Here is a 107,451-nt window from a genome sequence, read left to right as displayed (position 1 = left end):
CGCCTCCTACGCCGGACTCGCCCCCACCACCAAGTCGTCCGGAACATCGATCCACGGCGAACACGCACCACGAGGCGGAAACCGGCAGCTCAAACGGGCCATGTTCCTCTCGGCCTTCGCCGCCCTGCACGACCCCGCCTCCCGCACCTACTACGACAAATGCCGGGCCCGGGGAAAGACCCACACCCAAGCCCTCCTCCGCCTCGCCCGCCACCGCATCAGCGTGCTCTTCGCCATGCTCCGCGACGGCACCTTCTATGAACCACGCACCCCCGCAGCAGCCATCGCATGACCAGTTCAGGCTTGACGAAGGACATAGAGGCACCCCCCCGGCCCCCGGTCCGCGGACCGCTCGCCGGTCGCCGCCTTCCGCTCTGCCCCCTACAGCGTCAGCGCCAGAAGCAGGTTTCCCGCTTCCTTGTTCAGCTTCTCCGCCGCCGCCCGGAGGCGGTGGGTCTGGTGGACCGGGAGGGAGAGCGCCACGCAGCCCACCTCGCGGCCCGCCGTCAGCGGGACAGCCGCGCAGACCGTGCCCACCGCGTACTCCTGGAGGTCCAGGGTCGGGACCGTCGCCACCTGGCGGTCCAGCGTCGCCAGCAGCGCCTTCTCGCTCGTGATCGTCCGTGACGTCAGCCGCGCCGCGCGGTGGCGCGACAGGTGTTCGCGGCGGGCGTCGTGGTCCAGTTGGGTCAGCAGGCACTTGCCTATCGCCGTGGCGTGCGCCGCCGAGCGGAAGTCCACCCACTCGTTGACCCGCGGCGTCCCCGGCCCGTCCGCGATCTGCGTGACGCGGACCTCCCCGTCCTCGTACCGGGCCAGATAGATCGCGGCCCGCGTCGCCTTGCGCAGCTCGTGCATCCCCCGCTGCAGCTTGTCGTGGACCGCCCGCGTGCGGTTCCCGCCCGCACCGAGCAGCGCCACGGCCTCGCCGAGGGTGTACGAGCCGTCCTCCAGCCGTTCCAGGTAGCGCTGCCTGCGCAGCATCAGCAGCAGGTGCGCCAGGTGCCCCGGCGGCAGGCCGGTCTCGCGGGCGAGCCGGCCGACGGGCAAGCCCCCGCCGCCGTGCCGGGCCGCGGATTCCAGCACGCGGAGGGCGTGCCGTACGGAGGGGAAGGGCGCCGCGGGTTCATTCGCCGGCTCGGGTCTTCGGCCCGGGGGCTGGTCCCCGGGAGGCTGGTGCAGGACCGCCACGTGGTCTCCCTGACGTGTCTCCTCAGGCTTTCCCCGTATTCACTCCTGGCGGGCCCGGAGGCCCTCGGCCTCACAGCGGCCGACGCCCCAGCGTAGCCGCACAACTCCCTACCGTCACCCGTGCGTTCCTCCGCGTCTCTCCCGGGTACGCCGGCGGGCGCCCTCCGGTACCGGAGGGCGCCCGCCGAGTGCGTCCGCCGCGTCTCAGAGGATCGCGTTCAGGAACTGCTGGGTGCGCTCGTGCTCCGGCTCGCTGAAGATCTTCTCCGGCGGCCCGGACTCGATGATCTTTCCGGCGTCGAACATGAGCACGTCGTCGGAGATGTCCCGCGCGAAGTTCATCTCGTGGGTGACGCACAGCATGGTGATGTCCGTCGACCGCGCGATGTCCCGCAGCAGGTCCAGCACGCCCGCGACCAGCTCCGGGTCCAGCGCCGAGGTGACCTCGTCCAGCAGCAGCACCTGCGGGCGCATCGCCAGCGCGCGGGCGATCGCCACGCGCTGCTGCTGGCCGCCGGAGAGCTGCGTCGGGTACTTGTCGATGTGCTCGGTGAGGCCCACCAGCTCCAGCAGCTCCCGCGCCCGGGTCTCCGCCTCGTCCTTCGACATGCCCAGCACGTGCACCGGGGCCTCGGTGATGTTCCGCATCACCTTCATGTTCGGGAAGAGGTTGAACTGCTGGAACACCATGCCGATGTTCTTGCGCACCTCGCGGATGTGGTTCTCGCCCGCCGGCGCCAGCTTGCCGTTGCGCTCCTCGTGGAAGAGGTAGTCGCCGTTGACCTTGATGGTGCCGCTGTCCGGCTCCACCAGGGTCATCAGCAGCCGCAGGATCGTGGTCTTGCCCGACCCGGAGGGCCCGATGAGCGTCACGTGCTTGCCGGACGACACGTCGAAGCACAGGTCGTCCAGGACGACGTTGTCGCCGAACCGCTTGGTCACGTTGTCGAAGCGGATCAGCTCGCTGCCGTCCACGGGCGGGTTCTCGGTGGTGGAGTCAGGTGTGGTTGACAAGGCGACGCTCCAGGACTCGGATCAAAAGGGAAGCGGGGTACGCGATCACGATGAACGCCACGCCCACGACGGTGATGGCCTCGGTGGTGAAGGTCTCGTTGCTGAACTGCCGGGCCTCGCCGAGCATGTCCAGCGCGCCGATGACCGCGATCATCGGCGAGTCCTTGAGCATCGCGACCACGTAGTTGCCCAGTGCGGGCACCACCCGGCGGATGGCCTGCGGCAGGATCACGGACGTCCACGTCCGCCCGCGCGACAGGCTGAGCGCCTTCGCCGCCTCCCACTGGCCGACCGGTACGCCGTCGATGCCCGCGCGGTACACCTCGGCGGTGTACGTCGAGTAGTGCAGGCCCAGGCCGACGATGCCGGTGGTGAGCGGGGACATGGACGGACCCCACTGAGGGACCACGTAGAACAGGAAGAACAACTGCACCAGCAGCGGCGTGTTCCGGATGAACTCGGTGACCGCGGTCACCGGCCAGCGGACCCACCGCTGCGGCGCGCGCTGCGCCATGGCCCAGACCAGGCCGAGGGCGAAGGCGATCAGTGTGCCGAGCGCCAGGGCCTGGAGCGTGATGAGCACGCCGTCCCAGAACCGTGGCATGAACTCATCGACGACATCCCAGTCGAACGTCATCCCAGACCTCCAGCGCCTTGAGTACTCGCCTGCATGGACTCACCGCCGGGGCTGAGCTTGCGGGAGAGCAAGCCGTTCTTCTTCTCCGGAGCCCGGCCCACCCCCGCTTTGGCCCGGCGCTCCAGCATCCGCATGAGGCGGGTGAGGACGAACGCGAGAATGAAGTAGAGGACCAGCAGCAGCGTGTAGATCGGCGCGCTCTCGTTCTTCGCCAGCCGCAGCAGGTTTCCGGCGAACGTCATGTCGGCGACGGCGATGACCGACACCAGCGACGTGCCCTTCAAGAGCTCGATCAGCAGGTTGTTGAACGGCGGTATCATCTCGGGCCACGCCTGCGGAAGTTCTATGCGGCGCAGCCGCTGCCAGCGGGTGAAGCTGAGCGCGATGCCCGCCTCCCGCTGCGCCGCCGGCACCGCCGCCAGGGCGCCGCGGACGATCTCGGAGCCGTAGGCGCCGTAGGTCAGGCCGAGCGCCAGGGTGCCGGACCACAGGGGCACGAACTGCCAGCCGAGCATCAGCGGCACCGCGAAAGCCATCCAGAACATGAAGATCAGCGCGGACATACCGCGGAAGATCTCGAAGTACGCACCGGCAAGGAACCGCACGATCCAGAACCGCGAGGTCCGCAGCGTGCCTATGACGAACGCCACGACCGCGGACAGCACCGCGCTGTAGATCAGCACCTGGAGCGTGATCCATATGCCCGGGAGGAACCATTCGGTGAAGAAATCCCAGCTCATCATCAGGGGCAGAGCTCCTTCACCGTTTTATCCGTCATCTCCCGTTCGGTGAAGCCGAAGGGCTTGACGATACGGAGCAGCTCGCCGCTCTCCTTGAGCTTGTGCAGCTCCTCGTTGAACTTGTCGCGCAGGTTCTTCTCCGACAGCCGGAACGCGAAGCCGCCGGCGCCGTAGGCGGGCTCACCGTCGACGACCGGCTGGAACGGCTTCGTCCCCTCCGCCCGCCTGGAGCCCTTGACCGCGTTGTTCACGGTGACGCTGGTGCCGGCGAAGGCGTCCACGCGGCCCTGCTCGACGGCCTCCAGGCCGGCCACCTGGTCCGGCAGGACCAGGACCTCCTTGACCCCGTTGGCCTTGGCGTAGTCGATCTCGGCGTACGCCGTGCCGCTCGCCAGCTTCAGGCCCTTGTCGGCGATGTCCTTGTAATCCTGGATGCCGTGCGGATTGCCCTTCTTCACGATGAAGGAGTCCAGCATCAGATAGTCGGGATCGGCGAAGAGTACCTGGGCACATCTGTCCGGGTTGATATACATTCCCGCGGACACCACGTCGAACAGCGCAACCTTGAGCCCCGGGATCAGCGCCCCGAACTCCACCGGCACCGGTTCGATCTTCGGAATGCCCAGCCGCTTGAAGATGACCTCGGCGATGGCCGGTGCCTCCCCGACGGCGTCGCCGTCCTCGTTGATATAGCCGAAGGGCACCTCACCGGCGATGCCGACCTTGACGACGCCGCGGTCTCGCAACTGTTCCAGCAGGTCACCCCCTTCGACGGTGCCGTCTGCCTCAGCGGTCCGGCTGCAACCGGCGGCTCCGCCGATCGCGCCGGCCGCGCCGACGGCGGCGGCGGACGCGAGCAGCGTGCGGCGCCTCAGCCCGCCCGGCCCGCTTCTCGTCTCGTTCTCACCACGTAGAACCATGGGCGCGCGGCTACCCGCCCCCGCCGAAGTTATGCGGGTCGGTTCCGGCCGGTGATACTCCCGTTATCGTGGGATACACCGAACGAGGGAGTGGTGCATGTCTGCACGATTTGTCGAGGTCTCTCTGGCCAAGCGCGGCGTTCGCTGCACGGCGAAGCTGCTCGACGACAGAGCCCCCGTGACCTGTGCCGCGGTGTGGGACGCGCTCCCGCTCGGCGGCGACGTCTACCACGCGAAGTACGCCCGCAACGAGATCTACGCCCTGCTCCCGGCCTTCGCGCCCGCCGAGCCGCCGCTGGAGAACCCGACGGTCACCCCGATCCCCGGGGACCTGTGCTATTTCAGCTTCACCGACACCGTGCTCGGCACCGCCAGCTACGGCTACGAGGCGGAGGCCAAGCACCAGGGCCGGGCGAGCGTCGTCGACCTCGCGCTCTTCTACGAGCGCAACAACCTGCTCATCAACGGCGACTCGGGGTGGGTCCCCGGGATCGTGTGGGGCTCGGTCGTGGAAGGGCTGGACGAGATGGCCGCCGCCTGCCAGGACCTGTGGCGCGGCGGTGCGCTCGGCGAGACGCTCAACTTCCGCCGGCTCTGACGCTTTGCAGCGCCGCGGGGCCGCCGTCCGGCGGCCCCGCGGCGCGGTGCCTCAGCCGACGGCCGACTCCGGCGGCCGGATGCCGTCCGCGATCCCCGACTCGTACAGCGCCTGCGCCGTGCGCAGCACCAGCGTGTCCCGGTGCCGCGCCGCGACGAGCTGCAGCCCCACCGGCAGCCCCGCCCCGTCCACCCCGCAGGGCAGGCTGAGGGCCGGCTGCTGCGTGAGGTTGAAGGGGTAGGTGAACGGGGTCCAGCCGGTCCAGCGGGTGTGGCCCGAGTCCTTCGGCACCTCCACCCCCGCCTCGAACGCCGTGATCGGCACGGTCGGGGTGACCAGCAGATCGTACGTCTGGTGGAAGCGCCCCATCGACTGCCCGAGCGCCATCCGTACGTCCACCGCCGCCAGGTAGTCCAGCGCGCTGTACCGCTCGCCCTGCGCCACGATCTCCGCGAGCCCCGGGTCCATCAGCTCTTTGGCCGTGGGACCGTACGGCTGCACCACCCGCGCGGCGCCGCTGAACCACAGCGTGTGGAAGGCCTCCTGGCAGGCGGCGAGCCCCTCGCACAGCCGCGGGTCGGCCTCCTCCACGTACGCGCCCAGGTCGGAGAGGCGCTCCACCGCGGCCCGTACCACCGTGGCCACCTGCCGGTCGACGGCCACCTGCCCGCCGAACGACGCGCTGTACGCCACCCGCAGCCCCCGCACGCCGTCGGCCGCCCCGTCCAGGGCGTCGACGAAGCCGCCCGGGGGCGGGCCGAGCTGCGACCAGTCCCGCGGGTCCGCGTCACTGATCACGTCCATCATCAGCGCCGTGTCCCGGACGTCCCGGGTCATCGGCCCGACGTGCGCGAGCGTGCCGAACGGGCTCGCCGGATACAGCGGCACCCGCCCGTACGTCGCCTTCAGCGCGACGATCCCGCAGAACGCCGCCGGGATCCGCACCGAGCCGCCGCCGTCGGTGCCCAGGCTGAGCGGTCCCGCGCCCAGCGCCACCGCCGCCGCGCTGCCGCCGCTGGAGCCGCCGGTGGTGCGGCCCGTGTCGTACGGATTGGCGGTGACCCCGCTCAGCGGGCTGTCCGTGGTCCCCTTCCAGCCGAACTCGGGCGTCGTGGTCTTGCCGAGGAAGACCGCCCCGTGCTCCCGCAGCCGGGCCACGGAGGGCCCGTCCTCGTCCCAGTCGCGGTCCGGATCGACGAGCCTGGAGCCGCGCAGCGTCGGGGTGCCGCGCTGCAGGATCATGTCCTTGACGGTCACCGGCACGCCGTCGAGCAGCCCGGCGGGCTCCCCGCGCTGCCAGCGCCGCGCGGACGCCTCCGCGCGGGCGAGCGCGGCGTCCCGTACGGCGTCGTCGAAGGTGACGAAGGCGTTGGTCAGCTCCTGCGCCCGTGCCGCGCGCGCCAGCGCCGCGCGGGTGGCCTCGACGGGCGACAACTCGCCGGACCGGTAGCCGCGCAGCAGCTCCACCGCCGTGAGATCCGCCGGATCCGTACTCCCCGCCATCCCGCCTCCTCCTCGCTCGTCCGTCAGCGTCTCCGCCGGATTCTCCGTCACCGCACGTACCCGACCTGTTTGTCCACGACGTTGAAGAGCGGCCGGCCCGCCTCCCACAGGTCGAACAGCTCCAGGAACTGCTCCGACAGGTCCCTGCGCCAGCCGACGGTGTCGCCGCTCATGTGCGGCGAGACGAACAGGCCGGGCACCTGCCACAGCGGGTCCTCGGGCGCCAGCGGCTCGTTCTCGAAGACGTCCAGCGCCGCCGCCGCGATCTCCTGCTGCTCCAGCGCCGCGACCAGCGCCGTGGTGTCCACCAGCGGACCGCGGCCGACGTTGATGAACCGGGCCCGGTCCGGCATCGCCGCGAACGCCTCGCTGCCGAACATCCCGCGGGTCTCCGCCGTCAGCGGCGCCGCGCAGACCACCCAGTCGGCCTGCACCAGCAGCGCCGGCAGCTCCGCCTGACCGCGTACGCCGTCACGCGCGGTCCGGCCCACCAGTTCCGTACGCACGTCCAGGCAGCCGAGCGTCTCCGCGATGGCCCGCCCGATCGGCCCCGCGCCCACGACCACCGCCCGGGTTCCCGCCAGCCTCAGCGTCTCGCGGTGCTGCCAGCGGCGCTGCCGCTGCCGCTCCCAGGTGCCGGGCAGGTCCTTGGCCATCGCCAGCACCAGCCCGGCCACGTACTCCGCGATGGGCCGGTCGAAGATCCCGCGGGCGTTGGTCAGCACCGTGTCGGAGGCCGCGAGCTCGGGGGAGAGCACGTGGTCGACGCCGGCGCTCGGGGTGTGCACCCAGCGGGGCCGTGGGCCGGATCCCGGCCATGCTCTGCGCACCGCGTGCGAGGTGAAGTCCCACACCAGCACCACGTCGGCGGAGGGCAGCAGCTCGGCGAGCCCGTCCTCGTCCGTGCTGATCACTTGGGCCCGTCCCCGGAGTCGTTCCAGGTCAGGGGGCGGATCGTCGTCGAGGACGAGCACGCGGATATCGGACATAGGAAGGAAACCGTCCCGCAATGTGGCGCTGCTGCAATGGTCCGCAGTACTGGATCGCAGTACTGGATGTAGCCTGAATGACAAGGCGGAAAAACGTCGGAGATGCGAGGATTGACCACGCTAGGGGTGTGCCTCTACCTTCGTCAATAACCGCATCTGTCACTGCGTCCCGGTCGCTCACCGGCTGCTCCAGATGATCCACCTTCCCCCAGCCCTCCGTACGAACGGGGCATCCTCATGGACGTCTCTTTTCTGGGCGGACCACAGCCACAGCGTGGTGTGGGTGTCGTAGCCCCTTTTGACTTTGCGCTCGACCGCGAGCTCTGGCGGTGGGTGCCGGACGACGTGTCCCTGCATCTGACACGTACCCCCTACGTCCCGGTCGAGGTCAGCCTCGATCTGGCCAGACTCGTGAGTGAGCACCAGACACTCCGCGAGGCGGTGCGCGCCCTGACCGCCGTCTCGCCCGAGGTCATCGCCTACGCCTGTGCGTCCGGCAGCTTCGCCGACGGCCGCATGGGCGAGCGCGCCATGACCGCCGCCATGTCCTCCGCCGCCGCCGTGCCGTCGCTGACGACGTCCGGGGCCATGCTCGCCGCGCTGAACGAGATCGGCGCGCGCCGCGCCGCCATCGTGACGCCCTACACGCCGTCCGTCACCGGAGCACTGGAGGAGTTTCTCGAAGAAGGGGGCATCGAGGTCACGGGACGGGCCAACCTCGGCCTGACCCGGCACATCTGGCGGGTGCCGTACCGGGAGGTCGTCGACATGGCGCGGATCGCCGTCGCGCACGGCTCCCCGGACGCGCTCTTCATCAGTTGCACCAACCTCCCGACGTACGACGTCATCCCCCAGCTCGAAGCGGAGCTGCGGATGCCGGTGCTCTCGGCGAACCAGGTCACGGTCTGGGCCGCGCTGCAGCGCATCGGCAAGGACGCCGTGGGCCCCTACCAGGCGCTGCTGGACCCCTCGGCGCGGCTCGGCTGGGCGTCGATGGCGCCGCCGGACGCCACGGTGCTCCCCGACATCACGGTGCTGTCGGCGGAACAGCCGGGGCGGTCCGCCGAGGTGCCGCCGCCGGTGGACCTGCCCGGACCGCCGCCGCCGGAGGCGGCGCTGGCCGGCTCGGCCCAGGCGCAGGACGCCGACGCGGCGGACGCGTCGGAGCCGCTGCGGCCGGACGAACCCGGGCAGTGGCCGGCGTAGGCCGGCGCGGAACACCGGAACCCCGGCGTGGGGGAGTGCCCACGCCGGCGGAAGCACGTTCACGCAGGACGGAGGCAGTGTGCAGCAGACCGCCAAGGCGACCGCGACCGTCGGTTTCCTCTACCCCGGGTACTCGGCCGAGGACGACTACCCGCGCATCCAGGACATGCTCGGCGGCGGCACGGCGCTGCCGCTGGTCCACACCGACATCGGCGAGGACGCACACCGCGTCGACGCGTTGCTGGAGATGGGCTCCGCGGCCCGGCTGGCCGCCGGCGTCGAGGAGCTGAAGGCCCAGGGCGCGCAGGCGGTGGTCTGGGCGTGCACCAGCGCCAGCTTCGTCTACGGGCCGGAGGGCGCGGCGCGGCAGGTGGCCGAGCTCTCCGAGACCGCGGGGCTGCCCGCCTCCAGCACGTCGTTCGCCTTCGCGCACGCGGTGGCGGACCTGGGGGTGCGCCGGGTGGCGGTGGCGGCGACGTACCCGGAGGACGTGGCGGACCTGTTCGCCGTGTTCCTCAAGGCGGCCGGCGCCGAGGTCACCTCGACTCGCGGCAGCGGGATCATCACCGCCGCCGAGGTGGGCACCTGGGGCCGGGACGAGGTGCTGGCGCTGGCCCGCGGAGGCGACCACCCGGAGGCGGAGGCGGTACTGCTTCCGGACACGGCGCTGCACACGGCGGCGTACGTCGCGGAGGTGGAGGCCGCGCTCGGCAAGCCGGTGCTCACGGCGAACCAGGTCACCGTCTGGGAGGGCCTGCGCCTGCTGGGCCGCCGGACGGCGCAACCGGCGCTGGGACGGCTCTTCGGCGAGCCGTCGGGGAGCTGACGGCGGGCCCGCGTCCGGGGGCGCAGGCGCCGGTTTCGGAGGCGTACGCGCCGGGGGCGCGGACGCACGCGACGGGTACGCGACGGCCGGAAGGCGACGCCCTCCGGCCGTCCTACAGCAGCCGCGCCACCCGCTCCTCCGGCACGGCCCGGGAGTAGAACCAGCCCTGCGCCGTGTCGCAGCCGATCCGGCGCAGCCGCTCGGCCTGCTCGCCGCTCTCCACGCACTCCGCGGTGACGCTGATGCCCAGCCGGTGCGCCAGGTCGACCAGCGCCTCGACGATCGTCTCGTCCGCCGGACTCGGGTGTTCCGCGGAACTGAAGCCCCGGACGAACGATCCGTCGAGCTTCAGCGCGGACACCGGCAGCCGGCTGAGGTAGGCGAGGTTGGAGTAGCCGGTGCCGAAGTCGTCGATGGCGATGCCGACGCCCATCTCGCTCAGCTCCTGGAGCGCCTGGAGCGGGCGGCCCGCCGAGCCCATCACCGCGGACTCCGTCAGCTCCAGTTGCAGCAGCCGCGGCGGCAGGCCCGTCTCCTCCAGGATCTGCGCGACATCGGCGACCAGGTCGGAGTCCCACACCTGCCGCACGGCGACGTTGACGCTGACGAACACGGGGTCGGCGGGGCGCAGCCGGCGCCAGCCGGCGGCGCCGCGGCAGGCGGTGGCGAGCACCCAGCGGCCCAGCGGCACGATCGCGCCGTTCTCCTCGGCCAGTCCGATGAACCGATTCGGCGTCAGCGTGCCGAGCTTCGGGTGCTGCCAGCGCACCAGCGCCTCCACGCCGCGCACGCTGCCGTCGCCGAGGTCGATCAGCGGCTGGTAGTCGAGCGTGAACTCGTCGCGCTCGATGGCCGGGCGCAGCGTCGAGGACAGCGCCTGCCGGGTCATCCGGTGAGCGTTGCGCTCGGGGTCGAAGAGGGTCCAGCGGGCCTTGCCGTCGGCCTTCGCCCAGTACAGCGTGGTGTCGGCGGCCTGCATCAGCGCCGTCGCCGTCTGCCCGCTGGCGGCGCGCTCGACGACGCCGATGCTCGCCGAGACGGCGAGGCGCTGCCCGGCGAGGTCGAACGGCTCCTGAAGCGCGTCGAGGAGCCGCTGCGCCAGCTCCCCGAGCTGCTCCGTGCCCGCGGAGCGGGCCACCAGCACCGCGAACTCGTCCCCGCCGAGCCGGGCGACCGTGATGCCGTGCTTCTCGGCCTTGCCCGCCTCCGCGGTGCAGGCCACCAGCCGGCGGGCGACGGCGGCGAGCAGCCGGTCGCCCACGCGGTGGCCGAGGGTGTCGTTGACCGCCTTGAAGCCGTCGAGGTCGAGGTACGCCAGCCCGACGCGTCCCGGCGCCCCCGGCGGCGGCGCCTGCGAGCGCGTACGCGCCCGGCCCTGCCCGCGGCCCCGGCCCGCGCCGCCGTGCTCTGCCGCGGGCTCCTCGGCCTGCCGGGCCTCCTGCAGCGCGCCGGTGAGCCGCTCGAAGAACAGCTCCCGGTTCGGCAGCCGGGTCACCGGGTCGTGCATCTTCAGATGGCGCAGCTTCGCGCGCAGCTCGCGCTGTTCGGTGACGTCCGTCAGCGACAGCAGCGCCCGCCCGCCGGACAGGGGCGTGAGGGTCATCTCGACCGACAGCGAGCGGCCCTCCCCGTCCTTCATCCGCCGCGTACAGCGCAGCGAGGCGCGCCGGCCCTGCAGCACGTCCACGAAGCCGGCCCAGCTCCACGGCTCGTCCCGCAGCCCGGTCAGCTCCGCGGCCGAGGCGCCCGCCAGGCCGCCCTCGCCGGCGCCGACCAGCTCCAGCATCCGGCTGTTCGCGGCCCGGACGAGGCCGTCTCCGCCCACGACCGCCATCGCGAGCTGCGCCCCGTCGAACGCGGCGCGGAAGTCGTCCACGGGCGCGCCCGCGGGAAGGTGACGTTCCGTGACCGCCTGGAGTGAGGTCCCGGGCCCGCAGCCCGGCCCTTCGAGAGATACGCTCACCGCTCGCTCCCGCCCGTGGGGACCGCTCGGCTCCGCCGCTGCAGAGCCACAGCGCTGGAAATGTGCCCGATCATAGGGCTACCGGCTGTGTCGATCCAGTGACGCCGCAACGGCGCGGAAAGCGCTGAGCCGGATGAGGCCGGGAGTGATCGCACATGGCCGCCTCCTGCCGGGCGAATGACCAGATGTGACTTTGTGTTACCCGCACATGCTCCTGATCTCCCCTCTCGTCCAGCCCCGGCGTCACCCGTGTGGGGCACTGGAACAGGACGGGCGGGAAGAAACACGAACAAAGTGGGCTGTGTTCGCTACTCTTCCGAGCCGATGAGGTCGATGTGGCCCACCCATCCATACCCCCTGGGGAACAGGACCAGTCGCGCGCGTTGCACCGGGCCGCCGCCGTGGCCACCTCGCTGTCCGCCGTCATGGCCACCTCCCTCATCGCCGATCCGGTCGGCGCCCAGCCCGGCCACCCCTGTGCGCTGGAGCGCACCGCCGCCCACCACTCCGAGGGGGTGGCCGGCTGGGACCCGGCCTACCCGCGGCCGGAAAAGAAGCTCGACGCGGTGATGGTGTTTCTCTCCTTCCCCGATTCGGAGCCGCTGACCTCCCCGGACGAGCTGACCGGGGACCACTTCCCGGCCACCGCGGATTTCTTCGAGCGAGCCTCCTACGGCCGGTTCCGGCTCCGGGTCGACGCGCGCGAGCGCTGGATACGCATGCCGTCGGACTCCTTGTCGTACGGCATCGCCCGGGACTGGGACCCGGCGGCCCGCAGTCGGTTCCTGACCGATGCGGTGTCCGCATCCGATCGGAAGGTGAATTTTCGTGACTATGACGTGATCTATCTTGTCGCCGACCCCGACGCCCCCGGCGTGGATTCCGATGCCACCAAGGTGGTCAACTTCGAAAGCCCGATGCGTGCGGACGGTACCGACCTGCACCGCATCGTCACCGTCTTCGAGCAGCACCCGCCCGACCGCAACGTCCTGGCCCACGAGACCGGCCATGTCTTCGACCTGCCCGACCTCTACCACCGCCCGGCCGACGGCAGGGCCGACTGGGACACCCATGTCGGCGACTGGGACCTCATGGGCAGCCAGTTCGGGCTGGCACCCGACCCCTTCGGCTGGCACAAGTGGAAACTCGGCTGGCTGGGCGACGACCAGGTCGGCTGCGCCGACGGCCCCGGGACGGACCGCTTCACGCTGCACGCGCTGTCCGCCCCCGCGAGCCCGCGCACGCCCCCGCACGGAACCACGGAGACGCAAGCGGAGAACGGGGCGGAGGAGGTGCGAAGGCGCAGAGGCACGGGAGGGATCCAGGATCCGGGAGGTGCGCGGGAGAACGGCAAGGGCGCGGCGGTCCTGCGGCGTGACACCCGGCTGGTCGTCGTGCCCACCGGCGCCACCAGCGCCGTCGCCGTGGAGGCCCGCGGCCGGTACGCCAACGACCGGCACGCCTGCACCGAGGGCGTCCTCGTCTACCGCGTCCACACCGGCACCGACTCCGGCGGCGGCCCCGTCGAGGTCGTCGACGGCCACCCGCGCTCCGCGGCCTGCCACGACACCTCCGTCTACCCGCCGCTCGCCGACGCCCCGCTGGGGGCGGGCGAGAGCCTGCGCCTCAGGCGCGAGGGCGTGCGGGTGGAGGTGACCGGGCGGACCGCGGAAGGAGGCTGGGGCGTACGGGTCGAACGGGACCCGGGGCGTGGGTGAGACGCGGCGCTTCCGGGCCCGGGGTCCGCTGCCGACGGGATGCTCTCCCGCGCCGGGAACCGGGCGGAAAAGCGGACCGGGCGCCTTCGGAGATCCGAAAGCGCCCGGGTCGACGGTCCTGCTGCTGTACGCCGTCAGGGACTCGAACCCCGGACCCGCTGATTAAGAGTCAGCTGCTCTAACCAACTGAGCTAACGGCGCCTGTCGACAGGGACGACCTTAGCACCCGGGCCCCGGAGATCGAAAATCGGTATTCCGGAGCCGCCGGCGCGGGCCCGCACACCGCCGGCCGCGCGTGCTACGTCTCCGAGGGCGACCCGGCGCCGCCGCCCGCGAGGAGGTCGCGGCCGAACTCGACCATCCGCTTCGCGTAGTCCTCCGTCCAGTCCGCCCGCTCCGCGATCGCCGCGGGCGTCAGCCGGTCGAACCGCTTGGGGTCGGCGAGCTGCGCCGCCGCCATCGCCTGGTACTCGATGGCCCGGTCGGTCGCCGCCCGGAAGGCCAGCGTGAGGTCGGTGGCGCGGGCCAGCAGCTCGCGGGGGTCCTCCAGCGACTCCAGGCCGAAGAAATGCTCGGGGTCGGGCTCCGCGAGCGGCGGCTCGAAGAGCAGCGCGGCGGGCCGGCGCGGGGTGCGCCGCTGCTCCGTCCGGCCTGGCCGAGCCGGTTCCGGCTCCGTCATAAAGGTCCTCCACTCGCCTTGGGCCGCCGCCCATTCTCCCCCGCCGCGCAACCCCGCCACCGTGCCGCCCCGCAGGACCGCCCGTACGGACCTGTGCCGCGCCGGGCGCTCACGCCCGTACGCGATGGTCCGCCAGATGCGCCAGCACCGCCTGGTGGGCCTCCCAGCCGTCCGGGAACTTCACCGCCGCGCCGAGCTGCACCGGTTCCGTCGACGGGTGCTCGTCCAGCAGCTCCGGCACGCCCGCCCGGCACACCACGACGCACGCGTGCCGGTGCCGCGAGGCGAGCACGCACAGCCGCCCGGTCTCCAGGTGGAACGCCGTCGCGTCCGGCCTGCCGGAGAGCGGGTGGAGCACCACCGTGACGTCGAACTCCATGCCCTGCAGCCGGTTGGCCGTGTCCACCGTCACCGCGTCCGCCGCCTGCGCGGGCAGCGCCCGCGCGAGCGCGGCCCGGACCGCCGCGGCCTGGTCCCGGTGCGCCGTGCCGACGGCGACCCGGTCCGCCGTCAGCGCTCCCTCGCCGCGCTCCGAGGCCGTCGTACCGTCCCGCTCCAGCAGCCGCCGTACGACCTGCGCCACCGTCGCCACCGCCGCCGGGTCGGTCCGCGGCGTGTGCGCCGCGGGCAGCTCCAGCAGCCCCCAGCCGCTCGCCGCCGCCTCGTCCAGCACCCGGTCGGCGCCCGACCCGTCGGACCGCTTCGCGAACCTCAGCCGCCGCTCACCCGGGCCCGTACCGCTGCGGAACGGCGTGAAGGGGTAGAAGGCCCGCGACACCAGCGGCGCGGCCGACGCCGGCAGCCGCCAGGACACCGGCAGCCGGTGCTGCGGCAGCCCGGGGTGGTGCGCCAGCAGCGTCGTCACCGCGCTGGCCGCCGGATCCCAGGCCAGCCCCGACCACTGCTCGGCGCCCACCGCGCTGAACGGGTCGAGCTGCCCGGGATCGCCGACGAACAGCGCGCGCTCGAAGAGTCCGCCGACGGCGAGCAGCGCGTCGGAGCGCATCTGGTACGCCTCGTCCACGATGGCGTGCTCCCAGCGCTCGGCGCCGGTGCCCTGCTTCGCCCGGGCCGCGGCGACGTAGGCCCACTTCGCGGCGGTGGAGGCGACGACGTCGAGGCCGGCCAGACCGGAGAGGCTCGTGGCGGTGCGCACGCACTCGTGGCCGTCGAGCACGGGGTCGTACGGCCGGGGGTCGCTGCTGTGCAGCCGCCCCACGGGCAGATCGGGCTGCTCCCGGGCGAGGCGGTCGACGAGGTCGTCGACCTGCGCGTTGGTCTGGGCCACGAGGACGAGCCGGCGGCCGGCGGCGGCCAGTTCGCGGGCGGCGCGCACGACGAGGGTGGACTTGCCCGCGCCGGGCGGGGAGTCGACGAGGACGCCGCGCGACGGGCCGTCGAGGGTGTCGCGGAGGATGGCCTCGGTGGCGAGACGGGCGGCGGTGGCGGGGTCGGAGGACTCCGCGGTGCCGGGCCGCGGGCCGCAGGCCGCGGTTCCGGGCCCGGACGCGCCCGTCCCCGGCTCCCTCCCCGATGCCGCCCCCGGCGCCGTTTCCGGCTCCGTCTCCGGCTCCGTCGTCGGTTCCGCCGTCACAGGAAGTCCTCCGCCGTCACCCGGTCCGGCTCCTCCGCGACGCGCCCCGCCGGGCTGCCGTGGGTCCACGGGGTGTCCTCCGGCTCCGGCAGCGCCGGGCCGCGGCGGGCCGAGTGCTCGAAGAGCGTCCACACCACCCGGTCACCCGGCTCCGGCACCGAGCCCTCCGCCGGGGTCCGCGAGCGGCCCATGCCGTCCTGCAACTGCACCGTCACCCGCCCCTGACCGAACCCGGCGACCAGCGCGCGCTGCGTGCGCCCGCCGGGCAGCTCGCGGTGGACCTTGGCGCCGTCCTCCACATGCGGTTCGTCGTCGGTGACGACGGTGACCAGCGGCCGGGGCATCGGGCGGCGGCCCTCGGAGTACGCCATCTCCACCGACTCCGTACGGCACACGAACGCCTGCCCCGCGAGCCGCCGCTCCGCCATCGTCAGCGGGTCGTCCAGCGCCTCCTGGGCCTCCAGTTCGACGAGCGCGCGCTCGCGCTGGGCCAGCTTGCGGGCGGCGGTCACGGCGTCGTCGCGCCGTGGCTGGGGCGGCTCGCCGGCGCGCAGCCGGTCGCGGTGGGCGGTGAACGACCACCTGTCCCCGAGCCACCGGTCCGGCACGTGCGCGCCCGCGGGCAGGGCACGCAGCAGATCGTACGACCGCCACACCGCTTCCCACGTGGGCCGCAGCCGGCTTTCCACGAGCCGTGCGACGGCCTCCCGCGCCGTCCGTGCAGCGGCGGCGTCGCCGTCGGCGCGGGCGCGGTCGAAGCGGGCCATGGCGGGGGCGAGGAGGCGGTTGTCGAACGCGGGGTCGGTGGCGGGTCCCGCCGGGGGCACGAGCAGGTGCCCCTCGGCGTCGCGGCCGGTCTCCGCGCGCTCCGCGGCTTCGGCGCCGTCCGTGATCCAGGCGAGCAGCGCGCCGAGGTGCTGGTCCTCGACGGTGCTCTGGCCGGTGGCCCAGTGCCGGGCGAGCAGGTCGGTCGCCGACAGCAGCAGCGAGGAGCCGGGCACGCGTGCCCGTTCGCCGTAGTGCGACAGCCAGCGGCCGAGGAGCGGCACGCGCGGGGGCGCGGGGTGCGGGGTGCCGGGATCGTCCTCGGCGGTCCTGCGGAAGCGCATGGAGCGGCCGAGGAGGCGCACGTACTCGACGCCGGCGCGGCTGGGCACGAGGAGCTGCGCGGCGTCGGCGCAGGGCTCCGCGGGGGCTTCGCCGTCCGCCGCGCCCGGCGCGTCGCCCGTGCCCGGTGTGTCCGCCGCATCCGCCGTGTCCTCGTCCTCCGCGTACGACTCGATATACGGCAGCACTTCGGCCGCCAGCTCCGCCAGGAAGGCGAACCGCAGGTCGCGGTCGCGCGGCTGCGGTACGGCAAGCAGGCGCGGCCGGTCGCGGTCGCGGCCGACGAGCGCGCCGAGCGGGGCGGCGGCCTCGCCGGCGGCGGTCATCGGGACGAGGACGAGCGGGCGGTCGGACAGGTGCCGGTGCCGTACCGTCGCGAGCGGGGTGGCCCGCCCGGCGACCACGGCCTCCGCCCGCGCGAGGGTGACCATCAGACTCACGCGGCTCCACCGCCCGCCTGCGGCGCGGAGGCGGGCGCAACGGGCTCGTCACCCGGCGCCGCGCCCGCCGCGGACAGCGCCTCCGCCCGCAGGACCGCGGCCCGCCGCAGCGCGACGACGGCGGGGTCCTCCGCCGAACCCGCCCCCGTGACGCCCGCGGACTCCGGCTCCGCTCCGGCGTCCGCTCCCGCGGACCGCGCGGTCGGCGCCGCCGGGCCCCACGCCGCCGTCACCACCTCGTCCACCGTGCGCAGACCGCCCAGCTCGGCGCGGACGCCGCGGCCCAGAGCCGTCACCTCCCCCCGCTCGCGGGCCCGCGCGCGGCAGTGGAACGCCAGTTCGCAGGCCGCCAGGCACTCGGGCGCGTACGCGGCGTCCACGGCCTCCACCGCCGCGGTGAGGCGCGGCGGTGGCTGGCGGACGTCCAGGGCCAGGTCCGCCGGCAGGGCGGCGGCGATGGCCTCCAGGCGGGTCAGGCGTGCGAGCTGGCGGCGGGTGGCGGCCAGTTGCCTGCGCACGTCGACGGGTTCGGCGACCGGCTGGTTGGAGAAGTCCTTGGGGCACACCAGCAGCACGTCGTCGTGGACCTCGCAGTGCGGCTGCAGCGCCAGCACGTACACCGCCGCCTGCCGGGCCGCCGCACCCACCTTCGCCGGATCGGCCGCGCCGTCGAGGATCGGGAAGGACTTGATCTCGACCACCGTGCAGCGTCCGTCCGGCCCGACGACCGCCGCGTCCGGCTCCAGGTGGACCGGCGCGCCCGCCACCTCCAGGCTGACCATCGGGTGCCGCAGCAGCGTCCACCCGCCCGCCGCCACCGCCTCGGCGAGGGCGAGCCGGGTGCGTTCCGTGCGTCCGCGGGGGCCGGGGGCGGCGAGGTCGGGGACGTGGACCGCGGCGGGCTCCGGCGGGGTCAGGCCGGTCCGCTCGGCGAGGAGGCTCAGCAACTCGGCGCCCTCGTCGGCGGTGATGCGGGCCTCGAAGGCGTTGCCGCGGGCGAACGCGAACTGCGACTGGCCGAACGGCGCCGGTCTGCCCAGCGCCTCGGCGAGCGCGCCCTTGTCGATTCCGGCGCCGTCCAGCAGCGTCCGGCGGCGGCACCCGGGGTTGGCCGCCAGGGTGGCCAGGGCCCGCGCGTCCAGGGCGCGCGGCTGCACGTCCGCGCCGCGCAGCGCGTCGAGCCGGCGGCGCAGCGCGGGCGCCGGAGCCGCGGCGGTCCCGTGCTCCGCCGGGCGGGTGCCGGCGGGGGTCAAGTCGCCGGTAGCGGTCGTACGTTCCACGCGCCGCAGTCTGGCACGACCCACCGACACCGGGGCCGGGGCGGGGCATGCGCCGGGCGGGTGCGTCAGGTGGCCGGCCGGTTCGAACGGTGTGCCCCGCCGGCAGGCGGTCGCGTACGGGCTCCGGAGCCGGCGGCGCGCCGGACGCCGCGCCCGCCGGGTCAGCCCGCGGTCAGTACGCCAGCCTCCGGCACATCACCTGTGCCGCGCCGCCGCGCTGTTCCACCGGCGCACGTCTGCCGCCCGACGGTGCCGGCGGGTCGTCGGAGGCCGGGTTGTCGTGGCCGGCGCGCTGGCCCGGGATGTGGGGCGTGTCCGGGTCCTCGCCCGGGACGCCGCCGCCCGCACCCGTGCGGACCTTCTCCGGAACGCGGTCGTCCCCCGGTACCTCGTCGTCGTCCGCGCCGTCGGTCCGCGGGCCGCCCGCGGCCACCACGCCGGAGCCCGCGCGCGTGCCGCTGCCGATGCGGGAGCCCAGGCGGTAGACCCGGCGGCGGATGCCGTCGGCCACGCCCAGCGACGGGCGCAGCAGGAGCCAGCCGAGGCCCATGACGGCGGCGCCGGCGACGGCGTCGAGGAAGTAGTGGTTGGCGGTGCCCATGACCACGATGGTGGTGATGAGCGGGTAGGCGACGCCCAGCAGCCGTACCGGCGTGTGCGGCGCGTGCCGCCACAGCACCACCGCGCACCACAGCGCCCAGCCCACGTGCAGGCTGGGCATCGCCGCGTACTGGTTGGTCAGCCCGCCCAGGCCGCGGGGTGCGCTCGCCTCGCCGCCCCACCAGCCGTACGAGGAGTACTGCGCCATGGTGTCGACGAACCCGTACGCGGGGTCCAGCAGCCGCGGCGGGCAGGTCGGCATGAGGATGAAGCCGACGAGGGCGACGACGGTGGAGAGCAGCAGCCAGGTGCGGTAGCGCCGGTAGTGCGCGCGGTGGCGGAGCCAGACCCAGACCAGGACCACGGGCGTGACGAGGTAGTGCAGGGACGCGTAGATGAAGTCGGCGGGGACGCCGAGCACCGCGTGTGCGGTGAAGAGTCTGTTGAGCGGGTCCTCGAAGTTGAGGTGCAGCGTCTTCTCGATGTCGAGCAGCGCCAGGCCGTTGTCGACGGCCATGGCCACGTCGCCGCGGGCCAGAAGTCTTCCGGCCGAGTACGCCATGTACACCACGACGACGAGCAACAGCTCCGTCCACCAACGCTGCCTCAGTCGCATGGTCCAGGCACTCCGTCTCCGCTTCCCCGCTGCGGGCCGCCCCACGTGGCCCACGGTCAACCGTACGGTGTACGTCAGCCCACTGCACGGTGTATATCCCGTCCGCCGAATGGAGGAGGGAGCCAGAAAGACGCTGAATGATCCGGAAAGGTTGCCCCGTGCAGCCGGATCAGGCTGAAACCGGTCCCAGGTTCGTGAGAAAGACCCGGACCTCGGTGCTGCCGGACCAGTGCCGCAGCCGTTCCGCGGTGGCGTCGAGCATGGCCCGTACGCGCGCTGAGCGCACGTCGCCCAGGAGCGCGACCGCTCTGGTGCCCGCGGCGGCGGCCTCGTCGGGGCGGCCGGTGGCCGCGAGGTTTTCAGCCAGCTCCGCGGTGAACAGGGCGGTGTTGCGGGTGAAGTGCGGGTCCTGGAGGAGTACGGCGCGGCGGGCGCACTCGGCGGCTCGGTGGTGGTCGCCGAGCGCCGCCCAGCACTGTGCCTCCAGCCCGGCCAGTTCGGCCTCCCCGTAGAACGACATCCACTCCGGGCCGTCGTCCGGCGTGCCCCGGGCGAACAGGTCGGAGGCCGCGGTCAGCGCCTGGCGGGTCGCGGTGCGGTCGCCGAGCAGCGCCCAGCCGCCGGCCTCGCGGGCGGCGAGCAGCGAGCGCAGCAGGTCGCAGCCGAGCGCGGCGGCGGCCCGGCGGCCGGCCTGGGCGGCGCGTACGGCCTCGTGGGCGCGGCCGGTGTCGCGGGCCAGGAACGCGGTGTTGGAGAAGGCGTGCGCCTCCAGGGCGGGGTCGTCGGCGAGCCGGGCGGTGGCGAGGGCCTCGGCGTAGTGCGAGCGGGCGTCGGCGTAGCGGCCGGAGTCGTGCGCCAGCCAGCCGACGGACAGGGCCAGCTCCCCCGCCGCGGCGTGCAGCCCTTCGGCGTCGGAGCCGGGGGGCGGCGCGTTCTGCTGGAGCAGGGCGCGGGCGCTGCGCAGGGTGCAGCCGGCGCGGGCGTAGAGGTCGTCGGCGCCGTGCCGGTCGTCGTGCAGCCGGATGCGGCGTACCGCCTCGGCCACCGCGGCGGCGGGGAACTCGGGCATACGGTCGCGGGCCGGCGGGAGCGCCGGGAAGGGCGGGAGCGGTGGCGGGGGATCGCCCGCGGGGGCGGGCGGCGCGGGCGCCCCGGAGGGCGTGGGGCGTACGGACGTACGCGGGGGCGCATTGTCGCCGCCGCGCGCCCTTCGGCCCCGTACCGCCGCCCGCGGCTCGAAGCCCAGATCGTCCAGCGAGCGGCCGGGGAACATGTGCAGGAACACGCGTTCGTACGCGTAGTTCGGGCACCGGATCTCGCCGGACTCCACGCGGCCCACGTAGCGCGCGTCACACGAGACCTGTTCGCCGATCTCCCGCGCGGCCCGCCGCACCGCGGCGGCGAACTCGCCCGGGGAGCGGCTGCCGCGCAGCCTGCGGAAGGCGCGGTTGGGGCGCAATCGGTCGGGTGGGGCGGCCACGTCCGCTGTTCCTCTCAGATGCTCCTCGACTACGACTGTGCCGCGGCGCCCGGCCTGCGGCCGTCGCCGCGACGGCCGGTGCCGCGCCGCGGCGCGACCGCACCCACGGTGCGTGCGCCGCAACGGTGAGTCTGCCGACCCGCGCGCGCCGCCGCCCCCGATACGCCATAAAACGCCATCCTTTGCGCCTTCTTCGACCCGTGCCGTTGACGCGTTCGGGGCGTTGGATGTGCGGAGAACCGGGGGAACGACGAACGGGGACTGGAGGAGGAGGGGTTCCTGTGCCGGACACCGGCAGAGAGACCACAGTCGGTACCAGGGCCGCCGCGGGCCCGTGTGACCTGGTCACCGTCCCGGCCAGGCACGGTTTCGAAGCGCTCGCGATCCTCCGGCTGCGCACGGCCGTCGGGCCCGTGCTGCACGACGGAGGCGTCGACACCCTCGGCTTCCTGGTGCCGCCCGGCACGGCGGCGCGCTGGGACCTGCCCGGGAGCGCGTGCACCCCGACGCTGCACCGGCGGCGCGGGCCCGCCGCGCCGCCGGTGGCGGGCACGTGCTGGCTCGTGCCGCCGGAGGAGGCGGAGTCGACCGTGACGGACCCGGTGCCGCTGGCGGCGGCGCTGTGCGAGGCGGCCCGCACCATCGAGGCCGCCGACCGCTTCTGAGCCGCAGGTGTCCCGCCACCGAGCCGCCGGTCCCGCCGCCCCGCACCCCCGCGGGGCGCGCCGCCGGCCGGGGCGGGGGATACTGGGCGCGTGGCCAGGCAGAGGTCGCGCGGCGGGCGCAGTCCCGTCGTGGTGGACGTGGACGGCGGCACCGCCGAACTGCGCCCCGACCCCGACCGGCCGCGCGCCTGGATGCTGCTCCTCGACGGTGCCCCGCAGTCCCACGTCGACCTCGACGACCCCGCGCACCTGGAGTTCGAGTACCAGCGCCGCCTCGGCCACGCCGCCGACCTCGTCGCCCCCGCCGGCCGCCCCGTGCAGGTCCTGCACCTCGGCGGCGGCGCCCTCACCCTCCCGCGCTACGTCGCCGCCACCCGTCCCCGCTCCGTCCAGCAGGCCGTCGAGATCGACGCCCGGCTCACCGCGCTGATACGCGCCGACCTGCCCCTGCCCGAGCGGGCCCGCATCCGGGTGCGGCACGGGGACGCCCGCGCCGTGCTCGCCAGAATGCCGGAGGACTGGGCCGACCTGGTCATCGGCGACGTCTTCCACGTCGCGCGCACGCCCGCGCACCTGACGACCACGGAGTTCCTGCAGGAGGTGCGCCGGGTGCTGCGCCCCGGCGGCTTCTACGCCGCCAACCTCGCCGACGGGCCGCCCCTCGCGTATCTGCGGGGCCAGACCGCCACCGCCGCAGCGGTCTTCCCCGAGCTGTGCCTCATCGCCGCTCCCGCCGTCTGGCGCGGACGGCGCTTCGGCAACGCCGTGCTCCTCGCCTCCGCCGTCCCGCTGCCGGTCGCCGAACTGACCCGCCGGGCGGCCACCGACCCGCAGCCCGGCCGCGTCGAACACGGCCGCGCGCTCCGGGACTTCGCCGCCGGGGCCCGCCCGGTGACCGACGCCACGGCGGCCGAGTCGCCGGCGCCGCCGCCCGAGGTGTTCTCGTAGCCGAACGGCCGCGGGGCCGTCAGGTCGCGTAGTCGTTCGTCTCGACCCGCGGCGCGCCGTCGTGCCACGTGCAGATCACCGATGTCCGCCGGTCCTGCGCGACGAAGTCGACGCGGATCCACGTGGTCTGCTCCCACGCCTGCATCTGCCAGCCCGCCTCCGGCGTCGCCGAGACCAGCTCCGCCGCGTCCGGGGCCATCTCGAACGTCACCCGCCCGCCGGCCACCGGATACGTCTGCACGTCCCCCGTCGCGCCCGCCGCGGGGCTCTCCTGCGCCGCGTCCCCGGCGCCGTCCGCCGCGCCCTCTTCCGCTCCGTCCGCCGTCCCGCCGGTGCCCCGTGGGCTCTCCGGATCTTCCGGCGGGGCATGTGAACTCTCCGCCGCCGGAGGGGGCTTCCGCGTCCGCGTCGGCTGGGGCGGCGCGGGCCGGTCCGTCGCCGTGCCGACCAGAGGCGGCGGCGACGAGGACGGCGCCCGGCCCGACAGCGGCACCGTGTGCGGACGGTCGGAGGTGCTGTCCAGCACCAGCCGGACCCCGAACCACGACACGGTCACGGCCGCCAGTGTCGCCAGGGTCCACGCGAGCGCGTGCACAAGCCTTCGACGCATCAGCCCTATCCTGCCGCACCCGTTCCCCGCGGCGCCGTACCCCGGCGCGAACCGCCCGCCGCCGGTTGTCCCCAGGCCGGGACGGGCGGGGCGGCGCACACCGCGCTTTTGGCGTACGTTGCCGGGCATGGCAAGTGTGCTGCTGGTGGAGGACGACCAGTTCGTGCGCTCCGCGCTGATCCGGCATCTCACGGACGCCGCCCACACCGTGCGCAGCGTGGGCACGGCGCTGGAGGCGCTCCGGGAGGTTGCGCACCACGGCTTCGACCTCGTGATCCTCGACCTCGGGCTGCCCGACCTCGACGGCGCCGAGGCGCTGAAGATGCTCCGCGGCCTCACCGACGTGCCCGTCATCGTCGCCACCGCGCGGGACGACGAGTCCGAGATCGTCCGCATCCTCAACGACGGCGCCGACGACTATCTCGTCAAGCCCTTCTCCGTCGAGCACCTGCAGGCGCGCCTCGGCGCGGTGCTTCGCCGTGCCGGGGGCCGCACGGCCGCCGCCCCGCCGCCGCGGCTGCTGCGCGTCGGCGGCCTCGCCATCGACCTGCGGCGCCGCCGGGCGGAGCTGGACGGCCGCGAACTGGACCTGACCCGCCGCGAGTTCGACATGCTGGCGTTCCTCGCCGAGCGGCCCGGCGTGGTCGTACCGCGCCGCGAGCTGCTGTCCGAGGTGTGGCGGCAGTCGTACGGCGACGACCAGACGATCGACGTCCATCTGTCGTGGCTGCGCCGCAAGCTCGGCGAGACCGCCGCCAGGCCCCGCTATCTGCACACCCTGCGCGGTGTCGGCGTGAAGCTCGAACCGCCGGCCGGGATCCCGCCGGCATGAGGTGGGCGCTGGTCAAGGTGTGCCTGGCGGTCACGGTGATGGTCGTGGTCGCCTTCGCCGTGCCTCTCGGGCTGGTCGTCAAGGAGATGGCCCGGGACCGCGCGCTGACCAACGCCGAGCGGATCGCCTCCGGCATCGGCCCGGCGCTGGCGATCACCACCGACGCCGCGCAGTTGGAGCGCGCGGTGGGCAGCACCCAGGCCGGCGCGGGCGGGCGGATCGCGGTGCACGTGCCGCGCGGCAGCGCGGAGGGCATGTCGCCAGTGCGGATCGGTCAGCCGCGCGCCGGCGTGGCCGACGTGGAGCGCGCCTCCGGCGCGGGCACGTCGTCGCTGGTCGCCGTCGCCGGCGGGCACGCGCTGCTGCAGCCCATCGCCGTGGAGGGCGACCGGGTCGCCGTCGTGGAGGTGTTCGTGCCGGCGGGGGAGCTGACCGAGGGCGTGGCGCTGGCCTGGCTGGTGCTGGCCGGCGTCGGTCTCGCGCTGGTCGCGGGCTCCGTCGCCGTCGCGGACCGGCTCGGCACCCGGATGGTGCGGCCCGCGCGCCGGCTCGCGGACGCCGCGCACGATCTGGGGGAGGGCAGGCTCGGCGTCCGGGTCGAGGAGTCGGGCCCTTCCGAACTGCGCTCGGCGGCCGTGGCGTTCAACTCGATGGCCGACCAGGTCGCGCTGCTGCTGGCCAACGAGCGCGAGCTGGCCGCCGACCTCTCCCACCGGCTGCGCACCCCGCTGACCGTGCTGCGGCTCAACGCCGCCTCCCTCGGCGACAGCGGCGCCGCCGAGCAGACCCGGCAGGCGGTGGCACAACTGGAGCGGGGGATCGACCAGATCATCGCCACCGTGCGCGAGCAGCGCGGCCGGCCAGCCGGACAGCAGGCGGCGGCGGTGGTCGGCTGCGACGTCTCCGCGGTCCTCAGGGAGCGGATGGAGTTCTGGTCCGCGCTGGCCGAGGACGAGGGCAGGTCCACGCGGCTCGCCGGGGTCGACCGGCCGGCGCAGGTGCCGGTGGCCCGCGCCGAACTGGTCGCCGCGATCGACGCGCTCATCGGCAACGTCTTCCGGCACACCCCGGAGGGCACGGACTTCTCCGTCGACGTGCACCAAGCGGGCGACGCCGTCCTCGTGCTCGCCTCCGATGCCGGCCCCGGCATCCGCGACCCCCGGGCGGCGCTCGCCCGCGGGCAGGGGCAGGGCGGGCCGGGGTCGACGGGGCTGGGCCTGGACATCGTGCGGCGGGTCGCGGAGTCCACGGGCGGGGACGTGCGGATCGGCCGGTCGGTGCTGGGCGGCGCGGAGATACGGCTCTGGCTGGCGCTGCGCACCGGGCCGGCCGCCGACGGCGAGCGGCGCCGGCACCGGGTGGTCCGGGGACGGCGCGGCCGGGCGGCGGAGAAGGCGGCGGAAAGGGCGGGGGAGCGGGCGGCGGAGTCCGGCCCGGAGGGCGGGGACGCGACGGCGGCCACGGGCACGGGCAGGGGCGCCGGAACCGGCACGGCCGCGGGGACCGGGACGGCCGCGGGGACCGGGACGGGCGGCGGAGCCGCCGGGACGGGGCCGGGGGCCGCCGCGGGCACGGGCGCGGGTGCGCGGCGCGCCTAGCGCGGGCGGCGGCCCCCGCCCCTGAAAGGCGCCGGGCCCGTCGCACCGGCCGCAGGCCCCCGCCCGTCACGCGGCGGCCTCCGTCCGGAACGCGACGGCCCTCGCCCTCCTCGGTGGCACGCGCCGGTTGCCGTACCGGCGGGCGCCGGTCTGAAAAGTCCCGGCCTCTTCGGCCCCGGTCAGCCGGGCGCCGTCCGTCAGATGTCGAGCCGCGGCAGCGCCCCCGCGCGGATCACGTCCGCGTACCAGCGGGCGCTGGACTTCGGGGTGCGCCGCTGCGTCGTGTAGTCCACGTGCACCGCGCCGAACCGCTTGGCGTAGCCGTACGCCCACTCGAAGTTGTCCAGCAGGGACCACAGGAAGTAGCCGCGCACGTCGGCGCCTTCGCTGATGGCGCGGTGCACCGCGCCGATGTGGCCGTGGAGGTAGGCGATGCGGTCCGGGTCGTGCACGGAGCCGTCCGGCTCCGGCTTGTCGTCGTACGCCGCGCCGTTCTCGGTGATGTACAGCGGCAGGTCCGGCGCGTCCGCGGTGAACCGCAGCAGCAGCTCGGTCAGTCCGGTCGGGTCGACGGTCCAGCCCATCGCGGTGCGCTCGCCCGGGGGCTGGTGGAAGGCGATGTGGTCCGCCGCCGGCCAGGGGGACCGGGCGCCGCCGCCGTGGCCGTCGGAGCGCTCGGGCGTGACATCGCCGGAGACGGCGGAGACGACGGTGGGCGTGTAGTAGTTCAGGCCGATCGAGTCCAGCGGCTGGTTGATGAGCGGCAGGTCCCCGTCCCGGACGAACGACCAGTCCGTCAGCCGCGCGGTGTCGTCGAGCAGGTCCGGCGGGTACACGCCGTCGAGCATGGGGCCGGTGAAGATGCGGGTGGCCAGCGCGTCGACCTGGCGGGCTGCGTCCCGGTCCGCCTCGGAGTCCGTACGCGGGCGGACGACCGCGGGGTTGAGGCTGACGGAGACCTGGGCGCGGGCCGGCAGACTGGACCGCAGCGCGTCGACGCCCAGCCCGTGGGCGAGATTGAGGTGGTGCGCGGCGCGCAGGGCGGCCACGGGGTCGGTGCGGCCCGGTGCGTGCACCCCGGCCGCGTAGCCGAGGAACGCGCTGCACCAGGGCTCGTTGAGCGTGGTCCACAGCTCGACGCGGTCGCCGAGGGCGTCGCCGACGAGCCGGGCGTAGTCGGCGAACCGGTGCGCCGTGTCACGCTCCGGCCAGCCGCCCGCGGTCTCCAGCTCCTGCGGCAGGTCCCAGTGGTAGAGCGTGAGCACCGGCTTGATGCCGGCCTCCAGCAGCTCGTCGGCGAGGCCGCGGTAGAAGTCGAGCCCGCGCTGCACGGCGGGGCCGCGGCCGGTGGGCTGGACGCGCGGCCAGGAGACGGAGAAGCGGTACGCCTTCACGCCGAGCCCGGCCATGAGGCGTACGTCCTCGGTGCGCCGGTGGTAGTGGTCGACGGCGACGTCTCCGGTGTCGCCGCCCGCGGTCTTCCCCGGGGTGTGCGAGAACGTGTCCCAGATCGACGGGGTACGGCCGTGCTCCCGCGCGGCGCCCTCGATCTGGTACGCCGCGGTGGCGGTGCCCCACAGGAAGTCCTCGGGGAAGGTGGCGGTGGTATCGGACATCTGGGAGCGCTCCCAATCTCGGGTGTGGCGAACGTCGTGGACAACGGGGGTCTGTCGTGTCAACGGCCTCCGGGAGGCGCGCGGGTCGTACCGCGGGGCGAACGGGCCACGGGTACTCAGCCCTTGACCGCGCCGTGCATGATGCCGCCGACGATCTGCCGGCCGAACAGCAGCAGGAGCAGCAGCAGCGGCAGCGTACCCAGCAGCGCGCCCGCCATGATCACCGACTGGTCGGGGATGTAGCCGCGGCCCAGACTGGTGAGTGCCACCTGCACGGTCGGGTTCTCCTGGGTGAGCGCGATGATCGGCCAGAAGAACTCGTTCCAGGCCATCACGAAGGTCAGCATCCCCAGCACGGCCATCGCGGGCCGGGCCGCGGGGAAGACCACGTGCCAGATGACCCGCACACTGCTCGCGCCGTCCACCCGGGCCGCCTCGATCAGCTCCGTGGGCAGCGCCTGGATCAGGTACTGCCGCATGAAGAAGACGCCGAAGGCGCTGACGATGAACGGCAGGATCACCGACTGCAACTGGTCGATCCACTCCAGCTTCGCGATCGCCATGTACAGCGGCACCACGCTGAGCTGCGGCGGCACCATCATCGTGCCGATCACCAGCAGCATCAGCATGTTCTTGAAGCGGAACCGCAGCTTGGCGAAGGCGAAGCCGGCCAGCGTGCCGAAGAGCACGGTGCCCGCGGCGATCGACCCGGCCACGATGGTGGTGTTGAAGAGCGCCAGGCCCATGTTCGCGTCGGACCAGGCGGTCTCCATGTTCGAGAAGAGGTTGCCGCCGAACCACAGCGGCGGCGGCGTCTCCGCCAGCCGCTCGTTGGTGCGGGAGGCCGCGACCGCGGTCCAGATCAGCGGGAAGAGCGAGACCGCGGTGAAGAGCAGCAGAACGACGTACGTCAGCTTCCCCGCCCGCTGCTGGCCGCCGGCCTCCCCGGCCTTCGGTGCGCGCCGCCGCCGGCGGCGGGCCGGAGCCGGGGTCTCGGGGGCGGTCTCTGTCAGCGTTGCCATGCGCTTCCCTTCAGCTCTTCCGCAGCCGGCGCGAGATCAGGCCGAAGACGATGCCGATCACCACGAGGATCAGGAACATCACCCAGGCGATGGCCGCGGCGCGGCCGAGGTGCAGATTGCGCCAGCCCTGCTCGTACAGGTAGAGGCCCAGGGTCTGGAACTGGTGGTCGGGGCCGCCGGACGCGCCCGCGCCCTCCTCGAACAGCAGCGGCTCGCCGAAGAGCTGGACCGAGCCGATCGTGGAGACGACGACGGTGAACAGGATCGTGGGCCGCAGGGAGGGGATGGTGACGTGGCGGAACTGCTTCCAGCGGGACGCACCGTCCAGCGCCGCGGACTCGTAGAGGTCGTGCGGCACCGCCTGCATGGCGGCCAGGTAGATGAGGGTGTTGTAGCCGGTCCAGCGCCAGATCACGATCGTGGAGATGGCGATCTTCGAGGTCCAGTCGCCGCTCTTCCAGTCGATCTCATCCACGCCGAACAGGCCGAAGACCCAGTTGATGAGCCCGTAGTCGCGGCCGTAGAGCATCGCGAACACCAGCGTCGCCGCCGCCACGCTGGTGGCGTACGGCGCGAGCATCGCGACCCGGAAGAAGGACGCGGCGCGCATCTTGTAGTTGAGCAGGTGGGCCAGGCCCATCGCCATGAGGAGCTGCGGGACCGTGGAGAGCACCGCCAGGGTGAAGGTGACCCACAGCGAGTTCCAGAAGAAGTGGTCCTCGATCAGCCGCGTGTAGTTGTGCAGTCCGGCCCACTCCATGTCGGTGGGCGCGGTCAGCTCCACCCGGTGCAGCGAGGCCCACGCGGTGTAGAGCAGGGGGAAGAGGCCGAAGGCGGCGAAGAACAGGAAGAACGGCGAGATGAAGGCGTAGGGGCTGAACTTCGCGTCCCACCGGTAGCGGCGGCTGCGCCACTTCTGCCGCCGGTCGTCGGGCGCGGGCCGTTTCGGGGCCGCGCCCCCCTCGGCGGAGGGGGGCGCGTCCACGGCCGTACCAGTCTGCGTCATGGCCGGATTCTCACTGATCCAATGCGTTGTCCACGGCCTTGACGGCTTCGTCCCAGGCGCCGTCGGGGTCCTGCTTGCCCTGCTCGATCAGCTGCAGGCCGTTGCCGATGTTGTCGTCGATGACCTGGTCCTTCGGGCCGATCGTCTGGACCGGGATCTCCTGCGCGGCGGCGGAGAACAGCTCCCCGATCGGGGCATCGCCGAAGTACTCGTTCTTGGCGGTCTTGACCTGCTCCATGTCGTACGCGGGAGGGGCGCTGGGGAAGTTGCCGCGCTTGGCGAAAAGCTTGGCCTGCTGCTCGGGCGCCGTCAGCCAGGCGGCGAGCTTGGCGGCCTCCTCCTTGTTGTCGCCGGAGTCGGGGACGCCGAGGAAGGCGCCGCCCCAGTTGCCGGGCAGGGGCGCCTGGGCCACGTCCCACTTGCCCTCGGCCTTGGTGCCGCCCTTCTCCTGGATGTAGCCGAGCATCCACGCGGGGCAGGAGACGGTGGCGAAGTCGCCGTTGCTCATCGCCTGGTCCCACTGCTTGGTGAACTGCTCCAGGTTGCCGGTGAGCTTCTCCTCGGCGGCGGTGGAGGCGATCCCCCAGGCGGCCTTGACGTCCGGGCTGTCCTTGTAGATGACCTCGCCGGACTCGTTGTAGTACTTGCCCTCGCTGGAGGCGATGGCGCCGTCGTACACGGCGTCGGCGGAGTCCACCCAGGCGACGCCCTCGGGGCCGTTCTCCTTGAAGTCCCGGCCGGCGTCGAGGAACTTCTCCCAGTCGCCCGCCCAGAGCTCGGCGACCTTCTCGCGGTCGGTGGGCAGGCCCGCGGCCTCGAAGTGGTCCTTGCGGTAACAGACGGCCATGGGGCCGACGTCGGTGCCGAGCCCGATGGTCTTGCCGTCGTCGCTCGTGGCCTGCTGCCACTTCCAGTCCAGGAAGGCGTCCTGCGAGACGCCCTCGGCCTTGCCCAGGTCCATGAACCGCTCGGACTGGGTGTCGACGACCTCGGCGATGTTGGCGACCTCGATGGCCTGAATGTCGGCCAGACCGCTGTTGCTGGTCAGATGGTTGAGGAGAGCGGGGTAGTAGTTCTCGTTCCGCTCGATGACATCCTGCTTGATCTTGATGTCCGGATTCAGCTTCTCGTACTCGGCGTAGAGCCCTGCCTCCTCGAAACCGAAGGTGCCGAAGAGGCCCACGCTGATCTCGGTCTTCCCGCTCCCCCCGTCCCCGGAGTCGCTCTTCGAGCCGTCGTCGTCGTCGCTTGCGCACGCGCTGAGCAACCCGGTGCCCAGAGCGGCTGCGGCCAAAAGTGCCACGGCCCGTCGGGTCGTGCGGTAACTGCGCACTGCATCCTCCTAGCGCCCTGACGCGTGCCGCTGCTGCCGGAGGTGAACGAGGGGATCGGGAGGTGGCGGCTCGGGCGGGCTTTCGTGCGGGTTCTCTATGGGTCGAGTAGAGTGGGAGCGCTCCCAGAAGTGATTGGTTGAAGGGTGGCCTGTCGGCGAGGGGGTGTCAAGGGACCGGACATCTCGACCGGCTCCCGTTACGCGGCTGTTAGCTTCGGTGCGGGCCGCGGACCGGGGCCGAGGGCGAGAATCGGACAATCAGCAGACAGCCATAACGCGGGAGGGTGGAATGGCGGTCAGGGATCGGCGTACGCCGGTGACACGTGGCGGGCGCGGCGGCAGGCCGACGCTCGAACAGGTCGCCGCGCGAGCCGGGGTGGGCAGAGGGACGGTGTCCCGGGTGATCAACGGATCGGACCAGGTCAGCGAACAGGCGCGGACGGCGGTCGAGCGAGCGGTCGCCGAACTGGGCTACGTGCCCAACCGCGCGGCGCGGGCGCTCGCGGCCGGCAGCGCGGACGCGGTCGCGCTGGTGATCCCCGAACCGGAGACGCGGCTCTTCTCCGAGCCGTACTTTTCGGACATCGTCCGCGGGGTGAGCGCGGAGCTCGCGGAAACGGACAAGCAGCTCCTGCTGACGCTCATCCGCTCGCCCCGGGAACGGGAGCGGCTGGCGGCGTATCTGAGCGCCGACCGGGTCGACGGCGTGCTGCTGGTCTCCGTGCACGAGGGCGACCCGCTGCCGGAGATGCTGGCGGCCATGGGGCTTCCGGCGGTGCTCAACGGCCGCCGGGCGGCGGGCGAGGCCGTGCCGTACGTCGACTCGGACAACACCGGCGGCGCGCAGTCGGCCGTCGAGCACCTGATCGGCCGTGACCGGGAGGCGATCGCGACCATCACCGGCCCCGCGGACATGTACGTCGCGAGCTGCCGGCTCGACGGCTACCGTCAGGCGTTGAAGGCGGCGGGCCGGGAGGCGGACCCCGGTCTGGTCGCGGTCGGCGACTTCACCGAGGAGGGCGGCCGGCGGGCGATGCGCGAGCTGCTGGAGCGGCGGCCCCGGCTGGACGCGGTCTTCGCCGCCTCGGACGTGATGGCGGCGGGCGCACTGCAGGTGCTGCGCGCGGCGGGCCGTACGGTGCCGGACGAGGTGGCGGTCGTCGGCTTCGAGGACTCGCCGGTGGCCCGGCACACCGACCCTCCGCTCACCAGCGTCCGGCAGCCCACGGAGGAGATGGGGCGGGCCATGGTGCGGGTGCTGCTGGACGGGATCGAGGCGAAGGACGGCACCCGGGGGCGGCACGAGGTGCTGCCGACCGAGCTGGTGGTACGCGCCTCGGGGTGACCCGGCGGCCCGCGGGGGCCGCAACGGAGTGCGGGGCGGGCCCGGTGCGGGCCCGCCCCGCAGTCGTGCGCGGGCCGGTTCCGCGGCCCGTACCGGGCAACTGCCTTGCTTCCGGAGCGACTTCTGTCCCGAGGGGTTGACAGTTGCATAACCCTTCGGGAGATTGGGAGCGCTCCCACACTTCAAGACTTGCACCTCCCTCCCGCAAGTCGAGGACGGGGGAGTGGCACGCCCGTCCGCCCCCGTCCGCCCCGCCCAGCCGGGTCGGGCGCACACAGGCCCCGTGCGCCCGGCCCGGCTGTCCTCCCCGTGCCCTCAGCTCGTGCGCCCGTACGCCCGGACACCGTCCCGTTCCAGGAGGCTTCGTGCACGCACCATGCACCCCCCGGGGGCCCGTACGACTGCCGCCCGGACCGGCCTACCGCGCAGGCACCACCGCGACGCGCCCACTGCCGTCGCACACGCCACCGGCCCGCCGGTACGGGGCACACAGCCCCGACGCCGGCATGACCGCGGGTTAGCCCGCACCGGGGGCGCGGCCGCGACGACGAGGGGTGCGGCCGCGCCCCGTCCGCCCCCCACACCCCCGCCGAAAGGATCTTCCGTGAGACGGCACATACCCCGTGCCCTCGCCGCCGTACTGGTCGCCGGAGCGCTCGCCGCTCCCGGTGCCGTCGCGGCCGACGAGGGCCCCGAGCTGATCGTCAACGGCGGCTTCGACGACGGCACCGCGCCGTGGTGGTTCACGCCGGACAGCCCCGGCGCCGTGGTCGACGGCCGACTCTGCGCCGACGTGCCCGCCGGCACGGTCAACCCGTGGGACGCCATCATCGGCCAGGACGGCCTGCCGATCACCGCGGGCGAGACCTACGCCCTGAGCTACACCGCGACCGCCACCACACCCGTGACGATCCGCACCAACGTGCAGCAGGCCGTGGAGCCGTGGGGCCAGTTCTTCTCCTCCGCGGACCAGGTGACGGACACCGCGCAGACCTTCGAGCACGTCTTCACCGCGACCGCCGCCGACGAGGCCGCTCAGCTCGCCTTCCAGATCGGCGGCAGCGACGAGGCGTACACCTTCTGCGTCGACGACGTCTCGCTGCGCGGGGGCGCGGAACAGCCCCCGTTCGACCCGGACACCGGCTCGCCGGTGCGCGTCAACCAGGTCGGCTACCTCACCGACGGGCCGAAGAACGGCACCTTCGTCACCGAGGCCGCCGAGCCGCTGGCCTGGACGCTGAACGCCGCCGACGGCACCGAGAAGGCGAGCGGCACCACCGTGCCCGCGGGCACCGACCCGACCTCGCTGGAGAACGTGCACACCTTCGCCTTCAGCGACTTCACCGAGGCCGGTGAGGGCTACACCGTCACGATCGACGGCGAGACCAGCGAGCCGTTCGCCATCGGCGACGACATCTACGGCAAGCTGCGCACCGACGCGCTCGCGTACTTCTACCACAACCGCAGCGGCATCGAGATCGACGCCGACCTGGTCGGCGAGGAGTACGCCAGGCCCGCCGGACACGTCAACGTCGAGCCCAACCAGGGCGACAGCGACGTCCCCTGCCAGCCCGGGGTCTGCGACTACACCCTGGACGCCGCCGGCGGCTGGTACGACGCCGGTGACCACGGCAAGTACGTCGTCAACGGCGGCATCGCCGCCGCGCAGGTGATGAGCGTGTACGAGCGCACGCTGACCACCGACGGCGCCGACGGCGAGCCCATCGGGGACGGCAAGCTCGCCGTGCCCGAGCGCGGCAACGACGTGCCCGACGTACTCGACGAGGCGCGCTGGCAGATGGAGTTCCTGCTCTCCATGCAGGTCCCGGCCGGCGAGGAGCTGGCCGGCATGGCGCACCACAAGCTGCACGACGACCAGTGGACCGCCCTGCCCACGCTGCCGCACGAGGACGCGCAGGCCCGCGAGCTGCACCCGCCGTCCACCGCGGCGACGCTCAACCTGGCCGCCACCGGCGCGCAGTGCGCCCGGCTCTACGCGGACTTCGACGCGGACTTCGCCGACCGCTGCCTGGCCGCCGCCCGTACCGCGTACGCCGCGGCCGAGGCCAACCCGGACCGGCTCGCCGACCCGAACGACGGCACCGGCGGCGGCGCGTACAGCGACGGCGAGGTGAGCGACGAGTTCTACTGGGCGGCCGCCGAGCTGTACCTGTCCACCGGCGAGGACGCCTATCTCCAGGACGTGCTCGACTCGCCCCTGCACGGCGACGCCGAGGCGGTCTTCCCCGCCGGCGGCATGTCGTGGGGCGCCACCGCCGGGCTCGGCGCGCTGGACCTGGCCACCGTCGACAGCGGGCTGACCGACGCGCAGCTTTCCGTCGTACGCGGCATGGTCACCGACGCCGCCGACGGCTACGCCGCCAACGCCGCCAACGCCGCCTACGGCGTCCCGTACGCCCCCGAGGGCGGGCGCTACGTCTGGGGCTCCAACAGCCAGGTGCTCAACAACATGGTCGTCCTGGCCACCGCGCACGGCCTCACCGGCGAGGCCGGCTACCGCGACGCGGTGCTCACGGGCCTGGACTACCTGCTGGGCCGCAACCCGCTGAACCAGTCGTACGTCACCGGGCACGGTGAGCGCGACTCGAAGAACCAGCACCACCGGCACTGGGCCAACCAGCTCGACCCGAGCCTGCCGAACCCGCCCGCGGGTGCGCTGGCCGGCGGCCCGGACTCGCAGTTGGAGGACCCGGTGGCGCAGCGGGAGCTGACCGGCTGCCCGCCGGCGATGTGCTACATCGACGACATCGAGTCGTACTCGACCAACGAGGTCACGATCAACTGGAACGCGCCGCTCGCCTGGATCGCCGGCTACGCCGACGACCTGGGCACCGGCGGCGGCCCGGGCACCGGTGCGGAGTGCGCCGCGGCGTACGACGTGCCCCAGGAGTGGCCCGGCGGCTTCACCGGCACCGTCACGATCTCCTGCGACGGTGCCGCCCTCGACGGCTGGACCGCGGAGTGGGACTTCCCCGACGGGCAGCGCCTCCAGAACGCCTGGAACGCCGTCTGTACCCAGTCCGGCACCACCGTGAGCTGCCGCAACACGCCCTACAACGGCGCTGTGCCGGACGGCGGTTCGGTCTCGTTCGGCTTCAGCGCCGGGTGGGACGGCAGCAACGGCGAGCCGCGGGAGGTGAAGCTCGGCGGCCGCACCTGAGCGGTCGTCCGCGTGCCGCCGGGACGGGTGCGACCCGCCCCGGCGGCACGCGGATTAAGCGCCTCCGATGCGTTCCTCAAGAGAGTCTTAAGCCTCGTGGACCGTGTCCGGGTCGGGCGTTTTGCCCGACCCGGTGCCACTAGCGTGCGTAGCGTTCCTCGGGACGGCGCGGAGGCGGTGGTCTCCGGCCGTGCCGAGCGGTGCGGGCCGTCCCCCCACCGCCTCCCCTCCGCGGGCTTCGCGGCCACGCCGCGGACCGGCAGCCGCAGGGGGGAGGCGGGCCCGTGCCCCCTCCGCTCCCGCGCTCACTCCCAGGGGACCTGCGTCGAGCGGTAGAAGTCGACGCCCATCTCCTCCCACCGCGGGCCCTGCCCGGCGAGCCGGTCGCGGTAGCCGTCCCAGCCGAGCTTCGCAGCCGGGGACCAGCCCAGCTCGGCGGCGCCCGCGGCGCGCGGGAAGGCCATGAACTCGATCTGGTCGCTGGTCGACAGCGTCTCCGACCACAGCGGCGCCTCGACGCCGAGGACCGCGCTCTCCGGCACACCGCCGCCCATGTACGCGCCGGGGTCCCAGTCGTAGGACTGCCGCACCTCGACGTACCCGGCCCAGCTCAGCCCGAGGGGTGTCCCCTCGTGGTACTTCATGTCCAGATACGTCCTGTTGGCGGGCGACAGCACCAGCGGCGTGCCCGCCTTGGCGGCGTCGATGACCTCCTGCTCGCCGCCGCTCGTGCCCCAGTACTGGGCCACCGCGCCCTCGACGGGGTTGGCGCCGGTGAGCTGATGCCAGCCGACCACGGTCTTGCCGTACTCGCCGACGATCGCCTGCGCCCGGTCCATGAAGGCGACGTACTCGTCGTGCGGGGTGGAGTGGGCCTCGTCGCCGCCGATGTGGAGGTACTTGCCGGGCGTCAGCTGCGCCAGCTCACGGATGACGTCGTCCACGAAGTCGTACGTGACCTCCTTCGGCACGCACAGCGAGCTGAAGCCGACGCTGGTGCCGGTGTAGAGCGGCGGGGCGACGCCGTCGCAGTTCAGCTCGGCGTACGAGGCGAGGGCCGCGTTGGTGTGGCCCGGCATGTCGACCTCGGGTACGACGGTCATGTGCCTGCTGGCGGCGTACGCGACCAGCTCGCGGTACTGGTCCTTGGTGTAGGAGCCGCCCGGCCCGCCGCCGACCTGCGTGCTGCCGCCGTACTCCGCCAGGTTCGGCCACGAGTCGATCGCCAGCCGCCAGCCCTGGTCGTCGGTGAGGTGCAGGTGCAGGGTGTTGTACTTGTAGAGCGCGAGCTGGTCGATGTAGCGCTTGACCTGCTCGACGGTGAAGAAGTGCCGCGCCACGTCGAGCATCGCGCTGCGGTACGCGAAGCGGGGCTCGTCGGTGATCCGGCCGCCGGCCACCAGCCACGGCCCGTCCTGCGGGGTGTCCGCCTCCACGGCCGCGGGCAGCAACTGGCGCAGGGTCTGCACGCCGTGGAAGAGCCCGGCGGGCGCGGCGGCGGAGATCACCACGCCGTCGGCGCCGGACGTCAGCTCATAGCCCTCGGTGCCGACGGACTTCTTCAGCCCGGCGCTCAGCCGCAGCTCGACGTCGCCGGACTTGCTGCCGACGGGCAGCTCGAAGCCGGTCGAGGGGCGCAGCACGCCGGCCAGGTACTCGCCGGCGTCGCGGGCGGCGCCGGCGGCGGCGGAGCCGCCGGGCGGCACGCGGATCCCGGTGGCTTCGGTGATCTCGTACGGGCTGCCGCCGGGCGCGACGGCGGCGGGGGCGGGGATGACGGAGTCCAGCGCGGCCGGCGCGGCGGCGGTGTCCGCCGCGGAGCCGGGCGCCGCCGCGCCGCCGGCGCCGGCGCTCGCGGCGACGGTGAGCAGCAGTGCGACCCCGAGGCGCGCCAGGGAGCGCGGGGGGCGGTGCGGGGGAGTCCTCAGGCGGTGACCTCTCACAGTGGTCCCTTCGGGGCTGCGGATCGTGACGCGTGTGTCATGAACATTCTGAGGCGTACCGCCGGGAGCAGGCCAGGTCAAGGTGTAGACCACTCTGCCGAGGTGAAGGAGTGATTCCTGCCCGATTACGGGCAGATTTCTTGCGAAAGTGATGATCGTCAAGCACTATCGACGGGTGCACGACGACCTCATTGACCACCTGATACGCAGCGCGCCGCTCAGTCGGGGCGAAGCCGCGCGGGTCGTGCAGGACGTCCTGGCCTACTTCGACGAGACGACGCCGGCGTTCGTCCGCCGCCGCCACCGCGAGCTGCAGGCGGCCGGCCTGGTGAACGACGAGATCTTCGACCGGATCGCCCGGGAGCTGGCGCACCGCGCGGTCGCGCCGCCCGAGCTGACCCGGCGCCAACTGCGCCGCATCGTCTACGGCTAGCCGCCCCGCCCTCCTCCCTCCCCTCCCCTCGCGACAGGAAGCGAACGATATGTGCGGAATCGTTGGTTACATCGGCAAGCGCGACGCGGCTCCCCTGCTGCTCGAAGGGCTCCAGCGGCTGGAGTACCGGGGCTACGACTCCGCCGGGGTGGCCATCGCCGCCCGGTCGGGCGCGCTGCGGACCGTCAAGGCCCAGGGGCGCGTACGGGACCTCCAGGACCGGATCCCCAAGCGCTTCGCCGGCGCCACGGGCATCGCCCACACCCGCTGGGCCACCCACGGCGCCCCCAGCGACGCCAACGCCCACCCGCATCTGGACGAGGCCGGCAAGGTCGCCGTCGTGCACAACGGCATCATCGACAACGCCGCCGACCTGCGCGCCAAGCTCGCCGCCGACGGCGTCGAGCTGGTCTCGGAGACCGATACCGAGGTGCTGGCCCACCTCGTCGCCCGCTCCGCCGCCGCCACCCTGGAGGAGGCCGTCCGCGAGACGCTGCGGCTGGTGGAGGGCACGTACGGCATCGCCGTGCTGCACGCCGACCACCCCGACCGCATCGTCGTCGCGCGCAACGGCTCGCCCGTCGTGCTCGGCATCGGCGAGCGGGAGATGTTCGTCGCCTCCGACGTCGCCGCGCTGGTCTCCCACACCCGCCAGGTCGTCACCCTCGGCGACGGCGAGATGGCCACCATCAAGGCCGACGATTACCGCACCTACACCACCGAGGGCTCGCGCACGTCCTCCTCGCCGGAGACGGTGGAGTGGTCGCCCGAGTCGTACGACATGGCGGGCCACGACACGTACATGCACAAGGAGATCTGCGAACAGGCCGACGCCGTCGACCGCGTGCTGCGCGGGCGGATCGAGGAGCGGTTCTCCACCGTCCACCTCGGCGGCCTCAACCTGGACGCGCGGGAGGCGCGCGCGGTGCGGCGCGTGAAGATCCTGGGCTGCGGCACCTCGTACCACGCGGGCATGATCGGCGCGCAGTTGGTCGAGGAGCTGGCGCGGGTGCCCGCGGACGCCGAGCCGGCCAGCGAGTTCCGCTACCGCAACCCCGTCGTCGATCCCGACACGCTCTACGTCGCCGTCTCCCAGTCGGGCGAGACGTACGACGTGCTGGCCGCCGTGCAGGAGCTGAAGCGCAAGGGCGCACGGGTTCTCGGCGTCGTCAACGTCGTCGGCTCGGCCATCGCCCGTGAGACCGACGGCGGCATCTACGTACACGCGGGCCCGGAGGTCTGCGTGGTGTCCACCAAGTGCTTCACCAACACCGTCGTCGCCTTCGGCCTGCTCGCCCTGCACCTCGGCCGTATCCGTGACCTGTCGGTGGCCGACGGCCGCCGCATCATCGAAGGGCTGCGCAGGCTGCCGGAGCAGATCGCGGACATGCTCCGCGGCGAGGACGGGATCCGGGCGCTGGCCAGGGAGTACGCGCACGCCAGGTCGATGATGTTCATCGGCCGGGTCCGCGGTTATCCGGTGGCCAGGGAGGCGGCGCTGAAGCTGAAGGAGGTCAGCTACATCCACGCCGAGGCGTATCCGGCCTCCGAGCTGAAGCACGGCCCGCTGGCGCTGATCGAGCCGGAGGTGCCGACGGTGGCGATCGTGCCCGACGACGATCTGCTGGAGAAGAACCGCGCGGCCCTGGAGGAGATCAAGGCCCGCGACGGCCGCATCCTCGCGGTCGCCCACAGCAGGCAGGAGAAGGCGGACCACACGATCGTGGTACCCCGCAGCGAACCGGAGCTGGACCCCATTCTGATGGGCATCCCGCTCCAGCTCTTCGCGTACCACACGGCGCTGGAGCTGGGCCGCGACATCGACAAGCCCCGGAACCTGGCCAAGTCGGTGACGGTGGAGTAGCCCACGGCGGTCACGGCCGCCGGCCGCCGGCGTGCTTCACCGCGGGCTCCCGCAGGCGGGGCAGTCGGGGCGGCGCGGCAGCCGGACGGTCACCTCGTCACCCGGCACCATCAGGTTGAAGCCGAAGCGGACGCCGGGTTCGAGCGGGGGGACGCCGGTGAGCAGGGCCAGGGCGCCGTACGCCACGAGCGCGCCGGACAAGCCCGCGGTGACGGCGTTGGCGGGGTTCCACGGCAGGTGGGCGGAGGCACCGGGCTCCTCGGCCCCGGGGGCGAGCCCGAGGTCGGCCTGCCGCGTGGCCTGGTCGTGCAGGCACTCCCAGCACGCGCCGGTCCCGGGCCGGTGGATGCCCGCGGTGACCAGCGGCCCGCTGTAGCCGCCGTCCACCCAGGGCAGACCGGCGGCCAGGCACGCCCGGTTCGCCCAGCGCCGTATCTGCGGCGGGCCGTCGGCGCCCAGCACGAACAGGTCGTACGGGGGCGAGGACGCAAGGAGTGCGGCCAGCTCCCCCGCGGTGGAGGCGCGGCGTACGTCCCCGGTGACGCGGACGTCCGGGTTGACGGCGGCGAGTCTCCTCGCCGCCGCCTCGGCCTTCGGCGCGCCCAGATCCGCTTCGGCGTAGAGCAACTGCCGGTTGAGATTCGACAGTTCCACCCGGTCGTCGTCGACCAGGTGCAGACGGCCCACGCCCGAGGCGGCCAGATGCCAGGCGGCGGCGCCTCCCGTACCGCCGACGCCCAGGATGAGCACCCGGGCCTCCTTCAGCCGCAGTTGCGCCTCCCAGGCGCTGGCGCGCGCGCCGAGGTCCATCCAGCGCAGCAGCGGCACGCCGCGGCTGTAGCGCTCGGCCTCCTGCGGCGAGAACCGCGCGGGCACCGGCGCCGCCGCGTCGTCGAGGAAGCCCGCCGAGGCGAGCCGCTCCAGCGCCGCGATGACGTCGCCGGGCTCGATGCCGTCGTGCCGGGTGCGCACGGCGGTGACGATGTCGTGCGCGCCGCGGGTGCCGTCGGCGGCTTCGACCAGCGTCCAGATCCACCCGTGTGGGTCCTCGATCTCCGCACCGACGCCGTAGATCACGCTGCCGATACGGATGTTTCCGGCCACGGTGCGATAGGCGCGGTGCTCCGGCTTGACCCGTGGCCGCGCCCACTCTCCCACCGCCATACCCACCTCAGGATGATTGCGCCAGGAAACCTTGCACCGACGCGGCCCAATGTGCACTACTGATTGAGTCGTTTCAAGCACACAGAGTTGACCCTGCGGGAGGGAGGCGCGATGCAGGAGATCAGGATCCGTCGTCTCGGCAAGAAGGAGACGACAGGCGACAGCAACCCCAGCGGCGAGTGATGCCGGTGGGCGTCCCCGCGCTGGCGCGTCACCGCTATCCCACCGTGGACGACCTCACACGGACGGCCCGTGACCTGGTACGGCGCCATCCGTCCCGCTGCCGGCTGCGGCAGGTCGGCGAATCCCGTGCGGGGGAGCCGCTGTGGCTGCTCTCCGTCGGCCACGGCCGCCGTAACGTCCTCGTGGTCAGCGGCGCGCATCCGAACGAGCCGGCCGGGGGCGCCGCCGTGGCCGACCTGGCCTACCGTGCCGTACGCGGCGGGCGTGCCGGGCGGGACCGCCGGCAGGACCGCGACGTCTCCTGGCACTTCCTGCTCTGCCTGGACCCGGACGGCGCCCGCCACACCGAGCCCTGGACCCGCCACCCCGGCACCCTGGAGCGGCAGCTCCGGCACTTCTACCGGCCCGCCGCCGACCAGCAGCCCGAGTGGCTGCCGCCGCCCGGCCGCGGGGCCGCGCCGCTGCCGGAGACCCGGGCCCTGCTGAGCGTGCTGGACGAACTGCGCCCGGCGCTGCAGTTCTCCCTGCACGCCAACGACGTCGGTGGCGCGTGGGTGCAGCTCACCCACGACCTGCCGGGCGCCCCCGCGGCGCTCGCGGAGTCCGCCGCCGGTCTCGCCGTGCCCCTGGCCGCCGCGCCGGTGGACACCCTGCACATGCCCGGCGCGGGGCCGGGCGTCTTCCTCATGGCGGCCGGCGCGGGGCTCGACGCCAACGTCGTCCACCGCGACTGGCTGACCCGTTCGACCTGGTTCCACCCGCTGCGGTACGGCACCGTCACCGCCGTCGTCGAGACACCCGTCTGGGCCGTCGACGCCATCGCCGACCTCGGTCCCACCGAGGCGCCCGCCCTGGTCGTCGGGCGGGCCGTGGAGCATCTGCGCGCACAGGCCGGCCGGTTGACGCACCTGCTGGGCGAGGCCCGTGACGGCACCGGCGCCGCCCGCGGGCCGTTGCTGGACGCCGCGGCCTGGCTGACCGAGGCGTGTCTCACCAACGCGGCGCAGTGGTCCGCGCCTTCCTCCCCGGGCAGCCCTCCGCCCGCGGCGAGCGCCGGCGGCGCCCTGGCGCTGCGCATGGCCGCCCACCGGCTGCCGCTGCGGGCCGCGGCCATGCTCGCCCGCGCGACCGAAGGACATCGCGTCGGCCCGGCGGCCGACGCGCTGCTCACCCGCTGGCGCCGCTGCTACGCGGCCGACTTCGGGCCCCGCTGGATCCCGGTGCGCGAACAGACGGCTCTGCAGAGCGCGTTCATCACCCGCCTCGCCCGCCTGGTCCTCGACTCCGGGCTGCGCACCGGCGGATCACCCGCCGGGCGCCGCCTCGACGGGTGAGCGGCCCGCCCCGCGCAGCCCCGCCGTCCCCGGCCGGACACGAAAGAGCGGCCCTCTGCGCGTGCCACCACGTCGCGCAGAGGGCCGCCTCCCCTGTGCCGGCGTCGCCCAATACGCCGGCGGTGCCGCTGCCGTACCGGGGACCGTCACCTCCCGGCCGGCAGCGCGTCGTCGTGTCCCCTATATGCCCCTCACAAATTCACAACCCACATCTACCCGCCGGTAGATTTCTGCGGGGGCGTGGGATTGTGCGTGCGCCCGGCGCGACCGGCGCAAACGTGCGCCGGGGGCTGCTACGGGACGACGACGACGGGGCGTTGGGCCCGCCGGGCGAGACGGCCCGCCACCGAGCCGAAGATGCGGCCCACGATGCCCTGCGTGGAGCCGACCACGATGGCGTCGGCCTCGTACTCCCGGCCGACCTCCTCCAGTTCGTGGCAGATGTCGCCGCCGCGCTCGACGAGGATCCACGGCACGTCCGACAGATAGTCGGCGCAGGCGAGTTCGAGCCCGAGCACTTCCGTGCGGTGGTCCGGGACGTCCACGAAGACGGGCGGCTCGCAGCCTGCCCAGACGGTGGTGGGCAGCCGGTTGGCCACGTGCACGATGATCAGGCTGCAGCCCAGACGCCGCGCCATCCCGACCGCGTAGGCCAGGGCGCGTTCACTGGACGTGGAGCCGTCGAAGCCGCAGACGACGCCGTGCTTGAACGCCGGATCGCAGCTCTGGCGCGGCTCGGCCGCCGCTTCCAGGTCCGCCGTGGGGTCGGCGACCGGCTTGCGGTCCGCGGGTTCGGGGATTTCGTGACCGGCCATGGGTGTCTCGGCGAAGGGAATCCTCGTGGCTGGAGGGGAGCGACGTGCGGGGTCCGGGCGTGCTGTGTCCGGGAATCATCTTCCCAATCCCGTACAACAAGGGTACGGCGACACTACCTCCCTTGCCCAGGTGCGGGCGGCGGTATGCCAGGCGGCCCCGGCGAACGGTTCACAGGAGCATGCCCGAGTGCGGCGTCCCGCGCAACGCCGTCGGGACGGGACGGCCACCCCGCGGTCCGTCACCGGCATCTTCGGGGGCGCACGGCGGCGGCGCGCAGGGATCCCGTGTGCCTCCCTCGTGCCGCCCCCCACGCTCCCGTGCGCTGTCGTCGCGCCCCCCGGGCATCTCGTCGCCGCCGCGAAGGCAAACGCCGCACGTGCGCCGGGGGCGCGTGGCAGGACACGGCGGAGCCGGCGGAGTCGCCCGCGTTTTCGCGGCTCGCCGGGGGCGTACGCCCGTGGTTGAGGGGACAACCTCCTGTGACCCGATCTTTTCGGCCAACTTCCCTTCTGCACACCGGAGTTGCGAGAATTCAGGCTGGAACGTTCCGGGCTCGGGGGGCTGGGGGCGCAGTCGGGGCGCACGAGCCCCGCACGTCGGAGAACCGGAGGGGGTGGCCTTCCCTGTTGCGTGAACCAGTGAAACCGTTCGCGATCGAAAGCTTCACGCCAGGTTTCCATGTCGACATACGGATAGGGACGAGCCTGCCACGCGTGTCACACAAGACGTGTTTTACCCGTCGTTATAGATGCGGGGCCGAACCTGTCCGTTCCGTCGGACAACACACAGTAGATTTGATCTTGGCCGAGAGACCGAGATCGTTCCGGGGGTGTAGGTGCAGGACGCGGAGGAAGAGAGAAGCGAGGGGGCTTAGCGTCATGAGCCAGGACTCCACCGGAGCGGGCGCAACGATCCGGTCCGGCGGGCCACGCACACCCGAGGTGGCGGGAACCGCGGTGCGGGGGGAGGTACCACGCCCGCACCGGAGACGCCGTGAAATCGTCGCCGTGCTGCTGTTCAGCGGTGGCCCCGTCTTCGAGAACTCCATCCCCCTGTCCGTCTTCGGAGTCGACCGCCAGGACGCCGGCACACCCCGGTACCGGCTGCTGGTCTGCGCCGGTGAGGACGGCCCGCTGCGCACCACCGGCGGGCTGGAGCTCTCCGCTCCGTACGGGCTGGAGGCGCTGGCCCGCGCCGGCACCGTCGTCGTACCCGCGTGGCGCTCGATCACCCAGCCGCCGCCCGCCGCGGCGCTGGACGCGCTGCGCCGGGCCCACGAGGACGGCGCCCGCGTCGTCGGGCTGTGCACCGGCGCGTTCGCGCTCGCCGCGGCCGGGCTGCTCGACGGCAGACCGGCCACCACGCACTGGATGTACGCGCCGACGCTCGCCAAGCGCTACCCGTCGGTCCACATGGACCCGCGCGAGCTGTTCGTCGACGACGGCGACATCCTGACGTCGGCGAGCACGGCCGCGGGCATCGACCTGTGCCTGCACCTGGTGCGCCAGGACCACGGCGCCGAGGCCGCCGCCGCGCTCTCCCGCAGGCTGGTGGTGCCCGCGCGGCGCGGCAGCGGGCAGGAGCGCTACCTCGACAGGTCTTTACCCGAGGAGATCGGCGGAGACCCGCTGGCGGAGGTCGTGGCCTGGGCGCTGGAGAACCTGCACGAGCAGTTCGACGTGGAGACTCTGGCGGCCCGCGCGTACATGAGCCGACGCACGTTCGACCGGCGGTTCCGCTCGCTCACCGGCAGCGCACCGCTGCAGTGGCTGATCACCCAGCGGGTGCTTCAGGCGCAGCGGCTGCTGGAGACGTCGGACTTCTCCGTGGACGAAGTGGCGGGGCGCTGCGGCTTCCGCTCGCCGGTCGCGCTGCGCGGGCACTTCCGCCGCCAGCTCGGCTCCTCCCCGGCCGCGTACCGGGCCGCCTACCGCGCCCGCAACCCCCAGGCCGTACCCCCGCCGGAACCCCCCACGGTGCCCGCGCCACGACGCCCGCAGCCGCCCGGCGGCACCGGCGCCGCGGGGGTCGCGGGGGTGGCGGGCGGCGGCGTGGACAGCGCCGAGAAACCGCAGTCCGACGCGTACGCCCCCGGCCACCCCGAGCCGTATCCGTCCCGGCTGCGGGGCGCACTCGTCAGGCGCGCGACCGTGCCGGGACAGCGTGACCGGCACGTAGGGTGAGGGCCATGAACGATCGGATGGTCTGGATCGACTGCGAGATGACGGGTCTCTCGCTGGCCCACGACGCGCTCGTCGAGGTGGCCGCGCTGGTCACCGACTCGGAGCTGAACGTGCTCGGCGACGGCGTCGACATCGTCATCCGCCCCCCGGCCGAGGCCCTCACCACCATGCCCGACGTCGTACGCGCCATGCACACCGCCTCCGGCCTGCTCGACGAGCTGGCCGGCGGCACGACCCTGGCGGACGCGGAGCGGCAGGTGCTCAACTACGTACGCGAGTTCGTCCCCGAGCGCGGGCGCGCCCCGCTGTGCGGCAACTCGGTCGGCACCGACCGCGGCTTCCTCAGCCGGGACATGCCGGACCTGGAGGGCTACCTGCACTACCGCATCGTGGACGTCTCGTCGGTCAAGGAGCTGGCCCGCCGCTGGTACCCGCGGGCCTACTTCAACAGCCCCGAGAAGGCGGGCAACCACCGCGCCCTCGCGGACATCAGGGAGAGCATCGCCGAACTCCGCTACTACCGCGAGGCGGTCTTCGTCCCCCCGCCGGGCCCGGACTCGGACACCGCGAAGGCCATCGCGGCCCGCCACACGCTGGCGGCGGACGGCTCGTAGCGGGGGAGCCGGCCCGGCACGGCGGAGCGGGGAAAGCGGGAGGCGAGCACTGCCGGCGACCCTGTACACTTCTAGTCGGCCGGTGCGGAAGCATCAGCTCACGGTGGGTGTAGCTCAGATGGTAGAGCACCTGGTTGTGGTCCAGGTGGCCGCGGGTTCAAGTCCCGTCACTCACCCTCTTCGGTCAGGGCCCGTGCCGCTTCGGCGGTACGGGCCCTGACGCGTTCCGGGGTGCCGGCTCAGCCGGAGGCGGTGGCGCGGCGGGCGGCGTAGGTGCGGGCCTTGGCGCGGTTGCCGCAGCCCTGCATCGAGCACCAGCGTTTGCTGCGGTTCTTCGAGGTGTCCCAGAACACTTCGTGGCAGGTGTGCTCCGCGCAGCGCTTCAGGCGTGCGGCGTCCCCGGTGATCGTCAGCGTGCTCCAGGCCAGGGCCAGCTCCGTGACGGCCCGCTCGGCGTCCGTGAGGCCGGGGGCGGGGACGGGGGTGCCGGCGGCGGTGAGGCGGAGCGGGAAGCGGGTCAGTGCCGCGTCGGCCGCCGCCGTGATCGCGAGGTCGGGGGTGTCCCCGACGTGGGTGCCCAGGTGCTCGCGGATGCCGGCGCGCAGGGCGACGGACGCCGCGTGCAGGGCGGCGTCGATGGTGCCGGTGACCGGCAGGCCGTGGCCGGTCAGCCAGGCGGCCAGTTCGTCCGGGGTGCTCAGCGTGTCCGTGCCGGCGTGGAGGTCGAGGGTGTTGGCGAAGTCGGCCACCAGCTCGGCGGCCCGAGGCGGTGTACGCATACCGGCCACTTTACCGGCTATCGCGTTTGCTGGTAAATTCCTCTCACCGGTAAACGGCTTTGGTGGTTAGGGGGGGCGTGATGGGTGCATCCGGGGCGCTGGCGGAGAGCCGGCCGCGGGCCGGGCGGGACGCGGGGCGCCGCAACACCGCCGTGCTCGTCGTGTTCACCGCGGTGACGAACCTCGCCGACGGCGTCGTGAAGACGGCCCTGCCGCTGCTCGCCGTCCGCGCCGGCGGCTCTCCCGCTCAGGTCACCGGGGTGGCGCTGGCCCTCTCGCTGCCCTGGCTCCTCGTCGCCCTGCACGCGGGGGTGCTCGTCGACCGTGTGGACCGGCGCCGGCTGCTGTGGATCGTCAACGTGCTGCGGCTGCTCGCGATGGTGCCGCTGCTCGCCGCCGCCGCGAGCGGCGGGCTGTCCCTCCCCCTGCTGGCCGCCGCCGGCGCGGCCATCGGCGTCGCCGACGTCGTCGCCTCCACGGCGGCCTCCGCGCTCGTCCCCGCCGCGGTGCCGCCCGCCGGGCGGGACAGGGCGAACGCCTGGATGGCCGGGGCGGAGACGGTGTTCAGCGAGTTCGCCGGGCCGTTCGTCGGAGGGCTGCTCATCGCGCTGGGCGCCGGGTACGCGCTGGGGGCGACCTGGGTCGCGTACGCCGCGGCGGCGCTCGTGCTGCTGCTGCTCGCCGGGCGGTTCCGGGCGGGTGCGGCCGGTGCCGCGAGCGCGGCCGGTGCGGCGGACGCCGCCGGTGCCGCGGGCGGCTCCGTGGCGTACGAGACCGAGGGCGGAGCGCCGCCCCCCGCCCGCACCGTCAACGGGCAGATCGCCGAAGGGCTGCGCTACCTCTGGCGGCACCGCCTGCTGCGCTCCCTTTCCCTCATCCTCACCGTGCTCTCCGGCACCTGGGGCGCCTGGCTCGCGCTCATCCCGCTGTACGCCACCCGCGACATGGGCCTGACCCCCGGCGAGTACGGCGCCCTGCTCAGCGCGCTCGGCGTCGGCGGGCTCCTCGGCGCCGTCACCGTGACCCGGCTCAACCGGCTGCTGGGCCGCCGCCACGTGATGCTCGCCGACCTCTTCGGCACCGCCGCGATGGCCGCCGTCCCGGCGCTCACCGCCGACGCCCGCGCCGTCGCCGCGGCGGCCTTCCTCGGCGGCCTCGGCGGCACGCTGTGGACGGTCAACAGCCGCACGGTCATCCAGTGGGCGGTGCCGGACGCGATGCTCGGCCGCTTCAGCTCCGCGAACCGGATGTTCGCCTGGGGCGCGATGCCGCTGGGCGCCGGGCTCGTCGGGCTGCTCGCCGAACTCGCCGGGCCGCGCGCGGCGTTCGGCTTCTTCGCGGTGGCCTCGGCGCTGACGGTGCCGTTCTTCCTGCGGGCGGCGGCCCGGGGCGCGGACGCGCTGCACTGAGGGCGTGCGGCTCGCGGCGCCGTCCCGCGGCCCGTGGCCCCCGTTCCGTATCCCGCGAAGTTTTCTTGCGCGGGGATGTCGAGAACCGGCGTGCGGCTCCGTCCCAGGTGTGCACGCGGCCCACAATGGGCCCTACCGCACAAGGAGAAGATCATGGCCAAGTACCTGCTGCTCAAGCACTACCGTGGCGCGCCCGCGGCGGTCAACGACGTGCCGATGGACCAGTGGAAGCCCGAGGAGGTCACGGCCCACATCCAGTACATGCGTGACTTCGCCGCCCGGCTGGAGTCCACCGGGGAGTTCGTCGGCGAGCAGGCGCTCTCCCCGGAGGGCACCTTCGTCCGCTACGACGGCGAGGGCCGGCCCCCGGTCACCGACGGGCCGTTCGCCGAGACCAAGGACCTGATCGCCGGCTGGATGGTGATCGACGTCGACTCCTACGACCGCGCGCTGGAGCTGGCCGCGGAGCTGTCCGCAGCTCCCGGCGCGGGCGGCAAGCCGATCCACGAGTGGCTCGAAATCCGGCCGGCCTACGGCGTGCAGGCCACGGCGACCGAGTGAACGAGTCACTGCTGCGGGAGCTGGTGCCCGAGGTGATCGGCGTCCTCGTCCGCCGCGGAGCCGGCTTCGCGGCGGCCGAGGACGCCGTCCAGGACGCCCTGGTGGAGGCCGTACGCGGCTGGCCGGACGGCGACGCGCCCCGGGACCCCAAGGGGTGGCTGGTCACGGTGGCCTGGCGCAAGTTCCTCGACGCCGTACGTGCCGACACCTCCCGGCGGCGGCGCGAGGAAGCGGTCCAGGCCGAGCCCGCGCCGGCCGCCGAGGCGGGCGGCGCGGTGGACGACACGCTCCAGCTCTACTTCCTGTGCGCCCACCCGTCCCTGACGCCGGCCTCGGCCGTCGCGCTCACGCTGCGCGCGGTCGGCGGACTGACCACGCGGCAGATCGCGCGTGCCTATCTGGTGCCCGAGGCCACCATGGCCCAGCGGATCAGCAGGGCCAAGCGCACGGTCTCCGACGTCCGCTTCGACCGGCCCGGCGACGTCGCCACCGTGCTGCGCGTGCTGTACCTGGTCTTCAACGAGGGCTACTCCGGCGACGTCGACCTCTCCGCCGAGGCGATCCGGCTCACCCGGCAACTGGCGGCGCTCACCGGCCACGAGGAGGCCGCCGGGCTGCTGGCGCTCATGCTGCTTCACCACGCGCGGCGCCCGGCGCGCACCGGTCCGGACGGCAGGCTCGTCCCCCTCGCCGAGCAGGACCGCAGCCTGTGGGACACCCGGATGATCGCCGAGGGCGTCGGGATACTCCAGGCCGCGCTCGCCCGCGACCGCCTGGGCGAGTTCCAGGCGCAGGCGGCCGTCGCCGCACTGCACGCCGATGCCCCGACGGCGGGCGAGACCGACTGGGTGCAGATCGTCGAGTGGTACGACGAGCTGGTCCGCCTCACCGGCAGCCCGGTGGCCCGGCTCAACCGGGCGGTCGCGGTGGGCGAGGCCGACGGCGCGCGGGCGGGGCTGGCGGCGCTGGCGGAGCTGGACCCGTCGCTGCCGCGGTACGCGGCGGTGGCGGCGTACCTGCACGAGCGGGACGGCGACGCCGAGACGGCGGCCCGGCTGTACGTCCAGGCGGCCGGCTCGGCGCCGAACATCCCGGAGCGGGACCACCTGACGCGGCAGGCGGCGCGGCTCAACGCGCGGCTGGGGGGTGAGGGGGCGAGGGGGTGAGGAGTACGGGAGCGCGGCGGTGCGGTGGTCCGGGACCGGCGCCGGCCGGTGGGACGGCACGGCGTGTTGCATCGGTGGGGGCACCGGCGACCGCGCCGTCGCCGTCGAGGAGGCCGAGGCCGGGGGCGGCGCGGCGGGGCCGCGCCGCGTTGTCGGTGGGGCGGCCTACCCTGGGGCGGGTGTGCGGGGAGTGGGGGCCCCGGGAGCGTTCGGGGAGTCGGGGGCGCTTGCGGCGTTCGGGGCCGGGGGAGCGTGGGGGGCCAGCGGGTTGCGCAGTCTGCCCACCAACTGGAGGGCCGCCGACGGGTCCGTCAGGTCGACCATCTGCCGGTTGTTCCGCAACTGGAGCCTGTTGAGGCACGACAGCGCGAACTCCGGCGCGAACAGGTCGTGCCGCTCGAACCTCTCCGCGAGGTGCGGCACCGAGTCCCGGTAGTCCCGCGCGCACTCCGCGACCGTCCGCCAGAAGTCCTCCTCGCCCAGCACCCCTGCCTCGTCCAGCAGCGGCGCGAGGAAGCGGAAGAAGCAGTCGAAGACGTCCGTGAAGACCGACAGCAGTTGCATGTCGTCGGGGACCTCGGCCCGGATGCGCTCCGCCGCGGGCGGCAGCGGCAGGTCCGGGTCCATGACCACGACCTCCTCCGCGATGTCCTTGAACAGTGCCCGCTGCACCGTCCCCGCCTCGTCCAGCACGAGGATGACGTTCTCGCCGTGCGGCATGAACGCCAGCCCGTACGCGTAGAAGGTGTGCAGCAGCGGCGTCAGATACGCGTCGAGGTAGCGGCGCAGCCACACCTCCGGGGCCAGCCGCGACCCCTCGATCAGCGCCGCCGCCAGCGGCCGGCCGGCGCGGTCGGTGTGCAGCAGCGCCGCCATCGTCGCGAGCCGCTGGCCCTCGGCGAGTCGCGGCACCGGGCTCTCCCGCCACAGCGCGGCGAGCATCTTGCGGTACGGCGACCCGGGGGCGGTGGCGGCCTCGTACGCCTCGTGGCGGTAGCCGACCGCGGCCACTTCGCGCAGGATCTCCAGGCCCGTGCCGCGCAGCACCTCGTCCTGCCCGACGAGCCCGGCGACCCAGTCGTTGATCGCCGGTGTGGCCTCCATGTACGCGGCCGACAGCCCGCGCATGAAGCCCATGTTGAGCACGGACAGCGCGGTCTTGACGTAGTGCCTGCCGGGCGCGGAGGTGTTGAAGAAGGTACGTATCGACTGCTGCGGCTGGTACGCGTCCGCGCTCTCGCCGAGGTACACCAGCCGGCGCGTGGCGACTTCGCCCGCGAAGGTGACGGAGAGCTTGTGCTCCCACTGCCAGGGGTGCGCGGGCATGAGCAGATAGTCGTCCGGGTCCAGGTCCAGCGCGCGCAGCCGGGCCGCGAAGCCGTCGAGCGTGCCCTGCCCCAGCTCGGCGCGGAGCAGCGTGTCGTAGTCGAGGTGGGCGGCGCACGTGAAGGTCGCCCGGTCGCGGTGGGCGGCGAGCCAGACCAGGCGGGTGCGGGCGCCGGTCTCGGGGGCGTACGCGCGGTAGTCCGCCGCGCCCAGCCCCAGGCGGCCGTTGTTGGCGACGAAGCAGGGGTGGCCCTCGGTCATCCCCGCCTCGATCCGCTGGAAGTCCGCGGTCGCCAGGTCGGGGTCCTCCGGGCCGGTGAGTTTGTACGCGGTGCTCGCCAGCGTGGAGGTGATCTCCTCCAGGTACACGGGCAGCACCTCGGCGCTCAGCCCCAGCGGCTCGCGGAGTTCGGCGAAGAACCGCAGCGCGTCGAGCGCCGAGCCCCCGGGCGGGTCGCCGGGAGCGTGGCGGGTGACCGTGCGCGGGTCGACGCGCCAGTGGTCCAGGGCGTAGCGCCGGGCCTCGAAGCGGTACTCGGCGTCCCCGGCCCGCAGCGCGTACGCGCCGGCCCCCCGCGGCTCGGGCGTCAGCAGCCGCTCGTGGGTGAACTCCCCGATGGCCTTGGCCAGCAGCCGGCGGGTCGCCTCCGCCCAGTGGCCGGGGGTGAGGTGCCCGGTGGCGCCGGAGGGCCCCGCCGCCCGCGAGGCGGCGAACTGTTCGCGGGTGCAGAAGCTGAGCAGCGCCTCCTTGCCGGGCTTCCCCGGCTCGCCCGGCAGGCGTACGCGGCGCGCCACCCGGAAGCCGACGGCCTCGTTGAGGGCGTGCACGGCGGTATTGCGCGCGTCGGGCTCGACCACGACCCGGCGCACCGCCGGGTCGGCGAAGAGCCACTCCATCACCGCCGTGATCACCGCCCGGGTGAAGCCGTGCACGGGGGTGTCGGCCGGCGCGGTGAGGAAGTGCATCCCGACGTCGCCGTCTTCGGCGTCGTAGACGCCGGTCAGCTCGCGGTGTGCCGGGTCGTAGCGCTCGGCGAGGAAGGCGGGGGTGCCGTCGGCGAGACCGAGGAAGGCGTCGTGGTGCGGGTCGGCGGCGATCCGCGCGTACTCCTTCTCGACCTCCTCCGGCGTGCAGCCCTGCATCAGCCAGAACGCGGCCTTCGGGTGGGTGACCCAGGTGTGCAGCAGCGGCGCGTCCCGGACCGGGTCCAGGGGGCGCAGGGTGAGCTTCATCGGACCGGCGCTCCGAACTCCTGGAAGGCGATGGACTTCTCGATCGGGTAGACCTCGCGGCCGGTCATCTCCCGGATGATGCAGGAGTTGCGGTACGCGGCCATGCCGAGGTCGGGGGCGGCGAAGCCGTGGGTGTGCAGCTCGGCGTTCTGGACGAAGACCTCGCGGCCCGCGTGGTCGACGGTGTAGTTGCGGGCGACGGCGAAGCGCCCCCGCTCGTCGCGCGCGAGGCGGTCGGCGATGCCGGCGAGGAAGGGCGGCTCGGCGTAGCGGTAGCCGGTGGCCAGCACCAGCCCCTGGGTGGCCAGGTCGAAGTCCCGGTCCTGCTCCTCGTGGCGCAGGCCCAGGGTGTACGTGCCGTCCGCGTACCCGGCGGAGACCAGGGCGGTGTTGGTGAGCAGCCGGGTCGGCACCGGGCCGCGCCGCGACTTGACGTACAGCAGGTCGAAGATGGCGTCGATCAGCTCGGTGTCGATGCCCTTGTAGAGGCTTTTCTGCGCGGCGCCCAGCCGGTCGCGGACGGGCGCGGGCAGCGCGTGGAAGTAGTCGACGTACTCGGGCGAGGTCATCTCCAGCGTCAGCTTGGTGTACTCCAGCGGGAAGAACCGCGGCGAGCGGGTCACCCAGGTGAGGTGGTAGCCGTCGGGGGTCAGGTCCTGGAGCAGGTCGTAGTAGACCTCGGCGGCGCTCTGCCCGCTGCCGACGATCGTGACCGACTCCTTGGCGCGCAGCCGGTCGCGGTTCTCCAGATAGCGGCTGTTGTGGAGGAGGTCGCCGCCGAGGTCCCGGCAGGGCTCGGGTATGTACGGCGGCGTGCCGGTGCCCAGTACCAGCCGGCGCCCGCGGTAGGTGCCTCGCGGGGTGCGGACGACGTACGTGCCGTCCGCCGCGTCCCGGTCGACCGCGGTGACCTCCTCGCCGAAGCGGACGCCGGGGAGCTGGGCGGCGGCCCAGCGGCAGTAGTCGTTGAACTCCTCGCGCAGCGGATAGAAGCTCTCGCGGATGTAGAAGGAGTACAGCCGCCCGGTCTCCTTCAGGTAGTTCAGGAAGGAGTACGGGGACGTGGGGTCGGCCAGTGTGACCAGGTCCGACATGAAGGGCGTCTGGAGGGTGCTGCCTTCGATGAACATCCCCGAGTGCCAGTCGAAGTCGGGCTTGCGCTCCAGGAAGACGCCGTCGAGGCCGTCGACCGGTTCGGTCAGGCAGGCCAGGCCCAGGTTGAAGGGGCCGAGGCCGATCGCGACGAAGTCGTGGACGCGGCGCTCAGCAGGCGGGGACTGCCGGGGTTCCGGGGACCGCGGGTGCTTCGGGGACGTCGGGGACAAGAGATTCTCCGGTGTGGTCGGCGGCGTACGCGGCGATGAGGTCGAGGACGGCGGTGAGATCCCCGGTCGTGGTCTCGGGGTTGAGCAGGGTGAACTTCAGGTGGTGCCGGCCGTCGACCTTGGTGCCCGCGACCATCGCGGCGCCGGAGGCGGCCAGGCGCTCGCGGGCGCGGAGGTTGGCGGCGTCGACGAGGGCCGGGTCGGCATCGGCCGGGCCGTCCGGGACGTGGCGGAAGACCAGCGTCGAGAGCTGCGGCCGGACGACGACCTCGAAGCGGGGGTCCTCGTCCAGCAGCCGCCACCCGGCCTCCGCGAGGTCGCAGACCTCGTCGAAGAGCGCGCCGACGCCGTCGGCGCCCATGACGCGCAGGGTCAGCCACAGCTTGAGCGCGTCGAACCTGCGGGTGGTCTGGAGGGACTTGTCGACCTGGTTGGGGATCTGCTCGGCGGCCATGCGCTCGGGGTTGAGGTAGTCGGCGTGGTACGTCGCGTGCCGCAGTGTCGCCCGGTCCCGTACCAGCACCGCCGACGAGCTGACCGGCTGGAAGAAGGACTTGTGGAAGTCGACGGTGACCGAGTCGGCGCGTTCGATGCCGGCGAGCAGGTGCCGGCGGCGCCCCGAGACCAGCAGCCCGCAGCCGTACGCCGCGTCGACGTGCAGCCATACGCCGTACCCGGCGCACACCCCGGCGATCTTCGGCAGCGGGTCGACGCTGCCGAAGTCGGTGGTGCCGGCGGTGGCGACGACGGCCATGGGGACGAGGCCGTCGCGCTGCAGGTGCGCGAGCGCCGCGGCCAGCGCGGCGGGCCGCATCCGGCGCTCCGCGTCACACGGCACCTCCACGACGGCCTCCTCGCCGAGGCCGAGCAGCGCGGCGGCCTTGCGGACGCTGAAGTGGCCGTGCGCGGAGGCGAGGATGCGCAGCCGGGGCAGGATCTCGGCGGTGCGCAGACCGGCACCGTGCTGCTTGCGCACGCCGTCGCACGCCTCCTCGCGGGCGAGCAGCAGCGCGTGCAGGTTGGACTGGGTGCCGCCGGAGGTGAAGACGCCGTCCGCGGCCGGGCCGAGGCCGGCGCGGGCCGCGGCCCAGTCGACGAGGCGGCGCTCGATGAGGGTGGCGCCGGCGGACTGGTCCCAGGTGTCCAGGGAGGAGTTGACGGCGGAGAGCACCGCCTCACCGAGCACCGCGGGGATGACGACGGGGCAGTTGAGGTGGGCGAGGTAGCGCGGGTGGTGGAAGTAGACGGCGTCGCGCAGATAGAGCCGGTCCAGCTCGGCCAGTGCGGCACCGGCGTCGCCGAGGGGGAGGTCGAGGTCGACGGCGTCGACGACCGGGGCGAGGGCGGAGGGTGCGATGCCCGTGAACGGGCGGTCTGCATGGGCCAGTCGGGCCGCGATGTGCTCGACGCCTGCGGTGACCGTACGGCGGTAGGCGCCGGCGGTGCGGTCGTTGAGCAGGTGGGACCTCATGGATGCTGTCCTCACGACGGGGGCCAAGAACTTAGGGAAGCCTAACCTAAGTAATTGGTCCTAGGACCCCCGCCCCCGTCGTTTCGGCCAGACTCGCCGGCTCACCCCGCCGCGTCCGGGTCGCCGGCGGCGGCCTTCCCGCGGAACCGCGGCCCTTGGGTGCGGGTGCGGGTGCGGGGTCGCGTCCCGCGCGCGGAAAGGCGCGCGTCGCGGATGAGGTTAACCTAACCTAACTCTCCCGTGCAGGCGCTGGAAGCAGGAGCCCTCACCTCTGCCCCCGGTACGTGGCCTTCGCCGCCCGGCCCGGCTCAGGCCGCGGGCGGCAGCCCCATCTCGCGGGCGATCAGCATGCGCTGCACCTCGCTGGTGCCCTCGCCGATCTCCAGGATCTTGGAGTCCCGCCACATCCGCGCCACCGGGTACTCGTTCATGAACCCGTACCCGCCGTGGATCTGCGTCGCCTCCCGCGCGTTGTCCACCGCCACCGTCGAGGTGTGCAGCTTCGCCAGCGCCGCCTCCTTCTTGAACGGCTCGCCGTGCACCAGCCGGGACGCCGCGTCCCGCCACGAGAGCCGGGCGGTGTGGGCGCGCAGCTCCATGTCGGCCAGCTTGAACTGGATGGCCTGGTTGGTGCCGATGGGCCGGCCGAAGGCGTGGCGCTGCTGCGCGTACGCCAGCGACTCGTCGACGCAGCCCTGCGCCAGGCCGGTGGCGAGCGCGGCGATCGCGATGCGGCCCTCGTCCAGGATGCGCAGGAACTGGGCGTAGCCGCGACCGCGTGCGCCCAGGAGGTTCGCGGCCGGGACGCGGACGTCGGAGAAGGACAGTTCGCGGGTGTCGGAGGCGTTCCAGCCGACCTTGGAGTACGGGGCGGCGACCGTGAAGCCCGGGGTGCCCGACGGGACGATGATCGAGGAGATCTCCGGCTTGCCCGACTCGCTCCTGCCGGTGACGGCGGTGACCGTGACCAGGCCGGTGATGTCCGTGCCGGAGTTGGTGATGAAGCACTTCGTCCCGTTGATCACCCACTCGCCGGCGGCCTCGTCGAGGTGCGCCGTGGTGCGCGTACCGCCCGCGTCCGAGCCGCACTCCGGTTCCGTCAGGCCGAACGCGCCCAGCATCTCGCCGGAGCACAGCTTCGGCAGCCAGGTGCGCTTCTGCTCCTCCGTGCCGAAGTGGTAGAGGGGCATCGCGCCCAGCGAGCAGGCGGCCTCCAGGGTGATCGCCACCGAGGAGTCGACGCGCGCCAGCTCCTCCAGCGCGATCCCGAGCGCCAGATAGTCGCCGCCCATGCCGCCGTACTCCTCCGGGAACGGCAGGCCGAACAGGCCCATGCGGCCCATCTCGCGCACGATGTCGTACGGGAACTCGTGCCGCTCGTAGTAGTCGCCGATCTTCGGGGCCACCACGTCGTGCGCGAACTCCTCGACCGTGCGGCGGAGCTGTTCCAGCTCGGGGGAGAGGCGGTGGTCGAGACTGGGCGTCATCGGGGTCACTCCTTGTGGGAGAGGGCGGTCACGGTGCGCGACGGGCTCGGGCGGCCGAGGCGGCCGGCCATCCAGACGCTGGTGGCGACGAGTGCGTCGAGGTCGACGCCGGTCTCGATGCCGAGCCCCTGCAGCATCCACACGAGGTCTTCGGTGGCGAGGTTGCCGGTCGCGCTCCCGGCGAACGGGCAGCCGCCGAGACCGCCGGCGGAGGCGTCGACGGTGGTGACGCCGTGCTGCAGTGCGGCGAGGGTGTTGGCCAGGGCCTGGCCGTAGGTGTCGTGGAAGTGGACGCCGAGCAGTCCGGCCCCGAGGCCCTCCGCGGCGAGGGCGTCGAGCAGCGCGGAGACGTGACCGGGGGTGGCGACGCCGATGGTGTCGCCGAGGCTCAGCTCGTCGCAGCCCATGTCGGCGAGCGCGCGTGCGGTGCGTACCACCTGGCCGAGGGGGACCCGGCCCTCCCAGGGGTCGCCGAAGCACATCGACAGATAGCCGCGCACGTGCAGGCCGTCCCGCTTGGCCCGGGCGACGACCGGGGCGAACATCGCGAGGGCCTCGTCGACGGTGCGGTTGAGGTTGCGGCGGGCGAAGGTCTCGGTGGCGCTGGCGACGACGGCGACGCGGCGCGCACCGTGGGCGGTGGCGCGCTCCAGGCCCCGCATGTTGGGTACGAGGACGGGGAGCCGGACCTCGCCGTGCAGGTCGGCGACGCGCAGACAGACCTCGCCGGCGTCGGCGAGCTGGGGGACCCACTCGGGGTGCACGAAGCTGGTCGCCTCCACGGTGGTGAGTCCGGCGGCGGCGAGGCGGTGCACGAACTCGGCCTTGACGTCGGTGGGGACGATGACCTTCTCGTTCTGCAGCCCGTCGCGGGGCCCGACTTCGTGGATGCGGACCCGTTCGGGCAGCCCGGCGGCGGGCACCTGCATGGGGAGGGGGGAGTGGGTCATCGCGGGTCGTCCTGTCCTTCGCCCTCCGCGTCGTCCGGTACGACGACGGCGAGCACCTGGTCCATGGCTACGGTCCCCCCGGGGACGACGTCGAGCGCGGCGACGGTGCCGGCGTGCGGGGCGGCGATGACGTGCTCCATCTTCATCGCCTCGACGACGAGCAGACTCTGCCCGGCGGCGACCCGGTCGCCCACGGCGGCCTTGACGACCGTCACGGTGCCGGGCATGGGCGCGGTCAGCGCGTCGGCCCCGGCGGCGAGGGCACCGCCGCGCAGGGCGGCCTCGACGGGATCGTGGGCGAGGAGGTGCCAGACGTCGCCGTCGCGCCCGAGCCAGACCCCGTCGGGGGTGGCGGCACAGGTGAAGTGGTGGGTGACGCCGTCGAGTTCGAGGGTGACGGTGCCGCTGTCGCTCTGCCGGAGGCGTGCCCGTACGGGCAGGGCGCCGCCCCCGGTCCGTACCTCCGCCGCCGAGGTCAGCCCCCGGACCCGTACCTCCACCGGGTCCCGGCCCGCCGCGCGGAACGACCGCACCGTCCACGCCGGGGGCCCGCCCGCGCGCCAGCCCGACGGCTCCGCGAAGGGGTCCGTCCAGCCCGCCGGGCCCGCCGGCCGCCGGGCCGACGACTCCAGCGCCGCCTGCGCCAGCAGCCCCGCCGCCGCGTACGCCTCCGGCGGTATCGGGGCCGCCGCCAGACCGGCGGCGTCGCGGTCCACCAGGCCCGTGTCCAGATCGCCCGACGCCACCGCCGGGTGCGCCAGCAGCCGGCGCAGGAAGCCCGTGTTCGTGTCCAGGCCCAGCACCACGGTGTCCGCCAGCGCCGCCCGCAGCCGGCGCAGTGCCGCGGCGCGGTCCGGGCCCCAGGCGACGACCTTGGCCAGCATCGGGTCGTACGCCGTACCGACCTGCGTGCCCTCCGACAGACCCGAGTCGACCCGCACCCCCGGCCCCGACGGCTCGCGCAGCAGCCGCACCCGGCCCGCCGACGGCAGGAAGTCCACCCGCTCGCCGCCGTCGGCCACCCGCGCCGTCTCCGCGCAGATGCGCGCCTCCACCGCGTGCCCCTTCAGCGGCACCTCCCCGGAGGCGAACGCCAGTTGCTCCCCGGCGGCCACCCGAAGCTGCCACTCCACCAGGTCGAGCCCCGTGACCAGCTCCGTGACCGGGTGCTCGACCTGGAGGCGGGTGTTCATCTCCATGAAGTAGTACGCGACCGGGCCCCCGCCCCCGCCCGGCACGATGAACTCCACCGTCCCCGCGCCCGCGTACCCGCACGACCGCGCCGCCTCCACCGCCGCGGCGCCCATGGCCGCACGCGTCGCCTCGTCCAGCAGCGGCGAGGGCGCCTCCTCGACGATCTTCTGGTGCCGGCGCTGAAGCGAGCACTCCCGCTCCCCGAGGTGCACCACGTTCCCGTGGCCGTCCGCCAGCACCTGGATCTCGATGTGCCGCGGGCGGTCGATCCACCGCTCCACCAGCAGCGTGTCGTCGCCGAACGAGCCCTGTGCCTCGCGCCGCGCGCCCGCGATCGCGTCCGCCAGCGCGCCCTCGTCCCGTACGAGCCGCATGCCCTTGCCGCCGCCGCCCGCCGAGGGCTTCAGCAGCACCGGCATGCCGATCTCCCGTGCCGCCGCGGCCAGTTCACCGTCCGACAGACCGCTGCCCGACGAGCCCGGCACGACCGGCACACCGGCCGCCCGCACCGTCTCCTTCGCGCGGATCTTGTCACCCATCAGCTCGATCGCCCCGGCGGGCGGGCCGGCGAAGACGAGCCCCGCCGCCACGCACGCCCGCGCGAACTCGGCGTTCTCGGCGAGGAAGCCGTACCCCGGGTGCACCGCCTGCGCGCCCGTCTCGCCGGCCGCGCGCAGCAGCTCGTCGATCGACAGGTAGTTCTCGATCCGCACGGCGGTGCCCCCGGCCGCGGCGGCTTCGCGCACGTGCCGCCCGTCCGCGTCCGCGTCGGTGAACACCGCCGCGGGGCGGATGCCGAGCGCGCGCAGAGTACGGATGACCCGTACCGCGATCTCACCCCTGTTGGCCAGCAGAACGGTCTCGAACATCGCCACCCTCCCCCTCACATCCGGAAGACGCCGAAGCCCTGCGCCGCGCCGTCCCGGGCGGGCAGCGGCGCGTGGGCGCAGGCGGTCAGCGCCAGCCCGAGCACCCGGCGGGTGTCCAGCGGGTCGATGACGCCGTCGTCCCACAGGCGGGCGGTCGCATAGTAGGCGTTGCCCTGCGTCTCGTACTGCTCGCGGACGGGTGCCTTGAAGGCCGCCTCCTCCTCCGCCGGCCACTCCTCGCCGCGCGCCTCCACCTGGTCGCGCTTGACGGTCGCGAGGACGGACGCGGCCTGCTCGCCGCCCATGACGGAGATCTTCGCGTTGGGCCACATCCACAGGAAGCGGGGGGAGTACGCCCGGCCGCACATCGAGTAGTTCCCGGCCCCGTACGAGCCGCCGATGACGACGGTCAGCTTCGGCACCCGCGTGCAGGCCACGGCGGTCACCATCTTCGCGCCGTGCTTGGCGATGCCGCCCGCCTCGTAGCTGCGTCCGACCATGAAGCCGGAGATGTTCTGCAGGAAGAGCAGCGGGATGCCGCGCTGGTCGCACAGCTCGATGAAGTGGGCGCCCTTCTGGGCGGACTCGGAGAACAGGATGCCGTTGTTGGCGACGATGCCGACGGCGTGACCGTGGATGCGGGCGAAGCCGGTGACGAGCGTCGTGCCGTACTCGGCCTTGAACTCCTGGAAGCGCGAGCCGTCGACCACCCGCGCGATGACCTCGCGCACGTCGTACGGCGTCCGTGAGTCGACGGGCACGACGCCGTAGAGGCCGGCCGGGTCGTACGTGGGTTCCACGGCGGCGCGTACGGACCAGGGGGGCGGGCCGGGCTCGGGGAGGGTGTCGACGATGCCGCGAACGATGCGCAGCGCGTGCGGGTCGTCCTCGGCGAGGTGGTCGGTGACGCCGGAGGTGCGCGCGTGCACCTCGCCGCCGCCCAGCTCCTCGGCGGTGACGACCTCGCCGGTGGCGGCCTTCACCAGGGGCGGGCCGCCGAGGAAGATCGTGCCCTGGCCGCGGACGATCACGGCCTCGTCGCTCATCGCCGGGACGTACGCGCCGCCGGCGGTGCAGGAGCCGAGGACGGCGGCGATCTGCGGGATCCCGGCGCCGGACATGCGGGCCTGGTTGTAGAAGATCCGGCCGAAGTGCTCCCTGTCGGGGAAGACCTCGTCCTGCATGGGCAGGAAGGCACCGCCGGAGTCGACGAGGTAGACGCAGGGCAGCCGGTTCTCCAGCGCGATCTCCTGCGCGCGCAGGTGCTTCTTGACGGTCATCGGGTAGTACGTGCCGCCCTTGACGGTGGCGTCGTTGGCGATGACCACGCAGGCCCGGCCGCTGACCCGGCCGATGCCGGCGATGACGCCGGCGGCCGGCGCCCCGCCGCCGTACATCCCGTCGGCGGCGAGCGGCGCCACCTCCAGGAACGGCGAACCGGGATCGAGCAGGCCGTCGACGCGGTCGCGGGGAAGCAGCTTGCCGCGGGCGGTGTGCCGGGCGCGGGCCTTCTCGCCGCCGCCGGCGCGGGCGGCGGCGAGCTTGTCGTGCAGCTCGGCGGCGAGCGCGCGGTGGGCCGCCTCGTTGGCCCGCCAGGCGGCGCCTGCCGGGCCGGCGGGGTCCGCGGCGGTCGTCAGCACGGGTGCGTGGTCCACGGGGGCGGCGCCCTTCCTCGATGATCCGTTCGGCCGTCCTGGCCGACAAGCAGGTTAGCTGTCGTTAACGCCGTATGCCCAAGGTTAACGCTCACTAACCGGGCTGTCTACAATGGTCCTCATGAGCACCGAGGCGGCCCCCGCGCCCACCCGACGCGAGCAGATCCTGAAGGAGGCCGCGCGTCTCTTCGCGGACCGCGGCTTCCACGGGGTCGGCGTGGACGAGATAGGTGCGGCGGTCGGCATCAGCGGCCCCGGCCTCTACCGGCACTTCGCGGGCAAGGACGCCATGCTCGCGGAGCTGCTGGTCGGCATCAGCGAGCGGCTGCTGGCGGCGGGCCGCGCCCGGGCGGCGGTGCGCGGGCCGGGCCCGGACGCGCCGCTGGACGCGCTGATCAGCGGCCACATCGACTTCGCGCTGGACGACCGTCCGCTGATCACCCTGCACGACCGGGAGCTGGACCGGCTGCGCGACGAGGACCGCAAGCTGGTGCGCCAGTTGCAGCGGCAGTACGTCGAGCTGTGGGTCGACGTCGTCCGGGATGCCTACCCGGTGCTGACGGAGGGGGCGGCCCGTACCGCGGTCCACGCGGTCTTCGGCCTCCTCAACTCCACCCCCCACCTCGGCGCCCGCGGCACCCTCCCCGACCGCGCCGCCACCGCCGCCCTCCTCCACCGCCTCGCCCGCGGCGCCTTCGCGGCGGCGCCCCAGCCGGAGCTGTGACCCCCGCCGCAGGGGTGCGGCCTGGACAGCCGTGGTGACCCGCAGGTAACTTCGAGGCAAGCGCGCTGAGCAAGCGCTTAGTCGGAGTTCCCCCGGGAGGCGAGGACCATGCGGCGGACGGTGTTCAACGAGGACCACGAGGCGTTCCGCGAGACCATCCGGGACTTCATCGCCGCCGAGGTCGTGCCGTACTACCACGAGTGGATGGAAGCCGGCGCCGTCCCCCGCGAGCTCTACAAGAAGCTCGGTGAGCTGGGCGTCTTCGGGATCGAGGTGCCGGAGGAGTACGGCGGGGCAGGGGAGCGCAGCTTCAAGTTCAACGCCGTCATCAGCGAGGAGTGCGCCCGCGCCGGCGTCTCCTTCGGCGGCTCCTCCGTGCACACCGCCCTGTGCCTGCCCTATCTGCTCAAGTACGGCAGCGAGGAGCAGAAGCGCCGCTGGCTGCCCGCCTTCGTCTCCGGCGACATGATGACCGCCATCGCCATGACCGAGCCCGGCACCGGCTCCGACCTCGCCGGCATGAAGACCACCGCGAAGCTCTCCGACGACGGCACGCACTACGTCCTCAACGGCGCCAAGACCTTCATCACCGGCGGTGTCCAGGCCGACCGCGTCCTCGTCTGCGCGCGCACCGCCCCGCCGGCCCCCGAGGACCGCCGCGGCGGCATCTCCATCCTCGTCGTCGACACCTCCTCGGCCGGCTATGCCGTCGGGCGCAAGCTCGACAAGCTCGGGCTGAAGTCCTCCGACACCGCCGAGCTGAGCTTCACCGACGTCAAGGTGCCCGTCGACGACCTGCTCGGGGAGGAGGGCAAGGCGTTCACGTACCTCACCCACAACCTCCCGCAGGAGCGCCTCGGCATCGCCGTCGGCGCGTACGCCCAGGCCGCCGCGGCCGTGCGGTTCGCGGTGGAGTACGTCAAGGAGCGCACCGTCTTCGGCCGCACGGTGGCGGAGTTCCAGAACACCAAGTTCGTCCTCGCCGACTGCAAGGCCGAAGTCGGCGCCATGGAGGCGTACGTCGACCGCGCGCTGGACGCGCACGACGCGGGGGAGCTGAGCGTCGCCGACGCCGCCGCCGTCAAGCTCTTCTGCACCGAGCGCGCGGCCGTCGTCATCGACAAGTGCCTGCAACTGCACGGCGGCTACGGCTACATGAACGAGTACCCCATCTCCCGCCTCTACGCCGACACCCGCGTCACCCGCATCTACGGCGGCACCAGCGAGGTCATGCGCTCCATCGTCGCCAAGTCGATGGGCCTGTAGGGCCGCCGGCTCTGCGAGACTCGCCCCATGGACGACGCCGCGCTCACCGAACTGGTCGACCTGCTGGACCTGGAGCAGATCGAGCAGGACATCTACCGCGGCCACTCCCGCACCGCCGTCGTCCCGCGCGTCTTCGGCGGGCAGGTCGCCGCGCAGGCACTGGTCGCCGCCGGCCGCACCGTGCCCGCCGACCGGCCGCCGCACTCGCTGCACGCCTACTTCCTGCGCCCCGGGGACCCCGGCGCCCCCCTCGTCTACACCGTCGACCGCATCCGCGACGGCCGCTCCTTCACCACCCGCCGCGTCGTCGCCGTCCAGCACGGCCAGCCGGTCTTCCACCTCTCCGCGTCCTTCCAGCTCCACGAGGAGGGCCTGGAGCACCAGGTGCCCATGCCGCCCGCCCCCGATCCGGAGACGCTGCCCACCGCCGAGGAGGCGATGCCGCGCTACGCGGTCAACTTCCTCGATCCCGCCCTCGCCGGCCGGATGCTGGAGGCGCGCGCGGCGGTCGACCTGCGCTACGCCGCGCCGCCGCCGTGGGGCGGGGAGCCCGGGGTGCCGCGGGAGCCGCGCTCGCAGGTGTGGTTCCGTACGAACGGCAAGCTGACCGGCGCCGTCGACACCCCGCTGCTGCACGTCTGCCTCATGACGTACGTCTCGGACATGACCCTGCTCGACTCGGTGCTGCTCGCGCACGGCCGCGGCGGCTGGGCCGTCGGCGATGTCGTGGGCGCCAGCCTGGACCACGCGATGTGGTTCCACCGGCCGTTCCGGGCGGACGAGTGGCTGCTGTACGACCAGGAGTCGCCGACCTCGCAGGGCGGGCGGGGACTGAGCACGGGGCGGATCTTCACCCACGACGGGCGGCTGGCGGCATCGGTGATCCAGGAGGGCGTGATCCGCGTCCCGCGCGCCTGACCGGCGCACCGGGCCACGGCCCGGGGCCCGTGCTGCCCCCGCCCTCCGCTACGGCAGCTCCAGCCCCGCCGCCGCCAGCAGGTACGCCGTCATCAGCCGGTACGCCCCCGGGTCCGCGACATGGTCGTCCAGCGGCACCGCCACCGCGAGCGTGCCCTCGGCCTCGCCGAGGAAGAGCGCCGGGTCGTTGCAGTCCGCGTACCCCACCGCGTGCACGCCGCGCTGGGCCGCGCCGCCCGCCCAGCCGTGGTCGGCGACCACCAGGTCCGGCTGCGGCTCGCCGGCCCGCTCCAGCGCGTCGAGGATCTGCCGCACCGGCTGCGGCGCGTGGGTGTGCCACAGCGTCGCGCCCCGCTCCAGCACGGCCACGTCGCAGAACTGCTGCACGTTGCCGTACGAGCCGTCGTCGCCCTCGCCCGTCCGCAGTCCCGGCGGCACCGTGACGATGTCGCAGCCGGCCGCGCGCAGCGCCGCCGCCGTCGCGCTGTGCACCTCCAGCAGCCCGCCGGGGTGGCCGGTCGCCAGCAGCACCCGCTGCCGGCTCTCGGCGGCCTTGCGCAGCTCGGCCGCCATCCGGTCCAGGCCGTCGACGGTCAGTTCGGGGTCGATGCGGTCCTGGCCGTGGGTGTGCGCGGGATCGGCGACGACGCCGACGCGCTCGGCCATGACGGCCAGCACGTCGCGCTCGTCGGTCCAGCGGTCGCCGAGGTCGAGGCCGAGCCAGAAGCGCAGGTTGCCCTGGCTCAGCTCGCGGTAGTGGCGCAGGTTTCCCTCGCGGGGCGTGGCGACGTCGCCCGCGATACGGGTGCGTATGAGGTGGTCGACGAGGTCGGGGCGGCTGGGTGCGTCAGGCAGGGACATGAGGGCCATGGTGTCATTGTCACCCGGACACATGTGCGGGGACGCAGGTGTCCACTCTGTACAGCGACCACCGCGCTGCCCTGCGCCTATCGTCGAGGCATGAGTACCACCGGCACCCCTCGCGGCCCCGTCGACTCCTCCCGCGTCCCGCGCTACGCGGGCCCGGCCACCTTCGCCCGGCTGCCCCGCCTGGACGAGGTGGGGCGTACGGACGTCGCCGTCGTCGGCGTCCCCTTCGACAGCGGCGTCTCCTACCGCCCCGGCGCCCGCTTCGGCGGCAACGCGATCCGCGAGGCGTCGCGGCTGCTGCGCCCGTACAACCCGGCGCAGGACGCCGCGCCCTTCGCGCTGGCCCAGGTCGCGGACGCGGGCGATGTCGCGGTCAACCCGTTCGACATCGGCGAGGCGGTGGCGACCGTCGAGGGTGCCGCCGACGAGCTGCTGGCGACCGGCGCCCGGCTGATGACCCTCGGCGGCGATCACACCATCGCGCTGCCGCTGCTGCGTGCGGTCGCGCGCCGGCACGGGCCGGTCGCCCTGCTGCACTTCGACGCGCACCTGGACACCTGGGACACCTACTTCGGCGCCGCCTACACCCACGGCACGCCCTTCCGGCGCGCCGTGGAGGAGGGCGTGGTCGACACCGCGGCGCTCTCGCACGTCGGCATCCGGGGGCCGCTGTACGGGCGCAAGGACCTGGACGACGACGAGAAGATGGGCTTCGGCATCGTGACCTCGGCCGACGTGATGCGCCGGGGCGTGGACGAGGTCACCGACCAGTTGCGGCAGCGGATCGGGGACCGGCCGCTGTACGTCTCCGTCGACATCGACGTCCTGGACCCGGCGCACGCCCCGGGCACCGGCACTCCGGAGGCCGGCGGGCTCACCTCGCGCGAGCTGCTGGAGATCCTGCGCGGGCTGGCGGGCTGCCGGCTGGTCTCCGCGGACCTGGTGGAGGTGGCGCCGGCGTACGACCACGCGGAGATGACGTCGGTGGCGGCTTCGCACACGGCGTACGAGCTGACCACGCTCATGGCGCGGCAGATCGCCGGCGAGGGCGCGCCGGAGTGATCGCCCGGCGTCACGGTGGAGCCGGCGGGACCGGTGGAAAGGGGCGGGAGTCCGTCAGAACTCGTCGGCGAGCTGCTCCAGTATCCGCATGCTGCCCGCGTGGGTCTCGGCGGTGGCGCAGAGCCGGTCCATGACCAGCTTGTAGTTCTCCACCTCGTCCGGCTTGTCCAGGTAGAGCGCGCTGGTGAGCTGCTCCAGGTAGACGACGTCGGGCAGATCGGGCTCGGTGAAGCGCATGATGTGTATGGGCCCGCCGGCCGCCGCGAGGCCACCGATGTCGAAGGGGGCGATCTGGATGGTGATGTTCTTCCGGGTGCCCATCTCCAGCAGGTGTCTGACCTGGCCCCGCATGACGTCCGCCCCGCCGAGCGGACGGCGCAGCGCGGCCTCGTCGACGACGACCCACAGCTTCGGCGCGTCCGGCCGGTCCAGGACCTCCTGGCGGCGCAGCCGCACGTCGACCTTGCGCTGGATCTCCTGCTCGGGCGCGCCCGCGTTGGCCAGCAGGGTGACGGCGCGGGCGTAGTCCGCGGTCTGCAGCAGCCCGGGGACGAACTGGACCTGGTAGTTACGGATCAGCCCCGCGGCCTCTTCGAGGCCGAGCAGCGTCTCGAACCAGCCCGGCAGCACGTCGCCGTACTTCTGCCACCAGCCCGGGGAACTGGCGCGGCGGGCGAGGGCGAGGAACTCGGAGCGCTCCTGCTCGTCCGTGACGCCGTAGAGGGTGAGGAGGTCGGAGACGTCGCGCTCCTTGTAGCCCACCCGGCCGAGTTCCAGGCGGCTGATCTTCGCGTGGGACGCCCGGATCGCATCACCGGCTGCCTCACGGGAGACGCCGGCCGCCTCCCGGAGCCGACGCAGGTGTGTACCCAGCAGGATGCGAAGAACCGTGGGCCCTCCATGCTGCTGAGAGAGTGCCCTGCGTACCGATGAAGTCTGCTCCGGTGACGCTGACATCTGGCCTGACCCCTGTCCCGCGGTGTGTGAATCGACCGCTCAGTCTCTCATTGTGAAGGGTTCGGTGTACAGCTACTACGGAGTTCAACCAGGGCCTCTCGCGCTGCCGTTGACGATCAGATCGTCGAACTGGCCGTCCTTCGCGCCGAGCAGGAAGGCGGTGATCTCCGCCTGTGTGTAGATGAGGGCCGGTCCGCCCGGATCGCGTGAGTTGCGCATCGCGATGTCCCCGCCGGGGAGCCCGGCGACCTCCACGCATTCGCCGTTGGGATTGCTGAACCGGCTCTTCCGCCAGGTGATTCCGGCCAGTTGATCCGCCGGTACACCGTTCGTGACCTGCTGCATCCTGTCCCCTTCTGTGAGCGCGACACCAATGTACGTGCACCTGTTCTTGCGAATGAAATTGCATCCGTACTTGCAGCGGCAAGTGCACATCGATCACTATGGCATCGCAACCTGTTTCATCAACGTGCACGTGAGACTGGGGAGTTGGAGATGACCGCACCGGCTGAAGGGTGGGTGACCGCCTCCGAGTTCGCAGCGTGCACGCTCGAGGACGACCCCCGGTCGATATCCATCGCCCGCAACGTCGCCCGGGCCACGCTGCGCGGGTGGCTGCTGGAGGACCGCGTCGACGACGTCGCCTCCGTCGCCTCCGAACTGGTGGCCAACGCCCTGCGGCACGGTCTGGGCGAGCCGTCCTGGAGCCAGGCCCCCCACCCCGTCGTCCTCAGCCTGCTGCGCCGTGGCCCGGAGGTCGTGTGCGCGGTCTTCGATCCCGGGGCCGGCGTACCGCGGGTGTGCCGTGCCGACCCGTTCGCGGAGTCCGGCCGCGGGATGCAGATCGTGGAGTGCCTCAGTGACAGTTGGGGCTGGAGCGAACCGGGCCCCTACGGCAAGGCCGTCTGGGCCCGCTTCTCCGAGGGCGGCAGACCCGCGGCGCCGGGGGAGGAGCAGGGCGTCGAACAACCCCTCACCCGGCTCCTGGTACTCGTCGAGGTGCTCACCGGCAGCAGCCCGCCCCAGTTGCAGGCGGTCGCCTGACCTGCGCTCGGACGCCCGCGGACGGCCGCGGGCAACATTCCGTTCGTACCCGAGAAACAAAACCCGGCGCCCGTAGGTTGTCGATCCTGGACCAGGACGATCGACACTGAGGCGGAGGCGGCCGGTGGCGGAACCATCGGGGAAGATCCCTGCGGCACGGACCCCAGCGGACGAGACCCCACCGGAGCGGAAGCCTTCGCGGAGCGAGCCCGACGGCTGGGCGCGGCGACTCGTCCGCCAGTGTCTGCGCTATCGCCGCAACGTTCTGCTCTCCCTCGGCGCCTCCCTCGCCGGGATGGGCATCATGGCCCTGGTTCCGCTCATCCCCAAGCTGATCATCGACGACGTGATCGTCTCCGGCGACCGGCCGCTCGCGCCCTGGGCCGCCCTCATGGTCCTCGCCGCCCTCGCCGTCTACGGCCTCACCTACGTCCGGCGCTACTACGGCGGCCGGCTCGCCCTCGACGTGCAGCACGACCTGCGCACCGAGATGTACGACGCGATCGTCAGGCTCGACGGCCGCCGCCAGGACGAGTTGTCCACCGGCCAGGTCGTCGGCCGCGGCACCACCGACCTGCAGCTCGTCCAGGGCCTGCTCTTCATGATCCCGATGATGATCGGCAACGTGCTGCTCTTCGCGGTCTCCCTGGTCGTCATGCTCGTGCTGTCCCCGACGCTCACCCTCGTCGCCCTCGGCGTCGCCCCGGCCCTGTGGTGGATCGCCAACCGCAGCCGCACCCGCCTCTTCCCCGCCACCTGGTACGCCCAGCAGCAGGCCGGCAGCGTCGCCTCCGTCGTGGACGGCGCCGTCGGCGGCGTCCGCGTCGTCAAGGGCTTCGGCCAGGAGCGGCAGGAGACCGGCAAGCTCCGTGCCGTCAGCCGCAAGCTCTACGCCGCCCGGCTGCGCACCGTCCGCATGAACGCCCGCTACACCCCCGCCCTGCAGGCCGTGCCCTCCCTCGGCCAGGTCGGCATGCTCGCGCTCGGCGGCTGGATGGCCACCCGCGGGCAGATCACCCTCGGCACCTTCGTCGCCTTCTCCACCTATCTCGCGCAGCTCGTCGGCCCGGTCCGGATGCTGGCGATGATGCTCACCGTCGGGCAGCAGGCCCGCGCGGGCGTGGAGCGGGTCTACGAGCTGATCGACACCGAACCGGAGCTGTCCGACCGGCCGGGCGCCCACGAACTGCCGGCCGACGCCCCCGCCGACGTCGAGTTCGACGGCGTGACCTTCGGCTACGACCCCGGCCACCCGGTGCTCGACCGTCTGACCCTGCGCGTCGAGCCCGGCGAGACGATGGCCGTCGTCGGCGCCTCCGGCAGCGGCAAGTCGACGCTGTCGATGCTGATACCCCGCTACTACGACGTCGCGCCGGACGGCGGCGCCGTCCGCATCGGCGGCCACGACGTACGCGACCTGACGCTGCCCTCCCTGCGCGCGGCCATCGGGCTCGTGCCCGAGAACAGCTTCCTGTTCTCCGAGTCCATCCGGGACAACATCGCCTACGGCAAGCCCGACGCGACCGACGAGGAGATACGCACCGCCGCCCGCGCCGCGCAGGCCGACGGTTTCATCACCGCGCTCGGCAACGGCACCGCTCCCGCCGACGGCGGGGACGCCGGTGCCGGCGCCACGGGCGCGGGCCTCCCCGAGGGCTATGACACCGTCGTGGGTGAGCAGGGCATGACCCTCTCCGGCGGCCAGCGCCAGCGCGTCGCGCTGGCCCGCGCGATCCTGACCGACCCGCGGCTGCTGCTCCTGGACGACGCCACCTCCGCGGTCGACGCCCGCGTCGAGCACGAGATCCACGAGGCGCTCAGGAGCGTCATGGCGGGCCGCACCACGGTGCTCATCGCCCACCGCCAGTCCACCCTGGCACTCGCCGACCGCATCGCCGTCCTCGACGGCGGGCGGCTCGCCGACGTCGGCACGCACGAGGAGCTGCAGTCCCGCTGCCCCCTCTACCGCAGGCTGCTGACCGACCCGGACGAGCTGGCGGACCGCGAGCGCGACCCGGCCGGCCAGGTCGCCGCGGACACCCACGCCAGCGTCGACGGCATCACCCCCGAGCTGTGGGTGCGCAGGGAGACCGGCGAGAAGAGCGAGGCGGCCGGCGGCAACTCCACGGCCTCCGCCGGCGACCCGTCCGGCTTCGCCGGCATGCTCGCCGGCTCGCCCGGAAGCCCCGAACTGCTGGCCAAGGTCGCCGCCCTGCCGCCCGCCACCGACACCCCCGGGGTGGACGAGGAGCACGCCGAGGCGCCGGAGGTCTCGTACGGCCTGCGCCGCCTGCTGCGCGGCTTCGGTGCACCGCTCGCCGTCGCCCTGCTCTTCGTCGCCGGTGACGCGATCGCCGGGCTGCTGCTGCCCATCCTCATCCGGCACGGCATCGACGACGGCGTCCAGCGGCTCTCCCTCGGTGCCGTGTGGACCGCCGCGGGCCTCGCGCTCGCCGTGGTGCTCGGTCAGTGGGCCGCCCAGGTCGGCGCCACCCGGCTCACCGGCCGCACCGGCGAGCGCGTGCTCTACGCCCTGCGCGTCAAGATCTTCGCCCAGCTCCAGCGGCTCGGCCTCGACTACTACGAGCGGCATCTCACCGGCAAGATCATGACCCGGATGACCACGGACGTGGACGCGCTGTCCACGTTCCTGCAGACCGGCCTGGTCACCGCCGTCGTCTCGCTGCTCACGTTCTTCGGCATCCTGGTCGCGCTGCTGGTCATCGACCTCCAGCTCGCCCTGATCGTCTTCGCCACCCTGCCGCCGCTGATCGTCGGCACGTTCTTCTTCCGCCGGCAGAGCGTCAAGGCGTACGAGCTGGCGCGCGAGCGCGTCAGCGTGGTCAACGGCGACCTGCAGGAGTCGGTCGCCGGCCTGCGCATCGTGCAGGCGTTCCGCCGCGAGGAGGGCGGCGCCGCGCGGTTCGCCCAGCGCAGCGACGGCTACCGCCGGGCCCGGGTGCGCGGGCAGTGGCTCATCTCCGTCTACTTCCCGTTCGTGCAGCTCCTCGCCTCCTTCGCGACCGTCGGCGTGCTGTGGGCCGGCTCGGACCGCGTGGCCGCGGGCACGCTCACCGCCGGCGCACTCGTGGCCTACCTGCTGTACATCGATCTGTTCTTCGCCCCGGTGCAGCAGCTCTCCCAGGTCTTCGACGGCTACCAGCAGGCGTCCGTCGCGCTCGGCCGCATCCAGGAACTCCTGCACGAGAAGCCCTCCACGCCGCCGCCCGCGAAGCCGCGGCCCGTCGGGCCGCTCCGCGGCGAGATCGTCTTCGACGACGTGCACTTCGCGTACGACGGGCAGGCCGGGGGCGCCGCCGAGGCGGCGCTGACCGGGCTGGACCTCACGATCCCGGCCGGGCAGACCGTCGCGTTCGTCGGCGAGACCGGCGCCGGCAAGTCGACGCTGGTCAAGCTCGCCGCCCGGTTCTACGACCCGACCAGCGGCGCCGTCCGCGTGGACGGCACCGACCTGCGCGAGCTGGACCTCACCGGCTACCGCCACCGCCTCGGCGTCGTCCCCCAGGAGTCGTACCTCTTCTCCGGGACCGTGCGCGACGCCATCGCCTACGGGCGCCCCGACGCCTCCGACGCCCGGGTCGAGGCCGCGGCGCGGGCCGTCGGTGCCCACGACATGATCGCCTCGCTGCCCGGCGGCTACCTCCACGACGTCGCCGAGCGGGGCCGCAACCTCTCCGCCGGCCAGCGCCAGCTCATCGCCCTGGCCCGGGCCGAGCTGGTCGACCCCGACATCCTCCTCCTCGACGAGGCCACCGCCGCGCTCGACCTCGCCACCGAGGCCGCGGTCAACAGCGCCACGGACCGCCTCGCGGGCCGCCGCACGACCCTCGTCGTCGCGCACCGCCTGACGACGGCCGCCCGCGCCGATCGCGTCGTGGTCCTCGACCACGGCCGCGTCGCCGAGGACGGGACCCACGAGGAACTGCTCGCCCGCGGCGGCCGGTACGCGGAACTGTGGCGGACCTACGCGGGCTCGGTGGAACCCGCGGCGGCCTAGGAGGCGGAGTTCCCGGAGCCTTCGGAGGCGACGGCGCAGCAGACGGAGCTGTCGTCGCAGCCTGCGGAATCCTCCCGGGCGGTGCCGCACCATCGATACCATCGCCCGGCCCTGCCTTCCCCGTCCCAGACCCACCCTGTTCCGCTACTCAGAGTAATCGAGGCAGCGCAATCCGTGGAAAGTTATCCACAGGGAGGTCGGCGTTCTTCTCCGGCGTGGCCAACGCGGCTAGGTTCCGAGGGTCATTGTGAACCCGGGGAGGGAAGATGCGCAGGACGCTCGGATGGCTGCTGAGTCTGGCCGTGCTCAGCGGCACGGTGGGGCTGGGCAGTTCACCGGTCGGTGCCGCCACCGCGGACGAGGCCGACATCAAGGACCGGCTCCTCTCGATCGAGGGCATGAGCCTGATCGAGGAGAAGCCGGTCGACGGCTACCGCTACTTCGTACTGAACTACACCCAGCCGGTCGACCACCGGAAGCCGCACGGCCAGACCTTCCAGCAGCGGCTCACCGTGCTGCACAAGGACACCGACCGGCCCACGGTCTTCTCCACCGGCGGTTACGGCGTCTCCACCACGCCCTCGCGCAGCGAGCCCACGCAGATCGTGGACGGCAACCAGGTCTCGATGGAGTACCGGTTCTTCACCCCGTCCCGGCCCGACCCCGCGGACTGGAAGAAGCTCGACATCCGGCAGGCCGCCGGCGACCAGCACCGCATCTTCGAGGCGCTGAACGACATCTACGACGAGAACTGGCTGGCCACCGGCGGCAGCAAGGGCGGCATGACCGCCACGTACTACGAGCGCTTCTATCCGCGCGACATGGACGGCGTCGTCGCCTACGTGGCGCCGAACGACGTGGTGAACGAGGAGGACGCGGCCTACGACCGGTTCTTCGAGCAGGTGGGCCCGAAGGAGTGCCGCGACGCGCTCAACGCGGTGCAGCGCGAGGCGCTGGTGCGGCGGGACGCGCTGTCGGAGAAGTACGCGGCGTGGGCCGCGGAGTCGGGCGCGACCTTCGCCACGATCGGCAGCCTGGACAAGGCGTTCGAGGCGACCGTCCTCGACCTCGTGTGGGGCTTCTGGCAGTACAGCTCGGCCGCCGACTGCGCCGACGTGCCCGACGCCGCCACCGTCTCCGACCAGGAGCTGTACGACTACGTCGACGCCATCGCCGGCTGGTCCTTCTACACCGACCAGGGGCTTGAGCCGTACACGCCGTACTACTACCAGGCGGGCACCGAGCTGGGCGCGCCCACCATCCGGCTGCCGCACCTGGCGGACCTGAGCCGCTACGGCTACCAGCCGCCGCGGAACTTCGTGCCGCGCGACATCGACATGCGCTTCAAGCCGGCGGTGATGAAAGACGTCGACAAGTGGGTGCGCACGAACGCCCACCAGATGCTCTTCGTCTACGGCGAGAACGACCCGTGGGGAGCGGAGCCGTTCCGCCTCGGCAAGGGAGCGGACGACTCGTACGTCTACACCGCGCCCGGCGCGAACCACGGCGCCCGGGTCGGCCAGCTCCCGGAGGAGCAGCGCGCCAAGGCCACCGAGCGGATCCTCGACTGGGCCGGTGTCGGGTCCGAGGCGGCCGCCACGAGGGCCAGGCCGCTGGCCGCGTACGACAGCGGGCTGGACAAGGTGACGAAGCAGGAGCTGCGGGAGCGGTCGCTCCGGCCGTGAGCCGGGACCGCTGAGCCGCACGGGCCGCGCCCGCGGGTGTCACCGCCCGCGGGCGCGGCCGTGCGCGGGACCGGCAGACCCGTCCCGGCGCGCAGGGGACCGCCCCGGGTCGCCGCCACGCCGTCAGCCGCCGACGCGCTCTTTCCACTCCCGCTGCAGCAGCCGCACGGCCTCCCGGATCGCCGGCCGGCGCGCGGCGCCCGTACGCCACACGGCGTACACCTGCCGCACCGGCACCGGCTCCAGCGGCACCGCGACCACCCCCGCCGGCAGCGGTCCGCGGCCCAGCCGCGGCACCAGCGCGATGCCCAGGCCGGCGGCGACCAGCGCGAGCTGCGAGGCGTACTCGGCGACCTGGTAGGCGAGATCCGGCTCGTGCCCCGAGGTGCGCAGGGTGCGTACGAGCCAGTCATGGCAGGTCGAGCCCGGCGGCTGGCAGATCCAGCGCTCGCCCACGAGATCGGCGCGGACGAGTGCCGTGCGCTGGGCGAAAGGGTGCCCCACCGGGACGCAGATGTCGCACAGGTCGTCGCCGAGGGGCGCCATTTCCATGCCGTCCGGGGTCGGCAGCGGGGCGATGTCCCAGTCGTGCGCGACGGCGAGGTCGGCCACACCGCGGGTGACCAGGCCGGGGGAGAGGTGCGGGTCGGCCTCCAGCATGCGGGTGTCGAGCGCGGGATGCTCCGCCGCGAGCGCGGCCAGCGCGGCGGGCAGCAGGCCGCGGGCCGCGGTCGCGAAGCAGGCCACCGTCAGCCTCCCCGTGGGCCGGCCGCGGCGCTCCTCCAGCGTGGTCTCGGCCTCCTCGACGATGGCGAGCAACTGCTCCGCCGTGGCGGCGAGGTGCTGGGCGGCGTCGGTGAGCGTCACCCCGCGACCGCTGCGCTCCAGCAGCGGCGTGCGCGTCTCCCGCTCCAGCTTGGCGATCTGCTGGGAGACGGCGGACGGGGTGTAGCCGAGGGCGGCGGCGGCGGAGCCGACGGAGCCGTGGACGGCGACGGCGTGCAGTGCGCGGAGCCGGGACAGATCGAGCATGGCCACCCCCAGGTTTCAGTGTTCCTACATCCAATCATGAAGTAATACGCGCTAGTGCTTTACGGTTGCCGCCCCGATCCTGGGTGGATGCGCCCGTTGCACATCGCACTCGCCGTCCTCGTCGCCTTCCTGTGGGGCCTGAACTTCGTCGTCATCGACGTGGGTCTCGACCACTTCCCGCCGCTGCTCTTCACCGCCCTGCGCTTCCTGGTGGCGGCGCTGCCCGCGGTCTTCCTCGTCGGCCGGCCGCAGGTCGCGTTCAAGTGGATCCTGGCGGTCGGGCTGGTGCTGGGGGCGGCGAAGTTCGGGCTGCTGTTCCTCGGCATGGAGCAGGGGATGCCGGCGGGGCTGTCCTCGCTGGTGCTGCAGATCCAGGCGGTCTTCACGGCGTGCATCGCGGCCGTGGTGCTGGGGGAGCGGCCGGGGCGGGTGCGGCTGGCGGGAATGGCGGTGGCGCTCTGCGGGGTGGGGCTGGCCGCGGTGGACGAGGGGGGTTCGGGCCCGCTGGGGGCGTTCGCGATCGTGCTGACCGCGGCCCTCTGCTGGGGTGTCGCGAACGTCATCATGCGCAAGGCGGCGCCGCCGGACGGGCTGCGCTTCATGGTGTGGGTCTCGTGCATACCCGTGCTGCCGCTGCTCGCGCTGTCGCTGGTGTTCGAGGGGCCGGAGCGGGACTGGGAGGCGCTGCGGTCGCTGGACTGGGCGGGCGCCGGCGCGGTCGTCTACATCGCGTGGGTCGTCACGATCTTCGGCTTCGGGGTGTGGGGCTACCTGCTGCGTACGTACGACGCCTCGACGGTGGCGCCGTTCTCCCTGCTGGTGCCGGTCGCGGGAATGTCCTCCGCGGCGCTGTTCCTGGGCGAGGAGATCACCGGGCTGCGCTGGGCGGCGGCGCTGCTGCTGGTCGGCGGGGTGGCCGTGACGTCGCTGGGCGGCGGGCGGCGTGGTGCGCGCACGCACGGGAGCGGGGACGGGGACCGCCGGGGCGGCCCCCGCCCGCCGCGGGACGACGTCAGGCCGGCGCGGGTGCCGGCCGGTTGACGAGCGTGGCGACTCGGAGACATCAGCCCGCCGGGGCGGCCGATGTGACACGGGCCGGCGCGCCGCCCCGGGTGACGACCGCCGGCCCCGTCTCAGCCGCTCAGCGCACCACCGTCTGGATCTCCTTGACCGTCACCGGGATCTCGGTGGTCGACCGGCCGTCGGGGAAGTCCTCGTACACCGGCGTCCCGTCCGGGCTCCCGCTCGGGTTCCAGGTGACGTCCCAGGTGAGCGAGGCTTCCAGCTCGTACGTGCCCTCGCCGGAGGACCTGCGGTACGTGATGTTGCAGCCCGCGTCCTCCGTGTCCACGGCGAAGCCGCCGCCCCTGCGCACGAGGTCGTACTCGCAGACGTTCGGATCCGCATCCTCCGTGCCGGCCTCCAGCCGCAGCCGCTGCGGGGTCGCGACGGTGGTGGCGGAGATCCGGTCCGCGCCCGGCGGGTCGATGAAAGCGGTGACCCAGACGCGCCGCAGCTCGGCCGGGTCCAGCACGGCGCGGGTCTCCAGGTTCACGACCTGGCGGTCGGGGTCGGGCTTCAGATCCACCGGCGGGGCGGGCAGTTCGGTCTCGTTGTACGCGAGGGCAGCCAGGGTCTCTGGGTCGATCACGTCCGTGTTCGGCTCGGCGGGCTCGTCGGGGCCGACGAACATGAAGGACTTCGTCGCCGGGCACGCCTCGGCCGTCACCCCGTCGTCCTGGTAGACGAGCTGCCACCACAGCCCTTCCTTGTCCTTGCGGAGATCGAAGGTGCTGTCGTCGGTGACGAGTTCGGAGATGGCCGCGGTGGCGTTGTGCTCGGCGTTGAAGTTCTCGTGGACGTACTCGTCCATCTGGTCCGGCGTGTAGCGCGGCTCGTACCAGCACACCGGCGGCGACCAGCTACCGCCGATCGGCGTCATGGGCGAGGTCTCGCCGGAGCCGGGGCTGCTGGCGCTGTACTGCACCCGGGAGCCGATCGAGTCGGACTCGCCCTGGCCGGTCCCGTCGCCGGCCGTCGCCGGTCCGGTCGCCGCGAGGAGCAGGGCGGCACCTGCCGCGGACACCGCCGCCGTACGCCGTCTGCTCAGGAGGTTCCGCACTGCGCTGCTCCCTGTTCGTCGGACTCGTGCACCATCTGCCAGAGGCCGTCCGCCGTCTTGCGCATGGTCGAGACGTGCCGGATGAAGTCGTCGGGGCTCGGTTCGGTCCTGAGCACCCTGCCGGTGTCGGCGATCTTCGCGTACGAGTTCGTCTGGTCCTCGCAGTACACGACGGACGCCACGTCGCCCTTGTGCGAGGTGACGTCGCGGTCGTAGTACCGCACGGTGCCGGTGACGGTCTTGCCGTCCGCGACGAACTCGTCGATGCCCGCGCGCCAGCCGGCGAGCGCGTCGCCGGCGAGGTACCGCTCCAGGACGTCCAGGCGCGGGTCCTGCTTCGCGTAGCCGAGGCGGATCGACTGCACGGCGTAGCCGTGGTCGCGCAGGATCGCGTCCTCGGCGGCGTCACCCGTCGGCTCGCTCTCCACCTCGACCGTGACGTCCTCGGGGAAGGCGAACCTGGGTGCGTCGGGGTCGTCGTCGGCGGCCGGGGACGACGAGGCCGCGGGTGACTCCTTCGCGTCCCCGGCGGAGTCCTTCGCGCCCGTGATCCGGTCGGGCCCGTCGTCGGACGATCCGCACGACGTCAGCAGCGTGACCGCCGCGGCCAGTGCCAGGGCACTCGCCGGTGCGCAGAGCTTCATGGCGGATCGGACCCCCGTTTTCCGTGTGACATGTCCAAGCCGGGCCTCAGCGTAGGCAAGAGCGCAAGGATGAGGCCAGTCGGCTCCTTGTCTTCACAACCGACCTGTGACAAAGGACAGTCGGCCACCGCGGCCTCGGGAGCCGCTCCGACGTGCGCAATCGCGCGGTCACCGCTGGTGCGGGCGGGCCGGGGCCCCGGGCGGACACGCCGTGGGGCGCGGCGGGTTCAGGCCACGTCGGCGAGCAGCCGCAGCAGGTGCTCGCGTCCCCCGGCCAGCATCGGCGCGAGCTCGCGGGCGCCGGGGAACCAGCGCTTCTCGTACTCCCAGCACAGCCAGCCGTCCCAGCCGGCCTCCGTCAGCACCGCCAGGCACTCTGCCAGCGGGACCGTCCCCTCGCCCAGCGCCAGCGGTGCCAGATCCTCCCGGGACGCCGCGTCCTTGACCTGCACGTAGCCGAGGTACGGGGAGAGCGCCGCGAACGACTCCTGCGGCTCCTCGCCGCCGAGCCAGGTGAGCATCACGTCCCACAGGGCGCCGGTGCTCTTGTGCCCGACGAGGTCCAGGATGCGGGCGACGTCGGCGCCGGTGCGGTGCGAGTCGTGTGTCTCCAGCAGCACCCGCACACCGAGGTCCGCGGCGTACGGGGCCACGGCGCCGAGCCGCCGGGCGGCGGTGGCGTCGGCCTCGGCGGCCGGCTGCTCGCCTCCGCGGGGGAACACCCGGACGTGGGCGGCGCCCACGTCCCGGGCGAGCGCCAGCAACTCGCGCATCTCGGTGATCACCGGCTCGTCGTCCCCGGGCGCGGCGACGCCCGCGTAGCTCGCCAGCGTGAGGATCTCCACCCCGGCCGCGGCGAAGTCCTCGACCACGTCCGCCCGCTCCCCGATCCCCAGCCCGGTGTGCACGGGCTCCTCGGGGTGGCACCGCAGCTCGACGCCCTGGTAGCCGCCGTCGGCGGCGAGCCGGGCGACTTCGGCGACGGGGAGCTGGGGCATGCCGAGGGTGGAGAAGGCGAGTCGCATGCCGTGAGTCGATCAGACCCCACAGCACCTGGCAACCCCGCGGCCGGCGCCCCCGGAGCGCGTGGCAGGCACCGCGCGCACACCTCTCCCCGCGCGCCGGCGCCCGGCTTCCGCGCGCCCCCCGCCGCGGGTGTCCGCCGCCCGGGCGGGAGCAGCCGCGCTACCGCCCCGTTCCGCACCCCGATCCCGGCCCCGTCCCGGCACACCCGGCTCGCATACCGCCGGCGCCGTGTCCGGGCGCCCGTGCCGCCTCTGCACCACTGGGCACCGGTACCGCCGTCCGGGGAAGCATCCGCGTCGTGGCTCTCTCCCGGCGGCCGGAGCCGCCGCCCCGCCCCCGCCTGCGCACAGCCGTCCGGCGGGATCCGTCAGAGCGTCAGCCGCCAGTCCTGGCCGACCAGATCCGCCCCGTAGCTGTGGTGCGGCTTCTCGGCCACCAGCTCGAACCCCGCCCGCTCGTAGAGCCGGCGGGCGGACTCCAGCACCGAGTTCGTCCACAGGACCAGCTCGCGGTATCCCGCCTCGCGGGCGAAGCGTACGCACTCGTCGACCAGCCGCGCCCCCAGCCGGTGCCCCCGCACCTCCGGGTCCACGAGCAGCAGCCGCAGCCGCGCCGTATCCGGGGCGTCGTCCCGCACACACATGACCGTGCCCACCGGCCTGCCGCCCAGGTCCGCTATCCACGTGCGCTCACACGCGGGGTCCCGCTGCGCGGCGTGGTCCGCGACGATCCGGGCCACCAGCGCCTCGAAGTCCGCGTTCCACCCGTACTCCTGCGCGTACAGCTCGCCGTGGCGCTTGACGATCCAGCCCAGCTCGCCCGGCCCCGGCTCGCGCAGCTCGGCCTCCCCGACCGGGCCCGGCACAGCCGACTCGGACAGCAGCTCCCGCACCGTGCCCATCGCGGCGGCCAGCCGGGGCCGCTGCTCCAGCGGCACCTGCGCCAGCAGCGTCCCCACCTGCTCCCGCGAGCGCTCCTCCAGCAGATGGGCGGCCTCCCGCCCGCGCGGGGTCAGCGACACCCGCTGGCGCCGCGCGTCGGCGGCCGACGGCCCGCGGGTGATCAGGCCGTCCTTCTCGAACCTGCCGAGGAGCCTGCTCAGATACCCCGCGTCCAGCGTGAGCGCCCCGCGCAGGTCGGCGGCGTCGGCCTGCGGGGCGGCACTCAGCTCGTAGAGCACGCGGGCCTCGGTGAGCGTGTACGGCGTGTGGAGCCGGCGGCTGTAGTCGAGGGCGCCGATCAGATTCGTATAGAAGCGGTTGAACGAACGGATGTCCTCGATGGTCACGGGACCCCACCTCCTGCGCTTTTCTTTGACTGAGTCAAAGTTACCCTCAGGGGCGGACCCCGCGCAGAGTTATCCACAGGCTGTCGCGTCCGGTCGGCCGATCGCCGCGGGACCCGGCCGCCGCTACGTCCGCGGGGCCGCCGTCGACGCCCGGGCCACCAGCTCCGCCGGCACCATGTCGCGCCCGCCCGCCGGCGTTTCCTCCCGTCCCAGCGCCAGCCGCGCCGCCCGCGCCGCCGCTTCCTGCAGCGGCAGCCGCACGGTCGTCAGCGCCGGGGTCGCGTCCGCGCTGAACGGCAGGTCGTCGAAGCCCGCAACGGATACGTCGCCGGGGATGCCGATGCCCTTTTCGCGCAGCGCGGCGCAGATGCCCAGGGCCACCGCGTCGTTCGATCCGACGATGGCCGTCAGCCCGGGCTCGCGGTCCAGCAGTTCGAGCGCGCCGTCGTAGCCGGACTGCCGGGTGTACGGGCCGTGCACCGTCAGCCGGCCGAGCTCTCCGGCGTCGCCGCCGAGACCGTGGGCGGCGAGCGCGGCGCGATGGCCTTCGAGGCGGTGTCGGGTGGTGGTGCGGTCGGCGGGGCCGGCGACGTAGCCGATGCGGCGGTGGCCGAGGGAGACGAGGTGCTCGGTGAGCCGGCGCCCGCCCTCGCGGTTGCCGAACTCGACGGCGACCGCCGAGCCTTCCGGCGCGGCGCTCGCCGGGCGGCCGAGGAGGACGACCTGCGTGCCGTTCGCCGCGAGTCTGCCCACCTTCGCCGCGCTGGCCTCCGCGTACTCGGGGGTCTCGACGGCGCTTCCGGTGATCACGACGGCGGCGGCCCGCTGGCGCAGCAGGAGCGTGAGGTAGGTCAGCTCGCGCTCCGGGGAGCCCCCGGTGTTGCAGACGACCGCCAGCTTCTCGCTGCCCAGCTCGGACTGCACGGCGCTGGCCATGATGCCGAAGAAGGGGTCGGCGACGTCGTTGACGAGGACGCCGACGAGGTCGGAGGTGGCGGCGGCGAGCGCGCTCGCGGGGCCGTTGATGACGTAGTCCAGCTCGTCCACCGCGGCGAGCACACGCGCGCGGGTGGCCTCGGCCACCGGATAGTTGCCGCTGAGTACCCGGGAGACGGTCGCGGCGGATACGCGCGCGCGTGCCGCGACGTCCGCGAGGGTGACTGCCATCGCTCTGCCTCCCGTTGGGTAGGACGTCCCGGCCCCCGCGGCCGGGATCCCCGGGGCCCGTGCGGGCCCCGGCCGGCGCCGTTCGCCGGTCGAACTGTGAGCGGAAGTCTTGCACGTCGCGCCGTCCGCGTCGCGAGAGTGGCAGGAGTGTGCACACCTTTGTCCGTACCCGGTCGGGCTCTTGCGCTGCAGGCCGGGCGGGGATAACTTTCTCCCGGGGCAGAAAGCGCTTACTATGGGAGACCAGATGCCACGTAGGACGCTCCGTATCGCCATGAACGGCGTCACCGGGCGAATGGGGTATCGCCAGCACCTCGTCCGTTCGATTCTTGCCATGCGCGAGGAAGGCGGGCTGGACCTCGGCGGCGGCGACGTGCTGTGGCCCGAGCCGGTTCTGGTGGGCCGCAGGGAGCACGCTCTGGAGGACATCGCCCGCCGGCACGACCTGCCGGAGTACACCACCGACCTCGACGCCGTGCTCGCGGACGACTCCGTCGAGCTGTACTTCGACGCCCAGGTCACCTCCGCCCGCGAGGAAGCGGTGAAGAAGGCCGTCGCCGCGGGCAAGCACATCTACGTGGAGAAGCCGACCGCCGCCTCCGCCTCCTCCGCCCTCGAACTCGCCCGGATGGCGCAGGACGCCGGCGTCAAGCACGGCGTGGTGCAGGACAAGCTCTTCCTGCCGGGTCTGCTGAAACTCAAGCGCCTCATCGACGGCGGCTTCTTCGGCCGCATCCTCTCCGTCCGCGGCGAATTCGGCTACTGGGTCTTCGAAGGCGACTGGCAGCCCGCCCAGCGGCCTTCCTGGAACTACCGCGCGCAGGACGGCGGCGGGATGGTGCTGGACATGTTCCCGCACTGGGAGTACATCCTGCACGAGCTGTTCGGCCCGGTGCGCAGCGTGCAGGCGCACGTCACCACGCACGTGCCGCGCCGCTGGGACGAGTCCGGCGAGGCGTACGAGGCGACCGCGGACGACGCCGCGTACGGCATCTTCGAACTGGCCGCGCCCGGCGGCCCCGTCGTGGCGCAGATCAACTCCTCCTGGACGGTCCGCGTCCACCGCGACGAACTGGTCGAGTTCCAGGTCGACGGCACCGAGGGCTCCGCCGTCGCGGGCCTGCGCGGCTGCCGCGTCCAGCACCGGGCGGCGACCCCGAAGCCGGTGTGGAACCCGGATCTGCCCGTCTCCGAGCCCTTCCGCGACCAGTGGCAGGACGTCCCCGACAACGCCGGTCCGGCCGGGTTCCCCAACGGCTTCCGGGCCCAGTGGGAGCTGTTCCTGCGGCACCTGCTGCTCGACGAGCCGTACCACTGGGATCTGTTCGCCGGCGCGCGCGGGGTGCAGCTCGCCGAGCTGGGCCTCAAGGCCGCCGCGGAGGGGCGGCGCGTCGAGGTGCCGGAGCTGGCGCGATGACGACGATCCCGCTGCCCGGGCCGGGGGGCGTACTGGAGCCGTACGAACCGCGCGCGGAGCCCGCTCCGGCGCTCACGGCCGGCGGTCCGCTCCCCTCCTGCCGCACGGTCTTCGCCGCCGCGCACGTCGTCGCCGACCCGTACGCCGACGCCGATCCCGGCGACCCGGACAGCCCCGCCGCGGTCGACTGGGACGCCACCCTCGCCTTCCGCCGCCACCTGTGGTCGCACGGCCTCGCCGTCGCCGAGGCCATGGACACCGCGCAGCGCGGCATGGGCCTGGACTGGCCCCGCGCCGCCGAGCTGATCCGCCGCTCCGCCGCCGAGGCGCGGGCCTGCGGCGGCCGCGTCGCCTGCGGCGCCGGCACCGACCAGCTCGCGCCCCGGGGTGCCGGCCTCGCCGGTGTGCGGGCCGCGTACGAGGAGCAGCTCGCCCTCGTCGAAGAGGCCGGTGCGCAGGCGATACTCATGGCCTCCCGCGCGCTGGCGGCGTGCGCCCGCGGACCCGCGGACTACGTGGAGACGTACGGCGCGCTGCTGCGCCAGGCGCGCGAGCCGGTGATCCTGCACTGGCTGGGCGACATGTTCGACCCCGCGCTCGCCGGCTACTGGGGCAGCTCCGACCTCGACGCCGCCACGGACACCTTCCTCGACGTCATCGCCCAGCACCCGGACAAGGTCGACGGCGTCAAGGTCTCCCTCCTCGACGCCTCCCGGGAAGTGGACCTGCGCCGCAGGCTGCCCCGGGGGGTGCGCTGCTACACCGGCGACGACTTCCACTACCCGGAGCTGATCGAGGGTGACGAGCAGGGATTCAGTCATGCGCTCCTCGGCGTCTTCGACCCGCTCGCTCCGCTGGCCGCCGAGGCGGTGCGGACCCTCGACACCGGCGACGCGGCCGGCTTCCGCAAGGTCCTGGACCCGACCGTGCCGCTCGCCCGTCACCTCTTCCGGGCCCCGACGCGCTTCTACAAGACGGGTGTCGTGTTCCTGGCGTGGCTCGGCGGTCACCAGAGCCACTTCACGATGGTCGGCGGGCAGCAGTCGGCACGTTCCCTGCCGCATCTCGCGCGCGTGTACGAACTGGCCGACCGTCTCGGCCTGTTCCCCGACCCGCAGCTCGCCGCGCAGCGCATGACCTCCTTTCTCGCCGTCCACGGAGTCGCCCTGTGAGCACCGGACAGCCCGCCGGCGCGCCGGCCCGCCTCAGCCTCAACCAGGAGACCATCAGGCAGTGGTCGCTCCCCGACCTCGCGGACGGCTGCACCGCGGCCGGGGTGCGCGGCGTGGGGCTGTGGCGCGCGCCCGTCCAGGAGTTCGGGGTGGAGGCCGCGGCCGAGCTCTTCCGCGACGCGGGGCTGACGGTGACGAGCCTGTGCCGCGGCGGCTTCTTCACCACCGGCGACCCGGGTGAGCGCGCCGCCGCCCTCGACGACAACCGCCGCGCCATCGACGAGGCCGCCACGCTCGGCACGGACACGCTCGTGCTCGTCTCCGGCGGTCTGCCGGCGGGCAGTCGCGATCTGTACGGCGCGCGGGAGCGGATCGCGGACGCGCTGAGCGTCCTCGCGCCGTACGCGGCGGAGCGCTCCGTGCGGCTGGCGATCGAGCCGCTCCATCCGATGTACGCCGCCGACCGGTGCGTGGTCTCCACGCTGGCCCAGTCGCTGGACCTGGCCGAGCGTTTCCCCGCGGACCGGGTCGGCGTGGTCGTGGACACGTACCACCTGTGGTGGGACGACACCGTCGCGGCGCAGATCACGCGCGCGGGGGAGTCCGGCCGGATCGCGGCCTTCCAGTTGGCCGACTGGGTGACGCCGCTGCCGGAGGGAGTTCTGCTGGGGCGGGGTCAACTGGGCGACGGGAGCGTCGACCTGCGCTGGTTCCGCGAACGGGTGGACGAAGCGGGGTATGAGGGCTTCGTCGAGGTCGAGATCTTCAACCCGGCACTGTGGGCGCGCGACGGGACGGAGGTGCTGGCGGAGATCGTCGAACGGTACGAGCGGCTGGTCGTGCGCTGAGCGACCCGCCGGCGTGCCGTGCGTCCCGGCGGCGGGTCGCGGGGCCTCGTCGCGTACGGGCCGGTCCCGGCCGTGCCGTCAGGCCCGGTGGCGCCCGCCGCCGTAGGACTGCCCGCCGCCGAACAGCCGCGCCAGCGCGCCGAGCGCACCTCCCGGCCTGCGGGCCGCCTGCTGCTCCTCCGCAAGCATCTCGGACAGCCCTTCCGCCCGGACGTTGCGGTTCTTCGCGGTCCGGGAGACGGCGGTCATCGCGACCGGCGTGAGGATCTTCAGCGCCCGGGACACCTGCGCCATCGGGATGCCCGTCCGCTGCGAGACCGCGCGGGCCACGGGCATGCTCGTCCTGCCGACGATGGTCGCGAGCATCCCGCCGCCGAACGCACCCCCGGTGAACGGTGCGGCGCCGACGAGGCCGGACGAGCCCTTCACCGGCCGCACGCCCGCGCCGGCGCCCGCGGGCGCCGCCCCCTGGGCCTCGTCGAGCGCCTGCTCGACCTCGTGCGCCCCGTGCGGGGAGGAGGCTTCCTCGGCGAGCGAGCCGGTGAGGGCGGCGACCGTCTCGCCGACGACCCGCTTCGCGCCGCGGCTGCCGGTGCCCAGCTCGTCGGCGATGTGGTGCAACTGCTCCGGACCGAGGTCGTCCAGGACAGCTTTGTGTATGGTTTTGCCCTTCATGCCCGAAACGTTACGACCGATCACCGATGTCGGCACCTCGGATTACAGATCGATAAAGCGCCGAAGCCCGTGCAACCCTTCGCCCTCGATCGGGGTCGTATAGGGCATCGGGCTTCCCGGGGGGAGTACCAGGGGGGTGGGGGAGCCTAGTGGAGGGGGACGCGAGGGGCCCGGCCCGCAAGGGCCGGGCCCCCTCGCTGCGCCCGCCGGAGGCGAGGGCGCAAGCCGTCCGCAACCGCCGGCCGTCGACACCCGGCCGCGCGATGTCGGGGCCCGGCGATAGCGTCGTTCCCATGACGCAACTGGCGGTGGTCGAGGGAGTCCTCGAACGGATCACGTACGCCAATGAGGACAACGGGTACACGGTCGCCCGCGTCGACACCGGCCGCGGCGGCGGGGATCTGCTCACCGTGGTCGGCGCCTTGCTCGGCGCCCAGCCGGGTGAGTCGCTGCGCATGGAGGGCCGCTGGGGTTCCCACCCGCAGTACGGCAAACAGTTCACCGTGGAGAACTACACGACGGTCCTCCCCGCGACCGTCCAGGGCATCCGCCGCTATCTCGGCTCCGGGCTGATCAAGGGCATCGGCCCGCGCATCGCCGAGCGCATCGTCGACCACTTCGGCGTCACCACGCTCGACGTCATCGAGGAGGATCCCGCCCGGCTCATCGAGGTCCCCGGCCTCGGCCCCAAGCGGACGAAGCTGATCGGCACCGCCTGGGAGGAGCAGAAGGCCATCAAGGAGGTCATGCTCTTCCTCCAGGGCGTCGGTGTCTCCACGTCCATCGCCGTTCGGATCTACAAGGCGTACGGGGACGCCTCCATCTCCGTGGTGAAGAACCAGCCCTACCGGCTCGCGGCCGACGTCTGGGGCATCGGCTTCCTCACCGCCGACCGCATCGCGCGCTCCGTCGGCATCCCGCACGACAGCCCGGAGCGGGTCAAGGCGGGCCTGCAGTACGCGCTCTCGCAGTCCTCCGACCAGGGCAACTGCTTCCTGCCGGAGCAGCAGCTCATCACCGGGGCGGTCAAGCTGCTGCAAGTCGACACGGGCCTGGTCATCGACTGCCTGGACGAGCTGGTGAAGGAGGAGGGCGTCGTCCGGGAGACGGTTCCCGGACCCGCCGGGGAGGAGGACGTGCAGGGGGTCTATCTCGTGCCGTTCCACCGCGCGGAGGTCTCCCTGGCCGCCCAGTTGCTGCGTCTGCTGCGCACCGACCGCGACCGCATGCCCGGCTTCCGGGGCGTCGACTGGAGCCGGGCGCTGACCTGGCTCGGCGGTCGCACCGGCGCCGAGCTGGCGCCCGAGCAGGAGCAGGCGGTCCGGCTGGCGCTGACGGAGAAGGTCGCCGTGCTGACCGGGGGTCCGGGATGCGGCAAGTCCTTCACCGTTCGCTCGATCGTGGAGCTGGCCAGGGCCAAGCAGGCGAAAGTGGTGATGGCGGCGCCCACGGGCCGCGCGGCCAAGCGGCTGGCGGAGCTGACCGGAGCGGAGGCATCCACGGTCCACCGGCTGCTGGAGCTGAAGCCGGGCGGCGACGCCGCGTACGACCGGGACCGGCCGCTCGACGCCGACCTGGTCGTCGTCGACGAAGCCTCGATGCTCGACCTGCTGCTGGCGAACAAGCTGGCCAAGGCGGTGCCGCCGGGGGCGCACCTGCTGCTCGTCGGCGACGTCGACCAACTGCCGTCCGTCGGCGCCGGGGAGGTGCTGCGCGACCTGCTGGCCGACGGCGGGCCGGTGCCCGCGGTCCGGCTGACCCGTATCTTCCGCCAGGCCCGGCAGTCCGGCGTGGTGACGAACGCGCACCGCATCAACTCCGGGGTCCCGCCCCTCACCCAGGGCCTCACCGACTTCTTCCTCTTCGCCGAGGACGACACGGAGGCCGCGGGCCGGCTCACGGTGGACGTCGCGGCCCGTCGCATTCCGGCCAAGTTCGGGCTCGACCCGCGCCGGGACGTGCAGGTCCTCGCGCCCATGCACCGCGGCCCCGCGGGCGCCGGCGTGCTCAACGGCCTGCTCCAGGAGGCCGTCACCCCCGGCCGGCCGGGGGTCGCCGAGAAGCGCTTCGGCGGCCGTACGTTCCGCGTGGGCGACAAGGTCACGCAGATTCGGAACAACTACGAGAAGGGGCGCAACGGCGTCTTCAACGGCACCGTCGGGGTCGTCACCTCCCTGGACGCGGTCGAGCAGCGGCTGACGGTGCTCACGGACGAAGATGAAGAAGTGCCGTACGACTTCGACGAGCTGGACGAGCTGACGCACGCGTACGCGGTCACCATCCACCGTTCGCAGGGAAGTGAGTATCCGGCGGTGGTGATCCCCGTCACCACCGGCGCCTGGATGATGCTGCAGCGGAACCTGTTGTACACGGCCGTCACCCGGGCCAGGAAGCTGGTCGTGCTGGTCGGCTCGCGTAAGGCCCTGGGGCAGGCGGTGCGTACCGTTTCCGCAGGCCGGCGTTGTACGGCGCTGGACCATCGGCTGCGTGGCCGAGGGGGTCTCCCCTAACGCGCTCGGACAGGGCACGATGGTCCGTATGTGGCACGCAGTGCCGTATGTTGGTCCGGCAGCCGACCCCGAGTGCACGGAACAGCTCCGCATGGGGGAAGCTGGAGGGTAGTCAGGGCACCTCAAGCACACCTCAAAGAAGAGGCACGATACGTCGGGTGAGGACAGAGTGAGCGACAAATCTGCAGTACTTCGGTACGGCGACGGCGAGTACACCTTCCCGATCGTCGACAGCACCGTCGGTGACACCGGCGTCGACATCGGAAAGCTGCGCTCCCAGACCGGGCTGGTGACCCTGGACAGCGGCTACGGCAACACCGCGGCGTACAAGTCGGCCATCACCTATCTGGACGGCGAGCAGGGAATCCTGCGCTACCGCGGCTACCCCATCGAGCAGCTTGCCGAGCGCAGCACGTTCTTGGAAGTCGCGTACCTGCTGATCAACGGTGAGCTGCCCACCGTCGACGAGCTGTCGGTGTTCAAGGGCGAGATCACCCGCCACACCCTCCTGCACGAGGACGTCAAGCGCTTCTACGACGGCTTCCCGCGGGACGCACACCCGATGGCGATGCTGTCCTCCGTGGTCAGCGCGCTGTCGACCTTCTACCAGGACAGCCACAATCCGTTCGACGAGCAGCAGCGGCACCTGTCGACGATCCGGCTGCTGGCCAAGCTGCCGACGATCGCGGCGTACGCGTACAAGAAGTCCGTCGGCCATCCGGTGGTCTACCCGCGCAACGACCTCGGGTACGTCGAGAACTTCCTGCGCATGACCTTCTCGGTGCCGGCCGCGGAGTACGACCTGGACCCGGTCGTGGTCAGCGCGCTCGACAAGCTGCTGATCCTGCACGCGGACCACGAGCAGAACTGTTCGACCTCCACCGTGCGGCTGGTCGGCTCCTCGCAGGCCAACCTGTTCGCCTCCATCTCGGCGGGCATCAGCGCGCTGTGGGGGCCCCTGCACGGCGGCGCCAACCAGAGCGTGCTGGAGATGCTGGAGGGCATCCAGGCCACGGGCGGCGACGTCGACACCTTCATCCGCAAGGTGAAGAACAAGGAAGACGGCGTGAAGCTCATGGGCTTCGGGCACCGCGTCTACAAGAACTTCGACCCCCGGGCGAAGATCATCAAGGCGGCGGCGCACGACGTCCTCTCCGCACTGGGCAAGTCCGACGAGCTGCTGGACATCGCCCTGAAGCTGGAGGAGCACGCGCTCGCCGACGACTACTTCGTCGAGCGCAAGCTGTACCCGAACGTCGACTTCTACACCGGCCTGATCTACCGCGCGATGGGCTTCCCGACCGAGATGTTCACGGTGCTCTTCGCGCTCGGGCGGCTGCCGGGCTGGGTCGCCCAGTGGCACGAGATGATCAAGGAGCCGGGCTCCCGCATCGGCCGTCCCCGGCAGATCTACACCGGTGAGGTGCTGCGGGACTTCGTCCCGGTCGAGGAGCGCTGAGCCGCCGGCAACCCGCACGCCCACGGCCACGCGCAAGAACGCGAAGGCGCCCCGTCTGCGATCCCCCCACGGATCAGTCGACGGGGCGCTTCGCTCTCCCGGCCCCGGTAAGGGCCGGGCGCCTTCGTACCGCCGGGACACCGCCGCGGGAGGGGCCGCTCAATGCTCCTCGCACGTGCCGTCCCGGCCTCGTGCACGCCGACTCCGCCGGGTGTCGACGTCACCCGAGTAGACACGCGACCGGCGCGGATGGTTACCCCTGGATCGATGTGATCTAAGTCACTTTTCGAGGGCAACAGGTGTACGCGCCGATGCCGCCTCCCGTGCGGCGCGGACGGAGGCGGCGTTCGCGGGCCGGGCGGATCAGGCCCTGCCGACGAGCTCGTATCCGGCCTCGTCGACCGCGGCGCGCACCTTCTCCTCGTCGAGCGGGGCGGTGGAGGTGACGGTGACCTCGCCGGTGGCGGCCACGGCCCTGGCCGCGGAGACGCCGTCGAGAGCGGAGAGCTCGGCGCTCACGGCACCTTCGCAGTGACCGCAGGTCATGCCGGAGACCTGGTAGACGGTGGTGACGGAGGTCTGGGCGCTCATGGGAGTCTCCCTTGTCGACGGGGGCGCAGTCGTGTCCTGCCGCCCGCCTCAGACTATACCCCCTAGGGGTATTATTTTCCATCCCCTCCGCCGCTCACGCGGTGGGTGCGCCGGGGGTGTCGGTCCGCCAGGGTATGGCGTCGGCGCCGACGACGGGGGCGAGGTAGCCGAACAGCGCCCGCTTGATCTCCGAGCGGTACGCGTCCCGGTCGCCCTCCCCGGCGGCCATGATCAGCTCCAGGCCCGCCTTGAAGATGCCGAACGCCATGGTGGTGGAGCGGGCGACCTCGGTGGGCGACAAGTCCGGGGCGCGGAAGGTGAGCATGGCCTCCACGGCGGCCGCGATCACCGTGTGCGCCGCTTCGTGCTCCTCTGCGACCAGGTCCGGGGCGTCCGTGCTCCGCAGCAGCACCACGAAGCCGGGGTTGGCGGTGCAGAAGTCGATCAGCGGGTCGACGGTGGCGTCGAGCATCGCGGCGAGCGGCAGCGCTGCGTTCGCGGGCGTGAAGGCCCCTTTGTTCGTCTCGTGGAGCATATGGTTGTAGCGGCGGCCCAACTCGACGGCCAGCGCCGCCTTGTTCGGAAAGAACTGGTACAGCGTGCCGGGGGAGGCGCCGGCCTCGCGGGCGATGGCGTTCGTGGACGCGGCGGCGTATCCGCTGCGGGCGAAGACGGCGTCCGCGGCGTCGAGCAACTGCTGCGCTCGCCGCTCGCCGCGCGCCTGCCTGCGACGTTGCGGCCGGCCGGCGGGGGGGCGCCCGCCGGCGGCCGGTGCTGGGTTCGACACGGCTATCCACAGCCTCCGAATGGGCATTGACAAAGGCGAGCGCTCGCTCGCATTCTATGGGAACGTGAGCGGGGACTCGCATTTCGGCTCGCGTCTCATTCTATTGCGCTGTGCCACAAGGGGGGACCGATGGCCTGGGGGGCACAGGGGGGAACCGCCGTGGCGGGCCGCTGGAGGCGGTTCGTCACGGCGAGCCCCAGGGCCGGCCGGAAGACGGGGCCCGGCCCGGCGGAGAGTGCGGACCGCGCCGGGGAGGGCGAGACGTCCGCTGCCGCCGGGCTGCGGTCCGAAGGCGGCGGCGAGGCGCTTCTCGCCACGCGCACCGCCGGGGACGGGCCGCGCGCCGGCGGGGCCTTCGCCGGCCCCGCGTCGGAGGTCCGCGGTGAGCACGGCCCGGTCGGGGTGCGCCCCGGCGGGCGGGCCGTGGCCTGGGCGCCGGGCCGGGAGTATCCGCCGGCGGAGATATCCGGCGACCTCGCGCTTGCCGGGGGTCTTTGATACCGGCGGGGAACGGGGGCCCGCACGATCGCGGGGGCGGTCGTGCGGGGCCCTCCCCCGCGGACGTGCGGCGCCTCCCGACCGGGGGAGGGGAGGCGCCGCATGCGGGCCGGCCGTGGCCTCGGCCGGCCCGCGGGGACGCCGTCACCGGTGACCGCGACGGCCGCGGCTGCTGGGCCGCTGGGCGACCCAGCAGCGCACCGTGTCCGGGTACCAGTAAGGCTTGCCGTGCTCGACGACGTCGGGCGCCGGCAGCATTCCGTGCTTCCGGTAGGACCGCACGGTCTGGGTCTGCACGCCGATGTGGGCCGCGATCTCCTTGTACGACCACAGGCTGTCCGTCATCTCTGTACCTCCCGGCGGGGCGCCGGGGCAGCGCCCCGTGACCGGTGACCCTGTCCCCGCCGAGCCGCCCCGGCGACCACCGCCGGGCGCTGTCGAGCAGATGTGGTGGGGACCCGACGCAACCGTGACATTGGTGACGGGACACGCACGCGGCGTGATCCACGCACGATTGACACGGCTCCTCGGCGGCGGTTAGACCGAGACCGTTGCTGGACGAAGGGATTGCCCATGAAGACCATCGGCCACTGGATCGGCGGCAAGGCAGTCGAGGGCGCCTCGGGACGGTCGGGACCGGTCTACGACCCCGCCACCGGGGCGCAGGCCGCCGAGGTCGCGTTCGCCTCCGCCGCCGAGGTGGACGCCGCCGTCGCCGCCGCCCGGGAGGCGTTCGCGGAGTGGAGCGTGTCGTCGCTCGCGCGGCGCACCGCCGTGCTGTTCCGCTTCCGTGAACTGCTCGCCGCCCGCCGCGAGGACGTCGCCCGGCTGATCACCGCCGAGCACGGCAAGGTGCACTCCGACGCCCTCGGTGAGGTGGCCCGCGGGCTGGAGATCGTCGAGGTCGCCTGCGGCATCCCGCAGTTGCTCAAGGGAGAGCTGTCCACACAGGTCTCCACCCGTATCGACGTCGCCTCGATCCGGCAGCCCGTCGGCGTGGTCGCGGGCATCACGCCGTTCAACTTCCCCGCGATGGTGCCGATGTGGATGTTCCCGCTGGCCATCGCCTGCGGCAACACCTTCGTGCTCAAGCCGAGCGAGAAGGACCCGTCGGCGGCCGGGCTCCTCGCGGAGCTGCTGGCCGAGGCGGGGCTGCCGGAGGGCGTGTTCAACGTCGTCCACGGCGACAAGGAGGCCGTCGACCGGCTGCTGGAGCACCCCGACGTCGCCGCGCTCAGCTTCGTCGGCTCCACCCCGATCGCCCGGTACGTCTTCACCACCGGCACCTCCCACGGCAAGCGCGTCCAGGCGCTCGGCGGGGCGAAGAACCACATGCTGGTGCTGCCCGACGCCGATCTGGACGCGGCCGCGGACGCCGCGGTCTCGGCGGCGTACGGCTCGGCGGGGGAGCGCTGTATGGCGGTCTCCGCGGTGGTCGCGGTCGGCGGCAGCGGAGACGAGCTGGTGGCGAAGATCGCCGAACGGGCGCGCAAGGTCCGTATCGGCCCCGGCGACGACCCCGACTCGGAGATGGGCCCGCTCATCACCCGCGCGCACCGCGACAAGGTCGCCGGGTACGTGCGGGGTGCGGCGGCACAGGGCGCCGAGGTGGTCGTGGACGGCACGGGCTACACCGTCCCCGGCCGCGAGGACGGTCACTGGATCGGGGTCAGCCTGCTGGACCGCGTTCCGGTGGAGTCCGACGCCTACCGGGACGAGATCTTCGGGCCGGTGCTGTGCGTGGTGCGGGCCGACACATACGAGGAGGGCGTGCGGCTCGTCAACGGCTCCCCGTGGGGGAACGGCACCGCCATCTTCACCCGCGACGGCGGCGCCGCCCGGCGCTTCCAACTGGAGGCCACGGCCGGGATGGTCGGCGTGAACGTGCCGATCCCCGTGCCCGTGGGCTACCACTCCTTCGGCGGGTGGAAGGACTCCCTCTTCGGCGACCACCACATCTACGGCGAGGACGGCGTCCGCTTCTACACCCGGGCGAAGGTCGTCACCACCCGCTGGCCCGACCCCGAGGACGGCGGCGTCGACCTGGGCTTCCCGACATCCCGCTGAGACGGGCAGCGGCGTTGGGGAGGCAGATCGTGCGGTCGCGGGGTACTTTGCGGGTAACGGTGCGACTTGTCTGCGGCACCGGGATCCGGACGGTTCCGGTGTTCCGCACCGCCTCCACCATCAACCGTCGTGTGTGCGAGGAGCTGATGCCGTGTCACTGATGCCCCGGGCCGGAATCCGCGAGCCGACCGAGCGGTCGACGGAGTAACGGCACCGAATCGCCCCCTCCTTCGTCACAGTCCCGACAAGGACGGCACGAGGGAGGGGCGCGATGAGACGCGCGGTGCTCACGGGACTGGCAGGACTGGTCACGGTGCCGCTGCTGCTGACGGGCTGCAGCGGGGGCGGGGACGAGACGGACAAGAAGCAGGTTTCGCAGGACGTAGGCGGCGGGGCCGCGCCACCGCCGGCCGGGGCGGCCCCCGCCCCGGCAGCACCGGACGGCGCGCACGACGCCGCTCCGGAGGCCGCGGGCAAGGAGCGGGCGGACTCCTTCGCACCCGAGCCCGACATGGTCTCCACCTTCGCACTCGACGTGGACACCGCCTCCTACAGCTACGCCCGCCGCACCATCGGCGACGGTTCGCTGCCGCAGCCGGACACCGTCCGGCACGAGGAGTTCATCAACAGCTTCCGCCAGGACTACGCCCCGCCCGAGGACGACGGCTTCTCCGTCACCACCGACGGCGCACGGCCGGCGGACGACGGCTGGTCGCTGATGCGCGTGGGGCTGGCGACCCGCCCGGAGAGCAACGAGCACGGCACGCGGAAGCGCCGGCCCGCCGCGCTGACCTTCGTCGTGGACGTCTCCGGCTCGATGGCGGAGCCCGGCCGGCTCAGCCTCGTACGGGAGGCCCTGCACACCGCGGCGGACGAGCTGCGCGACGACGACGCGCTGGCGCTCGTCGCGTTCAGCGACGAGGCCCGTACCGTGCTGCCCATGACGGAGGTCGGCGGTGCGGAGGACCGCATCCACGACGCGGTCGAGGAGTTGCAGCCCACCGAGAGCACCAACGTCGAGGCCGGCATGGCCCGCGGCTACGACGAGGCGGTCGACGGCCACCGCAAGGGCGCCACCAACCGCGTCGTGCTCCTCTCCGACGCCCTGGCCAACACCGGCGCCACCGACGCCGACGCGATCCTCGACCGCATCGCCGCGGCCCGGGAGGACTACGGCATCACCCTCTTCGGCGTCGGGGTCGGCAGCGAGTACGGCGACGCGCTGATGGAGCGGCTGACCAACCAGGGCGACGGCCACACCACCTATGTCTCCGACACCGAGGAGGCCCGCAAGGTCTTCGTCGATGACCTGCCGCGCAACGTCGACCTGCGCGCCCGCGACGCCAAGGCGCAGGTCGTCTTCGACCCGGACACCGTCTCCGAATTCCGGCTGATCGGCTACGACAACCGCCAGGTGGCCGACGAGGACTTCCGCAACGACGCGGTCGACGGCGGCGAGGTCGGCCCCGGCCACACCGTCACCGCGCTGTACGCCGTCCGGCTCGCCGAGGGCGCCTCGGGCGGCGTCGCGACGGCCACCGTGCGCTGGCTCGACCCCGACACCCGCGCCCCGCACGAGGAGTCCAGCACCGTCGACGCGGCCGCCCTGACCGGCGACCTGTGGGGCGCGGCCCCGCCCCGGCTGCAGCTCACCGCGCTGGCCGCCTACTTCGCCGACGCCCTGCGGGGCGGCTCCGGCGCCGGCACCACCCCCGAGCCGCGCACGGACGGCAAGGAGAAGGGCGAGGCCGGCGGCACCGCCGGGGGGACGTACGCGCCGCTGCCCGGGGCACCCACGGTCGGCGAGCTCGCCGGTCACGCCGAGGACCTGGCCGCCGAGACCGAGGACCCGGCGGTGGGCGACCTGGCCGAGACCGTCCGGCAGGCGGTCGAGCTGACGGGCTGACCGGGCGGTGCCCCCCCCACACCGGCGGGCGGGGACGGCGGGAAGCGGATTCCCGCCGTCCCCGCAGCCGTACGGGGGCGCTTTCCCGCCCGCCGCCCCGTGCCGTAGCCTGGGCGCCACATTTCCGGGACCCGGCAGCGACAGCGGCGTCCCGTATCCAGGATCCGGCAACCGGGAGCGTTGGTGGCGCGAACGCGCATGGCGGGGGCACTCCCCGACGTCTTCGTGGGCTATGCGGAGCTGCTGGCCGACGTGTCCGCCACCGGCAGGCTGCTGCGCCGCCCCGAACTGGACGCGCTGCGCGAGCTGGGCGAGCAGGCCGCCGAATCCGGCCGCAGCCTGCGCGAGCTGATCGGCAGCCACCTCGCCGAGACCCGCCGCACCTGGACCACCCTGCCCGGCGTGGCCAGGGCCGCGAGCGCCACGGACCGCGCCCGCAGCGGCGACGCGGTGCTGGCCGCCGTCGAGGCGGCCGTCGCGGCGCTCGGCGAGGGCCACGAGCGCGCCCAGCGGCTCGCGGTCCGGCAGGAGGAGGCCGAGCGCCGCGAGTTCGTCGACGACCTGCTCTACGGCCGCAGCGACCTCGGCCGGCTCGCCGAGCGGGCGGAGCGCTTCGGGCTGCGGCTGGCCCGGGCCCACGCCGTGGCGGTCGCCGCCGGTGAGGAGCCCTTCGCCGACGTGCACCCCCTGGTGCGGCGGATCGAGCGGGAGCTGCTGGGCCGGTTCGGCGAGCGCGACGTGCTGCTGACCACCAAGGAGGGCCAGCTCGTCTGCGTCGCCGGCAGCAGTGAGCGCGCGCTGCTCGACACCTTCGCGAAGGTGGCCCTGGAGCCGGGCGGCGGGTACGCCAGCGCCACCCGCGTCGCCATGGGCCGCCAGCACGCGGGTCCCGGCGGCGTCGTACGCAGCTACGAGGAGGCCCTCGGCGCGCTCGACATGGCCGCCGCGCTCGGCCTCACGCAGCCGGTGCTGCAGGCCGCGGAGCTGCTGGTCTTCCCGGTCCTGCTGCGCGACCGGGCGGCGATGGCCGATCTGGTACGCACCGTCCTCGGCCCGCTGACGCAGGCCCGCGGCGGCGCCGAGCCGCTGCTCGCCACGCTGCAGACCTGCGCGGACGCCGGTTACGTCAACGCCGAGGCGGCCCGGCGGCTGGGCGTCAGCGTGCGGACGCTGTCGTACCGGCTGGACCGGATACACACCCTCACCGGCTACGACGTGGGGGACTCCCTGCACCGCTACACGCTGGAGACCGCCGCCATGGGCGCCCGCCTGCTGGGCTGGCCGGAGCGGCAGGTCTAGTCACTCACCGCGTCCGGAACCGCGCGCCCCCGGCTTGCGTTCTCCCCCGTAGGTGGCCCACTCTTCTCCCTGCCGCCCGTCCCGGATGTCTGGAGTCCCCATCCCATGAACACGCTCGCGCTCGGACCGGGGTGGCTGGATCCCGACTTCCTGATCGACAAGTTCGGCGTGCTCGGCGTGCTCGTGATCGTCTTCGCCGAGTCCGGGCTCCTCATCGGGTTCTTCCTGCCGGGCGACTCGCTGCTGTTCACCACCGGCCTGCTGATCACCTCGGACGTGCTCGACTTCCCGCTCTGGCTGATGTGCGTGCTCGTCGCCGTCGCGGCCGTCGCCGGCGACCAGGTCGGCTATCTCTTCGGCCGCAAGGTGGGCCCGGCCCTCTTCAACCGCCCGGACTCCAGGCTCTTCAAACAGGAGAACGTGCAGAAGGCGCACGAGTTCTTCGAGAAGCACGGCCCGAAGTCGCTGGTGCTGGCCCGTTTCGTGCCGATCGTGCGCACCTTCACCCCGATCATCGCCGGCGTCAGCCGGATGAACTACCGGCAGTTCGTCATCTTCAACGTCATCGGCGGCATCCTCTGGGGCGTGGGCGTCACTCTCCTGGGTGCCGCTCTGGGGCAGATCGACTTCGTGCACGAGAACATCGAGGCGATCCTCATCGCCATCGTGCTGCTGTCGGTGCTGCCGATCGCCATCGAGTACCTGCGCGCCCGCAGGCGCGCCAGGAACACGGCCCTGCCCGCGGACCGGCCGGCCGGCCACCCGGACGGCCCGGGGGCCCCCGCCCCCGACGGGGGCGACGGCGGCCCGCAGCGCGGGCGGCACGCCCGGCGTTAGGGCTGCGTCAAAACGGGGGCGCCGTCGCGGACAAAGCGCACTTCGCTGCCCAGAGCGGTATTTCAGATCACTTACGATCGCCCCGTGCCCAAGCTGACCGAACTGCCGAAGCGCATACTGATCGGCCGCGCGCTTCGCAGCGACCGGCTGGGCGAGACGCTGCTCCCCAAGCGCGTCGCGCTCCCGGTCTTCGCCTCCGACCCGCTGTCCTCGGTCGCGTACGCGCCGGGCGAGGTGCTGATCGTCCTGTCGGTGGCCGGCGCCGGCGCGTACACCTACAGCCCCTGGATCACGGCGGCCATCGTCGTGCTGATGGTGGTCGTCGTCGCCTCGTACCGCAAGACGGTGCACGCCTATCCCAGCGGCGGCGGTGACTACGAGGTCGCCACCACCAACCTGGGCCGCCGCGCCGGCCAGGTGGTGGCCAGCGCCCTGCTCGTGGACTACGTGCTCACCGTCGCGGTGTCGGTCTCCGCGGGTGTGGAGAACCTGGGGTCGGCCCTGGGGTTCGTCGCGGAGAACAAGGTGCTGTGGGCGCTGGTCATCATCGGCCTGCTGACCACCATGAACCTGCGCGGCGTGAAGGAGTCGGGCACCCTCTTCGCCATCCCCACCTACGTCTTCGTCGGCAGTGTCCTGATCATGATCGCCTGGGGTGCCTTCCGCGGTCTCGTGCTCGGCGACACGATGCGCGCCCCCACCGCCGATCTGGAGATCAGGACCGAGCACGCGGACGGCCTCGCCGGCTTCGCCCTGGTCTTCCTGCTGCTACGGGCCTTCTCCTCCGGCTGCGCCGCGCTGACCGGTGTCGAGGCGATCAGCAACGGCGTGCCGGCCTTCCGCAAACCCAAGAGCCGCAACGCCGCGACGACGCTGGCGCTGATGGGCACGCTGGCGATCGTCATGTTCGTCGGCATCATCGTCCTCGCACTCCGGACCGACGTGCGGATGGCCGAGCGGCCCGCCGAGGAGCTGGTGCGGCAGGGGGAGGCGGTCGGCTCGGGCTTCGTCCAGCACCCGGTGATCGCGCAGGTCGGCGCGGCGGTCTTCGGCGACGGCTCGGTGCCGTTCGTCGTCCTGGCGGCGGCCACCGCGCTGGTGCTGTTCCTGGCCGCCAACACCGCGTACAACGGCTTCCCCGTGCTCGGCTCGATCCTCGCCCACGACCGCTTCCTGCCGCGTCAGTTGCACACCCGCGGCGACCGGCTGGCGTTCAGCAACGGCATCCTCTTCGTGGCCCTGCTCGCCGGCGCCCTCGTCTACGCCTTCAAGGCCGACTCCACCCGGCTGATCCAGCTCTACATCGTCGGGGTCTTCGTCTCCTTCACCTTCAGCCAGACCGGCATGGTCCGGCACTGGAACCGCGTGCTGGCCACCGAGTACGCGCCCGCCGAGCGCCGCCGCGTTCTGCGGTCGCGGGCGGTGAACGGCTTCGGCGCGGTGTTCTGCGCGCTGGTGCTGGTGGTCGTGCTGATCACCAAGTTCAGCCACGGCGCGTGGATCGCGCTGGCCGGCATGCTCTTCTTCTACGCCCTGATGGCGGCCATCCGCCGGCACTACGACCGGGTCGCGCAGGAGGTCGCGGTCGCCGAGGGCGAGGAGGAGGACGCGATGCCGCGCCCCGGGCACGTGCACTCCATCGTGCTCGTCTCCCAGTTGCACCGCCCGACGATGCGCGCGCTGGCCTACGCGAAGCTCGTACGCTCCGACAAGCTGGAGGCGCTGACCATCGCCGTCGACGCCGAGGAGACCAGGCAACTGCGGCAGCAGTGGGTGGACAGCGAGCTGGACGTGCCGCTGACCGTCATCGAGTCGCCGTACCGCGAGATCACCAGGCCGCTGATCGAGTACGTCAAGCGGCTGCGCCGGGAGAAGCCGGACTCGGTGATCAGTGTCTACATCCCGGAGTACGTCGTCGGGCACTGGTACGAGCACCTGCTGCACAACCAGAGCGCCCTGCGGCTGAAGGCGCGGCTGCACTTCACGCCGGGGGTGATGGTGACGTCGGTGCCGTACCAACTGGGCTCCAGCGAGCGCGCCAAGCGGCGGGCGCGGCGCAGCGCCGAGTGGCAGGCGCCCGGTGCGGTACGGGGACCGGCCCCGGCGGGCGCGCGGAAGCGGCGGGAGACGGCGGGGAAGTAGCGGCGGCCGTCACGTACCGGCCGTGCCGCCGCGCTCAGAAGCCGCCGAAACCGCCGTCGCCGAAGCCCCCGCCGTCCCCGAAGCCTCCGCCTCTGCCGTAGTCGCCCCCGCCGAAGCCGCCGCCGAAGTCGCCGGGGTCGAAGTCGGCGCCCGCGTGGTCCCCGCCCTCGCCCATGCCGTCCGCCGCCGCCCAGCCGCCCGGGGCGGCCATGATCTGCCCCAGCATCGTGCCCGCCAGCAGCCCCGGGAGGAGTCCGCCGCCGAAGTAGCCGCCCGCCCAGGGGGCGTACACCGGGCCGGCGTTCCAGTACGGCTGCGGGCCGCGGGCGGTGTCGACCGTGCGGGCCATCGGCTCCTCGCCGGCGGCCAGCAGGTTCGCGTCCGCCGTGCACGCCGGGACCGTGCGCGGCGCGGCGCCCGGCGGGGACCACTCCACGTCGGCGGTCGACGGGCCGTGGCGGGGGTCGAAGAAGCACGGCGGGCGCCGCTCGGGGAGCGGCGCCCCGGTGCGGCGCGCCTCAAGCGTCGTCAGCGCGAACCGCCCCTCCTCCAGCGCCTCCGTCACCCCGCGCACGTCGCCGGGGGCACCGGCCGCGTCCATCCGGGACTTGGCCTTCTCGTACGCGTCGAGGGCCGTCCGGTAGTCCTCGTGCATCGCGTCGTCCGCGGCCGGGTCGGTGGGGTCGAAGGCGATACGGGTCATCTCCTCGCCGTACGCCGTGATGTCCTCGTCGACGACCGTACGCAGCCGCGCCAGCTCCGCCGCGGCCCGCTCCGCGCGGCGGCGCTTGCCGCGCTGCCGGACGAACAGGACGCCGCCCGCGAGCAGCAGGACCACGAGGCCGAGAGTGAGGGCCCCGGGCCCGCCGATGCCGGTGCTGTCGCTCCAGCCGGAGGGGGCCTTGCCGCCGGCCTGCCCGGCGGCGTCGTCGGCGAAGGTGACGAGCTGGTCGGTGGTGTCGCCCGGGTGGGCACTGATCGCGGCGCGGCGGAGGTTGTCGACGGCCCGGCCGGACAGCACGCGGGAGTCGGCGGCGGCGCCGAAGCCGTCGCCGAGGCGGACGGCGTAGACGCCGGCGATGCCGGTACGGGAGCGGAGGTTCGGCAGCACGTCGCGGGTGGCGACGCCGGGGCCCGCGGGGAGCACGGCGACGAAGACGGGGCGGCCCTCGTCCTTGATCCGGGCGGCGAGCGCGTTGGCGCGGGCGACGGACATCTGGCCCCGGACCCGGGGGTGGACGAAGACGGGGCGCTCGCGCAGCGCCTCGGCGGCGTCGCCGACGGGATCCTGGGCGTGCGCCGGGGAGGCCGTGAGGAGCGCGGTGAGGAGGGCGAGGAGCGGGGCCAGGAAGCGGTGCATACCTGACATTCTTCTCGCGGTGTGGGCGGGCGCCACCCGGGTTCCGGCCGTCGGGGACGCGGCGGCGCCGCGTGGGGGTTCGGTGGCGCCAGGGTGGGGGCGGCGGTGTCGCGTGGGGTGCGGCGGTGTCCCGTCGCTACGTCCCGACCGTCACCGCACCGTCCAGGTCGCACGCCTGCAGCCGGCCGCACATCCCGAACCGTGCCGCCGCGCCTGTCCGCTGGACCGACGCCGACCGCAGGTGGCCGCCGTCCGTGCGCAGCGCGTCCAGGTGCGCGTCCGTCGCCGCCGCGGCGGCTGCCGGGCCCTGTTCCCAGCGCCGGCGCCAGTCGTCCAGGTGCGGCCGTACCAGCTCCACCGCCCGTGCGTGGAACGCCGCCAGCGGTTCCGTGTCGCCCGCCCGTGCGGCTTCGGTCAGCTCGGCGAAGCCGGCCAGTGCCAGATCGCGGCGCGCCTGCGCGGACTTCTCCGGCTCCGCCGGGTCGAGGGCGGCGGCGCGGGCGTAGGCGTCGTCGTCGTACAGGACGCCGGGCGGGAAGGGGAAGGCGGCGTCGCCGGCCTCGGGCAGCCCGGCGTTCTGCATGACGACGAGGATGTCGAGGCGGCCGTCGGCGTTGACGAGCCGGTGGATGGTGCCGGGAGTGAACCAGACGACGGCGTCTTCGACCAGCTCGGTCTCGGCGTACCCGGTGGCGGTCAGGGTCTGCACGGCGCCGTGGCCGCCGAGGACGACGTACGCCTCGGTGCAGGCGAGGTGCAGATGCGGGGTGCCGCCGCGGAGGCCGTCGGGGGCCTGCCAGTCGTAGACGCGGAGCCGGGAGACGCTGACGCCGCCGGGGAGGGGCGGGAGTGCGGGATCGGCCATGGACACCAGCATGCCGCAAGCGCTTTCTACCCGCCAGACCCACGACCGGCCCGGCTGCGGGTCCCGCCGCGGCCCGGGCGACCGTCTCGTGGGTCAGGCCGGGGTCACCAGTCTGTATCCCTCGTCCAGCAGGCGCGGCAGGTAGTACTCCAGTGCCCGCACCGTCGCCCACCTGGTGCCCCCGCCGTCGTGCGCCAGCACGATCGCGCCCGGATGCGCCCGCCGGAGCACGGTCGCCTCGATGAACGCCTGGTCGCGGCCGGCCCAGTCGAGGGTGTCGATGTCCCACTGGAAGGGTTCCATCTGCAGTTGCGCGCAGATCTCCAGGCTCGGCCGGTGCCACATCCCGTACGGCGCCCGCGCCAGCCGCGGCGGCGTGCCCAGCTCCCTGGCCACCAGCTCGCAGGTCCGCTCCAGCTCCTCGCGTACCCGCGGGGTGCTGATCAGGTCGAGCTGCGGGTGGGTGTAGGAGTGGTTGCCGACGACGTGGCCGTCGGCGGCGATCCGGCGCAGGACGTCGCGGTTCCAGGGGATGTTCTCGCCGATGACGAAGAACGTCGCGCGCGCCCGGTGGCGCCGCAGGATCCGCAGGATCTCCGGTGTCTGCGTCGCGTGCGGGCCGTCGTCGAAGGTGAGCGCGATCTTCTTGCCGGTCTCGCGGAGCGTGGTGTGGGGTGCGGCGCGGGCGGCGACCGGCCGGGTCGGGCCGGCGATACGGGCCATGCCGCCGGACGTCGTCATCGGCGCGGCGCCGGTGCGTCCGGCAGCCGGGCGCAGCCGCCGCGGTGCGCGGTCGGGGGGCTTGCCGTCCGTCGTCCCCGCCCGGCCGGCCGCCCCCGGCCGGGGGGTGTGCAGGCCGGGTGCGAGGGCGGCCTGATACGCCCCCAGCAGGCCCAGGCAGACCACGGCGCGCCGGGAGGGCCCTCGTGCGGGGTATTTGTCATATTTCATGACCAACTGGTCTCACGAGGCCGTGCCCGGGCGGGTCAGCGACACGGGGCGCCGGGACGAAGCACCGGATCGGGCCCCGGCGAGTGGCGGGCCGGTCCGGAACGGGGTAGTCACGGCGGGCCGTTGCGTGTTTCCGCCCCCGGCGCGGGCCCGGGTGCGCGAGAGGCGTCCGCCGTGTGCGGGCGGGTCCGGAGCGGGCGCCGGCTCCCGGCCCGCCGGGGAGCAGGCGCCGCGCCGGCTACGCCGAATGGCCCAGGTGGCGGCCGTTCGGCAGCGTGCCGGGGCCCGGACCGGGCTTCACTGGAAGCGTCGAGGACGGAGCCGGAAGGCGGGACCACGGCCGGGAGCGCGGCCGGTGGCCGCGGCCCGCCGGTCCGTCCCGCGCCGGATGCGAGCGGAGGAGTGACGCTGTGCGGGCGACGTTCACGCTGGGGCGCATCGCCGGGATCCGCGTCGGCGTCCACTGGAGCGTGGTCCTGATCTTCGCCCTCATCGCCGTCGGCCTCGCGCAGGGCGAACTCCCGGACGCGGTTCCGGGCCGTGCCCGGGGGCTGTACTGGGTCGCGGGCCTGGCCGCGGCCGTGGTCTTCTTCGGCTCCCTTCTCGCCCACGAGCTGGCGCACGCCGTGGTGGCCCGGCGCAACGGCGTCTCCGCCGACGACATCGTGCTCTGGCTGCTGGGCGGGATGGCGCGGCTGAGGTCGGAGGCGTCGAGCCCCGGGGCGGAACTGCGGATCGCCGGTGTCGGCCCCCTGGTGAGCCTCGTGCTGGGCGGGCTCTTCGTCCTGGCCACCTGGCTCGTGCACGTGGGGTCCGGGCCCGAACTCCTGGTGCAGGTCCTTGCGTGGCTGGCGGGCATCAACCTGCTGCTCGCCGTCTTCAACTCCCTGCCGGCCGCGCCGCTGGACGGCGGCAGGCTCCTGCGGGCGCTGTTGTGGTGGCGTACCGGAGACCGGCTGCGGGCGACCGCCGGGGCCACCGCCGCGGGACGCGCCCTGGGCCTGCTGCTCATCGTGCTGGGATTCGTGGCGTTTCTGAGAGGCGGCGGGTTCGGCGGGCTCTGGCTGGCCCTGATCGGCTGGTTCCTCATCGGGGCCGCGACCGCCGAGGCGCGGCAGGCGCAGGTGCGCGGCGTGCTCACCGGTGTTCCCGTACGGAACGCCATGACACGTGATCCGGTCGTCGTGCCCGAGTCCCTGGACGTCGCGCACATGCTGGACAACCCGTTCTACCGGCACGCCGCGTTCCCCGTGACCGGCGCGAGCGGGGAGCCGGTCGGTCTGGTGACACTGCGCGACGCCCGGCAGGCCCGGCCGGAGGGCGGCGGGGCGGTGTCCGTGGGCGAGGTGATGGTGCCGCTGTCCCGGCTCGTCGTCGTCGGCCCGGACGACTCCCTGGCCGACCTGCTGCCCCGCATGGAGCCCGGTCCCGAGAACCGCGTCCTGGTGACGGAGGACGGCAGACTCTCCGGGATCCTGTCGCTGTCGGACGTCAGCCGGACCGTGAGGTACCTGGCGGAGACCGCCCCCCGGCCGGGACGGGGCCGCTGAACACCAAGCCGCGGAACCGGGCCGCGGTGGTGTCGCTCACAGTTCGGTACCCGCGGGACCGGTGCGGCGCGGCGGCGCGGTTACCCTGACGTCGCTCCCGTACCCCCTGACCGCAGGCGAGGCCGCACAGTGTTCCGGACGATGCTGAAGTCCAAGATCCACCGCGCCACCGTGACGCAGGCCGACCTGCACTACGTCGGGTCCGTCACCATCGACGAAGGGCTCATGGAAGCCGCGGATCTGCTGGCCGGCGAGCAGGTCGACGTCGTCGACATCGACAACGGCGCGCGGCTCACCACCTACGTCATCCCCGGCCCGCGGGGCAGCGGTGTGATCGGCATCAACGGCGCGGCGGCCCGGCTGGTCAGCCCCGGCGATCTGGTGATCGTCATCAGTTACGCGACGGTGGCCGACGCGGACGCGAAGGCGCTGCTGCCGCGGATCGTCTTCGTGGACGGCGACAACCGCCCCGTCCGGCACGGCTCCGACCCGGCCGAGGCGCTGCCCGGCACGGGAACGGTGCGGGGCGACTCCCTGGCCGGCGACTGAGTGGGCGTCACCGGCGCGGGCCGCCCCGCACCGTGGGGGGCACGGCGGGCGGCCCGGCGGCCGCCCGCCGTCGTGTGCGCGGGCTCAGGAACGGCCCGCCTCGATGTCCAGCGTGATCTTGATCTTGTCGCTCACCGCGGCGCCGGCCGCGCCGCCGGTGACGCCGAAGTCGCCGCGGCTGATCTCCGTGCTCGCGGAGAACCCGACGACCATGCTGCCCTCCTGCTGGCCCGGTGCGAAGCCGCCGACCTCGGTCTCCAGGGTCACGGGGCGGGTGACGCCGCGCAGCGACAGGTCGCCGTCGATCAGGTAGAGGCCGTCCTTCTCGCGGATGCCGGTGGACCGGAACGTCATCTCCGGGTGGTTCTCGACGTCCAGGAAGTCCGGCGTGCGCACGTGGTCGTCACGCATGTCGTTGCGGGTGTTGACCGAGGCGGTCTTGATCACCGCGTTGACCTCGGACTGCAGCGGGTCCTCGTGGGTCACGATGGTGCCCTCTACCTGGTCGAAAGTGCCGCGGACCCGCGTGACGCCCAGGTGCCGGACGACGAAGGAGACGTCGGAGTGCACCGGGTCGATGGTCCAGGTGCCGGTCTGGTAAGCGGGGATCCGGTCGGCGGGAGTGGTCATGGGGATATTCCTCTTCCGTAGCGGTGCCCACCGCAGGGGCGATTGGTTGAACTCTCACTCAAACCGTACCATGCTCTGGTTGAGGACTCAACTATAGGTATGCTGGACACATGAACGACGTACGCTGGCTCACCGATGACGAACAGCGGATATGGCGCCTCTTCATGGATGCCGTCCGCGACTTCAACGCGCATCTGGACCGCCAGCTCCGGCGTGACTCCGGGATGCCCGTGGCGTATTACGAGATCCTCGTGCACCTCTCCGAGGCCCCCGGGCGCAGCCTGCGCATGAGCCAGCTCGCCGAGCTGGCCCGCTCCTCGCGCAGCCGGCTGTCGCACGCGGTGGCGGCGCTGGAGAAGGCGGGGTACGTCTCCCGCTGCGCCACCGACGCGGACCGCCGCGGGTCCGTGGCGCAGCTCACCGACGCCGGGTTCGGCGTGCTGGAGGCGGCGGCGCCGGGGCATGTGACGGAGGTGCGCAAACACCTCTTCGATGTACTGACGCCCGAGCAGCAGCAGGAGCTCGGCGAGATCAGCGTTGCGGTGAAGGAGGGGCTGCGGCCGGTCTGCGCGCAGGTGCGGGCCGAGGACGCCGCGAGCGCGGGAGACGCCGAGGGCGAGGAGGACGCCGCGGCGGATGCCGGGGGTGAGGTGCGGGAAACCGCGGCCGGGGCCGCGGCCCGGGAAGCCGTCACAGAGGTCTGACGCGGCCGGCGCGTCCGGTCCCGCCGCCCCGCCGCCCCGCCGCCCCGACGCCCGGTGCCGGAGCGCGGGTGCCCGCCCCGCCGCGGGGTGGCGTGTCCGCCGGAGCGGAGCGGGCAGTGTGCGTACGGGTTACTCGGACAGCGTCCACACCGCGTGCGCGAGCGCGTCGCTGTTGCGGTCCAGCGCCGTGTCGTTCACGTTCGACGTGGTGTCGCACGGGGTGTGGTAGCACCGGTCGAAGGCCTGACCGGCCGTGCCGCCCCACTTCTCCGCCTGCTCCGCCGACTTCGCCCGGCTCGCGCCGGTGAACAGCCCGCCGACGGGCACACCCGCGCTCTTGAACGCCGCATGGTCCGAGCGGCCGTCGCCCTCGGTCTCGATCTCGGTGGGCACGCCGAGTCCGGCGAAGTAGTCCTTGAAGACGCCCTCGATCTCCGGGTCGTCGTCGTACACGAAGTACCCGGGGTTGGGCGAGCCGATCATGTCGAAGTTCAGGTAGCCGGAGAGCTGGGCGAGCTCGGCGGACGGCAGCTCCGAGACGTAGTGCCGGGAGCCGACCAGGCCCAGCTCCTCCGCACCCCACCAGGCGAAGCGCAGGTGTTCGCGGGGCTGGTAGCCGGACCGCGCGACGGCCAGGGCGGTCTCCAGGACGGCGGCGGAGCCGGTGCCGTTGTCGTTGATGCCGGGTCCCGAGGAGACGGAGTCGAGGTGCGCGCCGGCCATGAGGACCTGGTCCGGGTCGCCGCCGGGCCAGTCGGCGATGAGGTTGTATCCGGTGCCGCCGCTCGCGCTGAACTCCTGGATGCTGGTGGTGAATCCGGCGGCGTCCAGCTCGCTCTTCACGTAGTCGAGCGAGGCTTGGTAGCCCGGGCGGCCGTGGGCGCGGTTGCCGCCGTTGGCAACGGCGATGGACTCGAACTCGGACAGGTGCGCCCGGACGTTCGCCACGGGGATGTCCGGGGCCTGCTCGGGCGCGGGGCGCGCCGCGGGTTCCGCGGCGACCGCGACCGGCACGAGCAGGGCGGTCAGCAGCCCGCCGGCCAGGACCGCGGCGGCCGGCCGCGACCTGAGACGTGTACGACGGAGGGGCATCGGAGCTCCCAACTGTGGGGGGTTGTCGTGCACATGAGGCTGGCGGAGCCGGTCAGGCGCGTCAAGAACCCCTCCGGTCGCGGAACACCGGTTATCGGACAGTGGGCGTACGTGCCGCTCCCCGCCGTGCGCGGTCCCGCACCGCCGTACGCGCACGGGGCCGGCCCTCCGCGCCGCCGCCCCCGCCGCCTTTCGTACGACCCCTCCGGCCGTCCTGACCGGCCCCGGGTCCCCGCCGCCGTATCGTCTGTGGCATGGACATCATGGGAGTCGACATCGGCGGCTCGGGCATCAAGGGCGCCCCGGCCGACCTGGACACGGGCAGCCTTGCCGAAGAGCGCCACAAGGTTCTCACCCCGCACCCCGCGGTCCCCGACGCCGTCGCCGGCGGTGTCGCCGCGGTCGTCGAGCACTTCGCCGGCTACGAAGGGCCGGTCGGCGTCACCTTCCCGGGGGTCCTCACCGACGGCGTCGTGCGCACCGCGGCCAACGTCGACAAGAGC

Annotated in this window: 90 protein-coding genes and 2 tRNA genes (1 of these 92 only partly in view); 43 read left to right on the top strand and 49 right to left on the bottom strand. The window is 73.3% G+C overall.

Annotated features, from left to right (window positions below):
• The coding region (locus tag I003_RS31425) for a transposase (protein ID WP_037720030.1) at positions 1-292 on the top strand (292 nt) is incomplete at its 5' end.
• 89 nt (positions 293-381) lie between these two features.
• Here I003_RS31425 and I003_RS0103965 read toward each other — a convergent pair.
• The 5 genes from I003_RS0103965 to ehuB form a co-directional block, all read right to left on the bottom strand.
• Positions 382-1,182, bottom strand: coding sequence for an IclR family transcriptional regulator domain-containing protein (locus tag I003_RS0103965; RefSeq protein WP_051368079.1), 801 nt, complete (start codon positions 1,180-1,182; stop codon positions 382-384).
• 213 nt (positions 1,183-1,395) lie between these two features.
• Positions 1,396-2,166, bottom strand: a complete 771-nt coding sequence (ehuA, locus tag I003_RS0103955) for an ectoine/hydroxyectoine ABC transporter ATP-binding protein EhuA (protein ID WP_037719987.1) — start codon at positions 2,164-2,166, stop codon at positions 1,396-1,398.
• Positions 2,167-2,188: 22 nt separating this feature from the next.
• Positions 2,189-2,842, bottom strand: a complete 654-nt coding sequence (ehuD, locus tag I003_RS0103950) for an ectoine/hydroxyectoine ABC transporter permease subunit EhuD (RefSeq protein WP_027770311.1) — start codon at positions 2,840-2,842, stop codon at positions 2,189-2,191.
• Positions 2,839-3,585: an ectoine/hydroxyectoine ABC transporter permease subunit EhuC gene (ehuC, locus tag I003_RS0103945; RefSeq protein ID WP_027770310.1), complete on the bottom strand. Its 747-nt coding sequence runs from the start codon at positions 3,583-3,585 to the stop codon at positions 2,839-2,841. The genes ehuD and ehuC overlap by 4 nt, the downstream gene beginning before the upstream one ends.
• The gene (gene ehuB, locus I003_RS0103940) at positions 3,585-4,502 is read right to left on the bottom strand and encodes an ectoine/hydroxyectoine ABC transporter substrate-binding protein EhuB (protein ID WP_027770309.1); all 918 of its coding nucleotides are present in this window, start codon (positions 4,500-4,502) and stop codon (positions 3,585-3,587) included. The genes ehuC and ehuB overlap by 1 nt, the downstream gene beginning before the upstream one ends.
• Positions 4,503-4,599: 97 nt before the next feature.
• Between ehuB and I003_RS0103935 the strand changes: the two genes are divergently transcribed.
• Entirely contained in the window at positions 4,600-5,100 is a 501-nt protein-coding gene (locus I003_RS0103935) for a DUF3830 family protein (RefSeq protein WP_027770308.1), read from the top strand.
• A gap of 51 nt (positions 5,101-5,151) precedes the next feature.
• Here the strand turns inward: I003_RS0103935 and I003_RS0103930 are convergent, their stop codons facing one another.
• Both I003_RS0103930 and I003_RS0103925 read right to left on the bottom strand, forming a co-directional pair.
• Positions 5,152-6,603, bottom strand: a complete 1,452-nt coding sequence (locus I003_RS0103930; protein ID WP_027770307.1) for an amidase — start codon at positions 6,601-6,603, stop codon at positions 5,152-5,154.
• Positions 6,604-6,650: 47 nt separating this feature from the next.
• Positions 6,651-7,592 carry a D-2-hydroxyacid dehydrogenase gene (locus I003_RS0103925; protein WP_027770306.1) on the bottom strand — a complete coding sequence of 314 codons (942 nt, stop codon included), beginning with the start codon at positions 7,590-7,592 and terminating at the stop codon, positions 6,651-6,653.
• Between the two features lie 237 nt (positions 7,593-7,829).
• Between I003_RS0103925 and I003_RS0103920 the strand changes: the two genes are divergently transcribed.
• Together I003_RS0103920 and I003_RS0103915 are read left to right on the top strand one after the other, a co-directional pair.
• A complete protein-coding gene (locus I003_RS0103920) occupies positions 7,830-8,798 on the top strand; it encodes an aspartate racemase/maleate isomerase family protein (protein WP_037719985.1) in 969 nt (322 codons plus the stop codon).
• Between the two features lie 79 nt (positions 8,799-8,877).
• A complete protein-coding gene (locus tag I003_RS0103915; RefSeq protein WP_027770304.1) occupies positions 8,878-9,624 on the top strand; it encodes an aspartate racemase/maleate isomerase family protein in 747 nt (248 codons plus the stop codon).
• Positions 9,625-9,736: 112 nt separating this feature from the next.
• On the opposite strand, the gene I003_RS0103910 is transcribed toward I003_RS0103915, so the two are convergent.
• Positions 9,737-11,500, bottom strand: a complete 1,764-nt coding sequence (locus tag I003_RS0103910; protein WP_027770303.1) for an EAL domain-containing protein — start codon at positions 11,498-11,500, stop codon at positions 9,737-9,739.
• Between the two features lie 422 nt (positions 11,501-11,922).
• On the opposite strand from I003_RS0103910, the gene I003_RS0103905 reads away from it, so the two are divergent.
• A complete protein-coding gene (locus tag I003_RS0103905; RefSeq protein ID WP_486584078.1) occupies positions 11,923-13,305 on the top strand; it encodes a M6 family metalloprotease domain-containing protein in 1,383 nt (460 codons plus the stop codon).
• A gap of 127 nt (positions 13,306-13,432) precedes the next feature.
• Here I003_RS0103905 and I003_RS0103900 read toward each other — a convergent pair.
• The 7 genes from I003_RS0103900 to I003_RS0103870 form a co-directional block, all read right to left on the bottom strand.
• Positions 13,433-13,506, bottom strand: a tRNA-Lys gene (locus I003_RS0103900).
• Between the two features lie 97 nt (positions 13,507-13,603).
• A complete protein-coding gene (locus I003_RS0103895; protein ID WP_027770301.1) occupies positions 13,604-13,984 on the bottom strand; it encodes a hypothetical protein in 381 nt (126 codons plus the stop codon).
• Between the two features lie 109 nt (positions 13,985-14,093).
• On the bottom strand, positions 14,094-15,578 hold the full coding sequence (locus I003_RS0103890; protein WP_027770300.1) for an AAA domain-containing protein: 1,485 nt from the start codon (positions 15,576-15,578) through the stop codon (positions 14,094-14,096).
• Positions 15,575-17,116, bottom strand: a complete 1,542-nt coding sequence (locus I003_RS0103885; protein WP_078563709.1) for a hypothetical protein — start codon at positions 17,114-17,116, stop codon at positions 15,575-15,577. The genes I003_RS0103890 and I003_RS0103885 overlap by 4 nt, the downstream gene beginning before the upstream one ends.
• 5 nt (positions 17,117-17,121) lie before the next feature.
• A complete protein-coding gene (locus tag I003_RS0103880; RefSeq protein WP_051368075.1) occupies positions 17,122-18,378 on the bottom strand; it encodes a hypothetical protein in 1,257 nt (418 codons plus the stop codon).
• Between the two features lie 199 nt (positions 18,379-18,577).
• On the bottom strand, positions 18,578-19,621 hold the full coding sequence (locus I003_RS0103875; protein ID WP_486584077.1) for a phosphatase PAP2 family protein: 1,044 nt from the start codon (positions 19,619-19,621) through the stop codon (positions 18,578-18,580).
• Between the two features lie 169 nt (positions 19,622-19,790).
• Positions 19,791-21,080, bottom strand: a complete 1,290-nt coding sequence (locus tag I003_RS0103870) for an NsdA family TPR-like regulatory protein (RefSeq protein ID WP_051368074.1) — start codon at positions 21,078-21,080, stop codon at positions 19,791-19,793.
• A gap of 302 nt (positions 21,081-21,382) precedes the next feature.
• Here I003_RS0103870 and I003_RS0103865 point away from each other — a divergent pair, with 302 nt between their 5' ends.
• Together I003_RS0103865 and I003_RS0103860 are read left to right on the top strand one after the other, a co-directional pair.
• Positions 21,383-21,766 carry a hypothetical protein gene (locus I003_RS0103865; RefSeq protein ID WP_027770295.1) on the top strand — a complete coding sequence of 128 codons (384 nt, stop codon included), beginning with the start codon at positions 21,383-21,385 and terminating at the stop codon, positions 21,764-21,766.
• A gap of 90 nt (positions 21,767-21,856) precedes the next feature.
• Entirely contained in the window at positions 21,857-22,714 is an 858-nt protein-coding gene (locus tag I003_RS0103860) for a fused MFS/spermidine synthase (protein ID WP_027770294.1), read from the top strand.
• Positions 22,715-22,733: 19 nt separating this feature from the next.
• Here I003_RS0103860 and I003_RS0103855 read toward each other — a convergent pair whose 3' ends face one another.
• Positions 22,734-23,324 carry a hypothetical protein gene (locus I003_RS0103855; RefSeq protein ID WP_486584076.1) on the bottom strand — a complete coding sequence of 197 codons (591 nt, stop codon included), beginning with the start codon at positions 23,322-23,324 and terminating at the stop codon, positions 22,734-22,736.
• Positions 23,325-23,451: 127 nt separating this feature from the next.
• Between I003_RS0103855 and I003_RS0103850 the strand changes: the two genes are divergently transcribed.
• Complete coding sequence (locus I003_RS0103850; protein WP_037719981.1) at positions 23,452-24,156, top strand: response regulator transcription factor; 705 nt, start codon at positions 23,452-23,454, stop codon at positions 24,154-24,156.
• Positions 24,153-25,754: a sensor histidine kinase gene (locus I003_RS0103845; RefSeq protein ID WP_027770291.1), complete on the top strand. Its 1,602-nt coding sequence runs from the start codon at positions 24,153-24,155 to the stop codon at positions 25,752-25,754. The genes I003_RS0103850 and I003_RS0103845 overlap by 4 nt, the downstream gene beginning before the upstream one ends.
• Positions 25,755-25,951: 197 nt before the next feature.
• Here I003_RS0103845 and I003_RS0103840 read toward each other — a convergent pair whose 3' ends face one another.
• The 4 genes from I003_RS0103840 to I003_RS0103825 all read right to left on the bottom strand — a co-directional run bounded on the left by I003_RS0103840 (position 25,952) and on the right by I003_RS0103825 (position 30,581).
• Positions 25,952-27,370 (bottom strand): GH1 family beta-glucosidase, encoded by a 1,419-nt coding sequence (locus tag I003_RS0103840; protein WP_027770290.1) that lies wholly within the window; start codon positions 27,368-27,370, stop codon positions 25,952-25,954.
• Positions 27,371-27,486: 116 nt separating this feature from the next.
• Positions 27,487-28,392: a carbohydrate ABC transporter permease gene (locus I003_RS0103835; protein WP_027770289.1), complete on the bottom strand. Its 906-nt coding sequence runs from the start codon at positions 28,390-28,392 to the stop codon at positions 27,487-27,489.
• 10 nt (positions 28,393-28,402) lie between these two features.
• Positions 28,403-29,398: a carbohydrate ABC transporter permease gene (locus I003_RS0103830; RefSeq protein WP_027770288.1), complete on the bottom strand. Its 996-nt coding sequence runs from the start codon at positions 29,396-29,398 to the stop codon at positions 28,403-28,405.
• A 10-nt stretch (positions 29,399-29,408) separates the two neighbouring features.
• Positions 29,409-30,581 (bottom strand): extracellular solute-binding protein, encoded by a 1,173-nt coding sequence (locus I003_RS0103825; protein ID WP_078563723.1) that lies wholly within the window; start codon positions 30,579-30,581, stop codon positions 29,409-29,411.
• Between the two features lie 439 nt (positions 30,582-31,020).
• Here I003_RS0103825 and I003_RS0103820 point away from each other — a divergent pair, with 439 nt between their 5' ends.
• Positions 31,021-32,076 carry a LacI family DNA-binding transcriptional regulator gene (locus I003_RS0103820; protein WP_078563707.1) on the top strand — a complete coding sequence of 352 codons (1,056 nt, stop codon included), beginning with the start codon at positions 31,021-31,023 and terminating at the stop codon, positions 32,074-32,076.
• Between the two features lie 604 nt (positions 32,077-32,680).
• Positions 32,681-35,257 carry a glycoside hydrolase family 9 protein gene (locus I003_RS0103815; protein ID WP_027770285.1) on the top strand — a complete coding sequence of 859 codons (2,577 nt, stop codon included), beginning with the start codon at positions 32,681-32,683 and terminating at the stop codon, positions 35,255-35,257.
• Between the two features lie 305 nt (positions 35,258-35,562).
• Here I003_RS0103815 and I003_RS0103810 read toward each other — a convergent pair whose 3' ends face one another.
• A complete protein-coding gene (locus tag I003_RS0103810; RefSeq protein WP_027770284.1) occupies positions 35,563-37,200 on the bottom strand; it encodes a beta-N-acetylhexosaminidase in 1,638 nt (545 codons plus the stop codon).
• A 151-nt stretch (positions 37,201-37,351) separates the two neighbouring features.
• On the opposite strand from I003_RS0103810, the gene I003_RS0103805 reads away from it, so the two are divergent.
• The gene (locus I003_RS0103805) at positions 37,352-37,633 is read left to right on the top strand and encodes a hypothetical protein (protein ID WP_037720027.1); all 282 of its coding nucleotides are present in this window, start codon (positions 37,352-37,354) and stop codon (positions 37,631-37,633) included.
• Positions 37,634-37,682: 49 nt separating this feature from the next.
• On the top strand, positions 37,683-39,497 hold the full coding sequence (gene glmS, locus I003_RS0103800) for a glutamine--fructose-6-phosphate transaminase (isomerizing) (RefSeq protein ID WP_027770282.1): 1,815 nt from the start codon (positions 37,683-37,685) through the stop codon (positions 39,495-39,497).
• A gap of 36 nt (positions 39,498-39,533) precedes the next feature.
• Here glmS and I003_RS0103795 read toward each other — a convergent pair whose 3' ends face one another.
• Positions 39,534-40,661, bottom strand: coding sequence for a ThiF family adenylyltransferase (locus I003_RS0103795; protein WP_027770281.1), 1,128 nt, complete (start codon positions 40,659-40,661; stop codon positions 39,534-39,536).
• A 182-nt stretch (positions 40,662-40,843) separates the two neighbouring features.
• Between I003_RS0103795 and I003_RS0103790 the strand changes: the two genes are divergently transcribed.
• Complete coding sequence (locus I003_RS0103790; RefSeq protein ID WP_027770280.1) at positions 40,844-42,178, top strand: M14 family zinc carboxypeptidase; 1,335 nt, start codon at positions 40,844-40,846, stop codon at positions 42,176-42,178.
• A 293-nt stretch (positions 42,179-42,471) separates the two neighbouring features.
• Here the strand turns inward: I003_RS0103790 and I003_RS0103785 are convergent, their stop codons facing one another.
• On the bottom strand, positions 42,472-42,993 hold the full coding sequence (locus tag I003_RS0103785; RefSeq protein ID WP_027770279.1) for a universal stress protein: 522 nt from the start codon (positions 42,991-42,993) through the stop codon (positions 42,472-42,474).
• 879 nt (positions 42,994-43,872) lie between these two features.
• Here I003_RS0103785 and I003_RS0103780 point away from each other — a divergent pair.
• From I003_RS0103780 to I003_RS0103770, 3 genes are all read left to right on the top strand, one after another.
• Complete coding sequence (locus I003_RS0103780; RefSeq protein ID WP_486584075.1) at positions 43,873-45,177, top strand: helix-turn-helix domain-containing protein; 1,305 nt, start codon at positions 43,873-43,875, stop codon at positions 45,175-45,177.
• Between the two features lie 5 nt (positions 45,178-45,182).
• Positions 45,183-45,791 carry an oligoribonuclease gene (gene orn / locus I003_RS0103775; RefSeq protein ID WP_037719969.1) on the top strand — a complete coding sequence of 203 codons (609 nt, stop codon included), beginning with the start codon at positions 45,183-45,185 and terminating at the stop codon, positions 45,789-45,791.
• Between the two features lie 103 nt (positions 45,792-45,894).
• Positions 45,895-45,967 (top strand) — tRNA-His (locus I003_RS0103770).
• A gap of 63 nt (positions 45,968-46,030) precedes the next feature.
• On the opposite strand, the gene I003_RS0103765 is transcribed toward I003_RS0103770, so the two are convergent.
• Positions 46,031-46,570, bottom strand: a complete 540-nt coding sequence (locus I003_RS0103765; protein WP_027770276.1) for a CGNR zinc finger domain-containing protein — start codon at positions 46,568-46,570, stop codon at positions 46,031-46,033.
• A gap of 80 nt (positions 46,571-46,650) precedes the next feature.
• Here I003_RS0103765 and I003_RS0103760 point away from each other — a divergent pair, with 80 nt between their 5' ends.
• The 3 genes from I003_RS0103760 (at position 46,651) to I003_RS0103750 (ending at position 49,706) form a co-directional block, all read left to right on the top strand.
• Positions 46,651-47,979, top strand: a complete 1,329-nt coding sequence (locus I003_RS0103760; protein ID WP_027770275.1) for an MFS transporter — start codon at positions 46,651-46,653, stop codon at positions 47,977-47,979.
• Positions 47,980-48,132: 153 nt separating this feature from the next.
• Entirely contained in the window at positions 48,133-48,540 is a 408-nt protein-coding gene (locus tag I003_RS0103755) for a YciI family protein (protein ID WP_027770274.1), read from the top strand.
• Entirely contained in the window at positions 48,537-49,706 is a 1,170-nt protein-coding gene (locus tag I003_RS0103750) for a DUF6596 domain-containing protein (protein ID WP_027770273.1), read from the top strand. The genes I003_RS0103755 and I003_RS0103750 overlap by 4 nt, the downstream gene beginning before the upstream one ends.
• A gap of 165 nt (positions 49,707-49,871) precedes the next feature.
• On the opposite strand, the gene I003_RS31420 is transcribed toward I003_RS0103750, so the two are convergent.
• From I003_RS31420 to I003_RS0103715, 7 genes are all read right to left on the bottom strand, one after another.
• Positions 49,872-52,265, bottom strand: a complete 2,394-nt coding sequence (locus I003_RS31420) for a GNAT family N-acetyltransferase (RefSeq protein ID WP_486584074.1) — start codon at positions 52,263-52,265, stop codon at positions 49,872-49,874.
• Positions 52,262-53,590, bottom strand: coding sequence for a lysine N(6)-hydroxylase/L-ornithine N(5)-oxygenase family protein (locus tag I003_RS0103740; protein ID WP_027770272.1), 1,329 nt, complete (start codon positions 53,588-53,590; stop codon positions 52,262-52,264). Before I003_RS0103740 ends, I003_RS31420 begins: the two co-directional genes overlap by 4 nt.
• On the bottom strand, positions 53,529-55,061 hold the full coding sequence (locus I003_RS0103735; protein ID WP_027770271.1) for a pyridoxal phosphate-dependent decarboxylase family protein: 1,533 nt from the start codon (positions 55,059-55,061) through the stop codon (positions 53,529-53,531). Before I003_RS0103735 ends, I003_RS0103740 begins: the two co-directional genes overlap by 62 nt.
• A gap of 308 nt (positions 55,062-55,369) precedes the next feature.
• Positions 55,370-56,548, bottom strand: coding sequence for an acyl-CoA dehydrogenase family protein (locus tag I003_RS0103730; RefSeq protein WP_027770270.1), 1,179 nt, complete (start codon positions 56,546-56,548; stop codon positions 55,370-55,372).
• A gap of 5 nt (positions 56,549-56,553) precedes the next feature.
• Positions 56,554-57,498: a hydroxymethylglutaryl-CoA lyase gene (locus tag I003_RS0103725; protein WP_027770269.1), complete on the bottom strand. Its 945-nt coding sequence runs from the start codon at positions 57,496-57,498 to the stop codon at positions 56,554-56,556.
• Positions 57,495-59,561 (bottom strand): ATP-binding protein, encoded by a 2,067-nt coding sequence (locus tag I003_RS0103720; RefSeq protein ID WP_027770268.1) that lies wholly within the window; start codon positions 59,559-59,561, stop codon positions 57,495-57,497. Before I003_RS0103720 ends, I003_RS0103725 begins: the two co-directional genes overlap by 4 nt.
• Before the next feature lie 14 nt (positions 59,562-59,575).
• Positions 59,576-61,216, bottom strand: coding sequence for a carboxyl transferase domain-containing protein (locus tag I003_RS0103715; protein WP_027770267.1), 1,641 nt, complete (start codon positions 61,214-61,216; stop codon positions 59,576-59,578).
• A gap of 121 nt (positions 61,217-61,337) precedes the next feature.
• Here I003_RS0103715 and I003_RS0103710 point away from each other — a divergent pair, with 121 nt between their 5' ends.
• The 3 genes from I003_RS0103710 to I003_RS0103700 all read left to right on the top strand — a co-directional run bounded on the left by I003_RS0103710 (position 61,338) and on the right by I003_RS0103700 (position 64,124).
• Entirely contained in the window at positions 61,338-61,940 is a 603-nt protein-coding gene (locus tag I003_RS0103710) for an SACE_7040 family transcriptional regulator (protein ID WP_027770266.1), read from the top strand.
• 108 nt (positions 61,941-62,048) lie between these two features.
• The gene (locus tag I003_RS0103705) at positions 62,049-63,206 is read left to right on the top strand and encodes an acyl-CoA dehydrogenase family protein (protein ID WP_027770265.1); all 1,158 of its coding nucleotides are present in this window, start codon (positions 62,049-62,051) and stop codon (positions 63,204-63,206) included.
• 27 nt (positions 63,207-63,233) lie between these two features.
• Complete coding sequence (locus tag I003_RS0103700) at positions 63,234-64,124, top strand: acyl-CoA thioesterase (protein WP_027770264.1); 891 nt, start codon at positions 63,234-63,236, stop codon at positions 64,122-64,124.
• 48 nt (positions 64,125-64,172) lie between these two features.
• Here I003_RS0103700 and I003_RS0103695 read toward each other — a convergent pair whose 3' ends face one another.
• A complete protein-coding gene (locus I003_RS0103695) occupies positions 64,173-64,994 on the bottom strand; it encodes a phosphatase (RefSeq protein WP_027770263.1) in 822 nt (273 codons plus the stop codon).
• A 90-nt stretch (positions 64,995-65,084) separates the two neighbouring features.
• On the opposite strand from I003_RS0103695, the gene speB reads away from it, so the two are divergent.
• On the top strand, positions 65,085-66,056 hold the full coding sequence (speB, locus tag I003_RS0103690; protein ID WP_027770262.1) for an agmatinase: 972 nt from the start codon (positions 65,085-65,087) through the stop codon (positions 66,054-66,056).
• A gap of 54 nt (positions 66,057-66,110) precedes the next feature.
• Here speB and I003_RS0103685 read toward each other — a convergent pair whose 3' ends face one another.
• Together I003_RS0103685 and I003_RS0103680 are read right to left on the bottom strand one after the other, a co-directional pair.
• Positions 66,111-67,013, bottom strand: a complete 903-nt coding sequence (locus tag I003_RS0103685; RefSeq protein ID WP_027770261.1) for a Scr1 family TA system antitoxin-like transcriptional regulator — start codon at positions 67,011-67,013, stop codon at positions 66,111-66,113.
• An 84-nt stretch (positions 67,014-67,097) separates the two neighbouring features.
• Positions 67,098-67,358 (bottom strand): DUF397 domain-containing protein, encoded by a 261-nt coding sequence (locus tag I003_RS0103680; RefSeq protein ID WP_027770260.1) that lies wholly within the window; start codon positions 67,356-67,358, stop codon positions 67,098-67,100.
• Between the two features lie 150 nt (positions 67,359-67,508).
• On the opposite strand from I003_RS0103680, the gene I003_RS0103675 reads away from it, so the two are divergent.
• The 3 genes from I003_RS0103675 (at position 67,509) to I003_RS0103665 (ending at position 73,760) form a co-directional block, all read left to right on the top strand.
• Positions 67,509-68,057, top strand: a complete 549-nt coding sequence (locus tag I003_RS0103675) for an ATP-binding protein (RefSeq protein WP_486584073.1) — start codon at positions 67,509-67,511, stop codon at positions 68,055-68,057.
• Between the two features lie 244 nt (positions 68,058-68,301).
• A complete protein-coding gene (locus I003_RS0103670; protein WP_486584079.1) occupies positions 68,302-72,075 on the top strand; it encodes an ABC transporter ATP-binding protein in 3,774 nt (1,257 codons plus the stop codon).
• A gap of 266 nt (positions 72,076-72,341) precedes the next feature.
• Positions 72,342-73,760: a S28 family serine protease gene (locus tag I003_RS0103665; protein ID WP_027770257.1), complete on the top strand. Its 1,419-nt coding sequence runs from the start codon at positions 72,342-72,344 to the stop codon at positions 73,758-73,760.
• Positions 73,761-73,883: 123 nt separating this feature from the next.
• Here I003_RS0103665 and I003_RS0103660 read toward each other — a convergent pair whose 3' ends face one another.
• The gene (locus I003_RS0103660) at positions 73,884-74,792 is read right to left on the bottom strand and encodes a LysR family transcriptional regulator (RefSeq protein WP_027770256.1); all 909 of its coding nucleotides are present in this window, start codon (positions 74,790-74,792) and stop codon (positions 73,884-73,886) included.
• Positions 74,793-74,879: 87 nt separating this feature from the next.
• On the opposite strand from I003_RS0103660, the gene I003_RS31415 reads away from it, so the two are divergent.
• Entirely contained in the window at positions 74,880-75,833 is a 954-nt protein-coding gene (locus I003_RS31415; protein WP_078563703.1) for an EamA family transporter, read from the top strand.
• Between the two features lie 100 nt (positions 75,834-75,933).
• Here I003_RS31415 and I003_RS0103650 read toward each other — a convergent pair whose 3' ends face one another.
• The 5 genes from I003_RS0103650 to I003_RS0103630 form a co-directional block, all read right to left on the bottom strand.
• Positions 75,934-76,914: a hypothetical protein gene (locus tag I003_RS0103650; protein WP_027770255.1), complete on the bottom strand. Its 981-nt coding sequence runs from the start codon at positions 76,912-76,914 to the stop codon at positions 75,934-75,936.
• Positions 76,899-77,558 (bottom strand): hypothetical protein, encoded by a 660-nt coding sequence (locus I003_RS0103645; protein ID WP_027770254.1) that lies wholly within the window; start codon positions 77,556-77,558, stop codon positions 76,899-76,901. Before I003_RS0103645 ends, I003_RS0103650 begins: the two co-directional genes overlap by 16 nt.
• A 227-nt stretch (positions 77,559-77,785) precedes the next feature.
• Positions 77,786-78,583 (bottom strand): sugar phosphate isomerase/epimerase family protein, encoded by a 798-nt coding sequence (locus I003_RS0103640; RefSeq protein WP_027770253.1) that lies wholly within the window; start codon positions 78,581-78,583, stop codon positions 77,786-77,788.
• 368 nt (positions 78,584-78,951) lie between these two features.
• The gene (locus tag I003_RS0103635) at positions 78,952-79,872 is read right to left on the bottom strand and encodes a helix-turn-helix domain-containing GNAT family N-acetyltransferase (protein ID WP_027770252.1); all 921 of its coding nucleotides are present in this window, start codon (positions 79,870-79,872) and stop codon (positions 78,952-78,954) included.
• Positions 79,873-79,995: 123 nt separating this feature from the next.
• The gene (locus I003_RS0103630; RefSeq protein WP_027770251.1) at positions 79,996-81,039 is read right to left on the bottom strand and encodes a LacI family DNA-binding transcriptional regulator; all 1,044 of its coding nucleotides are present in this window, start codon (positions 81,037-81,039) and stop codon (positions 79,996-79,998) included.
• Positions 81,040-81,286: 247 nt separating this feature from the next.
• Between I003_RS0103630 and I003_RS0103625 the strand changes: the two genes are divergently transcribed.
• From I003_RS0103625 to I003_RS0103615, 3 genes are read left to right on the top strand one after another with little or no spacing between them, the layout of a single operon-like run.
• A complete protein-coding gene (locus I003_RS0103625) occupies positions 81,287-82,456 on the top strand; it encodes a Gfo/Idh/MocA family protein (RefSeq protein ID WP_027770250.1) in 1,170 nt (389 codons plus the stop codon).
• Entirely contained in the window at positions 82,453-83,628 is a 1,176-nt protein-coding gene (locus I003_RS0103620) for a dihydrodipicolinate synthase family protein (RefSeq protein ID WP_027770249.1), read from the top strand. Before I003_RS0103625 ends, I003_RS0103620 begins: the two co-directional genes overlap by 4 nt.
• Positions 83,625-84,476: a sugar phosphate isomerase/epimerase family protein gene (locus I003_RS0103615; protein WP_027770248.1), complete on the top strand. Its 852-nt coding sequence runs from the start codon at positions 83,625-83,627 to the stop codon at positions 84,474-84,476. The genes I003_RS0103620 and I003_RS0103615 overlap by 4 nt, the downstream gene beginning before the upstream one ends.
• 78 nt (positions 84,477-84,554) lie before the next feature.
• On the opposite strand, the gene I003_RS0103610 is transcribed toward I003_RS0103615, so the two are convergent.
• The gene (locus I003_RS0103610; protein ID WP_078563701.1) at positions 84,555-85,151 is read right to left on the bottom strand and encodes a DUF937 domain-containing protein; all 597 of its coding nucleotides are present in this window, start codon (positions 85,149-85,151) and stop codon (positions 84,555-84,557) included.
• Between the two features lie 293 nt (positions 85,152-85,444).
• Between I003_RS0103610 and recD2 the strand changes: the two genes are divergently transcribed.
• Positions 85,445-87,661 carry an SF1B family DNA helicase RecD2 gene (recD2, locus tag I003_RS0103605; RefSeq protein WP_027770246.1) on the top strand — a complete coding sequence of 739 codons (2,217 nt, stop codon included), beginning with the start codon at positions 85,445-85,447 and terminating at the stop codon, positions 87,659-87,661.
• Positions 87,662-87,830: 169 nt separating this feature from the next.
• Positions 87,831-89,120: a citrate synthase gene (locus I003_RS0103600; protein WP_027770245.1), complete on the top strand. Its 1,290-nt coding sequence runs from the start codon at positions 87,831-87,833 to the stop codon at positions 89,118-89,120.
• Positions 89,121-89,483: 363 nt separating this feature from the next.
• Here I003_RS0103600 and I003_RS0103595 read toward each other — a convergent pair whose 3' ends face one another.
• Positions 89,484-89,711: a heavy-metal-associated domain-containing protein gene (locus tag I003_RS0103595; RefSeq protein WP_027770244.1), complete on the bottom strand. Its 228-nt coding sequence runs from the start codon at positions 89,709-89,711 to the stop codon at positions 89,484-89,486.
• A gap of 94 nt (positions 89,712-89,805) precedes the next feature.
• Positions 89,806-90,498 carry a TetR family transcriptional regulator gene (locus tag I003_RS0103590; protein WP_051368073.1) on the bottom strand — a complete coding sequence of 231 codons (693 nt, stop codon included), beginning with the start codon at positions 90,496-90,498 and terminating at the stop codon, positions 89,806-89,808.
• A 129-nt stretch (positions 90,499-90,627) separates the two neighbouring features.
• Between I003_RS0103590 and I003_RS0103585 the strand changes: the two genes are divergently transcribed.
• Positions 90,628-90,996, top strand: a complete 369-nt coding sequence (locus tag I003_RS0103585; RefSeq protein WP_158688934.1) for a hypothetical protein — start codon at positions 90,628-90,630, stop codon at positions 90,994-90,996.
• 144 nt (positions 90,997-91,140) lie between these two features.
• On the opposite strand, the gene I003_RS0103580 is transcribed toward I003_RS0103585, so the two are convergent.
• Entirely contained in the window at positions 91,141-91,341 is a 201-nt protein-coding gene (locus tag I003_RS0103580; protein ID WP_027770241.1) for a MerR family transcriptional regulator, read from the bottom strand.
• Between the two features lie 228 nt (positions 91,342-91,569).
• On the opposite strand from I003_RS0103580, the gene I003_RS0103575 reads away from it, so the two are divergent.
• The 5 genes from I003_RS0103575 to I003_RS0103555 all read left to right on the top strand — a co-directional run bounded on the left by I003_RS0103575 (position 91,570) and on the right by I003_RS0103555 (position 99,247).
• Positions 91,570-93,063: a CoA-acylating methylmalonate-semialdehyde dehydrogenase gene (locus I003_RS0103575; RefSeq protein ID WP_027770240.1), complete on the top strand. Its 1,494-nt coding sequence runs from the start codon at positions 91,570-91,572 to the stop codon at positions 93,061-93,063.
• A 271-nt stretch (positions 93,064-93,334) separates the two neighbouring features.
• The gene (locus I003_RS0103570) at positions 93,335-94,969 is read left to right on the top strand and encodes a YfbK domain-containing protein (RefSeq protein ID WP_037719962.1); all 1,635 of its coding nucleotides are present in this window, start codon (positions 93,335-93,337) and stop codon (positions 94,967-94,969) included.
• Between the two features lie 198 nt (positions 94,970-95,167).
• Positions 95,168-96,268: a helix-turn-helix domain-containing protein gene (locus I003_RS0103565; RefSeq protein ID WP_037719961.1), complete on the top strand. Its 1,101-nt coding sequence runs from the start codon at positions 95,168-95,170 to the stop codon at positions 96,266-96,268.
• Between the two features lie 105 nt (positions 96,269-96,373).
• A complete protein-coding gene (locus I003_RS0103560) occupies positions 96,374-97,105 on the top strand; it encodes a VTT domain-containing protein (protein WP_027770237.1) in 732 nt (243 codons plus the stop codon).
• Positions 97,106-97,189: 84 nt separating this feature from the next.
• Complete coding sequence (locus tag I003_RS0103555) at positions 97,190-99,247, top strand: APC family permease (protein ID WP_027770236.1); 2,058 nt, start codon at positions 97,190-97,192, stop codon at positions 99,245-99,247.
• 34 nt (positions 99,248-99,281) lie between these two features.
• Here I003_RS0103555 and I003_RS0103550 read toward each other — a convergent pair whose 3' ends face one another.
• The 3 genes from I003_RS0103550 to I003_RS0103540 all read right to left on the bottom strand — a co-directional run bounded on the left by I003_RS0103550 (position 99,282) and on the right by I003_RS0103540 (position 102,423).
• The gene (locus I003_RS0103550) at positions 99,282-100,607 is read right to left on the bottom strand and encodes a hypothetical protein (protein ID WP_027770235.1); all 1,326 of its coding nucleotides are present in this window, start codon (positions 100,605-100,607) and stop codon (positions 99,282-99,284) included.
• 136 nt (positions 100,608-100,743) lie between these two features.
• Positions 100,744-101,484, bottom strand: a complete 741-nt coding sequence (locus tag I003_RS0103545; RefSeq protein ID WP_027770234.1) for a cupin — start codon at positions 101,482-101,484, stop codon at positions 100,744-100,746.
• A gap of 81 nt (positions 101,485-101,565) precedes the next feature.
• The gene (locus I003_RS0103540; protein ID WP_486584072.1) at positions 101,566-102,423 is read right to left on the bottom strand and encodes a polysaccharide deacetylase family protein; all 858 of its coding nucleotides are present in this window, start codon (positions 102,421-102,423) and stop codon (positions 101,566-101,568) included.
• A gap of 410 nt (positions 102,424-102,833) precedes the next feature.
• Here I003_RS0103540 and I003_RS0103535 point away from each other — a divergent pair, with 410 nt between their 5' ends.
• Both I003_RS0103535 and panD read left to right on the top strand, forming a co-directional pair.
• Complete coding sequence (locus I003_RS0103535) at positions 102,834-103,973, top strand: site-2 protease family protein (protein ID WP_027770232.1); 1,140 nt, start codon at positions 102,834-102,836, stop codon at positions 103,971-103,973.
• A 129-nt stretch (positions 103,974-104,102) separates the two neighbouring features.
• Positions 104,103-104,522, top strand: a complete 420-nt coding sequence (gene panD, locus I003_RS0103530) for an aspartate 1-decarboxylase (RefSeq protein WP_027770231.1) — start codon at positions 104,103-104,105, stop codon at positions 104,520-104,522.
• Positions 104,523-104,606: 84 nt separating this feature from the next.
• On the opposite strand, the gene I003_RS0103525 is transcribed toward panD, so the two are convergent.
• Entirely contained in the window at positions 104,607-105,152 is a 546-nt protein-coding gene (locus I003_RS0103525) for a YceI family protein (protein WP_027770230.1), read from the bottom strand.
• Positions 105,153-105,262: 110 nt separating this feature from the next.
• Between I003_RS0103525 and I003_RS0103520 the strand changes: the two genes are divergently transcribed.
• Positions 105,263-105,856, top strand: coding sequence for a MarR family transcriptional regulator (locus I003_RS0103520; RefSeq protein ID WP_027770229.1), 594 nt, complete (start codon positions 105,263-105,265; stop codon positions 105,854-105,856).
• Positions 105,857-105,985: 129 nt separating this feature from the next.
• On the opposite strand, the gene I003_RS0103515 is transcribed toward I003_RS0103520, so the two are convergent.
• Positions 105,986-106,948, bottom strand: a complete 963-nt coding sequence (locus I003_RS0103515; RefSeq protein WP_027770228.1) for a M28 family metallopeptidase — start codon at positions 106,946-106,948, stop codon at positions 105,986-105,988.
• Between the two features lie 254 nt (positions 106,949-107,202).
• Between I003_RS0103515 and ppgK the strand changes: the two genes are divergently transcribed.
• A protein-coding gene (gene ppgK, locus I003_RS0103510) for a polyphosphate--glucose phosphotransferase (RefSeq protein WP_027770227.1) crosses the window boundary here: on the top strand, positions 107,203-107,451 show its 5' end (the start). Its footprint extends 498 nt past the window's final position; 249 of the gene's 747 nt are visible here — the first part of the coding sequence; it begins with the start codon at positions 107,203-107,205; the stop codon falls past the right edge of the window.

The sequence above is a fragment of the Streptomyces sp. CNQ329 genome (assembly GCF_000482585.1).
The sequence above is the reverse complement of the archived record's forward strand: the minus strand, read 5'-3'. Positions and strand labels throughout refer to the sequence as shown.

Bases quoted from the DNA above. Each gene is read 5' to 3' on its own strand.
- ehuD (WP_027770311.1), bottom strand. From the start codon at position 2,842: ATGACGTTCGACTGGGATGTCGTCGATGAGTTCATGCCACGGTTCTGG.
- ehuC (WP_027770310.1), bottom strand. From the start codon at position 3,585: ATGATGAGCTGGGATTTCTTCACCGAATGGTTCCTCCCGGGCATATGG.
- ehuB (WP_027770309.1), bottom strand. From the start codon at position 4,502: ATGGTTCTACGTGGTGAGAACGAGACGAGAAGCGGGCCGGGCGGGCTG.
- I003_RS0103935 (WP_027770308.1), top strand. From the start codon at position 4,600: ATGTCTGCACGATTTGTCGAGGTCTCTCTGGCCAAGCGCGGCGTTCGC.
- I003_RS0103930 (WP_027770307.1), bottom strand. From the start codon at position 6,603: ATGGCGGGGAGTACGGATCCGGCGGATCTCACGGCGGTGGAGCTGCTG.
- I003_RS0103925 (WP_027770306.1), bottom strand. From the start codon at position 7,592: ATGTCCGATATCCGCGTGCTCGTCCTCGACGACGATCCGCCCCCTGAC.
- I003_RS0103920 (WP_037719985.1), top strand. From the start codon at position 7,830: ATGGACGTCTCTTTTCTGGGCGGACCACAGCCACAGCGTGGTGTGGGT.
- I003_RS0103895 (WP_027770301.1), bottom strand. From the start codon at position 13,984: ATGACGGAGCCGGAACCGGCTCGGCCAGGCCGGACGGAGCAGCGGCGC.
- I003_RS0103885 (WP_078563709.1), bottom strand. From the start codon at position 17,116: ATGGTCACCCTCGCGCGGGCGGAGGCCGTGGTCGCCGGGCGGGCCACC.
- I003_RS0103875 (WP_486584077.1), bottom strand. From the start codon at position 19,621: ATGCGACTGAGGCAGCGTTGGTGGACGGAGCTGTTGCTCGTCGTCGTG.
- I003_RS0103855 (WP_486584076.1), bottom strand. From the start codon at position 23,324: ATGCGTCGAAGGCTTGTGCACGCGCTCGCGTGGACCCTGGCGACACTG.
- I003_RS0103850 (WP_037719981.1), top strand. From the start codon at position 23,452: ATGGCAAGTGTGCTGCTGGTGGAGGACGACCAGTTCGTGCGCTCCGCG.
- I003_RS0103845 (WP_027770291.1), top strand. From the start codon at position 24,153: ATGAGGTGGGCGCTGGTCAAGGTGTGCCTGGCGGTCACGGTGATGGTC.
- I003_RS0103840 (WP_027770290.1), bottom strand. From the start codon at position 27,370: ATGTCCGATACCACCGCCACCTTCCCCGAGGACTTCCTGTGGGGCACC.
- I003_RS0103835 (WP_027770289.1), bottom strand. From the start codon at position 28,392: ATGGCAACGCTGACAGAGACCGCCCCCGAGACCCCGGCTCCGGCCCGC.
- I003_RS0103830 (WP_027770288.1), bottom strand. From the start codon at position 29,398: ATGACGCAGACTGGTACGGCCGTGGACGCGCCCCCCTCCGCCGAGGGG.
- I003_RS0103820 (WP_078563707.1), top strand. From the start codon at position 31,021: ATGGCGGTCAGGGATCGGCGTACGCCGGTGACACGTGGCGGGCGCGGC.
- I003_RS0103805 (WP_037720027.1), top strand. From the start codon at position 37,352: ATGATCGTCAAGCACTATCGACGGGTGCACGACGACCTCATTGACCAC.
- glmS (WP_027770282.1), top strand. From the start codon at position 37,683: ATGTGCGGAATCGTTGGTTACATCGGCAAGCGCGACGCGGCTCCCCTG.
- I003_RS0103795 (WP_027770281.1), bottom strand. From the start codon at position 40,661: ATGGCGGTGGGAGAGTGGGCGCGGCCACGGGTCAAGCCGGAGCACCGC.
- I003_RS0103790 (WP_027770280.1), top strand. From the start codon at position 40,844: ATGCCGGTGGGCGTCCCCGCGCTGGCGCGTCACCGCTATCCCACCGTG.
- I003_RS0103785 (WP_027770279.1), bottom strand. From the start codon at position 42,993: ATGGCCGGTCACGAAATCCCCGAACCCGCGGACCGCAAGCCGGTCGCC.
- I003_RS0103780 (WP_486584075.1), top strand. From the start codon at position 43,873: ATGAGCCAGGACTCCACCGGAGCGGGCGCAACGATCCGGTCCGGCGGG.
- orn (WP_037719969.1), top strand. From the start codon at position 45,183: ATGAACGATCGGATGGTCTGGATCGACTGCGAGATGACGGGTCTCTCG.
- I003_RS0103765 (WP_027770276.1), bottom strand. From the start codon at position 46,570: ATGCGTACACCGCCTCGGGCCGCCGAGCTGGTGGCCGACTTCGCCAAC.
- I003_RS0103760 (WP_027770275.1), top strand. From the start codon at position 46,651: ATGGGTGCATCCGGGGCGCTGGCGGAGAGCCGGCCGCGGGCCGGGCGG.
- I003_RS0103755 (WP_027770274.1), top strand. From the start codon at position 48,133: ATGGCCAAGTACCTGCTGCTCAAGCACTACCGTGGCGCGCCCGCGGCG.
- I003_RS31420 (WP_486584074.1), bottom strand. From the start codon at position 52,265: ATGAAGCTCACCCTGCGCCCCCTGGACCCGGTCCGGGACGCGCCGCTG.
- I003_RS0103735 (WP_027770271.1), bottom strand. From the start codon at position 55,061: ATGAGGTCCCACCTGCTCAACGACCGCACCGCCGGCGCCTACCGCCGT.
- I003_RS0103730 (WP_027770270.1), bottom strand. From the start codon at position 56,548: ATGACGCCCAGTCTCGACCACCGCCTCTCCCCCGAGCTGGAACAGCTC.
- I003_RS0103725 (WP_027770269.1), bottom strand. From the start codon at position 57,498: ATGACCCACTCCCCCCTCCCCATGCAGGTGCCCGCCGCCGGGCTGCCC.
- I003_RS0103720 (WP_027770268.1), bottom strand. From the start codon at position 59,561: ATGTTCGAGACCGTTCTGCTGGCCAACAGGGGTGAGATCGCGGTACGG.
- I003_RS0103710 (WP_027770266.1), top strand. From the start codon at position 61,338: ATGAGCACCGAGGCGGCCCCCGCGCCCACCCGACGCGAGCAGATCCTG.
- I003_RS0103705 (WP_027770265.1), top strand. From the start codon at position 62,049: ATGCGGCGGACGGTGTTCAACGAGGACCACGAGGCGTTCCGCGAGACC.
- I003_RS0103700 (WP_027770264.1), top strand. From the start codon at position 63,234: ATGGACGACGCCGCGCTCACCGAACTGGTCGACCTGCTGGACCTGGAG.
- I003_RS0103695 (WP_027770263.1), bottom strand. From the start codon at position 64,994: ATGGCCCTCATGTCCCTGCCTGACGCACCCAGCCGCCCCGACCTCGTC.
- speB (WP_027770262.1), top strand. From the start codon at position 65,085: ATGAGTACCACCGGCACCCCTCGCGGCCCCGTCGACTCCTCCCGCGTC.
- I003_RS0103685 (WP_027770261.1), bottom strand. From the start codon at position 67,013: ATGTCAGCGTCACCGGAGCAGACTTCATCGGTACGCAGGGCACTCTCT.
- I003_RS0103680 (WP_027770260.1), bottom strand. From the start codon at position 67,358: ATGCAGCAGGTCACGAACGGTGTACCGGCGGATCAACTGGCCGGAATC.
- I003_RS0103675 (WP_486584073.1), top strand. From the start codon at position 67,509: ATGACCGCACCGGCTGAAGGGTGGGTGACCGCCTCCGAGTTCGCAGCG.
- I003_RS0103665 (WP_027770257.1), top strand. From the start codon at position 72,342: ATGCGCAGGACGCTCGGATGGCTGCTGAGTCTGGCCGTGCTCAGCGGC.
- I003_RS0103660 (WP_027770256.1), bottom strand. From the start codon at position 74,792: ATGCTCGATCTGTCCCGGCTCCGCGCACTGCACGCCGTCGCCGTCCAC.
- I003_RS31415 (WP_078563703.1), top strand. From the start codon at position 74,880: ATGCGCCCGTTGCACATCGCACTCGCCGTCCTCGTCGCCTTCCTGTGG.
- I003_RS0103645 (WP_027770254.1), bottom strand. From the start codon at position 77,558: ATGAAGCTCTGCGCACCGGCGAGTGCCCTGGCACTGGCCGCGGCGGTC.
- I003_RS0103640 (WP_027770253.1), bottom strand. From the start codon at position 78,583: ATGCGACTCGCCTTCTCCACCCTCGGCATGCCCCAGCTCCCCGTCGCC.
- I003_RS0103630 (WP_027770251.1), bottom strand. From the start codon at position 81,039: ATGGCAGTCACCCTCGCGGACGTCGCGGCACGCGCGCGCGTATCCGCC.
- I003_RS0103625 (WP_027770250.1), top strand. From the start codon at position 81,287: ATGCCACGTAGGACGCTCCGTATCGCCATGAACGGCGTCACCGGGCGA.
- I003_RS0103620 (WP_027770249.1), top strand. From the start codon at position 82,453: ATGACGACGATCCCGCTGCCCGGGCCGGGGGGCGTACTGGAGCCGTAC.
- I003_RS0103610 (WP_078563701.1), bottom strand. From the start codon at position 85,151: ATGAAGGGCAAAACCATACACAAAGCTGTCCTGGACGACCTCGGTCCG.
- recD2 (WP_027770246.1), top strand. From the start codon at position 85,445: ATGACGCAACTGGCGGTGGTCGAGGGAGTCCTCGAACGGATCACGTAC.
- I003_RS0103595 (WP_027770244.1), bottom strand. From the start codon at position 89,711: ATGAGCGCCCAGACCTCCGTCACCACCGTCTACCAGGTCTCCGGCATG.
- I003_RS0103585 (WP_158688934.1), top strand. From the start codon at position 90,628: ATGGCCTGGGGGGCACAGGGGGGAACCGCCGTGGCGGGCCGCTGGAGG.
- I003_RS0103580 (WP_027770241.1), bottom strand. From the start codon at position 91,341: ATGACGGACAGCCTGTGGTCGTACAAGGAGATCGCGGCCCACATCGGC.
- I003_RS0103575 (WP_027770240.1), top strand. From the start codon at position 91,570: ATGAAGACCATCGGCCACTGGATCGGCGGCAAGGCAGTCGAGGGCGCC.
- I003_RS0103570 (WP_037719962.1), top strand. From the start codon at position 93,335: ATGAGACGCGCGGTGCTCACGGGACTGGCAGGACTGGTCACGGTGCCG.
- I003_RS0103565 (WP_037719961.1), top strand. From the start codon at position 95,168: ATGGCGGGGGCACTCCCCGACGTCTTCGTGGGCTATGCGGAGCTGCTG.
- I003_RS0103560 (WP_027770237.1), top strand. From the start codon at position 96,374: ATGAACACGCTCGCGCTCGGACCGGGGTGGCTGGATCCCGACTTCCTG.
- I003_RS0103550 (WP_027770235.1), bottom strand. From the start codon at position 100,607: ATGCACCGCTTCCTGGCCCCGCTCCTCGCCCTCCTCACCGCGCTCCTC.
- I003_RS0103545 (WP_027770234.1), bottom strand. From the start codon at position 101,484: ATGCTGGTGTCCATGGCCGATCCCGCACTCCCGCCCCTCCCCGGCGGC.
- I003_RS0103540 (WP_486584072.1), bottom strand. From the start codon at position 102,423: ATGAAATATGACAAATACCCCGCACGAGGGCCCTCCCGGCGCGCCGTG.
- I003_RS0103525 (WP_027770230.1), bottom strand. From the start codon at position 105,152: ATGACCACTCCCGCCGACCGGATCCCCGCTTACCAGACCGGCACCTGG.
- I003_RS0103520 (WP_027770229.1), top strand. From the start codon at position 105,263: ATGAACGACGTACGCTGGCTCACCGATGACGAACAGCGGATATGGCGC.
- I003_RS0103515 (WP_027770228.1), bottom strand. From the start codon at position 106,948: ATGCCCCTCCGTCGTACACGTCTCAGGTCGCGGCCGGCCGCCGCGGTC.